Origin of the sequence: Caldinitratiruptor microaerophilus, from assembly GCF_025999835.1 — a bacterium.
GTDB classification, from domain to species: Bacteria; Bacillota; Sulfobacillia; order Symbiobacteriales; family ZC4RG38; genus Caldinitratiruptor; species Caldinitratiruptor microaerophilus.
Map to the genome: position 1 here is coordinate 1,714,861 of NZ_AP025628.1, position 115,343 is coordinate 1,830,203.

Genomic DNA, 115,343 nt, shown 5'->3' on the forward strand with positions numbered 1-115,343 from the left:
CCCCGCCGACCGACTCCCGCGCCAGCGCCGCCGACCCCAGCGTTCCGGACAGGTCGCTCGAGATGTGGATCGACACGACCTCCGCGCCCTCCGCCCGCAGCCGCCGGTACGTGGCCTCGAAGTCGCCAGGCGGGGGCTGGGAAGTGCGCGGGTGGGCGCCGCTTCCCCGGACTTCCCGCCAGAGCCCGTCGGGGTCGATCTCGACCCCGTCCTTGAACGCCCGGTCGCCGACGTGCACCGTGAGCGGCACCATCTCGATGCCGTGCTCGGCCCGGAGGGCGGCGTCGAGGTCGGCGGTGGAGTCGGTCACGATTCGCACGGTGGGCAGCTCAGGCCCCTCCTTTCCCTACCGGCCCCAGCGCAGCGCCGTCGCGCCCCAGACCAGGCCCGCCCCGAAGGAGACGAGCACCAGGAGGTCGCCGTCGCGGATGCGGCCGGCCTGGAGCGCCTCGTACAGTGCGACCGGGATGGTCGCCGTGGAGGTGTTGCCGTACCGGTCCAGGTTGACCACGACCTTCTCCCACGGGATGCCCAGCCGCTCCACGGCGGCCTCGATGATGCGGATGTTCGCCTGGTGGGGAACCAGGAGGTCGAGGTCCGCCACCGTGTGGCCCGCTTCCTCCAGCACCTGCACCGTGGACTCGTTCATCACCCGGACGGCGAACTTGAAGACCTCCTTGCCGTTCATCCGGATGTAGTGCATCCGCTTGTCCACGGTCTCGTGGCTGGCGGGGTGGCGTGACCCGCCGCCGGGCAGGTACAGGTGCTCGGCGCCGGAACCGTCGGAACCGAGGATGCTGGCCAGGAGCCCGTACCCCTCGCGCACGGGCTGCAGCACCGCCGCCCCGGCGGCATCCCCGAACAGGACGCAGGTGTTGCGGTCCTGGTAGTCGGTGATGCGGCTCAGGGTCTCGGCCCCCACCACGAGCACGGTGCGGTAGAGCCCGCTGGCGATGGTCTGCCCGGCCAGCGTGATGCCGTACACGAAGCCGGGGCAGGCCGCCGAGATGTCGACGGCCGCCGCCCGGCTCGCCCCCAGGGCCTCCTGCAGGAGCGCCGCGGTGGAGGGGAAGATCATGTCCGGCGTCACGGTGCCGACGACGATCAGGTCGATCTCCTCCGGGCGGACCCCGGCCATCTCCAGGGCCTGCCGGCTCGCTGCCAGCGCCATGGTGAACGTGGACTCCTCCGGTCCGGCGATCCGGCGCTCCCGGATGCCGGTCCGGGTGACGATCCACTCGTCCGAGGTGTCGACGATTCTCTCGAGGTCCTGGTTCGTGAGCACCCGCTCCGGTACGTACATGCCGATGCCGGTGATGCCCACGGGCCGTCCCTGCTGCCTCGCCATCTCGGAATCCTGTCCCCCTTCAGTTGCGGGGCGCCGCGGAGAGGCGCGCCCGCATCCGCTCGACGGCCCCGCGGGACACGAACTCGTGCACCACCCGGAGCCCGCTGGCCACGGCCCGTGCCCGGGACGCCCCGTGGCACTTGATGACCGGCGCCGCAACACCCAGGAGCGGTGCCCCGCCCACCTCTTCCCAGTCCAGCCGGCGCCTGAGGCTCACGAGCGCCGGCCGGGCGAGGAGCGCGCCGAGACGTGCCCGGAACGTCGAGGTGAGCGCGTCGCGCACCATGCCGAAGAGCGTGAGGCCCAGACCCTCGTACAGCTTCAGCACCACGTTGCCGACGAAGCCGTCGCACACGACGACGTCGACCTGCCCCTCCGGCAGGTCCCGGGCCTCGATGTACCCCCGGAAGTTGACCTCCGGGGCCTGGCTCAGGCCCTGGTAGGCCGCCCGGGTGACGGCGTTGCCCTTCTCCGCCTCCGTGCCGTTCGCCAGGAGGGCGACGGAGGGGCGGGGGCGGCCGAGGACCGCCTCCGCGTAGACGGAGCCCATGATGCCGAACTGCACGAGGTGCTCGGGCCGGTTGTCCACGTTGGCTCCCACGTCCAGGACGAGCACCGGCCGGCCACTTCGGGTCGGCAGCAGCGTGCCGTAGGCCGGCCTGTCGACACCCTCCAGGCGGCCCAGGACGAAGATCCCTGCCGCCAGCAGGGCTCCGGTCGGGCCGGCCGACAGGAAGGCGTCGGCACGCCCCTCCCGGACGAGCCGCATGCCGACGACCAGGGAACTGTCCCGCTTCTGCCGCACGGCCTGGACGGGCGGGTCGTGCGGCGAGATGACCTCGGCGGCCGGGGCGACCTCCACCCCCGGCGGTCGGGGACGGCGCCGGCGAAGCTCCGCCTCCACCACCTCCGGCGGGCCGACCAGGATCACCTCCACGCCGAGCTCCCGCGCGGCGTCCAGCGCCCCCTGGACCACCTCGCCCGGGGCGTGGTCCCCGCCCATGGCGTCAACGGCCACCTTCAAGCCGGTCGCCTCCTGCCACGCGCCCCGGATCGACGGCGAAGACCACGAACTTCCCGCGGAACACCTTCTCCGGTCCCACGAACGTCTCCACGAGGACCACCGAGTGGTCCCCCTTCCGGCGGATCACCTCGCCCTTGGCAACCAGCTTCTCGCCCAGGAACACCGGCCGCTTGAACTTCACGTTGGCGAGGCCGGTGAGCACCACCTCGGCGTCGATCAGGGCGATGGCGAGGGAGTCGGCCTGGGCGAAGATGTACTGGCCCCGGACCACGCGGGTGCGTTCGAACACCATGCTGCTCGTGGTCTCGAGGATGGAGATGCCCCGCTGCCCAAGCGTGATGTCGATGAGCTCGCCCACGATCTCCTTGGAGCCCAGCGACTTCACGATCCCGTACGTGCGCTCGGCCACGGACTTGGTCCGCTCCCGGAGCTCCGGGATGCCCAGGGCCAGCCGGTCCAGCCGGATCGTCTGGATGCTCACGCCGAAGATGCGGGCCAGCTCCTCGTCGCTCAGGAACGGGTTCTCGCGCAGCCGCTCCCGCAGCTGCGCCTGCCGGTCCTGCTTCCTCAGTCCGCTGGGCATCCGGGCCACCGGGATCCGCCGCCCCCTCCCGCGGCCTGCGGGGGCCGCCCTCTAGTACTAGCACTATCTAATAGCACCTAGTGTGAGGATTATACTCCCAGGGCCTGTGCGGTGGCAATAGGCGGCGCGGAAGGCAGCGCGCACCCCGGACGCGGCGGGGCGGGAAGGCAGGGCTGCTGCCTTCCCGCCCCGCCGCGCGGGCACGCCTACTCCGTCCCGGCCCCGGCGACCTTCAGGACCTGGCGCCCATCGTAGTGGCCGCAGGTGGGGCACACGTGATGGGGCCGCTTCATGCTCCGGCAACGGGGGCACTCCACCAGGGTGGGTGCCGTCAGCTTCCAGTGCGCCCGGCGCTGCGCCTGCTTGCGATGGGACTTCTTCTTCTTCGGTACCGCCATGACGTCCTATCTCCTTCCGCCTAGACCTGACCGTCCCCGGGTCCGCCGGGGCTCAGCTGCCGCAGCGGGGCCCAGCGCGGGTCCTCTTCCTCCGACCCGCAGGTGCACGGGCCCTCGTTGAGGTTCTTGCCGCAGCGGGGGCACAGCCCCAGGCAATCCGCCCGGCACAGGGGCTTCATGGGAAGCGCCAGCAGCACGTGCTGGCGGATCACCTCGTCCAGCTCGATGCTCTTGCCATCGTAGGTCACGTACGGGACCTCGTCTTCCCCGCCCTGCAGCGCCGCCGGCTCGACCCCCGGCGGTCCGGGCCGGAAGTGTTCGGCGAACGACAGGCGGAGCGGGTACCCAAAGGACTGCAGGCACCGCGCGCAGCGGAGAAGCGCCTCGCCGGTGAGGGTGACGTGCACGGTGACGCCGTCCTTCGTGGCGACGGCTTCCGCTTCCCCCCGGAGCGGCGAGGGGAACGCCACCACATCGCCGCCCGCCTCCGCCGCGTCCAGGCAGACGGTGAGCGGCACCCGGCGCAGGCCGCCCTCCCGCTCCAGCTCGGCCACATCGAGCCGCACCGGCCCCACCTCACTGGCGACACACGGGGACATTATAGGGTCCGGGCGCCGCGGCCGTCAACGCCGGTCCCGTGGCCGCGCCCCTCACTCCTTCTCCAGGGCCTCCCGCCCCTGACGCACCGCCTCGCACGCCTTCTCCAGGTTCTGCTCGACCCGCGCCAGCACGTCGCGGGCGTACTCCAGGGCCCCGGCGCGGATCTCGCGGGCGACCCGCTTCGCCTGCTCGATCGTCTCCTCCGCCCGCGCCCGCGCCTCCCGGGCCACGGCGGTCTCGTCCGTGAGCTGGGCGGCGAAGTTCTTCGCCTCCTGGACGAGGGACTCGGCCTCCGCCCGGGCGGCCTCGAGGATCCGCTCCCGCTCGCCGGCGAGCCGGCTGGCCGCCCGGATCTCCTCCGGCAGGGACGCCCGCAGTTCGTCGACGAGCGCGAGGATCTCCTCCGGGTCCACCATCACCTTGCCGGTGAGCGGCACCCGGGTCGCACTGTGTACGGTCTCCTCGAGGCGGTCCAGCAGCGCGAAGATGTCCAAGTCCGACCCCTCCGACCGGCAGCCGGCCTACCCGTCAGCGCACCGCGTACCGGTCCCGCAGGCGCTCCGCCACCACCGGCGGGACCAGGCCGTCCAGGTCGCCCCCGTGCCGGGCCACGTCCTTCACGAGCGTGGAACTGATGAACATGTACTTGAAGTCCGACATGAGGAACATAGTCTCGACGTCGGGGGCGAGCTTGCGGTTCATCATGCCCATCTGGAACTCGTAGTCGAAGTCCTGGACCGCGCGCATCCCGCGGACGATCACCCGGCACCCGTGTGCCCGGGCGGCCTCGATGGTGAGCCCGTGAATCGGGATCACCGACACGTTGTCCAGGTGCGCCGTGATGGTCCGGAGCATGTCCAGGCGTTCCTCGAGGGAAAACAGCGGCACCTTGGTCGAGTTCACGGGGACGCCCACCAGGACCTCCGAGAAGATCCTGGACGCCCGCTCGATGATGTCCAGGTGGCCGCAGGTGGGCGGATCGTAGCTCCCCGGGCAGATCGCCTTCACCGTCACTCTGCCAAGCCCTCCCCTGCGTTTCCGGCATGGGCTCCGTCCGGGCGCCCACCCTGCTCCTCTCTGCGGTAGAACGACAGGACGGTCTCTCCCACTGTGGTTTCTCGCACCCGCCGGAGGCTCCCTGCCGCCTCCGGGACCCGGTCGCGCCGGTGGTGCTCCGCCACCGCGAGCCCTCCGGGCTCGACCACGGGAACGAGGGCCGGCAGCGTGGCGGGAACCAGGTCCCGGCCGTACGGCGGGTCCAGGAAGGCGACGTCGAAGTGCCGCCCCTGCCGGGCCAGATCGGCCAGGGCGTCCGACACCTCACGCCGCCACACCTCGGCCCGCTCCCTGAGCCCGGTCGCCCCGAGGTTGGCCACGAGGACCCGGACCTGCCCCGGGTGGCGCTCGACGAACAGCGCCTGCCGGGCACCCCGGCTGAGCGCCTCGATCCCGACGGCCCCCGAGCCGGCGTAGAGGTCGAGGAACGTGGCGTCCGGCAACACCGGCTGGAGGATGGCGAAGAGCGTCTCGCGCACGCGGTCGGACGTGGGCCTGGCCCCCAGCCCCCGCACCGTCCGCAGCCGGATGCCCCGGGCCGTACCCGCGATCACCCGCACCGCCGGCTACTCGCGCTCCTCGGCCAGGGCGAGCAGGCCGGCGATTCCCTGGGCGAGGCTGGCCAGGGCCGCGTCGAAGTTCTCCCAGTCCTCGTCCGTGGCCTCTCCCTCGACCGGGACCTCCATCTCGAGCCAGTAGTCGATGATGAAGTGCGACTCCAGATGGATGTGGACCGTCTTCCCCGACTCGCCCCGGAAGTACCGCTGGATGCCGCTGATACCCACCTCGACCCCGGCGATCTCCTTCGCCCGGCTCCACAGCTGCGCGGGCTGCAGGTGGGCGACGGTGTGGGCGGGCAGCGTGACCTCGACCTCGATCTCGCAGACCTGGTCGCGCACGGGGTAAATATAAACATCGGCGACGGGCCCCGCCTCGTTCTGCTGGTCCCGGCCGATGCTCAGGATGACCTCGACGTGGGGAGTGACAGCCCCTTCCCAGTACTCCGTCACCGTGCGGATGGCAGCCGGGTAGCCCGTATCGTCCACGGCGTCCTTGAGCGTTTGCGCCAGGTTTTCCAGTGCCTGTAGCACGGGTGTGTCCCCTCCGGCCTGATCGGAACAGCAGACTTCATTATAACACTCGCGCGCAGGGCCGCTCTCAGCCGTCCAGGAGGTACACCCGCACCGGGCGCAGGCCGAACCGGTACCTCGCCTCGTGCACGTCGGACGTGTAGAGGTCGATCCGGTTCCCCCTGATCGCCCCGCCGGTGTCCGCCGCAACCCCGTACCCGTAGCCCTCGACGTAAAGGCGGCTCCCGAGCGGGATCACCCGGGGATCGACGGCGACGATCCCCTCCCGTACCCGGACGCCGGTGGCCGTCACCGTGCCGACACCCGGCTCGCCTGCGGAGTACTTGGAGGCGATCATGTCCATCGCCCGGCGGTAGCGGATCGGGAATCCGTCGACCTCCTCCACCCGGACGGGTCCGGCTCGGCTCGCCGCAAGGCGGTAGAAGAGGAGAGCAGCCTGCCCCCGGGTGAGGGGCTCGCCGGGATCCAGCCGTCCGTCCCGGCCGCCGACGATTCCCTGGCGGACCAACCAGGCCACCGCCCCCCGGAAGCTCGCACCCACCGCCTCCCCGTCTGCGAAGGCGGCGAGCGTCCGGCCCACGGCCTGCGGGTCGAGGGCCCGGGCCTCCCCCACCCGGCCGGCCAGCCGGACGGCGAGCGCCATCCCCTCTTCCCGGCTCAGCAGGGTGTGCGGGTCGAACCCTCCGGGGCCACCGTCGACCACGAGAAGCCGGTAGGCGGTCTCTGCGGCGGGCCGGTACCACGCCTCGCAAGGCGTGTCCGCGAAGACCCGCGCGCACAGCCCGCCCGGCACGATGCCCATGGCCCGGAGGCCCATCGCCACGGCCTCCGCGCGGGTGACGGGCTGTTCGGGGCGGAAGAGGCCGGTGCCGTCCCCGCGCACCGCCCCGAGGAGGTAGAGCCCGCCGACCGCCTCTGCCGCCCAGTGCCCCGGCGGGACGTCCTCGAAGACGGCCTCTGCCGTGGGTGGTGCCGCCGGCGCCGGATGCCCTGGCTCGCTGGCCGCCTCCGGCACCGGGGCGGGTGCCCCGGATGCCGGGGCGAGCGTCGGGCCCGGCGCCCCAGCCGTGCCCGCCAGCACGAGGGCGATCGCCGCCAACCCCTGCCGCCACGCGGTGCGCACGGATCACGCCCCTCCCGGAGATGCCTGCTGCCCGGCGTCCGCCTGGTTCTCCACGTCCCGGAGCGACCGCACGATGGCAAGGCCGGGGTACCGCTCCAGGTCCAGCTCCCGGGGCCGCTCCGGGCGCCGCCCCGAGGCGTCCTCGACGATGCGCACCCGGGGGCGTTCTGCGGCCCCCTTGCGCACCGACACCACGACCGCCACCTCCCCCGTGTTCAGCTCCACCAGGGAGCCCACCGGGTACACGGCGATGTTGTCCACCAGCGCCTGCAGCATGCGTGGCTCGAACCAGTCCGAGACGACCTCCCGGAGGTTACGAAGGGCGCGCTCCGGGCTGTAGCCCTTGCGGTAGACCCGGTCAGCCGTCATCGCGTCGTAGACGTCCGCCACCGCCACCACGCGGGCGAACTCCAGGATCTCCTCGCCCCGCAGCCCGCGCGGGTAGCCGCCGCCGGACCAGCGCTCGTGGTGCTGGTAGGCGACGTGGGCGGCGGGCAGGCTGATCCCCTCGCTCTGGCGCAGGATCTCGAACCCCCGCACCGTGTGCTGCCGCATCTCCGCGGTCTCTTCCTCCGTGAGGGGGCCGGGCTTCTTCAGGATGCTCTCCGGGATCGTGACCTTGCCGATGTCGTGCAGCACAGCGCCCATGGCCAGTTCCCGCAGGCGGGCCACGTCGTAGCCCAGGCTTGTCCCCATGAGGGTCGAGAGGATGCACACGTCGACCGAGTGTCCCCAGGTGTACTCGTCGTGCAGGCGGATCTCCTGCATGTGGAGAAGGGCCTGCGGGTTGCTGACGATCTCGTCCACCACGGCCGCCACCGCCGACCGGAGGGGCCCGAGAGACCGATCCGCCCAGCGCCGCAGGCTGCGGGCCCCGGTTCTGTTCAGCTCCTGCCGCAGGTCCTCCCCGAGGTTCCGGATCTCGGCGGTCAGCGCCATCCGCGTCTGCGGCGAGACCACGTCCGGCGGCACCACGTCCGGCGCCAGGTCGTCCAGGATGTCGACCGCCGCGATGCCTCGCTGCCGCAGGTACTGGATGTACCTCGGCTTGAGGACCGTTCCGGCCGTGAGGAGCACGCGCCCGGCCGCGTCGACGATGGACCTCCCCACCCGCATTCCGGGCCTCAGATCGTCCACGAACACCCGCCGCACCGCTCCGACCTCCCCCCGGGGCCGCCCGCTCTCGGCTCCGTCTCTTTACGGGCGCGTCACCCGGCAATAATAGAGACGCTCGAGCACGGGTCGCCGCCGCGACCGCCCCGCGCCGTTCCCGAACACCGTGTACTTTCGGGTGTACACGGCGACATCCCCGCGAGTTTCGAGGATCCGCACGAGCGTCTCGTGCGGGAGGATGCCCTCCGCGGAGTAACTGAGGAGGATGTGCCGGCAGCGGGCGTCCCGGACCAGTTCGGCCAGCGCCCGGGCTGCCTCCCCCCGGCGGGAGTACCGGCTCTTGTGTGCCTCCCGCCGGAACTTGCGGGTCTTGCCGTAGAGGGGGGGCCGCTCCCAGCGAGCGATGTTCTCCAGGACGTGGTAGTTGTCGATGTACTGGCGCGTGTTGTAGGGCGGATCGAGGTAAAGGAGGTCGACCTCAACCCGACGGACCAGCTCGTTGGCGTCGCCCAGGAGGACCCGGTGGCGGTGTCCGCCGGGTGCCGGTACCGGCATCCCCAGCGTCAGGGGGCGGTACACCGACGCGTCCACGAGGTGGGTGCCGTCGGGGGAGTAGGCCTCCCGCCCCAGGTGCTTCAGGTAGGCGTCGTATTGCCCGCAGGTGTTCGCCACCTTGTCGGCGGCGTACAGGAGGCTGGTGAGGAGCATGGCCTCCTCGGCGGCGTCCACCACTCCCCCGGCGGCCCAGGCGGCGATCTGCTCGCGGATGGCGTCGATGCGCGCGGCGTTTTCTTCCGTGAAGTATCGACCGCCGTAGTTCTCCCAGACATAGCCCCGCTTGCCGGGGAGGGCGGAGAGGGTCCGGAGCAGCTCGGCCACCCGGCCGGCCCGGGTCTCCGCTCCGCCGGTCAGGAAGGCGCGCAGCGGCACGTAGCAGCTGTAGAGGTTGTCCGCCGCCACGACCGCCAGGCCCCGGGCCGCCAGGGCGTACGCCACCACCCCGGTGCCGGCGAAGAGGTCGGCCGCCGTGCGGGCGTCCGGGCAGCAGCGGTCGACGACTTCCGTGATGAAGGGCAGCAGCGAGAACTTCGAACCGATGAACTTCCGGTTGTGGACGTGGACGGCCGGCAGCGCCGGCGCCTCGGCGACCGTCTCGATGGGGCTCACGCGCCCGACCGCCTCGCGGACCCGCCCGGCTCGTGCCGGAAGATCAGGATGTTCTGGTGGATCATGCTCGGGATGAACTCGTACCGGTAGCCGTAGATGTGCAGGCTCTTCGACACGTCGTACCAGATCAGATTCCCCTTCATCACGTACCCCAGCCGGTCGAGCACCGCCGCCACCTCGTGCGAGAGCGGGTGAAACCGTCCGCTGTGGTACATGTCGCCGATGAAGACCGCCAGGTACGCCCGGGGGCGCAGGAGCGGTCGGGCCGCAGCGAACACGTCCTCCAGGAGGCGCAGCCACTCCTCGCGGTTGCGCGGTCCGTCGCCGAACGCCTGGAGCTTCGAGGGCCGGCGCGGGCGGGCCGCCTCACCCGCACGCTTGAACTTGCCGGCCGAGCGCCGGCGGCGGTCCATGTCCCAGTATGGCACGTCCGTCAGCAGGAAGTCGAAGGGGCCCTCGAGCGTGGGAAGCACCTGCCGGCTGTCCCCGACGATGGCGGTCTGGGGGGCAAGCCCCTCCCGCCGGCACACCTCGTGGTAGATGTCGACCCAGCGCGGGCTGATCTCGATCCCCACGGCTTCCCGGCCGCTCAGGGACGCCCCGAGGAGCGTCCCGCCCACCCCCATGAACGGGTCCAGGACCCGCTGCCCCGACTTGGTGAAGATGCGGATCAGGTACGCGCACAGTTCCGGCGGCTTCTGGCCCCCGTGCTGGCTCCGCAGCTCGAACTGGCACGAGGGGGGAAACGGCATGCTGATCACCGAGCGGGTGCTGAACAGCCACTCCTTGCCGGTGAGGTCATTCAGGCGGTTGCCCCGGTGGTACACCCCCCGGGGCCCGAGGTCCACGTGCGGCCCGCCGCCGCCCGCCGGCTCGCCCGCCACGTCGCGTCTCACCCCCGCCTCCCGGACCACCTTCGTTAACAGTATATCAAACGGAACTCGCTGCCAAGCCGCGCCCCCACCTCCGGAGGGCCTACGTTCCCCGGGGGACGCCGGGGGCCCGTATGGCTCCGCGGATCCACGACCAACCTACCGACGGAGGGAAGGGCAGAGTGGCGATCTCGCAGGGGCAGTGGCATCCCTACACCGACCTGGCCTCCGAGGCCGCGGGCGCGGTCCAGGGCGCCGCCCGTCAGCAGCTTCCCGGCGTCACGGTCCAGGAGGAGCAGGGCGACGGGTTCACCGTCACCCGGGTCCACGTGCACGGTCCGGAGGGCGAGCAGGCCATCGGCAAGGCGCCCGGCCGTTACGTCACCATCGAGGCGCCGGGGCTGCGCGAGCGGAACCTCGACCTGCAGGAGCGGATCAGCCAGGCCCTCGCCCGGGAGATCGAGGCGCTCCTCGGACTGCCTGCGGACGCCCCGGTACTGGTCGTGGGGCTCGGCAACGCCCGGGCCACCCCGGACGCGCTGGGCCCCCGGGTGGTGGAGAAGATCCTGGTGAGCCGCCACCTGCGCGACGTGGTCCCGGCCGAGCTGCGGGGGGACCTCCGGCCCGTGGCCGCCCTCGCGCCCGGCGTGCTCGGCACCACCGGCGTCGAGACGGGGGAGGTAATCCAGGGCGTGGTCGAGCGCATCCGCCCCCGGGCGGTCATCGCGGTCGACGCCCTGGCTGCCCGGAGCGTGGAGCGCATCGGCACCGCCGTGCAGCTGGCCGACACCGGAATCCGGCCCGGCAGCGGCCTCCAGGGCCGGCGGGTGGCACTGGACGCCGAATCGCTCGGGGTGCCCGTGATCGCCATCGGCGTCCCCACGGTGGTCCACGCGGCCACCATCGCCTACGACACGTTCCAGCTGCTCGCCACCCGCCTCAAGGGGCGCAACGCCTTCTTCGACCTCTACGCGCAGTTCGGCCCGGAGGAGGTCCGCCGCCTGATCGACGAGGTGCTCACCCCTGCGGTGGGTAGCCTCGTGGTGACCCCGAAGGGCGTCGACGAGATGGTGGAGGACATGGCCCGGCTCATCGCCGGCGCCCTCAACGCCGCTCTCCACAAGGGCGTCACGGCGAAGGAACTCATGCGCTACGTCTGACCGCGGCCGTCAGCGCACCAGGCCGGCGAGGACGTCCCAGAACCCGGGGAAGCTCACGTCCACCGACTCGGCGCCCTCCACCTCCACCCCCTCCGGAGCGACGAGGCCCGCCACCCCGAGCGCCATCGCCAGGCGGTGGTCGCCGTGGGCCTGCGCCCGGCCGCCCCGGAGCCCGCCGCCGTGGATCACGAGCCCGTCAGGGCGCTCCTCCACCCGGGCCCCGAGGCGGCCGAGCTCGGTGGCCAGCGCCGCGAGCCGGTCGCTCTCCTTCACCCGCAGCTCCGCGGCGTCCCGGATCACGGTGGTGCCCTCCGCCGCGCAGGCGGCGACGGCCAGCACCGGGATCTCGTCGATCAGGCGGGGGATGAGCTCGCCGCCGATCTCGGCCCCGCGCAGGCCGGGCGCCGAGCGCACGTAAAGGTCGGCGACGGGCTCGCCGGCCGCCTCGCGCGGGTTCTGGAGCTCCACCGCCGCCCCCATGGCCGCGAGCACGTCCAGGATGCCGGTCCGGGTGGGGTTGACCCCCACCCCCTCGATCACGACCTCCGAGCCCGGCACCAGGGCCGCCGCCACGAGGAGGAAGGCCGCGGAGGAGATGTCCCCGGGCACGTCCACCCGCTGTCCCTCCAGGTCCGGCCGGCCCTCGACCGCCGCGGTGAGCCCCTGGCGGCGCACCCGGGCCCCGAAGCCGGCGAGCATCCGCTCGGTGTGGTCCCGGCTGGGCGCCGGCTCGGTCACGGCGGTCTCTCCCTCGCACGTGAGCCCGGCCAGGAGCACGGCCGACTTCACCTGGGCGCTGGCGACCGGGGAGCGGTAGTGCACCGGGCGGAGCGCCCGCCCCTGTACGGCCAGGGGCGCCCGCTCGCCCCCCTGCCGGCCCCGGATCTCCGCGCCCATCTCGGTGAGGGGACGCACCACCCGGCCCATCGGCCGCCGGCGAATGGAGGCGTCTCCGGTCAGCACGCTGAAGAACCGCTGCCCGGCCAGGAGACCGGTCAGCAGGCGGATGGTCGTACCGGAGTTGCCGACGTCCAGGACGTCCTCCGGCTCCCGGAGCCCGTCCAGGCCCCGGCCCCGGACCCGGAGGTGGGTCGGCGACCGCCGCTCGACCTCCGCCCCCAGCGCCTCCATGCAGGCCACCGTACGCAGGCAGTCCCCGCCGGGCAGGAAGTTCGTGATCTCGGTGGTCCCCCGGGCGATCGCCCCCAGGATGACGGCCCTGTGGGAGATGGACTTGTCCCCCGGCACGGTCAGGCGGCCGCGCAGGGGGCCGGACGGGGTCAAACGCATCGGCGTCGCCCTCCTCGCAGGCCGGCTCCCTACAGGGCGAGCCGGCTTCTCGCCTCGTGGGCCCGGGAGAACCAGCGGGCGATGCCCTCGGGGTCTCCCGCCCGCACCGCCGCCTCGAGCCCGTCGAGCGCCTCCCGGAAGTCGGCCAGGGCAGCCAGCACGGGGTCCCGGTTGGTGAGCAGGATGTCCTGCCACAGGTAGACGGGGCTGGCGGCGACCCGGGTGGTGTCACGGAACCCGCCCGCCGCCAGGCTCATCACCCAGCCCACGGCCTCGTCGCCCTTCTGCGCCGCGGCGGCGGTGGCGGTGGCGACGATCTGCGGCAGGTGGCTCACGTAGGCCACCCGGCGGTCGTGGAGGTCCGGCGGCATCCACAGCACCCGCGCCCCCACCGCCTCGGCGACCCGGGCCACCAGGGCCGCCGCCCAGGGCGGGGTCGCCGGGGTGGGGGTGATCACCCAGCGGGCGCCCCGGTAGAGGTCGGGCCGGGCAGCCCGGACCCCGGCCCGCTCCGACCCGGCCATCGGGTGGGAGCCGACGAAGGCCGCGCCGGGGGCGATGTGCGCCTCCCACGCGGCGACGACCTCGGCCTTCGTGCTGCCGAGGTCGGTCACCACGCAGCCCTCGGGCACCCTCGGTCCCCACTCCGCCGCCTGGTCCCGGATCACGCGCACGGGGGCGCCCAGCACCAGGAGTTGCGCCCCCGCCATGCCTGCCTCCGGATCGGTCTCCCAGCGGTCGACGGCACCGAGCTCCTGTGCCACCCGCAGGGTCCGGCGGTCGCGCCCGATCCCGACGACCTCCCGGGCCGCGCCCGCCCACCGGAGGGCCATCCCGAGGGAGCCTCCCATCAGGCCGACGCCCCAGATGGCCACCCGGTCCAGCGGCAGCTCCGGTGCGGGCACCTCAGTCACCCACCGGCGCCACCGGGGCTCCGGCCGCGGGCCGCGTGTGAGCGGTGGGCAGCGGGACCCGCCGCCCCAGGACCGCCGCGATGGCGGCGATCTCGTCCATCATCTGCCGGAACGCCTCGGGGCTCAGCGCCTGGGCGGCGTCGGAGACCGACTCGTCCGGACGGGGGTGCACCTCCACCTCCAGGCCGTCGGCGCCGGCCGCCACGGCCGCCCGGGCCAGGGCGGCCACCCACTGGCGCTTGCCGGCCGCGTGGCTGGGGTCGACCACCACGGGCAGGTGCGTCAGCTGGCGCACCACCGGGACCGCGGCCACGTCGAGGGTGAAGCGCGTGGCGGTCTCGAAGGTGCGGATCCCGCGCTCGCAGAGGATCACCTGGCTGTTGCCGCCCGCCAGGATGTACTCGGCGGCGCTCAGCCACTCCTCGATGGTCGTGCCGAACCCGCGCTTGAGGAGAACCGGGCGGTCGATCTGCCCCAGGGCACGCAAAAGCGGGTAGTTCTGGGCGTTGCGGGCGCCGACCTGGAGGATGTCCGCGTACCGGGCCACCAGCGGCACGGACTCCGGGTCCATGACCTCCGTGCAGACCGGCAGGCCGGTGCGCTCGCGAGCCTCAGCGAGGATCTCGAGCCCTTCCTCGCCGAGCCCCTGGAAGGTGTAGGGCGAGCTGCGCGGCTTGTAGGCCCCGCCCCGGAGGACCGTGGCGCCGGCCTCCCGGGCCGCGAACGCCGCCTCCAGGTACAGCTCCCGGCCCTCGACCGCGCAGGGCCCGGCAATCACGGGCACCTCGCCGCCGCCGAAGCGGACCCCGCCCACCTCGACCACCGTGTCCTCGGGGTGGAACTCCCGGCTCACAAGCTTGTAGGGCTTGGTCACCCGCATGGTGCGAGCCACCCCCGGGTGGCCTTCGAGGCTGGAACCCAGTGCCTCCAGCGAGGCCCGGTCGCCGCCGATGACGCCGACGATCGTGCTCTCCTCGCCGCGGGAGAGGTGCACCCCGAACCCGGCGCGCTCGACCCGCTCGACGACATCGGCGATCTCTTCCTCCGTGGCTCCCTTGCGCATGACGATGATCATCGGCATCTCGACCCCCGCTCGTTCGTTGCCTGCGCCACTCAGAAAAAGGCTTCCGTCCCCGCCAAGGGACGGAAGCCTGCCTTCCGCGGTACCACCCTCGTTGGCCCGGCTCGGATCCGGGCCCCCTCTGCCGGAGCACCACCATGCTCCCCTCCGGGTAACGGCGGAGGTGCCGTCAGCGGCTACTGGGCTGCTGGCCGTTCGCCCTGCGCTCCCGGGTGTATTCGGCGGGGTCCGTGCGCCGCTTCGCACCGACCAGCGGCTCTCTGGGGCTCCGGCGCACCCGCTTACTTCTCCCGGTCATCGCTTTCGCGTCGCGGTGTTGACAGGAGTATAGCACCCGGCTTCCGGGGGGTCAAGCCCCGGCCGGCCGCCTTCCGCTCTTCCCCTGGACGTCGGAATCTTTCACTCTTGCAGGTGGAGCACCTGCCCGGCCCCGGGACCCGGTCAGGCACCCAGCGCCTCCCGGAGCCCCCGCACGAACTCGCCCACCCGCCGGAGCCGAAGGGCCGGGTCTGCCGTCTCCCCGCACAGGCGGACCACCGCGCTGCCCACGATCACGGCGTCGGCCACCTCGGCGACCGCCCGGGCCTGCTCCGCGTCGCGGATGCCGAACCCGACCGCCACCGGCAGGTCCGTGTAGCGCCGGGTCCGCTCGACCAGCGGCGCGAAGCGGTCGGAGAGCGATTCCCGGGCCCCCGTGACCCCGAGGAGGGACACGCAGTAGACGAAGCCGCTCGCCTCCCGGACGATGGCTGCCACCCGCTCGGCGGGCGTGGTGGGGGCGACCAGCGGGATGAGGTCGACCCCGGCCTCGCGGAGGTGGCCGCGCAGGGGCCCGGCCTCCTCGTGGGGCAGGTCGGGAACGATCACCCCGTCGACCCCCGCCTCCGCGGCCGCCCGGGCGAACGCGGCGTAGCCCTGGCGCAGCACCGGGTTCGTGTAGGTCATGAGGGCGATCGGCACCTCCACCCCGCGGGCCCGCAGCCGGCGCACCAGGTCCAGCACCCCCGCGGGCGTCATCCCCGCCCGCAGGGCACGCTGCCCTGCCGCCTGGATCACCGGGCCGTCGGCGAGGGGGTCGGAGAAGGGGACGCCGAGCTCGATCACGTCGGCCCCCGCCCCAGCCACGGTCTCGACGAGGTCCAGCGAGGCCTCCGGGTCCGGGTCGCCCGCCATCAGGTACACGATCAGGGCCTTGCGGCCTTCCCGGCGCAGCTGGCCCAGCCGCCGCCCGATCCGGTTCTCGGGCGCCGCCGTCATCGCGCCGCCTCCCCCTCTCGGCCGGCCTGCCCGAGCAGGCGCATCACGTGGTAGATGTCCTTGTCCCCGCGGCCGGACAGGTTGACGACCACGATGGCATCCGGCGGCAGCTGCGGGGCGATCCTCGCCGCATACGCCACGGCGTGGCTCGACTCCAGCGCCGGGATGATCCCCTCCGTGCGGGCCAGCAGCTGGAAGGCCGCCAGCGCCTCGTCGTCCGTGACGGCCACGTACTCGGCCCGCCCCGTGTCCCGGAACCACGCGTGCTCCGGGCCGACCCCGGGGTAGTCGAGCCCCGCCGAGACGGAGTACGCCTCCCGGACCTGGCCGTGCTCGTCCTGAAGGAGGTACGAGAGCGCCCCGTGCAGCACGCCGGGCTCCCCCGCACCCAGGGAGGCGGCGTGGTGGCCCGTCCCGAGCCCCCGGCCGGCGGCCTCCACCCCGACCAGCCGCACCTCCGGGTAGGCGGAGAGCGGGTGGAACAGACCCATGGCGTTGGAGCCACCGCCCACGCAGGCGATGGCCACGTCGGGCAGGCGCCCCTCGGCGGCCCGGATCTGCTCGATCGTCTCCCTGCCGATCACGGCCTGGAAGTCCCGCACCATCGCCGGGTAGGGGTGGGGACCGACGACCGACCCTATGACATAATAGGTGTCCTCCACGTTCGTGACCCAGGCGCGCAGGGCCTCGCTGGTCGCATCCTTCAGCGTGGCGCTGCCGGTGGTCACGGGCACCACCTCCGCCCCCAGGAGGCGCATGCGGAAGACGTTGGGCTCCTGGCGGCGGACGTCCTCGGCCCCCATGTAGACCGTGCACTTCATCCCGAAGCGCGCGGCCACGGTGGCGGCCGCCACCCCGTGCTGGCCGGCTCCGGTCTCGGCGATGATGCGCCGCTTGCCCATCCGCCGCGCCAGCAGGGCCTGGCCGAGGCAGTTGTTGATCTTGTGGGCCCCGGTGTGGTTCAGGTCCTCGCGCTTGAGGTAGATGCGGGCCCCGCCCAGCTCCCGGGTGAGGCGCTCGGCGAAGTAGAGGGGCGTGGGCCGGCCCGCGTACTGGCGGTAGTAGTAATCCAGCTCCGACCAGAAGGCCGGGTCGCTGCGGGCTTCCCGGTACGCCGCCTCCAGCTCCAGGAGGGCCGGCATCACGGTCTCCGGCACGTAGCGCCCGCCGTAAGGGCCGAAGCGGCCCTGCGCGTCGGGCTCGGTGAGCTCTCTGAGCCCTGTCACGGTCGAGTTCCCTCCCGGGCGCTCCGGACGAACGCCCTGATCTTGTCCGGGTCCTTCTGCCCGCCGGTCTCGACGCCGCTGGAGACGTCGACCCCGTCCGGACCCACGGCCCGCACCGCCTCCGCCACCGTGTCCGGGTCGAGCCCCCCGGCCAGGATGAACTTCCCTGTGTACCCGTGCCGGCGGAGGAGGTCTCGGGCCTCCCGGCCGAGCACCCGGTCGAGCGCCACCCCCGTGCCGCCGGCCTGACCGCTGACCCGCGGCTCGACGAGGATTCCCCAGGCACGGGTGTACTCGAGCAGGCGGGACAGGTCGTCCCGACCGGCGAGCCGCACCCCCTTGATCACCGGCAGGGGCAGCGCCTCCAGGACCTCGGGCGGCTCGTCCCCGTGCAGCTGCACGTGGGTGAGCCCGGCGGCGCGGGCGACCGCCACGACTTGCGCCACCGGCAGGTCCACGAACACCCCGACCCGGGCGACGCCGGGCGGCAGATGCCCGCCCAGGCGCCGGGCCTCCTCCGGGGCGACCTGGCGGCGGCTCGGGGCGAACACGAAGCCGACGGCGTCCGCTCCCGCCTCAGCGGCCGCCCGCGCGGCTTCCGGCGTGCGGATCCCGCAGATCTTCACCCACACCGCCGGCCTCCCCCTCTCCCGCCAGCCAGCTCCGCAGCGCCGCGCCGGGGTCGGGCTCGCGCACGAGGTGCTCGCCCACCAGGACCGCGTGCACGCCGGCCTCCGCCAGCCGGCGGCAGTCCGCCGGACCCCGGATGCCGCTCTCGCTCACCAGGGTGACGTCCGGCGGCACGGCCGGCGCCAGGTTCAGGGTGACCTCCAGCCGGGTCTCGAAGGTCCGGAGGTCCCGGTTGTTGATCCCCACCACCCGGGCCCCCGCCGCCAGGGCCAGCTCCAGCTCGGCCGCCGTGTGCACCTCCACCAGGGCGGCCATGCCCAGCCCGGCGGCCACCGCCTGCATCTCCCGCAGCCAGCCGGCGTCCGGCCGGGCGGCCACGATGAGGAGCACCGCGTCGGCCCCGGCCGCCCGGGCCTCGTACACCTGGTAGGGCTCGAGGAGGAAGTCCTTGCGCAGGAGCGGCACCCCCACGGCCTGCCGCACGGCCCGCAGGTGGTCCAGGCTCCCCTGGAAGAAGGGTCCGTCCGTCAGGACGGAGACGGCGGCGGCGCCGCCGGCCTGGTACCCCCGGGCGATCGCCACGGGGTCGAAGTCCGCCCGCAGCACCCCCCGGGACGGGCTCGCCTTCTTCACCTCGGCGATGACGGCCACGGGGAGCGACGCACGGGGCCGGAGCGCACCGGCGAAGTCCCGCGGCGGCGGGGCGGCGCGGGCGGCCTCCTCCACCGCGGACAGCGGCCGGCGGGCCCGGGCGGCCGCCACCTCCTCGGCCTTGGCGGCCAGGATGCGGTCGAGGATCATCGCCCGCCCTCCTCAGGCCGGCTGCCGCTCGGCGGCGAGCGCGCAGGTCAGGCGCCGGAGCCCTTCCAGCACCGCCAGGGCCCGGCCGGAGTCGACGGCCTCCGCCGCCAGCCGCACGCCCTCGGCCGGCGTCGTGGCCCGGCCGGCGGCGACCAGCGCCATGCCGGCGTTCAGGAGCACCACGTCCCGCTGCGGGCCCGGCCGTCCCTGCAGGACGGCCTCGGCGATCCGTGCGTTCTCGGCAGGGGTGCCGCCCCGGATGGACTCGGGCGGGGCGCGCCGCAGCCCGGCGTCCTCCGGCACGATCTCGTAGGTGCGGACGGCGCCGTCCTGGTAGTCGCTCACCCGGGTCGGCCCGCTCACGGACACCTCGTCGATCCCCTCCAGACCGTGCACGACCAGCGCCCGGCGCACCCCGAGGTTCCCCAGCACCCTGGCGAGGGGCTCGGTGAGGTCGGGGCGGAACACCCCGACGAGCTGCGCCTGGGCGCCGGCAGGGTTGGTGAGGGGGCCGAGGAAGTTGAAGATGGTCCGCAGGCCGATCTCCCGCCGCACCGGGGCCACGTGCCGCATCGCCGTGTGCAGGGCCGGGGCGAAGAGGAACCCGATCCCCACCTCGTCGATGCAGCGGCCCACCTCCTCCGGCGACAGGTCGATCCGGACCCCCAGCGCCTCCAGGACGTCGGCGCTGCCGGCCTGGCTGGAGGCCGCCCGGTTGCCGTGCTTGGCGACCGGCACCCCCGCCCCGGCGACCACGAAGGCCGCCGTGGTGGAGATGTTGAACGTGCCGGCGCCGTCGCCGCCGGTGCCGCAGGTGTCGACCACGAAGGGCTGCCGGTGCGGGACCGGGATCGCCCGGGCCCGCATCACCCGGGCGCAGCCGGTGATCTCCTCGACGGTTTCCCCCTTCAGGCGCAGCGCCACCAGGAGCGCCGCCATCTGGGCCGGCGTGGCCTCGCCGGCCATCAGGGCCTCCATGGCCTGGCTCGCCTCTTCCTCCGTCAGGTTCTGCCCCTCCGCCACCCGGGCGATGAGGGTGCGCAGTTCCTGGGCCATCGGGATACCTCCTCTGTACGCGTTCGGTTCGCTCGCCGCCCTCGCCGTCAGGTGACCGGCGCCGCCGCCCGCCGGTGGCGGGCCGCCAGGTCGAGGAAGTTCCGGAGGAGCCGGTGACCGCCTTCGGTCAGGATCGACTCCGGATGGAACTGGACGCCCCACACCGGGTGCTCCCGGTGCCGGAGGCCCATGATCAGCCCGTCGGCGGTCTCGGCGGTGACCTCCAGGCTACCGGGCAGGGAGTCCCGATCGACGATGAGCGAGTGGTAGCGGGTCGCCGTGAACGGCGACGGCAGGCCGGCGAAGAGCGGATCGCCCCGGTGGTGGATCGGCGAGGTCTTGCCGTGCATCAGGTATGGCGCCCGCACCACCCGCCCGCCGTACGCCTGGCCGATCGCCTGGTGCCCGAGGCACACGCCCAGGATGGGCGTGGTGGCGCCCAGCTCCCGCACCACGTCCAGCGTCACCCCGGCCTCGTCGGGCGTGCAGGGGCCGGGCGAGAGCACGATGCCCTCCGGGGCCAGGGCCCGGATCTCCGGCACGGTGATGCGGTCGTTGCGGTAGACCTCCATCCGGGCGCCCAGCTCGCCCAGGTACTGGACGAGGTTGTACGTGAACGAGTCGTAGTTGTCGATCACCAGGATCACGGCCTTCCCCCCTCTGCCAGCTCGAGCGTGCGGATGAGGTGCCGGGCCTTGTGGAGCGTCTCCTCGTACTCCCGCTGCGGGTCCGAGTCGGCAACCACGCCGGCCCCGGCCTGGATGTGGGCGACCGCGTCCTGCAGGATCAGGGTGCGGATCGTGATGCAGGTGTCCAGGTTCCCGCGCAGGTCCACGTACCCCACCGCGCCGCCGTAAGGGCCCCGGCGGACGGGCTCGAGCTCGTCGATGATCTCCATGGCCCGCACCTTGGGGGCGCCGGTCAGGGTGCCCGCCGGGAAGCAGGCCGCCAGGGCGTCGAGCGCGTCGCGGCCGGGGGCGAGGCGGCCGGTCACGGAGGAGACCAGGTGCATGACGTGGGAGTACCGCTCCACCCGCATGAGCTCGGGCACCCGCACGGTGCCGAACTCGGCGACCCGCCCCACGTCGTTGCGGCCGAGGTCGACGAGCATGATGTGCTCGGCCCGCTCCTTCTCGCTGGCCAGCAGGCGCTCCTCGTTCGCCCGGTCCTCGGCCTCGTCCCGCCCCCGCGGCTCGGTCCCGGCGATGGGCCGGACCTCCACCACCCCGTCCTGGACCTTCACGAGGCGCTCGGGCGACGACCCCACCAGGTGCAGGTCCCCCGTGCGGAAGTAGAAGAGGTAGGGCGAGGGATTCACCGTCCTCAGCATCCGGTAGATGTCGAGGGGGTTGGCCCGGGTGGGGGCCGTGAGCCGCTGCGACAGGACGACCTGGAAGGCGTCTCCCGCCGCGATGTACTCCTGGATGCGCCTTACCGCCGCCAGGAATCGCTCCCGGGGGAAGTGGGCGTGGAGGCCGCCGGCCGCCGCGCCTGCCCGGGTCGCCGGGGCCACGGGGGGCGCCGGGGCCACCGGGGCCGCCAGCCGGGCCCGGGCCTCGCCCAGGACGTCGAGGGCCCGGGCGTACGCCCCCTCCGGGTCGCCGCCCGGGACGGCCAGCGCCACCAGGTACAGGCGGTGGGTCAGGTGGTCGAAGACCGCGACCAGCTCGGGCACGAGGAAGACGGCGTCCGGCGCGCCCAGGACGTCCGGGGGGGCGCCGGGAAGGCGCTCGAAGTGGCGAACCACGTCGTAACCCAGATACCCGACGGCGCCGCCGAGGAAGGGCGGCAGACCGGTGGCCGGGGGGCCGGCGAGAGGCACGGGTGGGGCGGCGTCCAGCCCGGCCAGCAGTTCCCGCAGGTGCCGGAGCGGATCGCCGGTCCGTACGGCCTCGCCCTCCGGCCCGCTCCGGACCGTCCGCCCCTCCCGGTGGACCAGCCGGGCCAGCGGGCGGCCGCCCAGCATGGAGTAACGGCCGACCCGGTCGCCGCCGTCGGCGCTCTCGAGCAGGAACGCGTCGCGGTCCTGCGCGAAGAGCTTGAGGAAGAGGGAAATCGGCGTCTCCAGGTCGGCGATCAGCTCCTGGTAGACCGGCACGGTGCGGAAGCGCGAGGCCGCTTCCAGGAACGGCGCCGGTACGGTGCGGGTCAGCATGGACGGGACCTCCTCGAGGGGGACGGTGTGGCGACGGGCGGGGGCAGGTGTACGCAAAAAGGCGCTCCGTCCCGATTCCGGGACGGAGCGCCTGTCGACGTCTCCGCGGTGCCACCCCGCTTGGGCTCCGGCAAGAGCCGGGCCCCACTCCTTCGCAGGTACGGCCGCATGGCGGCGTATACCCTCTACCCGGTAACGGCGGAAGTCCCCGGCTGAGCCTACTTGCACGCCCACCCTGACACGGGCGGCGTTCGGTCAGCGGCTCGTGGGCCCATTCGCCAGGCGGTTCCGCACCGGACCTCGCACCCCGGCACCGGCTTCCGCCGGTGCCCGCCGGCTCGCTGCAGCGGCCCCGCCTGGGTACTCTTCCCACTCATCGCCTCTGGCGGCGGTGTCGTTTGGCTATGACGGTACCACCTGGGGGCCGGGGTGTCAAGAGCCCAGCCGGCCTTCCGCTCAGAACCGGATGTGCAGCGGTTTCGCCTCCTCCGCCCGGGCGCGTTCGAACACCAGCTCCAGAACCCCGTTCTGGTATGTGCTGCCCACCCCCGTGTCCTTCACCGGCACGGGCAAGTCGATCACCCGGGAGAACCGGCCGGTCGCCCGCTCCTGCTGCACCACCGCTTCGGGCTGGCTGGCCAGCGGGTGCGGCGGGATGGTGCCCTCGACGCGCAGGCGGGAGTCGCCGACGAGGCTCGCCCGCAGGTCGCCCGGGTCCCGGAGCCCGGGCAGCGAGATGCAGACGATGACGTTCCGGGGGGTGAGGAAGAGGTCGACGGGCGGACCGGCGGCGACCGGGCGCTCCGCCTGCGCCTGCATCGGGGCGCCCCCTCCTCCGGCCGGCGGTGCTGGAAAAACGTTCTGGCCGGGGGGGAAGAGTCCGGCCAGCTGCTGCATCTGTTTCCAGAAACCCTCGTCCAGCGGTCCGGAGCCGTTCATCATGCTGCTCCAAAAGTCCGGCCCGAACAGTTCCTCGACCTTGCGCAATTTTTCGATGGCATCCCGCAGGGGGTTCACGGGGTCCACCTCCGGACCGGTCCGCGAGCCTACCCATGAGTATGCAGGTTCTGGAGGGATTCCGTCCCCGCCCGGCGCGGACGGGCTGCTGCATGGCGGCGACGCGCCGCTCATACGATGCGGCAGTCCGGATCCCGTGGCAGGCGCAAGTGGGCAGGCCGTGGGGGGTGGCGACCGCGGGCAGCCTCCGGAGCGTGATGGAAGCGATCGTCCGGTTCGTGCGGGGCGGACCCTGGGCCTGCGGACGGCGTCAGGAGCACCGCACCCTGGCCGAGCTGGCGGCGCTGCGGCGCCGGCTGGACGCCGCCTGCTCCGCCGTGACCGAGGCCGGGCACCTGCGGGCCGACCTGGGACACCTCATGGAAGAGGTGCACCGCCTGCGGGCGACGTGCGAGGGTCTGGAGCGGCTCATCATCGGGCTTGCGGGTGACCGCCCCGTCTACGTCGACAAGGTGGCCATCGGCCGGCTCGAGTACGTGGTGGGAGCGGTGTACGTCTCCGAGGTGAGCGGCTCCCTGAACCTCGGCTACAGCTACGCCGTCCGGGTGGGGGGTGACGCCGCCGCGGGCGCCGGCCGGCGGCCCCCGGGCCCCGCAGGGCGCTCACCCGCCGCCGGCAGCGCGGACCCCCGGCGTCCCCACCCCGCGCCTCCGCCGCGGACCCCTTCCGGCGGCAAGGGGGTGGGGCGATGACCCCGATCTTCGTCATCTTCGTGCTCAAGATCCAGTCGGTGGCGACGGGCGCGGCAGTGAACCTGGGGGAGATCGTCGTCTCGTCCCCGACGAACAACAACAAGCGCAACGCCGGGGCGGGCGACTCGTTCGGCGACAACCACACCCTCGGGTTCCGGAGCGTCACGCTCGACCCCGATCACAACGACACGCTGGCCTGGCAGCCGAGCAACATGCCAGTTCGCTGGCTGGGCTTCTGAAAGGGGGAACACGGCGTTGCCCGCCTTGTTCAACATCTGGTTCTTCAAGACCAACGGAACGCCGACGAGCGGCAGTGTAAACCTGGGCCAGTTCGTCACTCCGTCCCCCGTCAACAACCTGAAGCGCAACGAGGGTGCCGGCGATTCCTTCGGGGACTTCCAGTACATCTACGCGCCGCTCACCGCCAGCGCGGACCAGGACCTGGCCGACACCTCGGCCTGGCAGCCCACCTGGCGGCCCTACACCAACGTGGGGTTCTGAGGCGCCGCACGGTGCCCGCGGGCTCACCGCCCGGACAGGCCGTACACCTCCCGCAAGCGTTGGAACGTATCCGACGGCAGGTTGGGCGGGTCGCCGATCTGCAGGGCCAGCACGTAGACCATGGCCACCTCCTCCAGGTCGAGGGCCCGCAGGATGGCCTCCTCCGGATCGCGCCCGACGGCAAGAGCCCCGTGGGCCTGGAGGAGGGCGGCGCGGGCGCCGGTGCGCCGGAGCGTCTCGGCCACCCGCTCGCCCAGCTCCGGCGTGCCGGGAAGGGCGAAGGGCGCGACCGGCACCTCCTCGCCCAGCTTGATCATCTCCGGAAGGACGGGAGGGATGGGGCGCCCGAGCAGCGCCAGGGCGGTGGCGTAGGGGGAGTGGGTGTGCGCCACCGCGTGCACGTCCGGCAGGGTACGGTAGAGGTGGGTGTGCATCGGCGTCTCGCTCGACGGCCGGCGATCGCCCTCCGCCACCGTGCCGTCGGGACGGATCACCACGAGGTCCGCCTCGGTCATGACGTCGTACGGCATGCCCGAGGGCGTGATGACGATGAGGCCGCTTCCCGGGTCCCGGGCGCTGAAGTTCCCGTTGGCCCCTTTCATGAGCCCGGCGGCGTGGGCGCGGCGGGCCATGCGGAGCACCTCGGTGCGGAGGGAAGAGAGCTGCACAGGGCCTCACTCCCGATGGGCGTGGCGTGCGGTCCGTGCGGGCCACAGCCCGGTCCTCACGTGTCCGCCGGCCGCAGGCTGACCTCGCCGGCCAGGACCCGGTGGAGCCGGCCGTCCGGCAGGCGGAGGAGCAGGGCGCCGTCCCCGTCGACGTCCTCGGCCACCCCCGCGAGCGCCGGCTGGCCCTCGGCCACGGGAAGGATCCGCACCGGCCGGCCGAGGGTCACGGACAGGGCCCGCCAGCGCGCCAGCACCCCGTCGAACCGCCCGGCAAGGGTCTCCCGGTACGCGTGTTCGAGCCCGGCGAGGATCGCGCGGGCCAGGGCGGCGCGGGGGGCGGGCCGGCCCTGCTCGATCCGGATGGACGTGGCGCTCTCCCGGATCTCGGGCGGGAACGCCGCCGCCGGCGTGTTCACGTTCACCCCGATGCCCACGACGACGAAGTGCACCCGTTCCCAGTCTGCCTCGATCTCCGTGAGGATGCCGCAGAGCTTGCGGCCCCCGGCCACCACGTCGTTCGGCCACTTGATCCCGCACGGCACGTCCGAGACGGCCCGGACGGCCTCGGCCACGGCCACCGCGGCCGCCAGGGTGAGCCGCGCCACCTCGGGCGCCGGCAGGGGCGGGCGCAGGAGCACGGACATCCACAGGCCCACCCCGGGCGGGGAGGCCCAGGCGCGCCCGAGCCGGCCCCGCCCGGCCGTCTGCTCCTCGGCCACCACGACGAGCCCCTCGGGGGCGCCGCGGCGGGCCCGTTCCTTCGCCAGGTCGTTCGTGGAGGACACCGACTGCCGCACCTCGACCTGCCGGCCCAGCACCTCGGTCGCCAGACCGCTCCGGATCTCCTCCGCCGTCAGCAGGTCGGGCACCGACTCGAGGACGTACCCCCGCCGGGGGCTCCCTTCGATCGGATAGCCGGCCCGGCGCAACGCCGTCACGTGCTTCCACACCGAGGTGCGGCTGAGGCCGAGGGCCCTCGCCAGCTCCTCGCCGGAGACCGGCCGCCCCCGGTTCTCGCGCAGGATCTCCAGGATCCGGGCACGCACGCCCCCACCCCCTACCCGACCCGGGCGAGACCGAGGGTCTCGCCCCAGCGCTCCTCCACCGCCCGCAGGATCGGCCCGGCCAGGGCGGCGTCGGACCGGGCCAGGAGGCGCTCGGCCTCCGCCCGGGCGGCCTCGAGGAGCTCCCGGTCGGCCAGGAGGTCGGCGAACTGCAGGCCCCAGCCGCTCTGCTGCGTGCCGGTGAACTCGCCCGGTCCCCGGATGCGCAGGTCCTCCTCCGCCAGGACGAACCCGGAATGGGTGCGCTCGAGGATCCGCAGCCGCTCCTCCGCCTCCGGGGTGCGCGGGTCGGCCAGCAGGACGCAGTACGCCTTCTGGCCGGCGCGCCCCACCCGCCCCCGCAGCTGGTGGAGCTGCGCCAGCCCGAAGCGGTCCGCCTCCTCGATGACGATCACGGAGGCGTTCGGCACGTCGACCCCCACCTCGACGACGGTGGTCGCCACCAGCACCTGCACCGCCCCCGTGCGGAACGCCTCCATCGTGGCCTCCTTCTCCTCCGGCCGCATGCGGCCGTGCAGCAGGCCGAATCGCACGCCGGTCCCCCCGTACCGCTCCACCAGTTCGGCGTGGAGCGTGGTTGCGGCCTGCGCCTCGAGGCGGTCGGACTCCTCCACCAGCGGCGCAATCACGTACCCCTGCTGACCCCGCAGGGCGAACTTCTCCACCAGCGTGCGGTAGACGTGGTCCCGCTCCGAGCGGCGCCGCCACACCGTGACGACGTCCTGGCGGCCCGGCGGCTTCTCGTCGATGACCGAGACGTCCAGATCGCCGTACAGCGTCATGGCCAGCGTGCGGGGGATGGGGGTGGCGGTCATCACCAGCACGTCCGGATCGCGCCCGGCCTCCCGCCCCTTCTCGTGCAGGCGAGCCCGCTGGCGGACGCCGAACCGGTGCTGCTCGTCGATCACGACCAGCGACAGGTCGGCGAAGCGCACCCCCTCCTCCAGCAGGGCGTGCGTCCCCACCACGACCCGCGCGTAGCCCAGTCCGACCGCCCGCAGCGTGTCCGCCCGCTCCCGGCGGCCCTGCCTCCCGGAGACCAGGGCGACCTGGATGCCGAGGGGCGCCAGGAGGCGCCGCAGGGACAGGTAGTGCTGCTCGGCGAGGATCTCCGTCGGCGCCATGAGTGCCGCCTGGTGCCCGCTCTCCACCGCCTTGACCATGGCGAGGGCCGCCACGACCGTCTTGCCGGCGCCCACATCGCCCTGGAGGAGGCGGTTCATCGGGCGGTCGGACTCCATGTCGGCCGAGATCTCCCGGATCACCCGCTCCTGGGCCCGGGTGAGCGCGAAGGGGAGCCGCTCCCGCAGGGCCCGGGTCAGCTCGCCGTCGGGCTTGTGCCGCACCCCCTGGCGGGGGCTCCGGATCCGGGCTCGCACCAGGCCGAGGCCGACCTCCAGAAGGAAGAGCTCCTGGAACTTGACGGTGCGCCGGGCCTTGTCGAGCCGGTCCTGGGACGAGGGCCAGTGCACCTCCTGCCACGCCTCCGGGGCGGGCAGAAGGCCCTGGCGGGCCCGCACCTCCTCCGGCAGCACCTCGGGCATGTGCGGCGCCGCCAGGGACACGGCCTCCCGCATGAGCCGCCGCATCTCCCGCTGGTGCAGGCCCTCGGTCAGGCCGTAGACGGGGACGATCCGGCCGGCGTGGAGGAGGTCCGCCTCCTCGTCGAGGACGTCCCACTCCGGGTTCTTGAGGACGAGACCCCCCCGATCCCACTCCGGCCGGCCCGAGAGGGCCACCGTGGCCCCGGGGGTCAACGCGCGCACGAGCCAGCCCTGGCCGAACCACAGCGCCCGCAGGTGGCCGGTGCCGTCGCTCACGACGGCGGTCACCACGGCGAGCGACGGGCGCCGCGGGGGCCGGACGTCGGACACCGAGACCACCCGCCCGAGCACCGTGGCAGGCCGGCCGGGGAGCAGGCTGCCGATCTTCTGGAAGTTCGCGTAGTCCAGGTACCGGCGGGGAACGTGCTCGACCAGCCGGCGGAGGGTGGTGAGGCCGAGGCGCGCCAGGAGGCGGGCCCGCGCCGGGCCCACCCCCTTGACGTACTGCACGTCCCGGTCGAGTACCGACTCCACCCCGATCCCCCTCCGGTCACTCGAGGCCGAAGAGATACGGGTACAGCGGCTGCCCGCCGAAGTGGACCTCCACCTCGTGGTCCGGGTAGAGCGCCCGCAGGTCGGCGGCGAGCGCCTGCGCCCGGGTCCCGTCCGTCCCCTCGCCCCAGAAGAGGGTGATGACCTCCCCGCCCCGCTTCGCGACCATCCGGGCCACGACCGCCTTGACCGCCTCCTCCGGGTCCCGCCCGGTCACCACGATGTCGCCGCCGTGGAGCCCCAGCACGTCGCCGGCCCGGATCGTCAGGTCGCCCACCGCCGTGTCCCGGACGGCCCAGGTCACCTCCCCGGACTCCACCTCTTCGGCGGCGCGCTGCATCGCCGGCAGGAGCCGGTCGGCGCCGGCGTCCGGGTGCCACGCGACCATGGCCGCCAGCCCCTCCAGGACCGACCGGGTGGGGATGACGTGCACCTCCACCGGGGCGAGCTCCGCCGCCTGCCGGGCGGCGAGGATGACGTTCCGGTTGTTGGGGAGGACGAACACCACAGGAACACCCGTCTCCCGGATGGCCGCGAGGATGTCCTCCGTGCTGGGGTTCATGCTCTGCCCGCCGGCCACCACCCGGCTGGCACCCAGGCTGAGAAAGACGGACTCGATCCCCTCCCCGCTCGCCACCGCCACCACCGCCGTGGACGCGGCGACCTGCCCAGGGCTCGCGCCGGGCTCCTGCGGGTCCGCCCCGGACGGGTCGGGGGGGTCCGGCGGGCCACCGGCCTCCGCCGCCCGGGCCCGCAGGTCCTCGTGCTGCTCCCGCATGTTGTGGATCTCGATCCGGATCAGCTCGCCGTAACGGATGCAGAAGTCGAGCACCGGGCCCGGGTTGGCCGTGTGGATGTGGACCTTGGCGAGTTCGGGGGAACCCACCACGTACACGCTGTCCCCGAGGGGCTCGAGCCCGGCCCGGATCGCGTCGAGCGGGATCCCGTGCCCCCGGATGAAGAACTCGGTGTCGTAGGGGAACGGGATCCGGGCGATCTCCTCGTCGAGGCGGAAGGCGATCCGGGTGGCCGGCGACCGGTCCCGCGCCGCCCCGGCATCCTGCAGCGCGTCCGCGGCGGCGCCCGCGGGGGCACCGGTCGCGGCGGTGTCCACCGCCCGCACCGCCTCCAGCCAGCCGCGGAGGATGCACGTGTAGCCCTTTCCCCCGGAATCGACCACCCCGGCCTTCTTCAGGATGGGGAGCTGCTCCGGCGTCCGGGCGAGGGCGGCCTCGGCCTCGGCCAGAGCCGCCTCCAGGATGCCGCCGACGTCCCGCCCCTGCCGCGCGGCGGTGCCGGCTGCCCGGGCGGCCTGCCGGGCCACGGTGAGCATGGTGCCCTCGACCGGCTTCATCACCGCCCGGTAGGCGGTGTCCACGCCGTCCTGGAGCGCTCGCGCCAGGTCAGCGGGTCCGAGGGTGCGGAGCGACCCCGAACGCTGGGCGAACCCGCGGAACAGCTGCGAAAGGATCACCCCGGAATTCCCCCGGGCCCCCATGAGCGAGCCCTGGGCCAGTGCCCGGGCCACCGGGCCCACCTCGGTGCCCTGCACGCGCTCCACCTCGCGCAGCGCGGCCTCCAGGGTGAGGGCCATGTTCGAGCCGGTGTCACCGTCCGGTACCGGGAAGACGTTCAGCGCGTTGACCGCGTCCTTCTCCGCTTCGAGAACACGCGCGGCCGCCGCCACCATCTCGCGCAGGAGGCGGCCGTCAATCTCGGTGGCGGACAAACCAACCCGTCCCTTCGTTCATGCGTACCCGGGGAACTACGGGGGACCCTGAACCCGCACCCCCTGGACGTTGATCCGGACCGACCGCACCTTGAGTCCGGTCGCACCCTCCACCACGTAGCGCACCTTCTCCGTGATGTTCCGGGCGATCTCGGAGATGCGGGCGCCGTACCCCATGACAACGTACAGGTCGATGTCGACCTCGTCCCCGTCCCCGTGCACCCGGACGCCCCGGGCCAGGTTCTCCCGGCCGAGCATCTCCGCGATCCCGTCCTGCAACCGGGTGGAGGCCATGCCCACCACGCCGTAGCACTCCGTGGTGGCAACGCCGGCCAGGGTGGCGATGACCTCGTCGGAGAGCGTGATGCGTCCGAGTTCCGTCCGGACCTCCTTCGGCACCGGCCCCCCTCCCCGTGGTCCGACCTTACCTGTGGTTCGTGCCGCCTTTGGCAGACTCCTGCACGAACAGCAGCCCCGCGGCGGACCACGCACGGCCCCGCGGCCCCGGGGCGGGATTGCCCGCACCCTCCCCGCGTGATATGATGAGGCGTGTGCGCCCGGAACCTTCGCAGCGAGGGGGTGGACGGAAGTGGCTCGCCTTTGCGAGGTGTGCGGCAAGAAGTGGTGGCGGGGGAAGCAGATTTCCCACTCGCACATCCGCACGAACCGCACCTGGTCCCCGAACATCCAGCGCGTGCGCGCCGTGGTGGACGGGAAGAAGGTCCGGCTCTACGTCTGCACCTCCTGCCTGAAGGCCGGGAAGGTGCAGCGGGCCGTCTAGTCCGGGCCCGGATCGGTCGAACCTGCAGGTGGGCCGGAAGCCGCCCCTCGGGGGCGGCTTTCCGCGCGGGCGCCCCGGGTCTCCTCCAGTACCGCGGCCAGCTCGTCCCGGCCGAAGCGGTACACCGTCCCGCAGAACTCGCACCGGAGCTCGGCCTGCCCCTCCTCGCGGAGCATCGCCTCGAGCTCCGCACTGCCGAGGCTCGCCAGCACCCCCGCCGCGCGCTCCCGGCTGCACCGGCAGCGGAACTCCAGGGCCTGCTCGTCCAGCACATGATACGCAAAGCCCGCGAGGAGCCGTTCGAGCATCTGGTGGGGACCGAGCCCCGCGGCGATCGCCCGGCTCACCGCGCCCAGCTCCCGGAGGTTGGCCTCCAGGCGCTGCCGCTCCTCCTCCGCCGCGGTGGGCAGGAGCTGCATCAGGTAGCCGCCGGCGGCCGCGATGGCGCCGTCCGGGTGTACGAGCACGCCCAGGGCCACGGCGGCCGGCTGCTGCTCGGACGTCCACAGGTAGTGGGTGAGGTCCTCGGCGATCTCGCCGCTCACCAGGGGCGCGCTCCCCGTGTACATCTCCTTCAGGCCGAGGTCCCTCGTCACGTAGAGAAACCCGGTCCTGCCCACCGCCGCACCCACGTCGAGCTTGCCATCCTTCAGCGGTAGGTCCACGTGCGGGTGGGTCACGTAGCCCCGGACGTGGCCCTCTCCGTCGGCCTCGGCGAGGATGGCCCCCAGCGGGCCGTCCCCGTGGATGCGGAGGGTCACGGTCTCGCGCCCCTTCAGGCCCGCGCCCAGAAGCGCGGCCCCCACCAGGGCGCGCCCGAGTGCCGCGCTGGCGACGGGCCAGGTGTCGTGGCGCCGGCACGCCTCCGACACCAGGCCCGTGGCCTCGGCGGCAAGCACCCGGATGAGGCCGTCCCCCGCGATCGCGCGCACCAGCAGGTCGGACATGGCCTCATTGTAGCGAACCGCCGGCCGGAGACAAGGTCCGCACCGGCGGTCCGTCCGGCCGCGGCGGTGGCCCCCCTAGCCGCTCCGCCGGGAGAAGACCGACAGGATCGCGAGCAGGACCTTGCCGAGGGGCCTCGGCAGGCGGATGACCGTGATCCTCAACGCCGATCGCCCCCTTCCCCGCTACCGCCCGCGCTGCACCGTGTAGCCCAGGTACGCCAGGAAGGCGCCCAGGGCCGCCGCCCACAGGTAGGCGGGGACCGACAGCACCAGGACGAGTCCGCCCAGGACCATGAGCCCGTAGCCAAGGGCCGCGGCCGCCCGCTGCGGGCTGCGGCGTCCGATGCGCACGGCCCACCCCTCCCTGGCGCCAGCACGGCCCCCGGTTCAGTCACGTTCACAGTATGCCGGACCCGGGGGGTTTGTGCGGACGGTGCGACCGGCTACCCCGCCGAGGCCCTCCGCAGCGCAGCGATGGCCTCGCCGGCGTCCGGCTGTCCGAAGACGGCCGAGCCGGCCACCAGGACGGTGGCCCCTGCCGCCACGCAGGCCGGCGCGGTGTCGGGGGCCACCCCGCCGTCGACCTCCAGCTCGACCCGGCCGGCCAGGCCCCGGTCGGCCAACAGGCGCCGGGCGGCCGCGATCTTGGGCAGCACCTGCGGGATGAACCGCTGGCCCCCGAAGCCCGGGTTGACCGTCATGAGCAGCACCAGGTCGACCAGATCGATCACGTGCTCGATCAGGCTCAGGGGGGTGTGGGGGTTCAGGGCGACCCCGACCCGCACCCCCGCCTCCCGCACCTGGGTGAGCACCCGGTGCAGGTGCACGCACGCCTCCGCGTGCACGGTGATGAGGTCCGAGCCGGCCCGGACGAAGTCGCCGATGTACCGCTCCGGGTTCTCGATCATGAGGTGCGTGTCCAGGGGCAGCCGGGTGCGCTCCCGGATCCGCGCCACCACGGGCGGCCCGAAGGTCAGGTTCGGCACGAAGTGGCCGTCCATCACGTCCAGGTGGACCCAGTCGGCCCCTCCGGCCTCGATCCGCCGGAGCTCGCCGGCCAGGTCGGCAAAGTCGCTGCTCAGGAGCGAGGGCGCCACCTTGAGCCGCTGCGGCTCGATCGCCATCGGCGGCACCGCCCACCCCTCCTTTCCTGCCCTGCAGGCCGCCGCGTCCGGCGCTCACCAGGGCTTCTGGGCTTCGATCTCCGCGAGGAAGGCCAGGTAGTGTTCGTACCGGTGCCGGGCGATCCGCTCGCCGACCGCTGCCTTGACCGCGCAGCCGGGCTCGGCCCGGTGCAGGCAGTCGTCGAACCGGCAGGGACCCACGCGGTGGAAGTCGGGGAACAGGTGGCCCAGCGCCCGGGCCTCGACGCCCTCGAACTCCAGGTAGGTGAACCCGGGGGCGTCGGCGACGAGGCCCCCCGCCGGCAGGCGGATCAGTTCGACGTGGCGCGTCGTGTGGCGCCCGCGCCCCAGCTTGCGGGCCAGGGTCCCCACCCGGGCCTGGTACCCGGGGGCCAGCGCCCGCGTGAGCAGCGACTTTCCGGCCCCGCTCTGCCCGGCCAGGACCGAGGTACGCCCGGCGAGGCGGGCGGCCAGGTCGGGGATCCCCTCGCCGGTGAGCGCGCTCACCGGCACCACCGGATATCCCACCGTCTCCCCGTACAGCCGGCGGAAGCCCTCCACCTCCTGCGGCGTGCACAGGTCGGTCTTGTTCAGCACCAGGAGCGCCTCGATGCCGGCGTGCTCGACGTGGACCAGCACGCGGTCCAGGAAGCGGTAGTCCGCCTCCGGCTCGTGGAGGGTGAACACCACGGCGCACAGGTCGACGTTGGCCACGGGCGGCCGGCGCAGCTCGCTGGCGCGGGGCAGCACCCGGTCGATCCGCCCCTCGCCGTCCGGGGCCAGCGTGACCTCCACCCGGTCGCCGGCGAGGATGCGCCGCTCCTCCAGCCGCAGTTTCCCCCGCGGCCTGCACTCGACCTCCCGGCCATCAACCAGCACGTAGTGGATGTGGCTGTGGGATCGGATCACCTGCCCAACCGGCACGGACCGGCCTCACCCCCTTCAGGCTCGGCGTTCACGGCAGGGGGATCTCCCGGGCAGGCTTGCCGTCCGCGTAGACCAGGAGCCGGGCGCTCTCACCCGTCCACCGCACGGCGAGCTGGAAGATCTCCCCCGCCGGATGCCGGGCGTGGTGGACCGTCGTGACGCCGGCGGCGTCCACGAGGTCGACCCGGACGTCGACGGCCCCCTCCTTCCCGGGCACCTCGATGAGCTTGGTGGCCTCCCGGATCGCCGGCTGCGGCGGCCCGCTGCTCAGCGTCACGTTCACCGCCGACCCCGGGGCCACCTCGGCACCCGGCTGCGGATCCTGCGAGATGATCAGGTCCTCCGGCTGGTCCGAAGGCTGCCGCCCCACCTGGCCGAGGGCCAGCCCCTGGTCCTTGAGGAGCGCCTCCGCCTCGGCCAGCGTCTTGCCGGCCAGGTTCGGCACCTGCTGGCCGCCGCGGCTGACGACGATGTCCACCACCGTCTTCAGGCGCACCGGGACCCCCGGGCTCAGGCTCTGGGAGATTACGCGGCCCTCCGGAACCTTCGGGTCGAAGACCTCGGTGACGTTGCCGAGCTGCAGGCCCTTCTCGGCGAGGGCTGCCTCGGCCTCGGGCCGGGTCATGCGGGAGAGGTCGGGGACGGGAACCAGGCGGGGGCCCATGGACAGCCGCACCGCCACCACGCGCCCGGGCTTGACCTTCGAACCCGCCTCGTACTCCTGCCAGGTCACCCCATCCGGCGGGATCGAGTCCGAGTACTCCAGGGCGTCCACCTTGAGGACCAGGCCCGCGGCCGCCAGGCGCTCCTCCGCCTCCTGACGGCTCATGCCGACCACGTAAGGCACCTGGACGTCAGGGACGTCCAGGAGACGCATGACGTAGAAAGCCCCGGTGCCCAGGGCCGCGAGGAAGAGCGCGACGAGCCCGAGGGCAATCCACAGGCCGGCCGGGCTCCGCCTGCGCCCGGGTTCCTCCTCGTCGTCGGCGTCCACGTCCGGCGGCGGCAGGCGGCGCGCCGCCCGGGCCCGCACGGCCCGCAGGTCCTGGGTGGGGGCGTCGTCCGCGGAGAAGTGCACCCGGCCCTCCCGGTACGCGGCCAGGAACCGCTCGAGGTCGGCGCGCATGGCCTGGGCCGAGGCATAGCGGTCCTTCGGGTCCTTCTCCATCGCCCGGAGCACGATGGTCTCCAGCTCGGCCGGGATACCGGGCACGAGGGCCGAGGGCGGCCGCACCTCCTCCTGCACGTGCTTGAGCGCCACGGATACCGGCGACTCGCCGGTGAAGGGCACCCGCCCGGTGAGCATCTCGTAGAGGACCACGCCCAGGCTGTAGAGGTCGGACTTCTCGTCCGCCGGCCAGCCCCGGGCCATCTCCGGGGAGAAGTAATGGGCGGAGCCGAGCAGCGATCCGGTGTTGGTGACGGTGTCGTGGCTCACCGCGCGGGCAATGCCGAAGTCGGTCACCTTCACGCGCCCGTCCCGGGTGAGCAGGATGTTGTGCGGCTTGATGTCCCGGTGGACGATGCGGTGCCCGTGGGCGTGCGCCAAGGCGTCGAGGATGCCGACGGTGATGCGGGCGGCCTCGTCCGGCGGGAGAGGGCCGTGCGTCTGGATCCGGTGCTTGAGCGTCTCCCCCTCCACCAGTTCCATGACGATGTAGTGCAGATCGTCTTGGTGGCCGACGTCGTAAACCGACACCACGTTCGGGTGGGACAGGCTGGCAGCCGCCTGGGCCTCGCGCCGGAAGCGGCGCACGAACTCCTCGTCTGCCGCGTACTGGGGCTGCAGCACCTTGACGGCCACCGGGCGGTTCAGGAACAGGTCCTGGGCCCGGTAGACCACGGCCATGCCGCCCCCGCCCACCTTGTCGAGGACGCGGTAGCGGCCGCCGAGCACCGTACCCTGCTGCACCGCCGCGATCACCTCTCCCGCACCGTCGCGACCACGGTGACGTTGTCGTAGCCGCCGCGATCGTTGGCGAGTTCCACGAGGCGCGCCGGCAGCGTGTCCAGCCCGGCGGGGTCGCGGGCGGCCTCCGCCAGTTCGGCGGCCGTGACCAGGTTCGTGAGGCCGTCCGTGCACAGGATGAGGATGTCCCCGACCTCCCACGTGGCGACCCGCGTGTCGATGCGGACCTCGCCCGGCGCGCCGAGGGCGCTGGTCAGGAGGTTGCGCTGCGGGTGGTGCATCGCCTGCTCCTCCGTCAGCCGCCCGGCCCGGACAAGTTCGCCCACCACCGAGTGGTCCTCCGTCAGCACCTCGATCTCGCCGTCCTTGCCCACCCGGTACGCGCGGCTGTCGCCGACGTGCACGATGGCCACCTCCGGCCCGGCCACCACCGCAGCGGTGAGGGTCGTCCCCATGCCGGCGTACGCCGGATTGGCCTGCTGGGCCGCCACGATGCCGGCGTGCGCGGCCAGCGCCGCCTCCCGCAGGCCGGCCGCGGCGTCCGGGGCCCCCGCCCAGGCGGCCTGGGCGGCCGCGACGTGCTCGTGCAGGATCTGCACGGCCAGGCTGCTGGCCACCTCGCCGGCGGCGTGCCCGCCCATGCCGTCCGCGACGGCCAGGAGCGCCCACCCCTCTTGGGGGCGGAGCTCCTCCACCACGTACGCGTCCTGGTTGCCGGACCGCATCCGGCCCACGTCCGTCGCTGCCACCACCCGCACACACGGCCCTCCCTGGCGGCGGTCAGGCGGGCGCCGGAGCCCCCGGCCCGCCCGGCGTCTGCCCGAGCCGGGCAGCCGGCTGCCGGGCCCGGTTCCGGAGCTGACCGCACGCCGCATCGATCTCCCCGCCCATCTCCCGGCGCACCGTCGTCGCGATGCCGCGTGCCTCCAGCGCCCGGGCGAACCGGGCCACCCGGGCCCGACCGGGCCGGCGGTACTGCGGGCGCTCGGTCACGGGGTTGAACGGGATGAGGTTCACGTGTGCCAGGCTGCCCCGCAAGAGCCCCGCCAGGCGCCCGGCGTGCTCCTCCCCGTCGTTGACGCCCTCGATGAGCAGGTACTCGTAGGTCACCCGGCGCCCCGTCCCGGCGGCGTACTCCCGGGCAGCCGCCAGCACCTCGGCCAGCGGGTAGATCCGCGTGATCGGCATGAGCCGCGCCCGCAACTCGTCGTCGGGGGCGTGGAGAGACACCGCCAGGGTGACCGGCAGCCCCTCCCCGGCGAGCCGCCGCATCGCGGGGACCAGGCCGGCGGTCGAGATCGTGATGTGCCGGTAGCCGATGCCGGGGCCGTCCGGGTCGTGGAGCAACCGGATGGCCTTCAGCACGTTGTCGTAGTTCTCCAGGGGTTCGCCCGAGCCCATCAGGACCACGTGGCCGATCCGCTCGCCTGCCGGTACCTCCCGGCTCATGACCAGCAACTGATCGACGATCTCCCCGGCCGTGAGGTTCCGCACCAGGCCCCCCAGGGTGGAGGCGCAGAAGGTGCAGCCCATCCGGCAGCCGACCTGGGAGGAGAGGCACACGGACCAGCCGTAGTCGTGGCGCATCAGCACCGACTCGACCACGTTGCCGTCCGCCAGCAGGCGAAAGAGGAACTTCGTCGTGCGAGTGGCGGGGCTGTGCTGCCGCCGCTCCTCGACCAGGCAGCCGGGGTGCGCGACCGCTTCCAGCCGGGACCGGAGGTCCCGCGGCAGGTCCGTCATCTCGGCGAAGCTGCGGGCTGCCCGGCCGTACAGCCACCGGAAGAGCTGCCGCGCACGGTAGCGGGGCTCGCCCAGCGTTTCAACGAACGCCTCGAGCGCCTCGCGACTCAGTCCCACGAGGGCGCGCCGCCCGCCCACGGGGAGCTCGACGGGCGCCCTGTCCGGGGACAGCTCTCTGAGCTCGCGGACCACGGGATCCCCCCTTCCGCTGCCGGGAACCGACCTAGTTCCGTTCGCCCCGTCCCGCCTCATTCCCTCTCGCCAGCGTCATCCACTCCGCCGGCGCAGGCGGGCGATGAAGAACCCGTCCGTGCCGTGGCGGTGTGGAAGGAGCTGGATGCGGCCTTCCCGGACCCCCGGCTCGCCAGCCAGGCCGGCAGGCAGGTAGGGCGTCAGGTCCTCCGGGACCAGGTCCGGGTGGCGCCGGACCAGGGCCTCCACCCGCTCCTCGTTCTCCTCCGGGGTGATCGTGCAGGTGCTGTAGACCAGCACCCCGCCGGGACGCAGCGCGCCCCAGGCGGATTCGAGGATCTCGTCCTGGAGCGTGGCCAGCGCCGGGATGTCGGCCTCCTGCTTGCGCCAGCGGGCGTCCGGCCGGCGGTGGAGGGTGCCGAGGCCCGAGCACGGCAGGTCGCACAGCACGGCGTCGGCCCGCCCGGCGAAGAGCCGGCCGACCGAACGGGCGTCCGCGCACACGGTCTCGATCGACCGCAGCCCGAGCCGGCGGGCGTTCTCCTCGACGAGCTCCAGCCTTTGCGGGTGGAGGTCGATCGCAAGCACCCGCCCCCGGTCGCCCATCCGCTCGGCCAGGTGGGCGGCCTTGCCGCCCGGGGCCGCGGCCACGTCCAGCACCAGGTCGCCGGGGCGGGGGTCCACCACGGGCGCCACCAGCATGGAGGACTCGTCCTGGACGGAGAAGAGGCCCTCCCGGAAGGACGCCAGCTCCTTCAGGCTGCCCGTGCTCGCCACCCCCGACAGGACCAGGCCGTCCGGCGACCAGCGCGTCGGGTGGGCCTCCACCCCTTCCCGGGCGAGGCGCTGCCGCAGCGCGTCCCGGTCGGTACGGAGGCGGTTCACCCGCACCGTGAGCGGCGGGGTCTGGCCGAGCGCCTCCAGGAGGGCCTGAGCCTCATCGAACCCGTAGCGCGCCAGCCACCGCTCGACCAGCCAACGCGGCTGCGAGGTGAGGAGGGCGAGGTGCTGGACGGGGTCGGCGGCCGCATCGGGCAGCCGCAGCTCGGGCAGGCGCCGCAGGAGCCCGCGCAGGACGCCGCTCACGAAGCGCGCCACGCCCTCGTGGCCGTGCCGCCGCGCCAGCTCCACCGCCGCGTGGGTCGTCGCCCACTCGGGGATGCGGTCGAGGTACAGATACTCGTACACGGCCATCCGGAGGATGTTGCGGACCTGCGGGGTCATGTGCGCCAGCGGCCGGGTGGAGACCTGCTCGAGGTACCAGTCCAGGGTCTGCCGCCGCCGGATCACCCCGTAGGCGAGCTCCGTGGCCAGGGCGCGGTCCCGGGGGTCGAGGGCGCGGCGGCGGAGGACCTCGCCGAGCGCGAGGGAGGCGTAGGCCCCACCGGCGTCCACACGCCGGAGCACCTCCAGGGCCGCCTCCCGCGCCGCGCCGGCCGTACCCGCCAGCGCCCTCACCCCCCTGCCCCGCCCAAGGAAAAGGGTGTGGCCCCGCCACACCCGCCGATCGCCCTCGTACGCCGGGCACCCGCGGCGCCCCGGCCGTCAGTCGTCGTCGCGCATCATGCCGCGGATGAACAGGAGACGCAGCAGCTGGGAGACCGCCATGGCCGCCGACGCCACGTAGGTCATCGCCGCCGCCCACAGCACCGCCCGGGCGCCCCGCAGCTCCTCCCCCTGCAGGTAGCCGTGGCCCTCGAGGATGGCCAGGGCCCGCCCGGAGGCGTTGAACTCGACCGGCAGAGTGATGAGGTAGAACCCGACCGCCAGGCCGAACAGCAAGATGCCGAGGTCCATCAGCATGCCGCCGAGGGCGCTGCGCGGGAAGAACAGCCCGAGCATGAACAGCACCGGACCGCCCATGCTGCCGAGGTTCGCCAGCGGCACGAAGAAGTTCCGGGCCGTCAGCGGGATGTAGCCCATGTCGTGCTGGATGGCGTGCCCGGCCTCGTGCGCCGCGACCCCGATCGCGGACACCGAGTTGCTGTAGTAGACGCTCTCCGAAAGGCGAAGCGTGCGGGTGCGCGGGTCGTAGTGGTCCGTGAGGTGGCCCGGCGTCGGCTCCACCACCACATCGGTGAGGCCGGCGTCGGCCAGGATGGCCTCGGCGACCTGCGCGCCCGTCAGGCCCCGCAGGGTGCGCCGCCGCCCCCATTCGGCGAACGTCGACTGCACGCGGGCCTGCGCCCACAGGACGAGCGCCAGCGCGGGCAGCACCAAGATGTAGGTCCAGTCGAAGAAGAATCCCGGCATGAACATACGGCTTGCGTCCCTCCTCGTACGAGCCAGGGCCGCAGACGGGTTCAGCGTCCTTTCGTCGCGATCCTATTCTAACAACCCGGCCGGCCCGCAGCAATCGCGGCCACGCCCCGGGGCCCCTCACGGGACCGCATCGGAGCTTGCCCGACTTCAATGATCACCCGGGCCGGGCGCCGGGTTCGCGCCGCCCGGCGGGACGCCGAGGCGGTCCCCCACCCGCAGGCGGTGACCGGCGGCGTAAGATGCGCCGCTCATGCGCCGGCGGCCCTCCGGCTGCACCTCCACGAGCGCCACGGCGCCCTCCCCGCAGGCGACGACGGGCGCCCCGCCGCGGGGGACCGCCACCAAGGTGCCCGGCTCGGCCGCGGGCGCCCCGGGAACCACCTCGACAACCCACACCTTCAGGATCCCCGTCGGGGTCTCGGTGTACGCTCCGGGCCACGGGGAAAGCCCGCGCACGCGGTCGCGCACCCGTCCCGCCGGTTCACTCCAGTCGATCCGCTCGTCCTCCCGGGTGAGCCGGGGCGCGTACGTGGCGCGGGCGTGGTCCTGGGGAATGCGCGGCGCCCGGCCTTCCTCCACCAGCCGGAGTGCCTCCACGGCCAGCTCCGCCCCGAGCGCGGCGAGCCGGTCGTGAAGCGTGCCGGCCGTGTCCTGGGGCAGGATCGGGACGCTCCGCCAGATCAGCATGTCCCCGGTGTCCATGCCCTCGTCCATCCACATGATGGTGACCCCGGTCTCGGTCTCTCCGTTCATCACCGCGCGGTGGATCGGCGCCGCCCCGCGGTACCGGGGGAGCAGGGAGGCATGGACGTTGAGGCTGCCGAGGCGGGGGAGGGCGAGCACCTCGGCGGGCAGGATCTGGCCGAAGGCCGCGGTCAGGATCACGTCCGGCGCCAGTTCCCGGAGCCGGGCCACCACCTCCGGCCGGCGGACCCGGCGGGGCTGCAGGACCGGGATCCCCAGCCGCTCCGCCAGGACCTTGACGGGGGGCGGGGTGAGGCGCCCGCCGCGGCCGGCGGGGCGGTCCGGCTGGGTGACGGCCGCCACGACCGGGTGGCCGGCCCGGTGGACGGCCTCCAGGACCGGGCAGGCGAAGTCCGGGGTGCCCATGAAGAGGACGCGCAGCACTAGCCGTCCTCCCCGCTCCGGACGGCCGCCGGGTCCGACTCGGCGTCGCTCCCGCCCTCCGCCTTCTCCTGGGCTTCCGCCGGCGGGACCTCCCGCACGTTCGTCGCCTTGTCGATGTACAGGACGCCGTCGAGGTGGTCGATCTCGTGCTGGAGGCAGCGGGCCCAGAGCCCCTCGGCCTCGATCCACACCCGCCGGCCCTCGGGCGTGAGGGCGGTGACCTTCACCCGGGCCGCGCGCTCCACCTCGCCCACGTACCCGGGGATGGACAGGCACCCCTCGGTGCCGACCTCCGCCCCCTCGGCCTCGAGGATCTCGGGGTTGATGAGCTTGAGCAGGCCGTGCGGCTCCCCGCAGTCCGCCACGATGACCCGCTTGAGCACGCCGACCTGTGGGCCGGCCAGGCCCACGCCGGGCGCTGCGTACATGGTCTCCGCCATGTCGTCGAGGAGGCGCCGGAGGGCCGGGCCGATCTTCTGGACCGGCCGGGCCTTGCGCCGCAGGATGGGGTCCGGGTGCAGTACGATGGGCAGGACGGCCATGTACTCGCCTTCCTTTCTGCAGCTCCGAGCTCTCGGCCTCAGAGCATCGAGTAGGGCCCGACGTCGACGGTGAGCCGCACCTCCCGGCCGCGCCGCCAGCGCGAGGGCGGACCGCCCAGGGCGGCGCGCACGGCCCGCACCAGACCGTCCCGGTCGGGCCCCTTCAACACCACATGATAGCGGTAGAGTCCCCGCAAGAGCGCGAGGGGCGCCGGCACGGGGCCCAGAATCTCGGCCGGCGCGGCGGCGGCCTCCGCCTCGAGCAGCCGAGTCGCGGCATCGGCGCTCGCCGCCACTTCCGCCTCCGCGGGGCCGGCGAAGACCAGGCGGACGAACTCGGCGAACGGCGGGTATCCCATCAGCCGCCGCCAGGCCGCCTCCTGCTCGAAGAAGCTATCGTAGTCGTGGGCAGCGGCGGTGCGGACGGCGAAGTGGTCCGGCTGGTACGTCTGGACCACCACGCGCCCGGGGCGATCCCCCCGCCCGGCACGGCCCGCCACCTGGGCGATGAGCTGGAAGGTGCGCTCCGCCGCCCGGAAGTCGGGCAGGCGCAACGTGGTGTCGGCCAGCACCACGCCGACCAGGGTGACCCCCGGCAGGTCCAGCCCCTTGGTGACCATCTGGGTGCCCACCAGCACGTCGGCCCGGCCCTGCGCCAGCGCGCCGAGGATGCGGGCGTGGCTGCCCCTGCGGCGGGTGGTGTCCACGTCGAGCCGGACCACGCGCGCCCGGGGGAAGAGCCGGGCGAGTTCCGCCTCCACCCGCTCGGTCCCGCTGCCCAGGAGCCGGATCGAGGGGGACCCGCACCGGGGGCAGGCCGAGGGAGGAGGCTGGCGGTGGCCGCAGTAGTGGCACGCCATGTAGGCCCCGGTACGGGCCGGACGGTGCAGGGTGAGCGCCACGGAGCAGCGGGGGCACGTCACCGCCTCGCCGCAGGCCCGGCACAGGGCGAACGTGTGAAAGCCCCGGCGGTTCAGGAACAGGATGGCCTGTTCCCCCCGTGCCAGCGCATCGCCCAGCGCCTCCTCGAGCCGCCGGCTGAAGAGGCCCGCCCGTCCGGACCGCAGCTCGGCCCGCATGTCCACGATCTCCACGGGCGGCAGCGGGCGCCCGCGCACCCGCTCCGGCAGGCGGACCAGGGCCACCCGCCCCTCCCGGGCCCGCCAGAACGTCTCCAGGGCCGGGGTGGCACTTCCCAGGAGCACGAGCGCCCCCTCGCGCCGGGCCCGCTCCTCCGCCACCTCGCGGGCGTGGTAGCGGGGCACCTCGTCCTGCTTGTAGGTCGCCTCGTGCTCCTCGTCCACCACGATGAGCCCGAGGCGCTCGAACGGGGCGAACACCGCGGAGCGGGCGCCGACGGCGATGTCGACCTCGCCGCGCCGGATCCGCAGCCACTCGTCGAAGCGCTCGCCCGGGGACAGGGCCGAGTGCAGCACGGCCACGCGGCCGGTGAAGCGGGCCCGGAAGCGGGCCACCGTCTGCGGCGTCAGGGCGATCTCGGGTACCAGGACGATGGCCTGCCGCCCGGCCGCCACGACCCGGGCGATGGCCTCCAGGTAGACCTCCGTCTTCCCCGAGCCGGTCACCCCGTGAAGGAGCACCGGCTGGCGGGGCGGGGGAGCGGCCAGGGCCTCCTCCACCTTCGCCACCGCTGCCGCCTGCGCCGGGGTGAGGGCGGGCGGCGAGGCCGGCTCCGTCTCCACCGCGCCCTCCGGGCCCAGCGGGTCCCGCCGCACGGGGAGGTCCACCCGCCGGACGAGCCCGCCCCGCACGAGGGCCGCGGCAGCCCCCCGGGCGTCGCCCCCGACGGTGCGCTCGAGCGCCTCGAGCGGCACCGGCCCGCCGGCCCCGAGGAGCGTCCGCAGGACCGCCGCCTGGCGGGGAGCCCGGCTCCCGAGCCGCGCGGCCGCCTCTGCGGCTGCTTCCGCCCCGACGGCCAGCGCGAGCGCGGCGCGGCGGCGCGGCCGCACCTCCCCGCGGCGTGCGCCGGCGGGAATGAGGAGGCGCAGGGCCGCCGCCAGCGGGCACAGGTACCGGCCGGCCACCCAGCGGGCCAGGTCGAGCAGGGCGGGAGGCACCGGCGGGAGGCCGGTCACGATCTCCCCGAGGGGCCGAACCTCCACCCCGGGCGGAGCCGCCGGCGCCGGCTCCACGTAGCAGCCCAGGATCTGCCGGCGCCCGAAGGGTACGGAAACCCAGGCCCCCGGCGCCAGCCGGCCACGGAGCGGGTCGGGGACCGAATAGGTGAAGAGGCGGTCCGCCCCGGCCGCGGCCAGGTCGACGGCCACCCGGGCGTACCGGGGCGCGCCCTCCGGCCCGCCCCCCGCCGCGGTCGGCTCAGCCATGCTCCGGATCCCTCCGGCCGAGGAGCGCTGCCACGCGGTCCAGGATCGCCGCGGCCAGCGCGTCCTTCGACATGAGGGGGAGGTCCTCCTGGCGGCCGTCCCGGTGCACGAGCACGGCCCGGTTCGTGTCCACCGCGAACCCGGCGTCCGGCTGGGTCACGTCGTTGGCCACGATGAGGTCGAGGTTCTTCTCCTCCAGCTTGCGGCGGGCATACTCGGCCAGATCCGCGGTCTCCGCCGCGAAGCCCACCAGCACCTGACCCGGGCGCTTCTGCCGGCCCAGGTCGGCGAGGATGTCCGGGTTCCGGACGAGCTCCAGCACGAGGCGGTCCTCGCCCTTCTTGATCTTGTGCGGCTGGAACACCGCAGGCCGGTAGTCCGCCACCGCGGCGGCGCCGATCGCCACGTCGAGCCACCCGGCGCGGGCCAGCACCGCCGCGTGCATGTCCCGGGCGCTTTCCACGTGGACGACCTCGACCCCCTCCGGATCGGGAAGGTTCCCCGGACCCGCCACCAGGACCACCTGCGCCCCGCGGCGGGCCGCCTCCCGCGCCAGCGCGTAGCCCATCTTCCCGGTCGAACGGTTGGACAGGAACCGCACCGGATCGAGCGCTTCCCGGGTCGCCCCCGCCGTCACGAGGACGCGACGGCCCGCCAGGGTCGGGTCCACGGCTCCCCCGCCCGCCCCGGCGGCGCGGTGCGCGCACACCAGGCGGACGGCCTCGGCGAGGATCGCCTCCGGCTCGGGCAGCCGGCCCGTGCCCCGCAGCCCGGAGGCCAGGTACCCCGTCTCGGGCGCCATCACGTGGTAGCCGATCTCCTCGAGCCGCCGGAGGTTCGCCTGGGTGAGCGGGTGCCGGTACATGTGCTCTTCCATCGAGGGGCAGACGAGCACGGGGCACGCCACCCCGAGGGCGGCGGCGGTCACCGGATCGCCCGCCATCCCGGTCGCCAGCCGGGCCACCGTGTTCGCGGTCGCCGGCGCGACGATGAGGAGGTCGGCGCGGCGGGCCAGGATCACGTGATCGACGTGACCGTGGCGCTGCTCGGCCAGCAGGTCCGTCTGCACCGGGTTGCCCGACAGCGCCTGGAAGGTGAGCGGCGAGACCAGCCGGGTCGCCGCCGGGGTCATGAGCACGTGGACGGTCGCCCCCGCCTGCACGAGGCGGGAGCAGAGGGCTGCCGCCTTGTAGGCGGCGATGCCCCCGCTCACGCCCAGGAGCACGGTCTTCCCACGCAGCACGCCCCTCACCTCGATGGGCCCGAGGATGGTGGAAAGGGGGCGCCGGCGGCGCCCCCCGGTCACTTGATGCCTTCCTTCGTGCGCTCGTACAGGAGCCGGCCGGACGCCAGCTCCTCGAGGGCGATGCTGACCGGCTTGTTGGACCGGCTGTCCACCTGCGGCGGCTTGCCGTTCATGAGCTCGCGGGCCCGCTTGGCGGCGGCCACGACCAGGGTGTACTTGGAGTCGACCTTCTCGATGAGCGTGTCGATGGACGGCTTGATCACGGTTCGATGACCCCCTTCTCCAGCAGGGTGCGGATGAGCTCCCGCCCCCGGCGGCCGACGCGGCACTTCTCGGCCACGATGATCGCCCGGAGCTGGGAGACGGCATGCTCGAGGTCGTCGTTGACGAGGACGTAGTCGTACTCGAGCCCCTGGGCGATCCAGCGGGGTGCCTCCGCCAGGCGGCGCCGGATCGCCTCCTCGGTCTCGCTGGCCCGCCGGCGCATCCGGACCTCCAGCTCCGCCATGGACGGCGGGAGGACGAACACCGACAGCGCGTCCGGGTACTGGCGCCGCACGGCCGTCGCGCCGGCGATGTCGATGTCCAGGATGATGTCCTCCCCCCGGGCCAGCGCCTCCTCCACCGGTTTACGCGGGGTGCCGTAGTAGTTGCCGTAGACCTCGGCCCACTCGAGGAGGTCCCCCGCCTGGACCCGGCGCTCGAACTCCTCCCGGGTGACGAAAAAATACTCGACCCCGTCCCGCTCACCGGGACGAGGGGGACGGGTGGTCACGGAGACCGAGAACCGGACTCCGGAGCCCTGCCGGAGGAGCGCCCTGCAAATGGCGCCCTTCCCGACCGCCGAGGGTCCGGTCACGATGATGAGCAAACCCCGGCCAGCTCGCAAGTGCCTACGCTCCTCCGGATGCCCCGGCTATTCCTCACCGGCCTCCTCCGGCGGTGCCTCCCGGCTCGTCAGGCGGTGGGCGACCGTCTCCGGCTGTACCGCCGACAGGATCACGTGGTCCGAGTCGGTGATGACCACGGCACGGGTCCGCCGGCCGTAGGTGGCGTCGATGAGGACGCCCTTGTCCCGGGCCTCCGTGATGATGCGCTTGATCGGCGCCGACTCCGGGCTGACGATGGCCACGATCCGGTTGGCGGACACGATGTTGCCGAAGCCGATGTTCACCAGCTTGATCTCGGGCACCCCGAGGTCCTCCCTTGCTCGCCCACGGTCCCCTGCCCGTACCCAGGCGGGGGCGCTTCCGCTGCTCACTCGATGTTCTGCACCTGCTCGCGGATCTTCTCCAGTTCGGTGCGAACGGCCAGCACGCGGCCGGCGATGGCCAGATCCTGCGCCTTGGCGCCCAGTGTTCCGATCTCCCGGCCCATCTCCTGCACCAGGAAGTCCATCTGCCGCCCCACCGGCTCGGACCTCGGGCCCCCCACGCCCGCCAGCAGCCGGCGGAACTGGTCCAGGTGGCTCCGGAGCCGCACGATCTCCTCCGTGATGTCGGCACGCTCGGCGAAGAGGGCGACCTCCTGCGCCAGCCGGGCCGGGTCGACCAGACCCGGTGCCCCGAGTTGCCCGAGGCGCTGCTCGAGGCGCCTGCGGTACTCCTCCACCACGGCGGGCGCCCGACCGGCGATCTCGCCCACGGCCTCCTCGATGCGGCCCAGCCGCTCCCCGAGGTCAGCCGCCAGCGCCGCACCCTCCCGCTCCCGCATGGCGACCAGGGCGGAGACTGCGGCCCGCAGCGCCTCGCTCAGTGTGCCCCACACCAGATCCTTCGGAATGTCGGGCTGGTCAACGATCAGGACGTCCGGCAGTCTCAACAGAATGTCTGCGGTTAGCTCCAGTTTCCTTCCGATGACGTCCGATAGCTCTCTCAGCGCACTATCATACGCGAGCGCCAGTTCCCTGTCAACCAAGATCCGGGGGCGGGCCGCCCCAGCCGGGCGCCAGTCGACGGCCACCTCGACCCGGCCCCGGCGGACCTCCTCCTGGATCAGCCGGCGGGCGTCGTCCTCCAGGGCCACGAGGGGTCGCGGCAGCCGCAGCACGATCTCGGCGTAGCGGTGGTTCACCGCCCGCAGCTCGGCCGTGAAGCGCCCGGCCGGGCCCTCCGCCTCGCCGCGGCCGTACCCCGTCATGCTCCGCAACCGCCGCTCCCTCCTCAGCCGATGCGAACCTGGGCGGTCATACGGTCCAGCGCCTCCTGCAGGCGCTCGTCCGGGAGGCAGAGGGACAGCCGGACGTAGCCCTCGCCGCCGGGCCCGTATCCGATCCCCGGCGTTACCACCACCCCGGCCTTCTCCAGCAGAAGGGTGGCGAAGCTCGTCGACGTGTGCCCCGCCGGCACCGGCACCCAGAGGTAGAAGGTCCCCCTAGGCGCCTCCACGTCGAGCCCCATCCGGCGCAGGGCCTGCACCGCCATGTCGCGGCGGCGGGCGTAGACCGCGTTCATCCGGCGGATGAACGCCTCCGCCTCCGGTGACTCCAGCGCGGCGGCCGCGGCCATCTGGATGGCGGTGAACTGGCCGGAGTCCAGGTTCGTCTTCACGATCCCCAGCGCCCGGTACAGGGCATCCGCATTCCCGACCGCGGCCGCGATGCGCCACCCGGTCATGTTGAACGGCTTGGAAAGGGACCAGAACTCGACGGTCACGTCCCGGGCGCCGGGGACCTCGAGGGCGCTCGGGGCCACAAAGCCGTCGAAGGTCATCTCCGAGTAGGCGTTGTCGCTCACCAGGAGGATGTCGTGCTGCCGGCAGAAGGCCACGGCCTCTTCGTAGAAGGCGCGGTCGGCCACCGCGCCCGTCGGGTTGTTGGGATAGTTCACGAAGAGCAGCTTGGCCCGGCGGGCCACGTCCGTCGGGATGGCCCCCAGGTCCGGCAGGAAGCCGCGCTCCCGCCGGAGCGGCATCACGTACGGTTCACCGCCGGCCAGCCGGGTCTGCGTGAGGTACACGGGGTAGGCCGGGTCCGGCACCAGCACGACGTCGCCGGGGTCCACGTAGGCCCAGATGAGGTGCGCGAGGCCCTCCTTCGAGCCGATGAGGGCCAGGACCTCCCGGTCGGGGTCGATCTCGACCCCGAACCGGCGGCGGTAGAAAGACGCCACGGCGCGGCGGAAGGCCGGGTGCCCCTCGTAGTCGGGGTAGCGGTGCCAGCGGGGATCCCGGATCTCCTGCGCCATCCGCTCGACCACGAAGTCGGGGGTGGGCAGGTCCGGGTCGCCGATGCCGAGGGAGATCACGTCCACCCCTCGCGCCGCCACCTCACGGCGCTTGCGGTCGATCTCGGCGAACAGGTAGGGCGGGACGGACTCGATCCGTCGGGCAGGCCTGGGCACGTTCCCTCGCCTCCTCAGCTCCGGGCGGCGGCCTCTCGCCGCCAGTCCCGCGTGAACTCGCCGCGGCAGACCTCGTTGGCGGGGCCGGTCTGGTAGACGTGTCCGTCCTCCGCCCACTCCACGCGCAGGGTCCCGCCGGGAAGGTGCACGTCCGCGGTGCGCCCGGACCGCCCCGTCAGGCTGGCGGCGACGAGCGCGGCGCAGGCGCCGGTCCCGCAGGCCAGCGTGATCCCGCTTCCCCGCTCCCAGGTGCGCATCCGCAGCTCGCCCGGCCCCTCGGGGCGGACGAAGTGCACGTTCGTGCGCTGGGGAAACAGGGGATGGTGCTCCAGAGCGGGCCCCACGTGCGCCAGGTCGATCCGGTCCAGGTCCGCGTCGGTGAAGATCACGATGTGGGGGTTGCCCATGGAGACCGCCGCGAACGTGAACGACTCGCCGGCCGCTTCCACCGTCTCGGCGAGGACCGGCCCGCGCTCGGGTCCGGTCAGCGGGATCTCGGTGCTCCGCAGGCGGGGCGGGCCCATGTCCACCCGGACTCCCTGCACCCGGCCGGCCTCGTCCAGGACGATCTCGGGGACCACCGGGCCGGCCAGCGTCTGCACGCGGATCCGGGTCTTGCGCACGAGCCCGCGTTCGAAGGCCAGCCGGGCGAACGAGCGCATGCCGTTGCCGCACATCTCGCCCTCGCTCCCGTCGGCGTTGAACATGCGGAAGCGGAGGTCGAAGCCCGGCTCGGTGGGAGGGAGGATGACGATGAGGCCGTCGGCGCCGACACCGAAGTGCCGGTCGCTGACGGCCCGGGCGAGAACTGGGAACTCCTCCTCGGGAAGGCGCTCGGCGAAGTTGTCAATGAAGATGTAGTCGTTCCCGAGCCCTTCCATCTTGGTGAAGCGAACCAATCCCCCCGAACCCCCTCGGTCAAGCCTCCTGGAGCCCGTCGAACACGACCATTATAGAGCGGCGCCTCCCGCACCGTCAAAACCGGCCCCGCTCGGATCGCCTCGCGCATGGTTGCGGGAGGAGACCGGGCTAGCCGGCCTGACGGCGCAGGATGTCCAGGACCTGGGGGTCGATCCGCCCCATCGCCGTCAGATCCCGCTCCTCGAAGTTCTCGCGCCCGATCCAGCGCTCGAGCGCCTGCCGCACCTCTTCACGACCGGCGGCCGCCGTGTCGAGGAAGCCGAGCCTGGCCAGGTGGCCGGCGATCTCGTTCCACAGGGCGTCGTCGAGGACCACGGCGGTCTCCGGGTCGGCCTTCTCGAAGTAGAGCCGCCAGAGGCCCAGGAGGCGCTCGAGTTCGGCGAAGGGATCGGGGTGGTCGTCCACCCGCAGGTCGATCAGCCGGTCGTTGAACCCTCCGTACCCGCCCTTCTCCTTGACCACCAGCAGGGCGGCCGACTGCTTGCCCCGGGTGTCGCCGCCCTCCCGCTGGCCGGCCTTGAGCGCCTCCAGGAGTCGGACGGAGAGGGGGCCGGCCGTCGACAGGAAGGTCTCGGCCATGGCCTCCACCACGCGGGGTCCGGCCAGGATGTTGCCCTGGCAGGCGAAGCCGTCGCCGGTCACGCTGCCGGCCCACGGCATGCACTTCGCGCCGGTGAAGCTGGCGGCCCGGCCCTGCGCGTCGACGATGCCGACCTGGCGCAGGTCCCGGTCGGGGTCTTCGGCGACGAGCCGGTCCAGCACCTCCTGGGCCGACAGCCCGCCGGCCAGGAGCTCGAGGCCCTTCGGCCCGTAGGTGGTGTTGGCGAAGGACTGGGTCGCGATCGCGCCGACCCCGGCCCGGGCCCATGGCACCACCGCGCCCACCGCGAGGAACCGGGACTGCACCGCGACTCCCCACTCGCCCGCCACGGGGTCCCGGGCAACGATGGAGAACGTGGCAACCGGCGGATCGGCATGAGTGCTGCGCACGAGACATTCCTCCCTAGCGATCCTTCAGCCGGGGGTCCAGGGCGTCCCGGAGACCGTCACCTGCCAGGTTCAGCGCCAGCACCACGAGGAAGATGGCCATGCCGGGCAGGAGCGACAGATGCGGGGCCGTGCGGATGTACTTGCGGCCGTCGCTCAGCATGACCCCCCACTCGGCGGTGGGAGGCTGGGCACCCAGGCCCAGGAAACTCATCCCGGCCGCCGCCGTGATCATCCAGCCCACGTCGAGCGTGGCGGCCACGATGATCGGGGAGAGGACGTTTGGCAGGATGTGGCGGACCAGGATGCGCCAGTCGGGGGCCCCCAGGGCGTGCTGGGCCTCGATGAACTCCCGGTCCCTGAGCGCCAGCACCTGACCGCGCGCGATCCGGGCGTAGTACGGGATGCCCGTGATGGCGACGGCCAGCATGGCGTTCGTGAGGCCAGGCCCCAGGGCGGCGATGATGGCGATGGCGAGGAGCACGTACGGGAACGCCATCAGGATGTCGACACCCCGCATCGCCACGGCGTCGAACGGCCCGCGGTAGTAGCCGGCCAGGACCCCGATGATCACCCCGACCACCATCGCCTCCAGGGTGGCGAGGAAACCGACTCCGACGGAGAGGCGAGTCCCCCACAGAAGGCGACTCAGGACGTCGCGGCCGAGTTCGTCGGTGCCGAGGAGGTGCCCGGGCGTTCCGGGGGGCCGCAGGCGCAGGGTCAGGTCGACGTCCCGGGTCGGGTGGTACGGGGCGATCCAGGGAGCCAGGAGGCCGAGGAGCACCACGACCACGAGAAAGGCGAGTCCGGCCACGGCGAACCGGTCGCGCCTCAGCCGCCTCCAGACCGTCCTCCAGCCGCCTCCCCCCGGCATGGGCGCACGTCCGGGTTCCGGCGGCGACGGCGCGGAACCGGCCAAGTCAGCAAGATGGGGCTCTGCGCTCACTCCGGTTCCCCCTCTAGCCGTACCGGATACGCGGGTCCACGACCGCATAGAGCAGGTCGACTACGAGGTTGACGAGCACGTAGGAGGACGCCACCAGGAGGACGGCCCCCTGGACTAGCGGAAAGTCCCGCGCCTGGATGCCGTTGACCATGAGGAGGCCGATGCCCGGCCAGGAGAAGACCATCTCCACCATCACAGCGCCGCTCAGGAGGTATCCGACCTGCATCCCGACGACCGTGATGACCGGGATGAGCGCGTTGCGAAGGGCGTGCCGGTAGATGACGGCGCGCTCGGGCAGGCCCTTGGCCCGGGCGGTCGTGATGAACTCCTGGCGGATTACCTCCACGAGGCTGGAGCGGGTCATCCGGCCGATCACGGCCGCCGCGCCGGTCGCCAGGGTGAGAGAGGGAAGGACCATGTGGGCCAGAGTGTCCAGCACCCCGGTGGTGTTCGGGGAGTTCATCCCGGAGACGGGGAGGATGGGCCACCGCAATCCGAAAAGGATCTGGAGCACGATCCCGAGCCAGAACACGGGGAGGCAGAAGCCCACGAGGGCCAGCAGCATCCCGGCGCGATCGGCCAGGCTGTACTGGCGTGTGGCGGAGACGACCCCGGCGGCCAGTCCGAGAACCACCGCCAGGACCGTGCTGCCCACCGTGAGGAGCGCCGTGGCCCCGAAGCGCTGCAGGACCAGAGGCAGCACCTCACGCTTGAGCTGCAGGGAGCGCCCCCAGTTCCCGGCCAACACGTTCCCGAGCCACCGGAGGTACTGGACGACCAGCGGCTGGTCGAGGCCCAGCTCGTGGCGAAGCCGGGCGAGGGATTCTTCAGTGGCCTTTGGACCCAGGATGATCTGGGCCGGGTCGCCGGGGGCCAGGTGCATGATGAGGAACACCAGCACCGTGACCCCCAGCAGGACCGGGACGAGCGCGGCGAGACGCCTCAGGGCGTACCGGACGAGCGGGCTCAAGGCTGGATGTCCACCGTCTCGAACCGGAATACGCCGGTCGGATGCAGCTGGAAGCCCTTGATCGACTTCTTGTACGCTACGATCTGGGTCTCGTGGTCCACCCAGATCCAGGGGGCGTCCGCCACGAGAAGCTTCAGCGCCTCCTCGTACAGGGGCTGGCGCTCCGCCTGGGTGCGCAGCCGCTGGGCCTGCTTCAGGAGTTGGTCGGCCTTCGGGTTCGAGTAGTAACCCAGGTTGAAACCGTTCGGGGGGGCCTGGTCGCTTGCGAGGAGGTAGTGGAGGAAGTTGTCCGGGTCGCCGTTGTCACCGATCCACGACATCTCGAACATCTCGGGCAGCGAGGACTTGTCGCCCATCACCTTGTCGAGGTAAGTGCCCCACTCGAAGGTCTGGATCCGGGTCTGGATGCCCACAGCCTGGAGGTCCGCCTGGATGGCCGTCGCCATCTCCCTGGGCTGCTGCATACCGGAGCCCGACTCCGGTACCCAGAATTCGGCGGAGAAACCGTTCGGATAACCCGCTTCCGCCAGCAGCTGCTTTGCCTTCTCCGGGTCGTACGGGTATTGCGGCACGTCCTTCGTGTAACCCCACACCACCGGCGGCAGCGGACCTGTGGCAAGGACGCCGGTACTACGCAAGAGCTGCTCCACGATAGCCTTGCGGTTGACCGCGTAGTTCACGGCCTGCCGGACCTTCGGATTGTCGAAAGGAGGCTTGGTGGCGTTGAGCACCACGTACCAGACGTGCATCCCCGGCTGCTCCTGGACCTCGTACTGCGGGTTCTGCTTCAGCCGGGCGAGGTCCTCCGGCGGGATGCCCACGATGAAGTCGAGCTGGCCAGCTTCGAACTCGGTGAGCCGGGCCTGGTCCTCGATCACGGGCCGGTAGATGACCTGGTCGATCTTCGGAGCACCCTTCCAGTACTCCGGGTTCTTCTCCAGGACGACCTCGACGCCCGGCGTCCAGCGCACGAAGCGGAACGGGCCCGTCCCAACCGGGTGCTTGGTGAAGTCCTTGCCGTACTTCTTCACGGCCTCCGGACTCACGATGCTGGCCGCGTGGATCGCGAGGTTGGAAAGGAAGGGAGCATACGGTTCCTTGAGTTCAATCTCTACTGTATATGGATCCTTGATACGGACCTCTTTTACCTTTCCAAAAGTAAAATCAGCGTAGGCGAACTCACCCGTGTTGTGATAAGGATGATTCGGATCGATCTGCCGCTCGATCGAGAACTTCACGGCATCGGCGTTGAACTCCGTCCCGTCGTGGAACTTCACGCCCTTGCGCAGGTGGAAGGTGTACACCAGGCCGTCCTGGGAGATGTCCCACGACTCGGCGAGGCCGGGCTCCAGCTCCGTGCTGCCGTCCTTGAACCGGACGAGCCGGTCGAACATCCCGTCGGCGGCGCGGCTCGAGTTGTAGTCGGATATCTGGGCAGGGTCCAGGTTCGTCGGTTCCGCCTGCAGCCCCACGACGATGGTCTTGCCGGTCGCCTTCTGGCCCGCCTCGGTCGTCGACCCCGCCCCCTGTCCGGGCTTCGTCTCCGCGCCCTGGGAAGCCGGCCGCGTGCACCCGGCCAGGGATCCCAGCAGCAGGGCGGAGGCCAGGACGATGCCAATTGCTCTGCGCACTGCCATCCCCCTCGATCTTGTGCTTTATATTTACGAGTTTTGATAGCAGCCCCCGCCGCTTTTCATTCATTCTACCTGCGCGTCCGGAGCAAAGGCAACCGCCCCACTGATACACCGCCCCAATGATACAGCGCAGCAGAGGGACCCCCGTACCACAGGCCCGCTCCAGGGCGGCGGAGCAGGCGCCGGCAGCGGCATCGTACGAGATCCATCACCGCGTCGAAGACGTCGGCAGATACGGAATCCCCCGCACCGGCGCCAGCGCGCGCAGGACGAGCAGGGCCTGCGGAGCGCCGGCCACCGCTGCCACCACGGCCCAGTCCCGCAGGGCCAGCGGGGCGGTCTCCATGACCACCGCCAGGGGTGGCCAGTAGACGGAGGCCAGGAGGAGCAGGAGGGACGATGCCACCGCCGCGACCAGCCAGGGGTTGGAGTACCACCCCACCTCCCAGATGCTGCGGGTCTCCGACCGGCAGTCGAACACGTGCACGAGCTGGGCCAGCACCAGCCCGGTGAAGGCGAGCGTGCGGGCCCGGGTCACGTCCCCGGTCCGCAGGCCCCACACGAAGAGGCCGAGCGTGCTCAGACCGATCACGAGCCCCCGGGTGAGGATTCGCCGCCCCAGGCCGCGGGCGAAGACGCCCTCGTCGGGGGGCCGGGGCGGGCGCCGCATGACGTCCGGGTCGGGGGGATCGACCCCGAGGGCGAGGGCGGGGAGACCGTCCGTGACGAGGTTCACCCACAGGATCTGGATCGGCAGGAGCGGCAGCGGCAGGCGGCTCACGGCGGCGAGGAACATCGTCAGGACCTCGCCGGTGTTGCAGGACAGGAGGTAGCGGATGAACTTGCGGATGTTGTCGTAGATCCCGCGTCCCTCCTCCACCGCGGCCACGATGGTCGCGTAGTTGTCGTCCGCCAGCACCAGCTGGGACGCCTCCCGGGTGACGTCGGTCCCCGAGAGCCCCATGGCGATGCCGATGTCGGCCTCCTTGACCGCCGGCGCGTCGTTCACGCCGTCGCCGGTCATGGCAACGACCTCCCCGCGGGCGCGGAAGGCCCGGACGATCCGGAGCTTGTGGGCGGGGGACACCCGGGCGAAGACGCGCACACGGCCGGCCGCCTCCTCCAGCTCGCGGTCCGTCAGGCGATCCAGGTCGCTGCCGGTGAGGACCGGGTCGCCTGCCCGGGCGATGCCGAGCTCGCAGGCGACCGCCCGAGCGGTCGCCGGGTGGTCGCCGGTGATCATCACCGTCCGGATGCCCGCCCGGCTGGCCGCCGCCACGGCCCGCCGGACCTCGGGCCGCGGCGGGTCGATCATGCCCACCAGGCCGGCGAAGGTGAGATCCTCCTCGAGCGCGTCGGCCGCCTCCCCGAGCGCGTCGGGCTGGCGCGCGAGCTGCGGGGGCACCTGCCGCAGCGCCACCGCCAGGACGCGCAGCGCCTGCGCGGCGAGACGGTCGGCGGTGGCGGCCACCACCCGCCGGTCGGACTCCGCGAGCGGCCGCTCCCGCCCGTCGGCCCCCAGGATGCGGGTGCACCGGGCCAGCACCGTGTCCGGCGCCCCCTTGAGGTACAGGGAGAGGTCCCCGCCCGCCCGGTCCCGCACGACCACCGACATCCGCCGGCGCTCCGGGGTGAACGGCGCCTCGGCCAGGGTCTCCCACGCCGCCCGCAGCCGCGCCGGGTCCCGACCGGCCTTGGCGGCGGCCACGAGGAGCGCGCCCTCGGTCGGGTCACCCTGGATCGACCATCCCCGGCGCCCGTCCCGCCCGGGGCGGCCCCGGCCCCCGGCACGCGGCGGCAGGAGGACCGCGTTCGTGCACAGCGCCCCGCCGGCGAGCGTGCGCAGGAGGGCGGGGTGGCCCTCCGGGTCGGCCCGCCGGCCCTCCAGGAGGAACTCCCCCTCCGGGCGGTATCCGTCGCCGGTGACCTCGTACAGCCGCCCGCCCGCCCACACGGCCCGGACCATCATCTCGTTCCGGGTCAGCGTCCCGGTCTTGTCGGACAGGATGGCGGTGGCGCAGCCGAGCGTCTCGACGGCCTGGAGCCGCCGCACGATGGCGCGCCGCCGGATCATCCGCTGCACGCCCACCGCCAGGGCCACGGTGACGATGGCCGGCAGCCCCTCCGGGATCGCGGCCACGGCGAGGGAGACCCCGGTGAGGAACATCCGGGCGAAGGGCTCCCCGCGCAGGGCCCCCGCCAGGACCACGACCGAGCACAGCGCCACGCTCACGGCGACGAGCCACCGCCCGAGCTGGGCCAGGCGGCGCTGGAGCGGGGTCGGCCCCTCCTCCGCCTCCTGGATGAGTCCGGCGATGCGGCCCACCTCGGTCTCCATCCCGGTGGCGACCACGACGGCGTCCCCCCGCCCCCGGGTGACGACCGTCCCCATGTAGACCATGTTCCGGCGGTCCCCCAGCGGAGTCTCCGCCGGCCCCCGCCAGCGGGCGTCCTTGGCGACGGGGACGGACTCGCCGGTCAGGGCCGCCTCGGTCACGGCCAGCGCGTGCGCCCGCAGGAGGCGCGCGTCCGCCGGGACGCGGTCACCGGCCTCGAGCACCAGCACGTCGCCAGGCACCACCTCCGCCGCGGGCACCGGCTGCACGCGGCCGTCGCGCCGAACCCGGGCGACGGGGGCCGCCAGCTGCCGGAGCGCGGCCAGCGCCTCCTCGGCCCGGTACTCCTGGGCGAAGCCGAGGAGGGCGTTCAGGACCACGATGGCGATGATCGTGTACGCGTCCGCCCGCTCCCCCATGGCCCAGGAGACGCCCGCCGCCACCAGCAGCACGAGGACCATGAAGTCCTGGAACTGGGCGAGAAGCAGGTGCCACCACGGGTCCGGCGGTCTCTCCCGCAGGACGTTCGGGCCGGCGACCCCGAGCCGGCGCCGGGCCTCCCCGCTATCCAGGCCCTCGCCGTCACGGACCCCCAGGACCGCCAGGACCTCGGCGGTTTCCATCGCATGCCAGGCGCGCCCGGACAAAGACCTCCCTCCCCGGGGCCCGGAGCCCCCGGGAGAAGGTGTACGCGCCCGGCCAGGGAAAAAGACTGGCCCGCCCGCCGCTCAGCGGACGGGCGGGCGGCGACCGGACCACCCGGCTGCCGCCTCGTAGGCGGCGCCGATCCGGAGCACCGTGGGCTCGTCGAAGACCCGGCCGACGATCTGCAGGCCCACCGGCAAGCCGCCCTCCGTGAACCCGCACGGGACCGACAGCGCGGGCTGGCCGGTGACCGAGAAGGGCGCGGTGAAGCGGATGAGCGCCTCCGCCACGGGTTCCTGCTCTCCGCCGGCGTACGTCCAGATTCCCTGCCCGATGGGCGCGGCGGGGATCGGCAGGGTCGGCGTGAGGAGGGCGTCCACCCGGGCCATGACCTGCGCGACCTCGCGGGCCAGTTCGCCCCGGAGCCGCTGGGCGGTCAGGTAGTCCCGGGCGAGGAGGAACTGGCCCAGCTCGAGGCGCGCCCGGACGTCGGGGCCGTACGCCTCGCCCCGGGCGGCCAGGAGCGGCGCGTGGAAGGCACCCGCCTCGCCAAGGGTGATGATTCGGTTCACGAACATCATCACGTCCGCCGGGGGCAACTGCACCGGCACCACCACCGCGCCCAGGTCCGCCAGGACGGCCAGGGCGGCCTCGAAGGCCTTGCGCACCCCGCCGTCGACCCGGTCCTCCAGCCAGGCCTGCGGCACCCCCAGCGTGAGGCCCTTGAGGCGTGCCGACCCGCCCGCCTCGGCCGCGACCCGGTAGTCGGGGACCGGCGCGGGGGAGGCCTGCGGGTCCAGGGGGTCAGGCCCGGCGAGCACCTGCAGGGCCAGCGCGGCGTCGGCCACGCACCGGCAGAGCGGCCCGGCGTGGTCCAGGGACCAGCTGAGCGGCAGGATTCCCCTCGCCGGCACCCGGCCGTACGAGGGCTTGAGCCCCACCACCCCGCAGGCGGCCGCCGGGATGCGGATCGATCCGCCCGTGTCGGTGCCGAGCGCCAGGGGCACGAGGCCGGCGGCCACGGCCGACCCGGACCCGCCGCTGGAGCCGCCGGGGATCCGCGCGGGATCCCACGGATTGCGCGTCGGGCCGTGGTAGGGGGAATCCGTGGTCGGGCCGAAGGCGAACTCGTGGGTCGCCGTCTTCCCGACCAGCGCCCCGCCGGCCGCCTCCAGACGCCGGACGGCGACGGCGTCCGCGGCGGAGGTGTACCCCTCGAGGGCGGCGGACCCGGCCCGGGTCGGCAGCCCGGCCACCTCGTACACGTCCTTCACGGCGACGGGAACCCCCGCCAGAGGGCCGGGGTCCTCGCCCCGCAGGAGGGCCTCCTCGGCACGGCGGGCCGTGGCCAGCGCCCGCTCCCGGGTGACCAGCACGAAGGCGTTCAGGGTCGGGTCCAGGGCGTCGATCCGGTCGAGAGCGGCCTGCACCAGCTCGACCGGCGACACCTCCCGGCGCCTCACGGCGGCCGCCAGGCGACTGACCCCCTGTTCCAGAAGGTCCGCATGCGGCCCGGGTCCCGACGGGAGGCGCGGGGGCGACGCCGTCTCCACGCCTGTCCTCCCGCTGGTGCCCCCGTACCCGCTCCCGCCCCGCCCCGCGCGCGCCATGCCGGCCCACACGGGCTCGCCCGGCAGCGGCGGGCCATGGTAGGCCGGGTGGTCGGGCACGAAGGCGAAGGCCGGCGGCAGGGTCCACAGCCGCTCCTCGGCGACCGCCCGGATGCGGCGCAGCAGCGCCTCGAGCCGGGCGGCCGTCTCGCGGGCCAGTTCCCGGTCCAGGTCCTGGCGCCCGAGCACGTCCCGGGCCAGTTGCAGGATCAGGTCATCGGTCATCGTGCGGCACGCCCCCTCGATCACCGCAGGGAACGTTCCTTGCGGCGCACCCGCCCTCCTCCGGCAACAGTTCACAAATCGCCGGCCATGCCCCGTCAGGCCGGCTGGAGGCGGGGCAGGCGGGCGAGGGCGGACCGCATCCGCCGCAGGGCCTCCTCGATGTTCGCCATCGAGGTCGCGTAGGACAGGCGCAGGTACCCCTCGCCGGACGGGCCGAAGGCCGTCCCCGCGAGCACCGCGACCCCGGCCTCGTCCAGGAGATAGCGGGCGAGCTCCCGGGAGGGCATGCCGAAGGCCCGGACGTTCGGGAACACGTAGAACGCCCCGCCGGGCACGCGGCAGGTCACCCCGGGGATGTCGTTCAGCCCGGCCACGATGGCGTCGCGGCGCCGCCGGAACTCCTCGCGCATCCGCTCCACGCTGTCCTGAGGGCCGGTCAGGGCAGCGATTCCCGCCCACTGCACGAAGGCCGCGGTGCATGAGACCGAGTTGATCACGAGCCGCGTCACGGCCTCGGCAAGATGAACCGGCATGACCCCCCAGCCCAGGCGCCAGCCCGTCATGGCGTATGTCTTGGAGAAGCCGTCGAGGAGCACCGTCTGGTCCTTCATCCCCGGCTCCGACAGGATCGACGGGACCGGTCCGCCGTAAGACAGGCGGCTGTATATCTCGTCGGAGAGGACCCAGACGGGCCGGCCCCGAACCATGTCGGCAATGGCCCGGACGTCCTCCGCCGACAGGGCACCGCCGGTCGGGTTGCCGGGCGAGTTCAGGATCACCAGCCGGGTGCGGGGGCTCAGCCGTGCCCGCAGCTCCTCGACGTCGAAGCGGAAGTCCCGCTCCTCCCGGAGCGGAATCGGCACGGGCACCCCGCCCACGTAGCGGACACAGGACTCGTAGATGGGAAAGCCCGGGTCGGGGTAGATGACCTCGTCCCCCGGGTTGACGGTGGCCAGGATCGTGTAGAAGATGATGGGTTTCCCACCGGGGGTCACGACCACCTCCGCCGGGTCGACGGGAACGCCGCGCGTGTGGCGGACGTAGGCGGCGATGGCCTCTCGCAGCTCCCGGATCCCCGGCGAGGGGACGTAGTGGGTGTGCCCGGCCTCCAGGGCTTCCGCCGCGGCACGGCGCACGTGCGGCGGGGTGTCGAAGTCGGGCTCGCCGATCTCCATGTGGACGATCGACCGGCCCTGCGCCTCCAGCTCCCGGGCGCGGGCCAGTACCTCGAACGCGCTTTCGGTACCCAGACGTGTCAGGCTCTCCGCCAGCGGCAGCGCGGTCACGCCGTCCTCTCCTCCGCTTCGTCAGGCTGGGGAGCGGATTCGACGCCGGTACGGCCGGTCCTCCCGCAGGCGAACGCCACGCGCGGGCGCGGGCGTTCGGCGCGTTCTCCCTCTGGCGCCACGGGCCTCCGGTTGACGCGCGCGTCGATTCGGTGGTACCGTCGCGGTGAAATCTCCGACCGCAACGGAACATAAGCGACGTCCAGGTCTCCTTACCGGCTCCAGCCGTGACACCACACCCGTCAGGCCCTGTCCGCCAGAGGGAGGACGGCCGCTCCCCGCATGATTCGACTGAAAAGACTTGCCGACGAGCCGGTCCTGACGCCGGACCCGTCCCGCCCGTGGGAGCGGGCCGCGGTCTTCAACCCGGCGGTCGTTCACGAGAACGGGACCTTTCACCTCCTGTACCGGGCGTGCGACAGACCCTTCCACCTGGACACCCCGGTGCCGCAACACCGCTTCACGTCCGTGATCGGACACGCGACCAGCCGTGACGGGATCCACTTCGAGCGGGACCCGCTGCCGGTCTTCACGGGTCAGGGGCCCCAGGAGGCCTGGGGGGTGGAGGACCCCCGCATCACCCGGCTCGGTGCGGAGTACATCATGCTCTACACGGCGTTCGGCGGGCGGTCCTGGGACGACGTGCGGATCGCCATGGCCCGATCTCGGGACCTTGTCCACTGGGAGGACCGCCGGATCGTCCTGGACGAGCCCAACAAGAACGCCGCCCTGTTCCCGGAGCGCGTCGGCGGGCGTTACGCCCTCCTCCACCGGCGGCATCCGGACATCTGGATCGCCTGGTCGGAGGACCTCCGGACCTGGACCGACCACCAGGTGGTCATGCGCCCGAGGGAGGGCGCCTGGGACTGCCGGAAGATCGGCGCCGCCGGTCCGCCCATCCGCACCGCGGACGGCTGGCTCCTCTTCTACCACGGGGTGGACGAACGCCGCACGTACCGCCTCGGGGTGGCCCTGCTCGACCCCGACGATCCGTCCCGGGTGCTGGCCCGGCAGGCGGAGCCGGTCCTGGAGCCCGAGCGGGACTGGGAGCTGCAGGGCCTCGTGCCGGGAGTGGTGTTCAGCTGCGGGGCAGCCGACGTCGGCGACTCGTACTATGTGTACTACGGGGCCGCCGACACGGTGATCGGCGTGGCCGTGCTCCCCAAGGCTGACGTTCGGTTCTAGCCGACGAGAAAGGAGGATACGGCCGCGCCCGGGCCGCGGACCTGGTCCGGCGACGGCCTTCACCCGTGTTCAAGCTGGAGCGTCTTTCGAAGCAGCCGGTCCTGAAGCCGATCCCGGAACATCCTTGGGAGAGCGCCGCCGTCTTCAACTGCGCTGCCATTTACTGGGAAGGCCGTATCCACCTGATCTACCGGGCGACCGACATCGGCCCGCACGCTCGTTACGGCAGGTACGTCTCCTCGCTCGGGTACGCCGTCAGTGACGACGGGCTGCACTTCAAGCGCCTCGACCGCCCGATCCTGCCTCCCGGCGAGGTCCCCCAGGAGCAGCGGGGCGCCGAGGATCCCCGCCTGGTGCGCCTGAACGGCAGCTTCTTCCTGGTGTACACAGCCTACGGGGGCCGCTTCGAGGGCGACTGGCGCATCTCGCTCGCCAGCTCCCGCGAGCTCACCCGCTGGCAGCGCCACGGGGTGGTGCTGGACGAGCCCAACAAGGACGCCTCGCTCTTCCCGGAGAAGGTGGGGGGCCGGTACGTGATGCTGCACCGCCGCTACCCGGACATCTGGGTGGGGTTCTCCGAGGATCTACGCCACTGGACGGACCACCAGTCGATCATGAGCCCGCGGCCGGGCATGTGGGACTCGGCCCGGATCGGCATCGCCGGTCCGCCCATCCGGGTGCGGCAGGGCTGGCTCCTCCTCTACCACGGCGCCGACCACGAGAACGTGTACCGCCTGGGCGCCGCCCTTCTGGACCCCCGGGACCCGACGCGGGTGCTCGCCCGCCAGGACGAGCCGATCCTCGAGCCCGAGCTCGAGTGGGAGCGCGAGGGCTGGGTGCCCAACGTGGTGTTCAGCGCCGGGCAGGCCGAGGTCGGTGACTCGATCTACGTCTACTACGGCGGCGCGGACACGGTGATCGGCGTGGCCAAGGTCGACCGCGACGCGATCCGCTTCTAGGCCGAGGGGGTGTCCCACCACCGCCGGGTGAGCCGCACCACGAGCGTCCCGCCGACGATCAGCACCACCGCCGCACCGGCGATCGCCGCCGGGAGCGCGCGCAGGGAGCGGGCCTCGACCACCAGGGCCTCCGGCCCGGACCCGAGCTCCGCCGCCGCTGCGGCCCAGCGCACGGTGGTCCCGCTGACCTCCCCCAGCGTGCTGCGGATCACCCGGCCGGGCACGGTGATCTCCCGCTCCAGCCGGACGGACCCGGCGACCCGCATGACCCACGGGCGGGCTTCCGACTCCAGAGGGCGCGGCAGCCGCTCCATCAGGTCGTCCAGGTCGAGCCCCCCGATCTCCTCCCGGTACTCCACCAGATCGTACAGCGGGTGACGGGTCACCCGGATCGTCCCGTCGCTGCCGCGGTTGAACTCGGCAACGCTGCGGTACCGGCGCCGGAGGATCAGGGCGACGGTGTCGCCCTCCTCCCGCCGGTCCAGCTTCCAGCCGAACCGCTCCACGGCGGACACGGCGTCGGCCCCGTCCCGCCAGAGCCGGGCCAGGGTCCCGGAGGCCACGAGCTCCCGCGTCTCCTCGACCTCGCCGCGGCCGGTGATGACGACCCGCCGGACCACCCGCAGCGATGGAGCCCCCTCCGGCGCGGCGAGCGAGGGCGCCGCCGCGCCGAGAGCCGTGAGCGCCAGCGCCAAGAGGGCCAGGAGCCGTCTCCCGGACGGCACCGCACGTCCCTCCTCCACCCGGTCTCCCCGCCTAGAGGCCGGCCAGATCGGCCACCCAGCCCAGGTCGAGCTCCTCCAGCCTGGCGCGGGTGGGCAGCCCCGTCGACGGGTCCCAGCCCGCCATGCCGTAGTAGAGGTCCAGCGCGCGCTCGATCTCGGCGCGGTCGAGCGCCACACCGTCGGAGGGCCCGCCCTTGAGCGGCTCGAACAGGCGATCCGGAAGCCGGTCGGCCTCCCGGCCGATCCCCTCCCGGGCGTTGAAGGCCCGCAGGAGGTTCAGCCTCCGCTCGCCGACCTTCATGATCTCCCACAGGCTGGTGTCCCAGCCCGTGGCGTAGCGCACCAGCTCCACCAGCTCGTTCGGGCCGTAAAGCTGCCAGGAGCTCCCCCAGACGAACTGGCAGACGCCGAAGGTGTCCAGCGCCGAGTAGTACACCTGGGTCCAGTAGCCGGCCCGCACCTTGGCCGGAGACAGGTCCTTGCCGTCCATCCGCTCCGTGATGCCCAGCGCCTCGAGACGCTGGCGGAAGATGGTGCCCGGCTTCGAGCGGTAGGCCGTGTCGTGCTCGGAGGACTGGTGGTCGGCGCCGAAGGGGTTGACGGCGTAGATGAGGCCCAGGGAGCGCTTGACCTGCGGCATGTGGGCGGGCAGTTCCTGGCCCTTCACCGTGACGGTCAGCTTCTCGGCCTCCGGGCCGAGGCTGCGGGCGGCGCGCAGGCTCCCCTCCGCCAGGAGGTTGCCCAACCGCCCCTCCCGGTGCGCCAGCATCTCGATGGCCTTGAGCATCGCCTGCGCGTTCCCGAAGCGCAGGCCGATCCCCTCGTCGTCGAGGAGCCCCTTCTCCGCCGCCTCCATCGCCCAGGCGATGGTGGCCCCGCAGGAGATGGAGTCGAGCCCGTACTTGTTGACGAGCTCGTTCGCCTTGCAGAGCGCCGCCAGGTCGGAGACCCCGCAGTACGAGCCGAAGGTGGCCAGGGTCTCGTACTCCGGGCCGCCGTACGTCTCGTCCACCTCGATCTCCGGGCTGTGGATCTCCACCACGCGCTTGCACTTCACCGTACAGGCGTAGCAGGTGTCGCGTTCCTTGAGGTACGTGGTGTAGAGGGTCTCGCCCGAGATCGCTTCGGCGCCCTCGAACACGCCCGAGGTGTAGTTGCGGGTGGGGAGGCCACCCTGGTAGTTCTGGGAGGTGACCACGCCCGCGGTGCCCAGGCGGCCGAACTCGACGATGCCGGGGTTCCGCTCCTGGAGCTCCTTGAAGCGGCGGGCCAGGGCCGCGAACTCCCTGGGCATGGCGGGCCTGGGCGGGTTCGTCCCCCGGACCGCGACGGCCTTCAGGTTCTTCGAGCCCATCACCGCCCCCATGCCGGTGCGGCCGTTCGCCCGGTTCGCCATGTTGATGATCGCGGCGTAGCGCACCAGGTTCTCGCCCGCCGGCCCGATCTGCGCGATCTGGACCTTCGGGTCACCCAGCTCCTTCTTGAGGATCGCCTCCACCTCGCCCGTGACCTTGCCCCAGAGGTGGCCGGCCGGCCGCAGCTCGGCCTCGCCGTCGTGCAGCCACAGGTAGACGGGCTCGGGCGCCCGCCCCAGGAACACGATCGCCTCCACGCCGGCGGCGCGCATCTCGGCCGGGAAGAAGCCTCCGGACTGGCTGTCGCCGATGGCGCCCGTGAGGGGCGACCGGGCCGAGACGCTGAGCCGGCTCTGACCGGAGATGGGCAGGCCGGTCAGCGGGCCGACCGCCCACACCAGCACGTTCTCAGGCCCCAGGGGGTCGGCGCCCCGGGGGATGTGCTTGAGCAACAGGTACGCCGCCAGGGCGCTGCCGCCGGGGTATTTGCGGAAGGTCGCCTCGTCGAGGGTTTCCTTCCACACCCGGGCGTGGGTGAGGTCCACGTACAGGATCGTCGCCTCGAGGCCCATGCCTTCGCCTCGCACCTCCTCGGGTCGTGCTCGGGAACTCCCGCGGTCCCTCTATTCGATTCCCTGTCAGCCCCGGGACCTCCTGTCGCCGGCGTACCGGCCGGCGCGACGACGTCCCGGGGGAGCCATGCGAGCCCGGAAACCGGTACCGGCCCCGGCGCCGCCATGGTACACTGCTGTGGGAGTGCGCCGGTCGGACAGGAGGTGTGGGAGGATGGGGTTCGACGGTCTCACCACGGCCGCCGTGGTCCGGGAGCTGCAGGCCGCCGTGGGCGCCCGCCTGACGCGGATCCACCAGCCCCGGCCCTTCGAGCTCACGCTGGGCCTGCACCTCCCACCCGGGACCGAGGCCCCGCCCGATCTCCTGCTCTCCTGTCATCCCCGCCACGCCCGGGCCCATCTGAGCCAGGCGGTCCGGCGCAATCCCCCCCGGCCTCCCGCCTTCGCCGCCCTCCTCCGCAGCCGGATCGGGGGCGGCCGCATCGAGCGCGTGCGGCAGCCGGGGCGGGAGCGGGTGATCTCGATCGACGTGAGCGCGCGGGACGACCTTGGCAACCCGGTCACCTACACGCTGGTGGCCGAACTCATGGGCCGAAATTCGAACGTCGTGCTGCTGGCGCCGGCGAGCGGGCCCGACGAGGACCCGCACGGGGCCGGCCGGCGGATCGTCGACGCGATCCGGCGCGCGGGCGCCGAGCAGAACGCCTACCGCACCGTGCTGCCCGGGCAGCCCTACGTGCCGCCCCCGCCGCCGGGCAAGCTCGACCCCCTGGCCCTCGACCCGGCGGCGCTCTCGGACCGCCTCCGCGCCGCGGACGCCGCCACGCCCGCCTGGCAGGCGGTGCTTGCCTGCGTCGACGGCATCGGCCCGCTCGCGGCGCGGGAGGTCGCCGCGCGCGCCGGGCTGGAGGGTGCCCCGGCCGGGGACCTCGACAAGGAGGGTGCCCGCCGCCTCGCGGCGGCGGCGGCCGCGCTCTGGCAGGAGGTGCTTGCCGGTGAGCCGCGCGGCTTTCTCCTCTACGACCCGGAAGGGCGCCTGGCCGACTTCGCCCCCTTCCGCCCGGTGACCTGGACGGGGCAGGTCCGGGCGATGCGGTCTCTCTCGGCGGCCCTGGACACGTTCTTCGCGCTCCGCGAGGAGGAGGAGCAGGTCCGGACGCTGGCTGCCGACCTGCGCCGCGCCCTCCTCGCGGCCCGGCAGCGCACCGCCCGCAAGGCCCAGGCGCAGGAGGCCGAGCTGGCCGAGGTGGGTGACCCGGAGCAGCTGCGCCGCTTTGGCGAGACGCTGCTCGCCCACCTGTGGCAGGTCCCCCGCGGCGCCGCCGAGGTGACGCTGCCCGACCTCTACGACCCGGCGGCGCCCCCCGTCCGGATCGCCCTCGACCCCGACAGGACGCCGGCGGAGAACGCGCAGGCGTACTTCCGCCGGTACCAGAAGGCCCGCAGCGCCCGGGACGCCATCGCCGCGCAGCTCGAGCGCAGCCGGGCCGCGCTGGCCCACCTCGAGGAGCTGGCGGCGCGCCTCGAGCAGGCGTCCTCCCTCCCCGATCTGGAGGCGATCCACCGGGAGCTCACGGCTGCCGGCCACCAGGCGACCGGCCGCGGCGCCGCGGGCGGGCCGGCCAAGGCCGCCCCGCCCCGCCCCAACGGGGCGAGCGGACCGCTCGTACTTCGGTCGCGGGACGGGCTGGAGATCTGGGTGGGCCGCAGCGGCCGCCAGAACGACGAGCTGACCCTGCGGCTCGCCGCCCCGACCGACGTGTGGTTGCACGCACAGAAGATCCCGGGGGCACACGTCATCCTGCGTGTGCCCCCGGGCACGGAGCCGACCGAACGGAGCCTCGAGGACGCCGCTGTGCTCGCGGCCTTCTTCTCCCGGGCCCGCCACTCGGCGAACGTCCCCGTCGACTACACCCTGTGCCGCCACGTGCGGAAGCCGCCGGGGGCCCGGCCGGGCATGGTGATCTATGAGCGGCAGCGCACCGTCCACGTGACCCCGGACCCCGAGCGCCACCCGATCCTCCGGCAGTTGCCGGAGGAAGCGCCTCAGTCGCCGGAACGCCCGGACACGGCCTCCGGGTAGCGCCCGTCCCGGACCACGTCCCGCCGCTCGCGCCGCGCCACGCCCGTGGCGTAGGCCGCCTCGATCACGGCCTGGCTCACGGCGTCCACCACCCGGCGGTTGAAGACGCTGGGGATGATGTATTCCTCGGACAGCTCGGCGTCGCTCACGACCCCGGCGATGGCGCGGGCGGCCGCCAGCTTCATCTCCTCGTTGATGGTGCGGGCCCGGCAGTCGAGCGCCCCCCGGAAGATGCCGGGGAAGCAGAGCAGGTTGTTCACCTGGTTCGGGTAGTCGCTGCGCCCCGTCGCCAGCACCCGCACGTGCGGGGCGGCCACCTCGGGCTCGATCTCCGGTTCGGGGTTGGCCATCGCGAAGACGATGGGGTCCTTGGCCATGCGCCGGAGGTGCCCCACGTTGAGCACCCCGGGGCCCGACACCCCGACGAACACGTCGGCCCCGTCGATCGCGTCCGCCAGGTTGCCCGTGATCCCCTCCGGATTCGTGTGCTGGGCGATCCACGTCCACATCGGGTTCTGCGGGTACTCCTTGCCCCGCTCGATGATCCCCATGCGGTCAACGCCGATCACGTTCTGCACGCCGGCCTCGAGCAGGAGCCGGATGACCGCCGACCCGGCGGCGCCGATCCCCACCACTACCACCTTCAGGTCCTCCAGGCGCTTGCCCACCAGCTTCACGGCGTTCAGGAGCCCCGCCAGGACGACCACGGCCGTGCCGTGCTGGTCGTCGTGGAAGACCGGGATGTCCAGTTCCTCTTTCAGCCGCTCCTCGATGTAGAAGCAGCGCGGCGAGGAGATGTCCTCGAGGTTAATGCCGCCGAAGCCGGGGGCCAGGCGCTTCACGATCTGGACGATCTCGTCGGGGTCCTTCGTGTCCAGGCAGATGGGCACGGCGTCCACGTTGGCGAACTGCTTGAACAGCATCGCCTTGCCCTCCATCACCGGGAGGGCGGCCGCCGGGCCGATGTCCCCGAGCCCCAGCACCGCGGTGCCGTCGGTGACGACGGCGACCGTGTTGCGCTTCATCGTGAGGGAGAACACCTTGGCAGGGTCCTGGTGGATGGCCTGGCACACCCGCGCCACGCCGGGCGTGTACACCATGGACAGGTCGTCCCGGTTCTTCACCGGGATCTTGGGCGTGACCTCGATCTTGCCGCCGAGATGGGCAAGGAAGACGCGGTCGGAGACGTTGATGACCCGGACGCCGGGCAGCGCCGAGACCGCAGCCACCACGCGCTCGCCCTGGTCGGGGCTGTCCACCCCGACGGTCACGTCGCGGACAACCGACTCCTTGCCGGCCTGGATGAGGTCGACGGCCATGATGTCCCCGCCGGCGGCACCGATGGCCGTGGCCACATAGCCGAAAATGCTGTGCGTGTTCTTGATCTCGAGTCGCAGGATGAGCCGAATCCCGCCTGCTCGCTCGAAGGCCAAGGCATGAGCCCCCTCGGTGGGAACCGAATCCGTGGACTGGCCGGACGATCGTTCACGGACCGATTCTACCTCAGGCAAAACCTGTTTGTCATCGGGGAGGGTCACGGTTGGCCGGCCCTCCCGAACTCGCGCTTATCCCGGCCGGCGACCCGCCCGGGAGGCCCGAGCCGGCTCACCGGCCCTGCCTGTTCGGGCAGTCCGCACGTTTTGACGGTAGCGACATAACATGGTGACCGACAACACACGGGACCCCTGCAGCTCTCCTGCGAACACCGAAAGGCGGGGTCATGCGTGACGGTCACCGCTCCAGTGCTCTTCCTGCTCCTCCTGGGCGCCCTCGGGCTCGCGCTGGCGGCCGGGGCGGCCCCGGGTCACCTCTGGCTCCCCGTCCTCCAGGCGGTCTACGCGCGGTACCGGAGGCGCCTCTCGGGGAACAACCGCCTCTCCGTGCTCCTGCGGGGCCGGCGCGTGATTCTCCTGTTCTCCCCCGGCTGCCCGCCAGGGCGCTGCCTCGAACTGGCCCGGGCGATGGGCGCCCGGGACTCTCGCTTCCTGCCCCTGGTTCACGGCGTGGCCTGCCGCCTCCCCTCCCGGGCTTTGCGCCGCGTCCCCGGTGGCCTGGCGATCTCGGAGGCCCGGGCGCGGGCCGATACCCGGGCGATGCTCGTCCACGTGGAGGACGACGTCCCGATCTTCGCCTCGGACCTTCCGTTCCTGGACTGGCTGTGCCGCCGCCGCACCCTGTCCGGGCAGCAGGTACCGTGGGGCGTGGAGCGCATCGAGGCCCCCGCCGCCTGGCCCCAATCCCGGGGTGAGGGCGTGCGGGTGGCCGTGATGGACACGGGGATCGACCTGCGCCATCCGGACCTCCAGGACCGCCTGCGGCCGGGCTACAACGCGCTGCGGCCGGGCAGCCGTCCTCAGGACGACAACGGCCACGGGACCCACGTCGCCGGGACCGTGGCCGCCACCGACAACGGGATCGGGGTGGTGGGCGTTGCCCCCCGCGCCCTCCTGCACCCCGTCAAGGTGCTCGACCGGTGGGGCAGCGGTCTCCTGTCGGACCTGGTCGAGGGCATGCGCTGGTGCGCGGAGAACGGCATGCAGGTCGTGAACATGAGCTTCGGCACGACCCAGGACAGCCGTACCCTGCGCGAGGCGGTCCGCCGCCTCCGCGACGCCGGCGCCGTGATCGTCGCGGCGGCCGGCAACGAGGGCCCGCCCGGCGAGGGTCAGCGCTCGAGCGTCACCTATCCCGCCCGCTACCCGGAGGTCATCGCGGTGAGCGCGGTGGATGTGGAGGACCACACCGCCCGCTTCAGCAGCCGCGGGCCCGAGGTGGACGTGGCGGCGCCGGGCGTCGGCATTCCCTCCACCTGGCCCGGGGGACGGTACCGCTCGCTGAGCGGCACCTCGATGGCCGCCCCGCATGTGTCGGGGGTGGCCGCCCTCGTGCTGGCGGCCGGGGGCGACCTGTCTCCGGACGAGGTGCGGGCCCGAATCACCGGCACGGCAGAGGATCTCGGCCTGCCCCCGGCCGAACAGGGTGCCGGGCTCGTGAACGCCCGCCGGGCGGTGGCCGGGTAACGATCCCCCCGGAGGACGCGCAGAGGCGAGACCCGCTGCCGCAGGGGCGCGGGTCTCGCCTTTCCGTCACCTCAGTGCTGATGGTGCTGGACGGCCTGGCGCAGGGCGGAGATGAACATCGACTCGGGTACCCGGCCTTCGAACGAATGCACGTGATCGCCGACCTTGATGATCGTCTTGGGGACGGCGTACACGCTGTGTTCCCGCGAGTAGTCGGGGAACTCGGCGGCGTCGATCATCGCCCCGCGGATGCGAGGGTTCACCATGGCCGCCATGTGAGCCATGCGCACGGCATGGGGGCAGTGCGGTCAGGTGGGGGTCGTGAACACCTCCAGGACCACGTCCTGCTGGATCGCCTGGATCGCCGCCCGGCCCTGCTGGCTCAGGTCGTCCTTGCCGGTCGACAGGTCGACGATGTCCTCCAGGAGCGGCATGAACTCCCGGCCCAGCGGGGCCCCGTAGAAGCGGATCCCGCGGTCGCGCCCCTCGGGGTCCAGCAGCAGGAGCGCCGGAAGGCGGTCGATCACGTACTGCGCTGCCTCCGGGCTGCCCGCCGCGTACTCCTCGAAGGAAAGCTTGTCGGTCAGCTCGGCCAGCTCGCCCATGAGCTCCCGGGTGGCATCCACGTACGGGTTCCCGCCGCCGGGCTCGGCGACCAGGATGGCCTTCACCGGCCGCTGGAGCTGCCCGAAGTAGGCCCGGACCTGGTTCTTGTTCGCCTCGGTCATGATCGGCACCGGCAACACCTCCTCTGCCTCGTGATCACCGGTGCCCACGGAGGATGGCCCACGCCCTCCCCCGGCCGCGACCGAGCCCCGGCTTGCCCTTCACCCTATCACCGGGGCGCGGGGCTGTCAAGGCGCGCCACCACCGCGTCGCCCATCTCCGCGGTGGACACCAGCCGCGTGCCCTCCTCGCGGATGTCGGGGGTCCGGTAGCCGTCCCTCAACGCCGCCGCCACGGCGGCCTGCACGGCGTCCGCCGCCCCGGGTTGGTCCAGCGAGTACCGCAGGAGCATCTCGACGCAGAGGATCGCCGCCAGCGGGTTGGCCACGCCCTTGCCCGCGATGTCCGGGGCGGTACCGTGGATGGGCTCGTAGAGCCCCGCGCGGCCGCTGCCCAGGCTGGCGGACGGCAACAGGCCGATGGACCCCGCCAGGGTCGAGGCTTCGTCCGTCAGTATGTCCCCGAACGTGTTCTCCGTCACGATGACGTCGAACTGGCGCGGGTTCCGGATGAGCTGCATGGCACAGTTGTCCACGTACATGTGGCTCAGCTGCACATCGGGGTACTCCCGGGCCACCTCTTCCGCCAGCTCGCGCCAGCGGCGGGAGGTCGCCATCACGTTCGCCTTGTCGACCGAGACCACCCGTCCCCGGCGCCGGCGGGCCGCCTGCAGCGCCACGTGGAGGACACGGCGGATCTCCGCGTCCGTGTAGACGCAGGTGTCGATCGTCCGGTCCCCGTCCCGGCCCTTGGGCTGGCCGAAGTACAGGCCGCCCGTCAGCTCGCGGACGATCAGGATGTCGACGCCACCCTCCAAGATCTCCGGCCGGAGAGGCGAGGTGTGCAGGAGCGGCTCCCACGTGACCACGGGCCGCAGGTTGGCGAAGAGGTCGAGTTCCTTGCGCAGACCGAGGATCCCGCGCTCGGGGCGCTTCTCGAGCGGGAGGTGGTCCCACTTGTCCCCCCCCACCGCGCCGAAGAGGATGGCGTCCGCCCAGCGGGCGAGTTCGAGGGTTTCCGGGGGCAGCGGGTCGCCGGTCGCATCGTACGCCGCCCCGCCGACCAGGCCCTCGCGGACCTCGAACGAGAGCCCGTGGCGCTCGCCGACGGCGCGGAGGACCTTGAGCGCCTCCGCCGTGACCTCGGGGCCGATGCCGTCGCCGGGCAGGACCGCAATCCGGTACGTCTGAGTCATGTGCGAAGCCTCCTGCAAGATGGCGGCTGATAGGATGGATACCAGTCTCTTGCCCATTCGGCAGCGCGGGCGCGGTTCCTCCCGCGGACGAACCCCGCCGGGGCCCAGATGGACGGTCCCGCGTTCCCCCCAGTGAACCTCCAGTGGACGACCGGTTCGGACTGACCCCGGCCCGCCAGAATGAGCAGAAGCCTCATGCCGCACGAAGAACCGATCGGCCGGTCCCTCCGGGGACCGGCCTGGTGGATCGCGTTCCTCCGGCCTTCGGCGGGCCGTCTTCAGTCCGCTGCGGCGCTGCTCGAGGAGCTCGACGAGCTGGAATCCGACTTGGACCCGGAGCTCGTGTTCCCCCACTTCTTGCCCACGCCGTGGTGGCCGTTCTCCAGGCCGTGGGCCGCGAACACGGAGATCAGCTTCCGCGCCCCGACGTGCCCGCACTGGGGGCACTTCCGGCCGGCGCCGTCCTCATCGAAGCGGCACAGCTCCTCGAATACGTGGCCGCAGTTCTCACACCGGAACTCGTAGATCGGCACCCTCGTCCCCCCTCCTGCATCGGGCCTTGCCGGCCGCGGCATGTACCTGGAATGGAATGATAGGCAGCTAGCACTCGCTCGTCAAGAGTGCTAACGGGAGCAGGCTTCGGGATGGCCCGACCCGGGCAGATACCCAGGTGCTGGGTCTATTGGCTTGATATCCCTCAAAGAGGCAAGAAGTGCGACTCGGGAAAAACCGCTGTGTTGCACCGATTGCCCCTTAGGGGCCCGCGCGCAGGCGGGAGGGAGACATAACATTGGATTTAGGTCGACCTGCAGCCCCCACCAGGTCGGTTTCGACCGCGCGGCCGGGCTCGTGAGCCGGCGGTGGGGCAAGAAATGCTCCATGAAGCCGCGGGCTTCATGGCACGGAATGCCTCTCGGCCCGACAAGCGAAACGCTGTACCGCCACGGGGAACACGACGGCGGCGGCGGGGAAGCGCGGGGTCACGCCCCCTCCCCGGCTCCGCGCGCGCTTGCCAGGAGTTCGAGGCCCTGCGGACCGTACCCGGATCGGCGAAGGACCGGGTGGCGATCGCCCTGACCCCGGCCCGCGCCCGGGGGACACCACCCCGGCCGCGAGGGGGCGAGAGTCGGCGACCATCCCCGCCCGCCCTCGCCGGGGTCCCGGGCGGCGACCGAGAACGTGGCGACCGGAGCGGCCGGAGGGGCAATCCGCGAAGGGAATCCCGCCTTCCGGGCACTCACCCAAGCGGAACCGACGGGACCAGCACCTTCTCCTCCATGACGTCCAGGAGCCCGGCAGGCGTGAGCCGCACACGCGGGAGGAAGTCGCCGGTGAGGAAGCTCAGGGAGTACAACACGTCGTTGTGGGGGTAGCCGCGGCGCACCAGCCGCTCCCGGAGGGCGCGCTCGGCCTCGACCAGCACCGCGAACGGCTGCGGGCTCATGTACGCCGAGACGGTGAGGGGGAACTCCCAGGCCACCTCGCCCGCCTCGACCACCACGAAGCCGCCCCCGAGTTCCACCACCCGCCGCGCGGCGAGCGCCATGGCCCTCGGGTCCCGTCCCAGCGACAGCACCCCCCGGGCCACGGTGTAGGTCGTGGCGAAACCCTCGACCTCGCCCAGCCCCGCGACCAGCGCCCGGGCGAGGCGGCCGCCCCGCTGGTCGAACAGCGCCGCGTGCAGGAGGCCGGGCCTGCCGGACAGGTCCACACGGCCGTCCTGCCGGGGCACGTCCACGTCGATCCGCCGCGTGATCACCGCGTTCGTGTGGTCGATCACCGGCACCGGCCCGGCGTCCGGGGCGGGGACGGCGTGCAGGTCGGGGCGGGCCACGCGCTCCGCCGGGGGCAGCGGGTTCACGGCGCAGCAGCGCGCCCACGCTTCCCCGGGCGGCAGGGCGGCGGTGAGCCGGCCCTCCTCCGCCACCACCTGCCCGGCCGCCAGCACCCGGACGGGTCGGAAGGTCTCGAGGTCGGGCAGGAGCAACAGGTCGGCCCGGCGGCCCGGAGCCACGCCGCCGATGTCCCCTTCCGCCCCGTAGTACGTCGCCGGGTTGCGGGTCGCCATCTGGAGCGCCCGCACCGGGGGGACGCCGGCCTTGACCGCGATCCGCAGCATCTCGTCCAGGTGGCCGTGTTCGGCGATGAAGGCCGGCGTGGAGCCGTCGGTGGTGAACATGAGGCGGGCGGTGTCCACGCCTGCTTCGGTGACTGCCCGGATCACCTCGGGGAGGTCGGGGCGCAGGGAGGAGTGGCGCAGCATGACCCACAGGCCCACCCGGAGGCGGTCGACCACTTCCTGGGCCCGGATGGGCTCGTGGTCCGAGGTGATGCCGGAGGCCACCAGGGCGGAGAGCCGCTCGGCGGAGGCGCCGGACAGGTGCCCCTCCACCCGCTTGCCCAGCCGCAGCGCCGCCTGGGCCGCGCCCAGGAGGGGCGGGTCGCCCCGGTACTGCAGGGGCCAGCGCCCGTACTCCATCATCCCGGCGGTCTGCGCGTGCCCGAGGCGGCCCCGGACTTCGTCCGGCGGGAACAGCGGCCGGCCGGCCGTCGCCGGGGCAGCCCGGGCGAGCCAGCGCAGGTACACGGGAAGCTCCTTCGCCACGTCCGCCGCGGCCCCGATCCCGGGCGCGCCGTGGTAGACCAGGATCATGTCGTCCGCGAAGTGCGCCGTGGTGCCCCGCGGGAGCGTGCCCTCCACGAGGCCGGTGGGCGTGTACAGGACAAAGGGGTGTGCGTGAGGCTCCACGAGGCCCGGCGCCAGGATGAGCCCCTCGGCGTCCAGCACCTGCGTGTGGGGACCCACGCCGGTCAGGCGGGAGCCCACGTACGCGATGCGCCCACGGTAGATGGCCACGTGGGCGGGATGCAGTTCGCCCGAGTAGACGTTCGCCAGGGTGGCGCCGCGGATCACGAGATCCGCCGGCCGCTCTCCCCTGGCGACCTGCATCAGGGCGCGCCGCTCGTCGAGGGTGAGCATCTCCTCCCTCCTCGCGAACAGGTTGTGGGGCTATTGTACCATAGTCGAAAGAATGGCCAATCCCCGAGAGCGCGACGGACGCCCTACCCCTTGGGCCTCACGAGCGGCAGGCCCTGCCGGCAGAGCGGACAGTCCGCCGGCAGCCAGGACGGGATGTCGAGGGTGATCAGGGCGTGCATGGGCACGCCGAAGTCGACCGCCCCGGAGGAGCGGTCGGCGATGACGCTCACCCCGACTGGCACGCCGCCGGCCTCCCGGACGACCGCCAGCACCTTCTCCACGCTGCCGCCGGTCGTGACCGCGTCCTCCACCACGAGCACCCGTTCCCCGGGCCGGAGGCGGAAGCCGCGGCGCAGCGCCATCGAGCCGTCCCCGGCCTTCTCGGCGAACATCGCCCGGGCGCCCAGGTGCCGGGCGACCTCGTAGGCGAGGATGACGCCCCCCATGGCCGGCCCGATCACGGTCTCGACCGCCGCCTCCCGGAAGGGCTCGGCCATCGCCCGGCAGAGCCGCTCGGCGACAGGCGGGAACTGCAGGGCCTGGGAGAAGAGGAGGAACTGGCCGGAATGGCGCCCGGAGGTCAGGAGGAAGTGTCCCTCCATCAGCGTGCCGGTCTCCCGGAGGATCTGGAGCACCTCGTCGCGCTCCAGCGGCATGGCCATCACCCCTCCACGATGCGCGGCAGGTTCTCCGCCGCGGTCTCCGCCGTGCGGGCCGCCCCGACGAGGTCGGTCACCCGGGCGAAGCCGTTCTGCCGCATGTAGGCCCGGATGCCGTCCAGGATCTCCAGCGGGGCGAGCGGGTTCCTGAACAGCGCCGTGCCCACCTGCACGGCGGTGGCGCCGGCCAGGAGGAACTCCAGGGCGTCCGTGGCGGTCGCGATGCCGCCGATGCCCACCACGGGAATCTTCACCGCCCCCGCCACCTGCCAGACCATCCGCAGGGCGACGGGCTTCACCGCCGGCCCGGACAGCCCGCCGAAGACGTTGGTGAGAACGGGCCGCCGCCGCCGGACGTCGATGGCCATCCCCAGGAGCGTGTTGATCAGGCTCACGCCGTCGGCCCCGGCGTCCTCGGCCGCCTTCGCGAAGTCGACCACGGAGGTGACGTTGGGCGAGAGCTTCACGAAGAGCGGCAGCTTCGTGGCCTGGCGCACCGCCGCCGTCACCCTGTGGGTCTCCCGCAGGCTCGTGCCGAAGGCGAGGCCGCCCTCCTTCACGTTGGGGCACGAGATGTTGAGCTCGACGGCGTCGGCCACCTCGGGGGTCAGCCGCTCGGCGACCCGGACGTACTCCTCCACCGTCCGGCCCACGATGTTCACGACCACGGTGGCACCCTGCCGGCGCAGCCAGGGGGCGTCGGCGGCCAGGTAGTGCTCCACCCCGGGGTTCTCCAGGCCGATGGCGTTCAGCATCCCGGCCGGAGTCTCGGCCATCCGCACGCCGGGGTTCCCCGGCCACGGCTCGGGGGCGGTGCCCTTCGTGACCACGGCGCCCAGCTCGGACAGCGGAAAGAGGTGCGCGAACTCCCGGCCGTAGTGGAAGCAGCCCGACGCCACCCACACGGGATTCCTGCACCGGAGCCCGCCCACGTCGACGCTCAGATCAGGCTCCGTCACCCAGCCGCACCTCCTCCGCCCGGAACACGGGGCCGTCGACGCAGACGTGCAGGTACCCGGGGCCGGCGGCCCGGGGGATCGCGCAGGCCATGCAGACGCCGAAGCCGCAGGCCATGGGCCGCTCCACGCTCAGGTAGGCCGGAGCGCCTGCCTCCCGGGCGATCCGCTGCACGGCGATCAGCATGGGCTCGGGTCCGCACGCCCAGATCTCGGCCGGGGGTGCCGCCTCGCCCCCGCCGGCGGCCGGCCCGCCGCCGGAGGCCGCGCCGGCCAGCGCCCCGGCCAGGAGCTCGGTCACCAGCGCTCGCCGCCCCGCCGACCCGTCGTCGGTGCAGACCTCCACGGGCACCCCGGTCGCCCGGAGCTCGTCCAGGGCGGCCAGCTCCCCCGCCGACCGGGCGCCGACCAGGGCGAGCACGTCCCGGCCCGCCTCCCGGGCCCAGGCGGCTGCCGCCACCATCGGCGGGATGCCGATGCCGCCCCCCACCAGGAGCAGCCGGGGCGCCGCCCCCGGGACGAAGCGGCCCGGGTCCGGGAACGACCGGCCGAGGGGTCCCAGGAGGTCGAGCTCGGCCCCGGCCGGCACCGCGCTGAGCGCCCGGGTCCCGCGGCCTGCGGCCCGGTAGACCACCGTGACCTCGCCCGTGCTCGGCCGGATCTCGCAGAGGCTGAACGGCCGCTTCAGGAGCGGATCGTGGCCGGCGTGGCCCGCCGGCAGCACGGCGAGCTCGACGAACTGACCCGGCCGTGCGGCCCCCGCGGTGTGCGGGGCGTGGAGCGTGAGCTTGAACCAGCCGGCCCCGCGCCGGGCGTGCGCCACCACCCGGGCGCGCTCGGGGCGCCAGGGCGATCGCACCCGACCTTCCCGCTCCGCCGCGGCGACTTCAGGGTCACCAGCCAACCAGCCGCCCTCCCTCCATGACGAGGCGGCCGGAGACGACCGTGGCCGCCGGCGCGCCCACCAGTTCGCGGCCGAGGAACGGCGAGTTGCGGCTTCGGGACACCATGTCCTCGGCCCGGACGATCCACCGCTTCTCCAGGTCCAGTACCGTGACGTCCGCCTCGGCCCCGACCCGCAGCGACGGCGGGCGGAGGCCGAGGACCTCGGCCGGCCGGGTCGACATGGCGAGGATCATCCGCTCCAGGCTCAGCCGCCCGGTGCGGACGAGGGCGTCCAGCACCACCCCCACCGCCGTCTCGAGCCCGACGACCCCGTTCTTCGCCAGGCCGAACTCGACCTCCTTGTCGTCCCGGTGGTGCGGGGCGTGGTCGGTGGCGACGCAGTCGATCGTGCCGTCCGCCAGCCCCGCGATGAGCGCCTCCCGGTCCTCCGCCGACCGCAGCGGCGGGTTCATCTTGAAGTTCGTGTCGTAGCCGGAGCCGGCCACGTCCTCGTCGGTGAGGGCGAGGTGGTGCGGGGTCACCTCGGCGGTCACGCGCACGCCCCGGGCCTTCGCCTGCCGGATGATCTCCACCGACCGGGCCGTGGACACGTGCATGATGTGCACGTGCCCGCCCGTCGCCTCGGCCAGGAGCACGTCCCGGGCCACGTGCACCTCCTCGGCGAGGGGATCGTACCCGCGCAGGCCGGCCAGGGTGGAGAAGCGCCCGTAGTGCATCGCCCCGTCCTGGCTGAGGCTGCGGTCCTCCGCGTGGTCGAGGACCGGCCGGCCGAACTGCCTGGCGTAGAGCAGGGCCAGGCGCATGACCTCCGCCCGCTCGATCGGGTGCCCGTCGTCGGTGAAGCCCACGGCACCGGCGGCGGCCATCTCGCCCAGCTCGGCGAGTTCCTCGCCCTTCTGCCCCTTGGTGACGGCCCCGTAGGGCCACACCTTCACGGCCGCCTCCCGGGCCGCCTTCTCGACCACGAACCGCACCAGTGCGGCGTTGTCGATGACCGGGCGGGTGTTGGGCACGGCGCAGACGGCCACGAACCCGCCCCGGGCCGCCGCCCGGGTGCCGGAGGCGATGTCCTCCTTCCACTCCTCGCCCGGCTCGCGCAGGTGCACGTGCAGGTCGATGAAGCCGGGGGTGACCACGAGGCCCCGGCAGTCGACCACCCGGGCCGCGGGGTCCGTCAGGTCCTCGCCGATCGCCGCGATCACCGTGTCCGTGATCAGGACGTCCGCCACCCGGTCGACGCCCGCCCGGGGGTCCAGGAGTCGCCCGCCCTTGAGGAGCAGCTTACTCACCCGTGCCACCTCCGCCGAGGAGAAGGTACAGGACCGCCATCCGCACCGCCACCCCGCCCGTGACCTGCTCGAGGATGGCCGCCCGGTGCGAGTCGGCGACCTCGCTGGTGATCTCGACGCCCCGGTTCATGGGCCCGGGGTGCAGGACCAGCACGTCCTCCTTGCAGGCGGCAAGGCGCTGGGGGGTGATACCCCAGAAGCGGGCGTACTCGTGCACGCTCGGAAAGAGGCCCTTTTGCTGACGCTCCAGCTGGATGCGCAGCACGTTCACCACGTCGGCTCCGTCCAGGGCCTCGTCCAGGTCGTGCGTGACGTGCACGCCCAGGGCCTCGAGCCCCGGCGGCAGGAGCGTGGCCGGGCCGGCGACCCAGACCTCGCTCCCGTACTTGAGAAGGCCCCAGATGTTCGACCGCGCCACCCGGCTGTGGAGGATGTCCCCGACGATGGCGACCTTCAGCCCGCTCAGGCGGCCCTTGCGCCGCCGGATGGTGAAGAGGTCGAGGAGGCCCTGGGTGGGGTGCTCGTGGATGCCGTCGCCGGCGTTGACCACCCCGGCGCGCAGGCGGCGCGCCAGGAAGTGCGGCGCGCCGCCCTCGCTGTGGCGCATGATGACCAGGTCGGCCCCCATGACCTCGAGGTTGCGAGCCGTGTCGAGGAGCGTCTCGCCCTTCTGGACGCTCGACTGGGCGACGGCCACGCTCTGCACGTCGGCGCTCAGGTACTTGGCGGCCAGCTCGAAGGAGTTGCGGGTGCGGGTCGACGGCTCGTAGAAGAGGTTGACGATCACCTTGCCGCGCAGCGTCGGAACCTTCTTCACCGGCCGGTCGATGATCTCGCGCATGGACTCGGCCGTGTCCAGGATGAGGTCGATCTCCTCGCGCGTGAGGTCCTGCAGGCCGAGGAGGTCCTTGCGCCTGAGGCCCATGTCCCGTGCCCCCTCACAGCTCGAACAGGTAGACGCCGTCTTCGCCGTCGACCTCCGTCAGCCGCACCTCCACGAGCTCCCGGCGGGACGTGGGCACGTTCTTGCCCACGTAGTCCGCCCGGATCGGCAGCTCGCGGTGGCCGCGGTCGACCAGCACGGCCAGCTGCACGCTCTCGGGCCGCCCCAGGTCGAGCAGGGCGTCGAGGGCGGCCCGGGCGGTGCGGCCGGTGTAGAGCACGTCGTCGACCAGGACGATGCGCCGGCCCCGCACCGGGAACGGCACCTCGGTGCGCTCCACCTGCGGCCACTCGCTGCGCTCGGTGAGGTCGTCCCGGTACAGGGTGATGTCCAGGACCCCCACGGGCACGTCCTGGCCCTCGATCTCCCGGATTCGGGCGACCAGCCGCCGGGCCAGCGGCACCCCCCGCCGCCGGATGCCGACCAGCGCCAGGCGCTCGGTGCCCTTGTTGCGCTCCAGGATCTCGTGGGCGATCCGGTACAGGGCCCGGGCGATGGCGTCCGCGTCCATCAGGTGAGCCTTGGGTTTCCGGGTCGGGGACTCCACTGGGCCTCCTCCTTTCCCTGGCGAAGGGCCCGGGGAACCCACGACGAAGGGCTCCCCGCCGGCAAGGCGGGGAGCCCTGGCATGCGCTCCCGCTCCGGAGGCAGCCCGCGCGGCTGCCTGTCAGGCGCCTTACCGGCCTCACGGGACCGGTTTCAAGGTGCTTCCTGACAGACGGTAGCATTCTGCCACGGCCGCGTCAAGGCGGCCGCGCCTGGCGCGCCTGGCCGGTACGCCGCGCTTCGCCGGCCGCACGCCCGGTGGCCGGGAGGGGGCGGCCCACCCCGCGCCCCGCAGTTACGAGGGCGCCCCAGGGGAGAAGACGCCCGCCACCGCCATCCGCGGCGGCCCTGCAGGTCTCCGGCACAGACGTTGTCCGGTACGCTCCGAGCAGGGTCTTGTGAGGAAGGTCATGCCTATCCGGTGAACACCAACGGGTTGCGACTATCGATTATCGATAGTCGCAAAACCGGATGTCGGATCGTGAACACAATCACTTTTTTCCCTTCGTCTGTTTCTCTCTTGCCGGCCACCTACCCACCGTGGTATCTTGGCGTTAAGAAGTGGTTAACCACTCACTTTGACCCCACCCTCTGCCGGCGGGGCTGACGAGTCTACCCCGGGCTCGAATGACCAACGTGGCCGAGCGTCGCATGGGTACCGACCGTTTGGTAGGCAAAGGCCCCGGAAGAGGGCGGTCGCCAGGGAGGCAGGAAGGCCGGTGTTCGAGGAACGGATCCGACACAGCGGCCTCCGGCAGCGCGTCTGCCGGCCCGAAGAGGCCGCACAGCTCATCCGCGACGGTGACGTCGTAGCGATCAGCGGCTTCACCCGAGCAGGGGATGCCAAGGTCGTGCTTCTCGAACTGGCCCGACAAGCGCGCGAAGGACGGCGCGTCCGCATCGACCTCTGGACCGGCGCCTCCGTCGGCGACCAAGTCGACGGCTTCCTGGCCGAGGCCGGCGTCCTGCGGCGGCGCCTCCCCTTCCAGGCCGAAGCCCGGCTGCGCGGCGCCATCAACCGCGGCGAGGTGCTGTTCATCGACCAGCACCTGGGCCACACGGCCGAATTCGTCCGCTCCGGCAGCATGGGCCGCCCGGACGTGGCGATCATCGAGGCGACGGCCATCACCGCCGACGGGGGCATCGTCCCCACCACCTCGGTCGGCAACTCGGCGATCTACGCCCGGACTGCCAGACGGGTGATCGTGGAGGTCAACGTTGCCCAGCCGCTGGCCCTCGAGGGCATGCACGACATCTACGACCCCGGCCCCCGGCCGGGCCGCCGGCCGATCCCGATCATGCGGGCGGGCGACCGGGTCGGCGACACCGTCATCCGCATCCCGCCTGAACAGATCCAGGCCGTCGTCGTGACCGAGAAGCTCGACGACTCCCGGCCGCTCGCCCCGCCGGACGAGGAAACCCGGGCCATCTCCGGCCACTTGATCGAGTTCCTGTTCCACGAGGTGCGGGTGGGCCGGCTCCCCCGCAACCTGGCTCCGCTGCAGAGCGGTATCGGGGTGCTGGCGAACGCCGTTTTCGCCGGGCTCGCGGACTCGCCCTTCCACAACCTCGAGGTCTACTCCGAGGTCCTGCAAGACGCCATGTTCGACCTGATGGACCTGGGAAAGCTCACCGTGGCGTCCGCCACCTCCATCACGTGCTCGCCCGACAGGTTGCGGGACGTGCTGGCCAACCTGCACCGGTACCGGGACAAGGTGATCCTGCGGCCGCAGGACATCTCGAACCACCCGGAGGTCATCCGCCGCCTGGGGATCGTGGCCATCAACGCCGCCCTGGAGGCCGACATCTACGGCAACGTCAACTCCACCCACGTCCTGGGCACCCGCATGATGAACGGGATCGGCGGCTCCGGCGACTTCGCCCGCAACAGTTACCTCTCCATCTTCGTCACCCGCTCCACCGCCAAGGACGGCGCCATCTCCACCATCGTGCCGATGGTCGCCCACGTGGACCACACCGAACACGACGTGCAGGTCCTCGTGACCGAACAGGGGCTGGCCGACCTCCGCAACCTGGCGCCGCGCGAGCGGGCCCGCGTCATCATCGAGAAGTGCGCCCATCCCCGCTACCGTGACCTCCTGCGCGACTACCTCCGGGACGCCGAACGGCTGGGCGGGCAGACCCCCCACGACCTGCGCCGGGCCCTGTCCTGGCACCTGCGGTACCAGCAGACGGGGACGATGCTCCCCACGGCCGCCGAGGCGAGTCTGGTTCCGACCGGCGACTGAGAGCGGTGCCGCCGGGGCTCCCCGGCGGCACCCGCGTGGCAGGACGCATCCGGCCGGTGTCGAAGGCTGTGAGGCGGACATCCATCCGGATCGGGAAGGGAAGGCGCTCGATGTCGTCACGCGCACCGTGGACGGAAGCCGCCGAGCGCCGCCGGCTGATCGTGGAGGCCGCCCTGCCGGTGTTCGCCAGCCACAGTTACTCCGGCGCCACGACCACCGACGTGGCCCGGGCGGCCCGGGTCGCGCAGGCCACCATCTACAAGCACTTTCCCACCAAGCGGGACCTGTTCCTCGCCGTGCTCGACCGTACCACCGACCTGGTTCTCGAGCGGTGGCAGCAGGCCATGGAGGGGGCGCCCACGCCCTTGGACCGCCTCGTTGCGCTCGTCCGCACGTACGCCATGATGGCCGCCACCGACCACCTGGCGTTCCGTGTCCGGGTGCGGGCGGTGGCCGAGTCGGGCGACCCCGTGATCGCGACCCACGCCCGGGCATCGTACCTGCGGATCGTCGAGTTTCTCCGGGACGTCATCGAGGAGGCCCGGGCCGCCGGCCAGACGCCCCCTGACCTGGATCCGGCGCGCGCGGCGTGGTACCTCCTCTCGGTCGGGCAGGGATTCAACCTAAACCACTACGTGGGCCTGTCCTGGGACCCGGCCACCATCGACGGGCTCATCGCCTACGTCTTCCGGGGCCTGGGGGTGGAACTCGCCCCGGACCGGCCCCCCGCACCTTAGCGAGGCCGCCGGTCACCGCAGAGCGCCGCGGGCGCGGGCATAGCGGCGGGCGGCGATGCTGGTCGCCAGCACGAGCAGGATAAGGACGGTGGCGCCGGTCCACGCCTGCCGGTGCCAGTCCTCGTACGGTGAGATGGCGTACGTGTAGATCTGCACCGGCAGGGAGGCCATCGGCTGGGTCAGGTCCAGCGACCAGAACCGGTTCCCGAGCGCCGTGAAGAGGAGCGGCGCCGTCTCCCCGGCGGCGCGGGCGATCGCCAGCATCGAACCGGTGACGATGCCGGGCAGGGCGGAAGGGATCACCACGGTGAGGATGGCCCGCCACCGCGTGGCGCCGAGGGCCAGCGCCCCTTCCCGCAGGGAGGTGGGCACGAGGCGGAGCACCGCCTCGGTGGTCCGCGTCACGGTGGGCAGCATGATGACCGCCAGCGCCAGGCTACCGGCGAAGCCGTTGAAGTGGCGGACAGGGACCACGGCCAGGGCGTAGACGAAGACCCCCACGACGATGGAGGGCACGCCGGCCAGCACGTCCGACCCGAACCGGATGGCGGACGCGACCCGGGTTTCACCGTACTCGCTGAGATAGACGGCGGCGAGGACCCCGAGCGGGATCGCCATCAGGGCGGCCAGGGAGACCATCACGATCGACCCGGCGATGGCGTTGGCCATCCCGCCGCCCGGCTCCCCCACCGGTCGGGGCATCGAGGTCAGGAACTCGAGCGTGAGGCCCGGCAGCCCCTGGCGGGCCGCGTAGAAAAGAATGCTCACAAGCGGTACCAGAACCACGATCGCCGCGGCGAACATGAGCGCTTCCATCAAGAGTCCCCGCAGGCGCCGCCCGCGGTGCCGGCTCCGCCTCACAGTACCCCACCCCCCAGGCTCCGGCCCCGCGTCACCGACCAGATCAGCACCCGCGCGCCGATCCCCACGAGCAGGGTGACCCCGAATAGCACCAGCCCCACCTCCACGAGCGCCGCGAGGTGCACGTCACCGACCGCCTCCGCGAACTCGTTGGCGATCACGCTCGCCATGGTCTGCGCCGGTGACAGAAGGGACCTCGGGATCTCTGCCCGGTTCCCGATGACCATCGTGACAGCCATGGTCTCCCCCAGCGCCCGCCCGAGACCGAGGATGATCGCTCCCATGATGCCCGGCCGCGCCGCGGGTAGCAGAACCAGCCGGATCATCTCCCACCGGGTCGAGCCCATCGCCAGCGCTCCCTCCCGGAGGCTGTCCGGAACCGCCCGCAGCACCTCGCGGCTTACCGCCGTGATCGTGGGAACGATCATGATCGCCAGCACCACGCCCCCGGCCATCAGCCCCACGCCGAGGGGCGGGCCGCTGAACAGCGGAACAAAACCCAGGTGTTCCGAGAGGGGCACCTGTACGTGGTCCCGAAGCCACGGTGCCAGAACGAAAATGCCCCAGAGGCCGTACACCACGCTCGGAGCTGCCGCCAGGAGCTCCACCAGAAACGAGACCGGCTCCCGCAGCCGCGCGGGCGCCACCTCGGCCAGCCAGATGGCCACCCCGAGACCGGGCGGCCCGGCCAGGACCAGGGCCAGTGCGGAGGAGGCCAGGGTTCCGACCACGAACGCCGCCGCACCGAACTCCTCCGCCACCGGGTCCCATTCCGCCCGCACGAGGAAGCGCCAACCGGTGCGGTCGATCGACGGGCCGGCCGCACGAACCATGCCAAGGGCCATCGCCAAGAGGATGAGCAGAATCAGCACGCCCGCCGCCAGGGTCAGCCACCGGAAGACCCCGTCGGCGCGCTGGCTGCGCAAGAACGCCTGCACCCGGCCCGCGCCAGTGCGCCGGGCCAGGGCTGCGGGTGGCACCTGCACGTACCTCTCACCTCGCAAGCTGGACGCTGGTGCGGGCCCTACGGATGTCCGGCAAGTGGAGGGACCGGACCGCCCCCCGTCGACCGGCGGCCCGGCCCCTGTTGTTGTGGATCGGAGGCTACTGGAGGAGCGGCTGCCCCTGGTAGGTGATGGACTTGAGCTTGCCCTCGACGAGCTTGACGACCTCCGGGGGCAGAGGGGCGTAGAGGAGCTCGGGAGCCATCTTCTGGGCGTCGTGGGTCATCCACCACAGGAGCTTCACGAGCGCCTCGCCCTTCGCCTTGTCCGCCTGCTCCTTGTAGACCAGGATGTAGGTGAAGGAGGCGATGGGGTAGCTCTTCTCGCCGTCCGGGTTCGTGATGCTCACCCGCAGGTCGGCCGGCATGTCCGCCGCGGCGCCGGCCGCAGCGGCCGAGGTGGTCTCGAGCGAGGGCTCGACGAACCTGCCGGCCTTGTTCTTCAGGTGGGCGTAGGGCATCTTGTTCTGGATGGCGTAGGCCAGTTCGACGTAGCCCACCGCGCCCCTGGTCTGGGCGACCTGGCCGGACACACCCTCGTTGCCCTTCGCACCGATGCCGGTCGGCCACTTGACGGAGGTGCCTGTGCCGACCTTCTCCTTCCACTCCGGGCTGACCTTGCTCAGGTAGTCGGTGAAGACGGCGGTGGTGCCGCTACCGTCCGACCGGTGCACGACTGCGACGGGGAGGTCGGGCAGCTTGACGTCGGGATTCAGCTCGGTCAGGCGCTTGTCGTTCCACTTCGTGATCTTGCCGAGGAAGAGCTCCGCCACCACGTCCGGGGTCATCTTGAGGGGCACGTTCACGCCGGGGATGTTGTAGGTCACGACCACGGCGCCCAGGACGGTCGGGATGTGCACGAGCTCGCCCGGCGCCTTCGCCAGGGCCTCGTCGGTCATGGGGGCGTCGCTGGCCCCGAAGTCGACGGTCCGCTCGGTGATCTGCCGCTGGCCGCCGCCACTGCCGATCGACTGGTAGTTCACCCTGACCGGGTTGGACTTGGAGTACTCATCGAACCACTTGCTGTAAATCGGATAGGGGAACGTGGCGCCGGCGCCGTTCAGGTTGATGACCTTCCCGCCCGACGCTGCGGGCTGAGAAGACGTGTTCTGCCCGCTCGTGCTCTGGCCCGCCCCCTGGGCACCGCTCTGGTTCCCCTGCGCCGCCTGGGGCTTGCTCCCGCACCCGGCCAGGAGCGCCACGAGGGACAGGAGAGCGGCTGCGACCACGAGGGGCCGGCGCCGCCGGACCGTCTGGACCACCATCGCTCCGGGACCCTCCCTTTCGGTCTGGCTCGTGCTGCTGCCAGGGGACAGGCTAGCACGTGCGCTTTAAGGAAAGCGGGGGCGGATCGTTAAGCCCGGATGAATCGTCGTCCTACCCGAAGCGGCCGGTGACGTAGTCCTCGGTCCGCTGGTCGCGCGGGTTCGTGAACAGGGAACCCGTGGGCCCGTACTCCACCAGCTCCCCCATCAGCAGGAAGGCCGTGTAGTCCGAGACCCGGGCGGCCTGCTGCATGTTGTGGGTCACGATCACGATGGTGTACCGCTCCCGCAGGCTCCACACCAGGTCCTCGATCCGGGCCGCCGAGGCCGGGTCGAGGGCGGCGGTGGGCTCGTCCAGGAGGAGCACCTCGGGGCCCGTCGCCAGCGACCGGGCGATGCAGAGACGCTGCTGCTGGCCCCCGGAGAGGCGCAGGGCGGACTCGTGCAGGCGGCTCTTGACCTCCTCCCACAGCCCGGCGGCGCGCAGGCTCGCCTCGACGCGACCGTCCAGCTCCGAGCGCGCCCGGACCCCCTGCACCCGCAGGCCATACGCCACGTTCTCGTAGATCGACGTGGGGAACGGGTTCGGCTGCTGGAACACCATGCCGATCCGGCGTCGCACGGCGATCGGGTCGGCACCGCACGCGTAGACGTCCTCCCCGTCCAGGAGCACCCGCCCCCGCACTTCTGCATCCGGCACCAGCTCGACCAGGCGATTCAGGCAGCGGAGCAGGGTCGACTTGCCGCAGCCGGAGGGGCCGATCACCGCCAGGACCTGCCGTGCCGGCACCGGCAGGGTCACGTGGCGCAGCGCAGGACGGCCGCCGAACCGCACGCTCAGGTCTTCGACCCGGATCTTCTCGTGCACGTCCATCACCCCTGGCTCGCAGCTGTCCGGGGGCCGGCGACCGGCACGGAGAACCGGAACGTCGACCCCCGGCCCGGCTCGCTCTCCACTGACACGGCGCCGCCGTGCAGCTCCACGATGTGCTTGACGATGCTCAGCCCGAGTCCGGTGCCGCCCGAACTGCGGCTGCGGGCGCGATCGACGCGGTAGAAGCGCTCGAAGAGGCGCGGCAGGTGTTCCCGGGCGATGCCGATCCCGGTGTCGGCCACGGACACGGTCACGAACCCCTCCGGGTTCGCCTCCGCCGCCACGGTGACCCGGCCGCCCGGCGGCGTGTAGCGGATCGCGTTGTCGACGAGGTTGTGCAGGACCTGCGCGAGGCGGGCCCGGTCGCCCCACACCGGGGGGAGGCCGGGCGGCACGCGGCTCTCCAGCGTGAGCTCAGCGGCCCGGGCCCGCCGCTGGTGGCGGTCCAGGACGTCGGCGACGAGGACGTCCACGGCGACGGGGCCAGGCCGCATCGCCATCCGGCCGGACTCGATGCGCGACAGGTCCAGCAGGTCCTCGATGAGGTCCGAGAGCCGGCTGGCCTCCCGGTGGACGATCTCGAGGAAGCGGCGCCGGGTTTCCGGGTCCGGGTCTGCCTCCAGGAGCGTCTCGGCGAACCCGCGGATCGACGTGAGCGGGGTGCGGAGTTCGTGGGACACGTTGGCCACGAACTCGGTGCGCATCCGTTCCAGACGGCGGAAGCGCGTGATGTCGTGCAGCACCAGGAGCGCCCCGGCGGGACCCTCGCCGGCACGCGCCAGGCCGACGAGCCGTCCCTCCAGGACCCGCTCCTCCGGGTGCGCCCGCCGCAGTTCGAAGACTTCCGGCGGGCCGCCGGCAAGCAGCCGCTCGAGGCGCGCCTCGAGGTCGAAGTTGTGCGTGACCTCCAGGTGGTCGCGCCCCCGGGCCTCGGCGAGCGTGATCCCGAAGAGCGCCTCCGCGGCGGGGTTCAGGAGCACGATCCGCCGCCGGGCGTCGAGGATCACCACGCCCTCCGCCATCGTCGCCAGGACGGCCTCGAGCCGCAGGCTCTCGCGCCCCAGGGCCTCCAGGTAGGCCTGGAGCCGGTGGCTCATGCGGTTCACCTGCTCGGCCAGGTCCCGGACGTCGGCGGGGTCGCCGGGGGCGGGAAGGACGCTGCGCGAGAAGTCACCCTGCGCCAGCCGCCGCAGCACCGCGGCGGCCTCGGCCAGGGCGGTGGCCACCTGGCCGCTCATCCGCAGGCCCCACAGGGCCGGCACCGCGCCGATCGCCAGGACAAGGAAGAGGACGGCCATGCCGCCGGGGCCGGCGGCCCGCCACCGGGCGAGCTGCCACGCGGCCAGGGCCAGCATGGCCAGGAGGGGCACCACGGCGTACAGGACCGCCTGGCGCCGGATGCCGTTCATCACGTGGAGGACCCGCGGAAGCGGTAGCCCACCCCGCGGACCGTCTCGATGTAGGTCGGGCGGGAAGGATCCGGCTCGATCTTCGCACGCAGGTGCCGGATGTGCACGTCGATCGTGCGGGGGTCGGCGGCGAACTCCTGCCCGCGCACGCGGTCCAGGAGTTCGTCGCGGGTGAAGACCCGCCCGGGCTGCTGGCTCATGACGCGCAGGATCTGGAACTCGGTCAGCGTCAGGTCGACCCGCTCGCCGTCCCGCGTCACCTCGAAACGCTCGTAGTCGATGTGCAGGGAGCCAAAAGTCCCGGACGGCCGCTCAACGGGCCGCGGCGCTGTCCGCCGGAGGATCGCCCGGACCCGGGATACCAGCTCGCGCGGGCTGAAGGGCTTGGTGACGTAGTCGTCGGCGCCCACCTCGAAGCCCACCACGCGGTCGATCTCGTCCCGCCGGGCCGTGAGCATGAGGATGGGCACGTCACTGGAGCGGCGGACCTCCCGGCAGACGTCGATCCCGTCCATCCCCGGCAGCATGAGGTCGAGGATGATGAGGGCGGGACGGCGCTCGCGTGCGAGACTGAGCGCCTCGACGCCGTCGGCGGTGGTCACCACGCGGTAGCCGGCCCGCTCGAGATTGAAGGCGATCAGGTCGCGGATCGGCTGCTCGTCCTCGACGACCAGGATCTCGTCCGGCAAGGCCACCGCCTCCCGGCACCGATCCTAGCAACCCTGCTTTAAGACAAAATGAAATGCACGTTAAGGCAGGATTGAGGTTCAGGCCACCTCGCCCAGCACGTAGCGCTCCAGGACGGCCGCCACCCCGTCCTCGTCGTTGGAGGCGGTGACGAGGTCCGCGCGCTGCCGGAGCTCCGGAACGGCGTTCGCCATGGCGACCCCGAGCCCGGCGAAGTCGATCATCTCCATGTCGTTCCAGTTGTCTCCCACCGCCACGATCTCGCTGCGGCGGACGCCGAGTCGGTGCGCGAGGAACTCGAGCGCCGACCCCTTGTCGGTCCCCCACCGCCAGTACTCGAGCAGGCTGTGGCCGGGGATGTCCGGGCACAGCAGCGACCGGAGCGGCACGCCCAGCCATCTGGGGGTCTCGGTGGCAGCGGGGCGCACCCGCGCCTCCAGGTCCAGTGTGAAGACCTTGAGGACCTCGAACCCGGCTGCGCTGGCCACGTCCTCCAGGGGGCGGGCGTGGCCCCGGGGCCCCTCCCGGAAGTACGTGGCCTCCGGGCAGGCCGGCTCGCCGAGCCAGAAGAGGTCGGGGCCGGAGGGCGCGTGCCGGCAGACGTAGACGGGTAGCCCGTGGCGCTCCAGGTGGCGCATCGCGTCGAGTGCGGCATCCGGGGGAAGGGGCCGCTCCAAGAGGACGCTCTCCCGGGCCGGGTCCAGCACCAGCGCGCCGTTGTAAAGGATGACGGGCACACGGATGCCCAGCCGGCGGGCGATGTCCCGGGCGGCGCGCCAGCGGCGTCCCGTCGCCAGGGTCACCGCCACGCCTGCCTGGATGGCGCGGCCGACCGCCGCGAGCACACGGGGCCGGATCTCGCCCCGGCTGTCCAGAACCGTGCCGTCGATGTCCAGTGCGACCAGCCGGTACATCGGCCTCGCCTCCGGTGTGGCTGTCTCGCCCTTTAGGATGCCATACGAACTTGAAACTGACGTGTCGGGGGCGTTGAGCGGGCATGAAATCCGGGCCCCGGCGCTTCCTCGAAACTTCTCTTGATCTCAATCCCCCGTTCACGCGCGCCCCGGGCACTTCTGCCAAGGTAAGAATGACTCCCAGCGCAAATCAAGGCAACGGCCCCGGGGGGTTCGACGATGACACCTGCTGCGCGTCTGCTGGAGGCAGGGCTCTCCCGACTACGGGCGGCCTCCGGCAGCCTGCGGTTCCGCATCGGGGCGGGCGCGCTCGCGCTCGCCCTCCTCACCACGGGGGTCGCCTGGGTGGCACACGCGTCCCTGGTCCGGCAGGCGGCCACGGAAGCGCGCCTGGCCCAGGCGGCGGACGACATCGGCCGGCTGCTCGACGTCATCCAGGACACCCGCCAGATCGGAGAACTCGTGGACAAGACCCTGATCACCCGGTTCCCACCGGACCCGGCGCACGTGCAGACCCTCACCGCCCGCCTCGAGAGCGACGCCCGGATGCTCGCCGTGCCGGTGAGCGAGGGCGAGGCGGAATACCTCCGCCGGGCCCAGGTGTCCCTGCGGGAAATCGTGGACCTTTCCCGCCGCCTCCTCGAGGTGGACCTCCTGTCCCCTGAGGCGGTGCTGATCGGCAGCCAGGTGCGTGAGGCCGAACAGCGGCTGCAGCTCGCCCTCCTGGACGCCAAGCAGAAGCGGGTGGCGAACCTGCAGCAGGCCCGGTCGGACGCGCTCTTGGAGGCCCGCCGGGGGCGGCGGGTCCTCGGCGCCGCCGTGGGGGTCAACCTGGCCCTGGGGGCCGCGGTGATCGCCCTGGTCCTCGCTCGCGTCGGCCGGCCGCTCCGGGACATCACGGAAACCACCCGGCTCGCGGCGGCCGGGAACCTCACGCGGCGCGCGCCCGTGACCGGCAGGGACGAGATCGCGCACCTCGCACGAAACTTTAACCGGATGCTGGACGAGTGGTCCGCCGTGATCGGCGTCGTGTCCGCCTCCGCCCTGGAGGTGACCGGCACCGCCGGCCGGATGCACTGCGCGGCCGCCGCCGCTCGGGAGGCGGCCGGCGCTGCCGCCGGCGAGGTCGGGGCCGTCCGGGAGGCCGTCCGCCGACAGGGGCAGAGCCTGGAGGCCGCGCTGCACCGGGTCCGGGAGCTCCACGACGAAGCCCGGCACATGGGGACGGTCTCCGGCGAGCAGGCCGAACGGGCGGAGGCCGCCTCGGCGATGGCCCGCGAAGCGGCCGGCGTGGCAGATGCGGCCCTGTCCGACCTCAGCGTCATGACCCAGCAGGCGGAGGCGGCATCCGGCTTCGCCGCGGAAGCCGGGGCGGTCATCGCCCGGTCGCTCGAGGCCACACGCCAGGTCGTCCGGGTGGTCGGGGCGATCGGCGAACAGGTGCGCCAGACCGCCGCCCACACGCGGGAAGCCGAGCGGATCCTCGCGGTGGTCACCTCTCTCGCCGAGCAGACGAACCTCCTGGCCCTGAACGCGGCGATCGAGGCGGCACGGGCCGGAGCCAGCGGGCGAGGCTTCGCCGTGGTGGCTGCCGAGATCCGCCGGCTCTCGGAACGTTCCCGCGCCTTCGCGAGGGAGATCGAAGACACCATGCGGCGCATCGGGGTCTCGGGCGGGGCAGCGCTCGAGGCCGTGGCGGAGAGCCAGGGTCTCCTGCAGGAGGCGGAGCGGCTGTCCGGCGAAGCCCGTTCCGCCCTCGACCGGATACTTGAGGCGGTGCACCACATGAGCGCCGCCGCCGGCGCGGTGCGGGAGAGGGCCCGGGCAGCATCCGAGGGCGCCGGCCGGTCCGCGGCCGAGGTGCAGGAACTCGCCCGCTCGGCCCGAGACGTGGAGGCCGGCGCCCGGAGAATCGTGGAGCGGGAAGAAGAGATCGTCCGTGCCCTCGAAGAGGTTGCGGCCTCCCTCGCCCAGAGCGCGCAGCTGGTCGACGTGGTCGTCCGCACCACGGCGTCGGTGCTCGAGTCGGCGGGGGAGACCCAGGTCGCGGCCGCCCGGCTGGAAGACCTGTCCTCGACCCTGGAGGCCGCGGTCCGCCGTTTCGCCGTGCCGGACGGTGCGATCGCCGCATCCCAGGTGCCGCAACGGCAGCCGGCCGGCGAGCTGGGCGGTCACGAGGCGCCCGCGGCTCCCGGGGCCGCGGCGTGACCCCACCCCGGTGCGGCGACCGGGCCGGGGGGCGTCAGTCGCTGGTGGAGACGTGCACCGTGCGGGTCGCCTCGTCCCAGCGCACGCCGGCGCCCAGCGCTTCGGCGAGCGCCCGAACGGGCGCCAGGACACGGCCCTGGCGGTTGCGAGGCGAAACGTCGAGGCGCACGCGCCGGCCGTCGACCTCCGCGTGCGGGTCGCCGACCCGGAGCCGCACCACGTGCCCCCGCCCGCGTACGGTCACGACCCCCGACTCGGCGTCCCAGCTGACCGTCGCACCCAGGGCCTCGGCGAGGGGGCGGGCCGGCACGAGGAGCCGCCCGCCCTCGTTGGCGGGGGGCACGTCGAACGTCACCGGTATCCCGTCGACCGCCACCCGGAATTCCGTCTCACCGGCCCCGTCAAGGCGGAAGAGGTACTCGGCGGCGGCGCGCCGCTCCTCCTCCCCCAGGGCGCCGGGGTTGCCGAGCGGCATCTGGCGGCGGATGTACGAGGTGAGCGCCTCGACGGTGGGGTAGGCGCTGCGGACGTCGGTGAGGTCAGGTCCGGTCCCACCCTCCCGCTCCGCCCCGTGACAGGCGGCACAGTGCGCCCCGTAGACCGCCTCGCCGGCGGGCGCGGCCCGGACGACCGGGGACGCGGCGCCGGTGATCGCTGCGACGGCGGCGAGCGCGGCAGGCACGAGCGCCGCCGGGACCGCCCGGCACACGGAGCGGCGGAACCCGCGGGACGGCATGGCTCTCGACCTCCGAATGCGGTGCGGGGAGGATCGCCCTCCCCGCACGCGTGTGGCCCTGTCCGAAGCCCCGGCTGCTCAGAACCCCGTCACGGCCACCACGGAGGAGCGCCAGGGGGCGTCCGGGTGCTGGATCGAGAAGAAGAGAGTCTTGTAGTCGGGGGTGAAGAACGGCCCCGTGCCCTCGGCGCCCAGAGGGATGGTGGCGAACCGCTTGAGCTTCCGGGTCCGGTCGGCGACCCAGACGTGGTTGTTCCCGTACTGCGCGCCGGCGGGCGGCATGAACTCCTCGTATTTGTCCTCGAAGATCCAGAGGTTGCCCTCGCCGTCGACCGCCAGGTTGTCCGGGTTGAACAGGCCGGTGCCGGGGCCGCCGTCGACGAAGGGGGTCAACTCGAGGGTCTGGGGATTCAGCTTCCAGATCCGGCCGTACTTCTCCACACCCTGCTTCTTGTTGTCGCCCGTCTCGGCGAAGTACAGCATGCCGTCCTTCGGGTTGTACTCGATCTCCTCCGGCCGGTTGAACGGCGTGGCCCCGTGCTCCAGGCCATACCTGCGGGCGTCCCCCAGGGCGGCGGGGTCACGCGGGATCTCGATCCACCGCCGGTTCCTGGCGTCGAGCGCGTACAGCTGGCCGCTGGACAGGTCTCCCTCCCGGTCCGCCACGAACTTGAAGATGAGGCCGCCGCGGAAGTCGTCCCCCATGTACACGGTCCGCCTGTCGGGCATCACGACGGCGCCCTCGTGGGAGAAGCGGCCCATACTGAAGTGCTTGCGAACCTGCCGGGTCACCGGGTCGAACTCAACCATCCAGCCGTAGAGCTTGGGGTTGGCGGCCAGCCCCGCCGGGATCTCCTTCACGTCCTGGGGCGGGTACTCCTCGGCGATCAGGACAGTGCCCCAGGGCGTGACGTTGCCCGCGCAGTTGTTCCAGGTGCCGCCCGCAGCGCTGAAGTCGACGCGCTCGGAGTGCAGGACGGTCCAGGTGCCGTCGGCGTTCCGGGCCACCGTGAGGAGGCTGCCGCCCCCCGGCGTGGTCTCGTGGTTGACCCACAGCCGCCCCAGCTCCGAACCGTAGATCGGCAGGTACACGGTCAGATCGGCCATCCCGCCGAACCTCTGACCGTCGGAGGTGGGGTCGTCTTCCTCCATCAGGATCTGGTAGCGGTAGCCGGCGGGCAGATGCAACTCCTTGTCGGTGGCGACGGGTACCGGGTTGAAGGAGACGGCCTGGGCCGGCGTCGCCAGCGTGGCGGCCGCCGCGGCCGCCGTGACGGCCGCGGCGACGATGCGCCTGGCTTTCATCGAATCCCCTCCTGGCAGATGGCTCGTACCGCCTGCCATCATACAGGCAGATCGTTAAGATCTTCGCGTTCTGTCGATGAAGTTCTCACCCGGCGCTCCTTCGCCCGACGCTTCGCCACCGCAGCGATACGGGCCAGCTCCAGCACGCTGCCGAACGGATGGTCCAGGTTCGAGACGACCGCCAGGGACACCGTGGGAACCGGCGCGTCCGAACCGGGCGCTCCCCGGTTCGAACCGACGGCGGCGTCGAACCGGCCGGCGATCCACCGGCACAGCCGCTCTGCGTCCGCCGACCGGGTGATGACGATGAAGTCGTCGCCCCCGATGTGACCGACGAAGTCGTCGGGCGTGCCCACCGCGGCGACGGCGTCCTGGAGGATCTGCCCGAGAATCCGGATCACCTGGTCGCCATAGGCGAAGCCGAGGCAGTCGTTGATGAGCTTGAACCGGTCGATGTCCGCGTAGATCACCGTCATGGGTTCCCCGGCCTGGATGCGCCGGCCGAGCTCGGCCTCGATGCGCAGGTTCCCGGGCAGGCCCGTGAGGGGGTTGGCGTGCTTGGCGATGTCGATGTGGATCTGGGCGATGCGGTCCAGGAGCCGCCGGCTCGACAGCACCCCCTGGAAGCGGCCGGCGGCGTCCACCACCAGCACGTAGTCGTCGAGCTGCTCGCGCCGAGCCGCCACCGACTGCGCCACGGCCACGAGGGGCGTCCCCGCCTGCATGACGGGGGCCTCCTCCACGACGAGGTCGACGGGACGGTGCATGAACACGGCATACCCGTACTGGGACCCGAGCCGCTGGAAGACCTGGTGCCGCACCAGGATGCCCTCCGGGCGGCCGTCCGGGTCTGTCACGACCAGCACTCCGTCGGAGTCCGGCCGCTCGAGGAGCGGCAGCACGTCGGCGAGCCGGGCGACTCGGGACACGGTGGGCACCTGGACGGCCACCTCGCCCAGGGTGATGTCCTGCCCCGCCTTGTTCCCCGTCACGGCCCTGCGCCGGACGGCGTCGACCACCCGCGCCTCCGGTTCACCCGGTTCGAGTGCAGGGCGGCCGACGAGGAACCCCTGGCCGAGGTCCACCCCGAGGTCCACCAGGTGCTCCAGCTCGGGAAGGGCCTCGATGCCCTCCGCGACGACCTGCGCGCTCATCCGGTGGGCGAGTTCCACCAGGGCCTGCACGACCTTGCGGCGCGTGTCGTCGCGGTGAACGTCCCGGATCAGGGAGCGATCGAGCTTGATGAGGTCCGGGTGAAGCGAGGCGACCGTGGCCAGGTTGGAGTAACCGGCTCCCAGGTCGTCCACCGCGATCTTGAAGCCCCTCTGCCGGAGGCGGCCGACGACGGAGCGGAACGACTCGCCGGTGGCCCCCGCCGCCCGCTCGGTGATCTCCAGCACCACGTGCCGCGGCTTCACACCGGCTCCTCGCACCGCTGAGAGAAGGGTTTCCAGGAGGCGCTCCGGATCCCGCACCGTGAGCGGGTGCACGTTGAGCAGGAGACGGCCGGTCCCTCCGCCCAAAGCTCCCCGGACGGCAAGGGCGGTGCGGATGCACAGAAGATCCAGGTCCACGGTCCGGCCGGACGCCTCCGCCGCCTGGAAGAGCGCCCCGGGGGACTCCAGCGGACCGCGAGGGCCGCGGGCGAGGGCCTCGTGGCCGGCCACGTGCCCGGACCGGAGGTCGAGGATGGGCTGAAAGACGGTATGGATCTCCTGGCGGTCCAGGATCGCCTGCAAGGGGTCTTCCGGGGGTCGATCGCAGCCGGTGCCGGCCTGGGCGCCGTCCGAGCCCGGCGTGAGGGTGCCGTTGGCGTGGGGCGTGCCGGTCGCCGCGCTCCAGCGTAGCGGAAAGAGGTCACGCAGCATCATGTTCGGCGCTCCCGGGCGGTGAGGGTGGTCGAAGAGCCCGAATGCGTGACGTGAATGATACACCGGCGATCTTAAGCGTTGCAGGGAGAAAACGTTAAGGGAAATCCCATTCGATCTTAAACCTCATGCGGTACGCTCCTTGCGGGTACCCACAGCCAGCGGACCGCGTTCCCGCCCATCCGGGCGGCACAGGGGGAGGCAGACTCATGCGGCGGACGTTCCTCCCGGGGAACTGGCAGGCGGCCGGGCTCTCGCTTCTGGTCCTGGCGGTGGTGGCAGGCTGCACGCGCGCGGGCGCCGGCCGGCAGACCATCACGATCAAGGGTTCGGACACCATGGTGATCCTCGGCCAGCGGTGGGCAGAGGAATACATGCGGCGGCATCCGGAAGTGCACATCCAGGTGACGGGCGGGGGCTCCGGCACCGGGATCGCCGCGCTCATCAACGGTACCACCCGGGTCGCCCAGGCATCCCGGAAGATGACCCCGGCAGAACGGGGACAGGCAGAACGCCGCCACGGAAAGCCCGTGCGTGAGATCGTGACGGCCATGGACGGGGTAGCCGTGTACGTGAACGAGGGGAACCCCGTGGAAAGCCTCACACTGGCCCAGGTGCGTGCACTCTACACCGGACAGATCACGAACTGGAAAGACGTCGGCGGTCCCGATCTCCCCGTCGTGCTCTACGGCCGGGAGAACAACTCCGGGACCTACGTCTTCGTCAAGGAACACGTACTGGAAGGGGCGGATTACTCCCCTTCCACCCGCACACTGTCCGGCACCGCGGCGGTGGTGAGCGCGGTCGCCTCCGACCCCGGCGGCGTGGGCTACGGCGGCATCGCCTATGGCCGAGGCGTCCGCCACCTCAAGATCCGCCTCAACCCCTCGTCTCCCGCGGTCGGGCCTTCCCTGGAGACGGTCCGGTCCGGAGCCTACCCGCTGGCTCGGCCGCTCCACTGGTACCTGGTCGACGACGGCGATCCGGCCGTCCAGGCCCTGGTCGACTGGGTGCTGAGCCCCGAGGGCCAGCGGATCGTGGATGAGGTGGGCTACTTTCCGATCCGCTGACGGACCGGTCTGGCGGGGTGATCGGAGATGACGGATCGCTGGGACCGGTGGGTACGGCGGATCACCTTCGCGAACGCCCTGACCGTGGCCGTCGTCCTCTTGCTGCTTTACGGCTGGCTGGTCCGGGAGGCGGCTCCGGTTGTGGCCGCGCCACCGTCGGAAGCGCAGGTGCGCCGCCTTCTGGGGCCCGTGAGCACGCCGGAGGGCTCCGCATACGTCTGGCAGCCCATCTCGGCGGTGCCGAAGTACTCGGTGGTGCCACTCCTCATGGGAACCGCCAAGGTGTCGGCCCTGGCGACCGCCGTCGCCGCCGGACTCGGGCTTCCCGCCGCACTCTTCACGGCATCCTTCGCCCGGGGGCGGCTGGCCGAGGGCCTGCGGACCTGGATCAGCCTGGCCGGCGGCGTTCCGGCCGTCGTGGTGGGCGCCGTCGTCCTGCTCGACGTGGCGCCGCCGGCGGCACGGCTGCTGAAGCTGGGGTCGCCGCTGAGCGCCCTCACGGCCGGGATCGCCCTGGGTTTCTGGGCGGCGCCGACCGTGTACGGGGCAGGCGAGGAGGCGCTCCGCCGGGCCACCCGTGCCCAGCTCGAGGCGGGGCTGGCCCTCGGGGCGACGCGGTGGCAGGTCCTGCGCGACATGGTGATCCCCGCCGCGCGACCGGGGCTCGTGGCCGCTGTGCTGCTCGGGGCGGCGCAGATCCTGGGGGAGACGATGATCGTCCTCATGGTCTCCGGGAACGCCGCCGTGGCGACGTGGGATATGCGGGCTTCCACCCGGACCATTTCCGCCACGCTGGCGGCCGAGATGGGTGAGGTGGTGGCGGGCAGCGTCCACTACCGCATCCTGTTCCTGCTGGGGACCCTCCTGCTGCTGGCGACCTCCATCCTGAACGCTGCCGCCCGACTTCTCCAGGCCCGGGCGGGCCGTACCCTGGAGCAGGCGGCCGGCGGTCCGGAGGGGCGGCCGTCATGAGGCCCGGCCGCGCCGCCGAGCGGGGAGCGCTGCTCCTGGGAGGGCTTGCGAGCCTGACGCTCGCCGGGGGACTCCTCGGGATCCTGGTCGCCGCCGTTTGGTGGGGATGGCCCAGGCTCAGCCTGGGCCTGCTCACCCGGGCGCCGGAACACGGCATGACCGCGGGCGGGATCCTTCCGGCGGTGGCCGGCACGCTGATCCTCATCGGCCTCATGCTGGTCGTGGTCGTGCCCGTGGGCACGCTGGCAGGCATCTACCTGCACGAGTACGCCCCGGCGCGGTCCCGGGTCACCCGGGCCGTGCTCCTCGCCCTGGAGGGCCTGGCCGGGGTTCCGCCCGTCATTGTCGGGCTGTTCGGGTTCGGATTCTTCGTCCAGTACGTGGGGGGCCGGATCGACCGGTGGCTGTTCGGCGGCGAGGTGACGTACCGCACCCCGTCACTCCTCTGGGCGGCGCTCACGCTGGCCGTGCTCACCCTGCCACCATGGTGCTGACGGCGCTCCAGGCTCTCGGCGCCGTGCCGCGGGGTCTCCGGGACGCGGGGCTGGCAGCGGGTGCGAGCCGCTGGCAGACCATCCGCGACCTCGTGCTCCCGCGCGCATGGGCCGGCATCCTGAGCGGCGCCATCCTGGCCATCAGCCGCGGGGCCAGCGAGGTCGCCCCCGTGATGTTCACGGGGGTCGCCTACTTCCTGCCGTACCTCCCGTCCCGGCTGAACGACCAGTTCATGGAACTGGGCTACCATGTCTTCGTCCTGGCAACGCAGTCACCGGACGTGCGGCAGACCCGCCCTCTCCTGTACGCGTCCGTCGTGGTCCTCCTGAGCATGACGTTCCTGCTTCATGCCCTGGCCATGACTCTGCGGCGCCGGGCCCGCACGGGCGCCGGCCGGGACCTCGCCGACCCCCTGGCGGCCGCGGCCGGTCCACCGCCGGCGGGCGGAGCCACCGCGCTGCAGGAGGCCGGGCCCGTCCGCCGCGGTCCTCGCACGGTGGTCGGGGGCCAGCCACCCCGGGTGAAGATGGACGTTACGGGCGTCCACCTGCAGGTGCGCGAAAGGGTCCTGCTCCGGGGCGTCACCCTGCCCATCCACGAACACCGGATCACGGCGGTCATCGGCCCGGCCGGCTCCGGCAAGGCGGCGCTCCTCCGGGTCATGAGCCGCATGGCCGAGGAGTGGGAAGGCGCCCGCCTCGAGGGACGGGTGCTGCTCGACGGCACCGACATCCGCACGCTACCCGCCGAGGTGGTGCGCCGGCGGGTCGCCCTCATCGAGCGTCCCGTGGTCTTCCCCCGCTCGATCTACGACAACGTGGCCTATGCGCCCCGCCTGCAGGGAGTCCGGCGAAAGACGGACCTCGATGCCCGCGTCGAAGCGAGCCTGCGGGCGGCCGGGCTCTGGCGGGAGGTGCGGGACCAGCTCAACCGGCCCGCCATGGATCTCGACCCGTGGCAGCGCGTCCGCCTCGTGCTCGCTCGCGCCCTGGCGGCGGGGCCGGAAGTGCTCCTGGTGGACGCCTCGGTGATCGTCATGGACCGGCTGGCCCTGAGCACCCTGGAGGAGCTCCTCGACGCGCTCAAGGCGAGCCATACCCTGGTGATCGTGACCCACGACCTGGGCCAGGCGGCGCGCCTTTCCGAGTACACGGCCTTCCTGGAGAAAGGGGAACTGGTGGAGTTCGGTCCCACAGAGGACGTGTTCGTCCACCCCCAGAAGGAGCGGACACGCGCATACCTCATGCGCCCGTACCATTACGGGACCGCTCCGTAAGGCCACATCCGGCTCTCGGCCCGACTGCCCGGCTACGCCCTGACCGTATCCGGCAGTACGACGTGTCCCGCCAGCGCCAGAACCCTTCCCGCGACAGCCAGCGCGGCGCGCGGCCGGCCCGCGGCGCGCGCCGCCTCGCCCATGCGCTCGCGGCGCCCGGGGGCGTCGACCAGGAGGTAGCGGGCCAGGGCCGCGGCCTGCCCGGGGGTGCGTGCCTGGATGGCGGCGCCGAGGCGCGTGAGGTGCGCCGCGTTGTCTTCCTCGTGCCCCGGCAGCGGCCTCAGGAGCACCATCGGAAGCCCGACCGCCAGCGCCTCGCTGCAGGTGAGGCCCCCCGCCTTCGTCACGAGAAGGTCTGCCCAGGCCATGAGGGAGGCGACGTCGGGAGTGTACCCGTGGACCTCGAGGCGGGGATGGTCCGCCGCCAGCCCTCTCAGGCGGGCCGCGGCGCGCCGGTCCTGCCCGGCCACGACCGTCACCGCCGGCGGCGGGTCGAGCCGGAGGAGGAACCGGGAGACGGCCTCCAGCGGCCCGATGCCAAGGGAGCCGCCCATGACCAGCACCCGGCCGGGTGCATCCGCCGCGCACCCACGCCGGAGTCCGCCCGGAGAACCCGCCCAGAAGGCTTCGCCGATCGGGATCCCGGTCACGGCCACGCGCCCGGGGGGCACGCCCCGCCCGAACAGCGCGCGGGCCGTGCTGGCGGAAGCGACGAAGAAACGGTCGTAGCCGGGGTGAATCCACGCCGGGTGCGGCCAGAAGTCGGTCAGGACCACGGCCGCGGGCACCCCGAGTTCCCCCCGCCACCGGAGATGGGCCACCGCCAGGCCGGGGAACGGGTGGGTGGCCAGAACCACGTCCGGGCGGACCGAGCGGACGGCCTCCCGGATGGCAGGACCGAGGAGCCAGCTGGCCACGTCTCCGGCCCCGCGGGCGTCCGACGCCGTGGCCGTCTGCCGGTAGAGCCAGCCGTACGACCCGGGGGTCCACCGCAGGAGCCGGAGATACACGTCCGCCACGGCGGGGAGAAGGCGTTCCCCGCGCGTCGCCGGACGCGTGCCCAGTTCCCGTACCACGACAAGCGCGCCCGGGCGAAGCCGCCCGACGGCCGCCGCGACCGCCCGCGCGGCCTGCGTGTGGCCTGAGCCGAACCGGGCCGAGAGGACCAGCACCCGCGGCACCGGCCCCCGGGTCACCGGCACCCCACCGCTTCGAGGAAGAAGGCGAGGAAGCCGGCCGTGGTCCGCTGCGCGCGCGGCAGCAGCACGGACAGGGCGATCTCCTTCATCGTCTCCGTGGCCTCCGCGCCGGCCAGCGGCAGATACATCCGGGCGATCCGAGCGTTGGCAACGACCCAGCCGGCGGGGTCTCCGGCCACGTCGTAGAGACCGTCACGGACCACGGCGAACTCCCGGCGCCGGCGGCGAGCGAAGTGCTCGAACTCCCGGTGTCCGTCCAGGAGCCGGCAGGCGGCGTGGTGGGGCACGCAGAGGTCCTGCACCAGGTGACAGGCCGCTCCGAGGTAGAAGAGCGCCGTCTCCCGGCTGCCATGGTGCCAGGCGGAGACGGCGCTCTCGAAGTACGCCCCGCAGACGGATGCCGCATGGGGCCAGCCCCGGATGCCCCGCCCCGTGGTCGGGTCGTACATGTGGGTCACGTTGCGGGAGCCGCCATCGGCCCACGCGCTCCCCAGCTGGATCTGTTCCAGATAGGGCCACAGTGCCTTCACGGCCGTCCAGTGCCCATCCGCTTCGAGGATCCGCAGCGCCTGGAGGTTGATGAAGTCGTGGGTGGGCGACGGTCTCGACCACACCCCTGCAACGGGGGCGACAGCTGCCAGCGCAAGCCGGCTCACGACGCCAAAGTGCTGCCCGGCTTCCGCCGCCGGTACCGCCATGGCCCATCACCCTCTGCGATGAAGGCTCTCAGGGCCATCTTCGCGCGGTACCTTGAAATCCGCGTTACCGGCGGATTGTCGCTCAGGGAAATCCGTACGAAGGTTCGCCTCCGTGAGGCTGGCGGCCAACGCCCTCTGCCTTCCGACTGGAGGTCACCGGCCGGCGTAAGCCCGCCGGGCGGCCGCCACCTCCTCGAGGGCCGCCTGGCGGCCGCGCCAGCCCCGGATCTCGGCCGTCTTTCCCTCGAGGTCCTTGTAGACGCGGAAGAAGTGCTCGATCTCCCGCTTCACGTGCGGCGGGACGTCGTCGATCTCCCTCACGTGGGCGAACCGGGGGTCGACGTCGACGACGGCGAGGATCTTCGTGTCCTCCCCCTTGTCGTCGGCCATGTCCAGCACCCCCACGATGCGGGCAGGCACCCGGCAGCCCGGGAACGTCGGGGCGGTGGAGAGCACCAGGATGTCCAGGGGATCGCCATCCGCCGCGAGCGTCTCGGGAATGAAGCCGTACTCACCCGGATAGTGCATCGGCGAGTAGAGGACCCGGTCGAGGCGCAACCCGCCGAGCTCCGGGTCATACTCGTACTTGTTCTGGCAACCGCTCGGAACCTCGACGAAGGCGAGGACCGTCGACTCGCCGGTCAACGCCGCATCCCCCTCCTCCTCCGCCGCCGGGCGCCCTGGCGCGCCCGCGCGGTCGCAGACGCCCCCGTCCCGGCGGCCTCACCCGCGGGTGCGGCCGGCGTGGCCGCCTCCGCGCCGGCCGCGGCCACCGGCTCTTCGGCCGGCGCCCGCCTGCCGGGATTCTCCGCCGCCGGTTCCGGCTCGTACGCCGGCGCCGCGGCGCCGCCACGGAGAGCCATGTACGTGTAGACGGCCAGCGGGACGAAGATCATCGAGGCGAACACCGCCAGCCCGAGCCACTGGTACAGGCTCAGCCCCCGGAAGAGGCTCAGAGCCCCCGAGTCCATGTCTCACTCCCGTTCTCCTTTCCATGGACAAATGTCGCGTACCTTTGTCCCGAAAGGTTCCTGCTTCATCCACCGGCACCGCCCAAAGGCTGCAACCTCCGATGTCCACAGGCGTCACTTCCCGCCGAACTGGCGGTAGTTGGCCGGTGCCTAACCGGCCAAGGCCAGCAGGTTCCGGGCCGCGTTCACATCCCGGTCATGGTGCGTACCGCAAGCGGGGCAGTCCCACGCCCGGACATCCAGGGGCAGTCCCTCCAGCACATGCCCGCAGCACGAACACGTCTTGCTGCTCGGGTAGTACCGGTTCGCCACGACCAGCTGGCTCCCGTACCACCCACACTTGTACACCAGCATCCGCCGGAACTCGCCCCAGCCCACGTCCGCGATGTGCCGCGCCAGTTTCGGGTTCTGCAGCAGCCCGCTCACAGCCAGGTCTTCCACCACGATCACCCGCTTGGTTTTCGCCAGGCGCATGGTGAGCTGGTGTAAAAAGTCCCGCCGGATGTTTCGGACGCGCCGGTGCATCCGTGCCAGCCGCAGCGCCGACTTCCGTCGGTTCTTCGACCCCTTCTTCTTCCGGCTATGCTGCCGCTGACGGCGGCGCAGAAGGCGCAGGGTCCGCTGCAGGGGCCTGGGCGCCTCGACCTTCGCCACCGTGCCATCGTCCCCGGCCACCGTGGCGAAGTGATGCAGTCCCACGTCGATTCCCACCGCCGGCCCTTCTACGGGTACGGGATCGGACTGTTCGACCTCCACTGTCAGGCTCACGTACCAGCGGTCGGCCTCCCGGCTCACCGTGGCCGACAGGATGCGGCCTTGGACCCCGGGCTCCTCCTTCAGCCGGATGACCCCCAGCCGGGGGAGCTGCACCGCCCGGGCCAAAACCCGGATGGAACCCGTCAGCCGGAACCGGTCGTCCCGCCCCTTCTTCCGAAACCGGGGGAAGCCCACCTTCCGGCCTTCCTTCAGGCTCCGGAAGAAGTTCTGGAAGGCCCGGTCCAGGTCCCGCAGCGCCTCCTGCGGGGCACACTTGGACACCTCGTACAGCCACAGGTACTCCGTCTTCTTCAGGCGGTTCAGTTCCCGGTGTTGCTCGATGGCGTTAGTGGTCTTGCCGGCCTGCTGGTAGAGTTCGACGCGTTGGGCCAGCCCCCAGTTGTAGGCGAACCGGGCGGCACCCGCGTGCTTGGCCAGCAGGATGCGCTGCTCCCGGTTCGGGTCCAGCTCGTACCGGTAGGCACGCGTAACTTTCACGTTCGATGGCCTCCAGGGCTTTCTTCGCCTTGTTCCGGGCCGAGCGACGGCCGTAGAGGCGGGTACAGAAGCATGTGAGAACCTCGATCATGCCCTGGACCAGGTCATCCTTGACCTCACCAGGCTCGACGACCACGATCCGCCGCCCCTGGGCCGCCAGGGCCGCTTCCACGTACTCGAAGCCGAAACGCATGAGCCGGTCCCGGTGCTCTACGACGATGGTGTTCACCTTGGGATCGGACAGCAGGCGCATGAGCTTGGGCCTGTGGCCATTCAGCCCGGAGCCGATTTCGGAGATGGCTTTCGTGACTGCCCAATCCTGATGGCTCGCGTACTCCACGAGTCGGGCAATCTGTCGGTCCAGGTCCGTCTTCTGGTCGGCGCTGGACACGTGCGCATACAGGGCCGCGGTGCGGGAGGAGACCTCCGGCTCCTTGACCAGGATCGTCCCGGTGGGCGTCTGTTCGAAGGGAACGGGCATCTTCCCTTGCCGCACCCAACGCCAGGCCGTCTTGTAGGAGATGCCTTGCTTTCTTGCCCATTCGCTCAGCTTCATGTGGATAGAATAACCGATTTATCCACTTTTGTCCATAGTTCGGCGAGCAGTTCTTGACCCCCCGGCGCTCACGTCCCACCCGAAGCCGCCGCCCGCACGGCCGCCACCAGTTCCCGCGCCCGGGCGGCGATCCCCGCGGGGTCGCCCCGGGTGAGCGCGCCCCCGACCCCCAGTGCCGCCGCGCCGGCCCGGAGCCACTCGGCGGCATTGTCCGCACCCACCCCGCCGGTCGGCACCAGCGGCGCCTGGGGCAGCGCCTCCCGGACTGCCCGGACGAAGCCGGGTCCGAGGGCCGAGGCAGGGAAGACCTTCACCAGGTCCGCCCCGGCCTCGAGGGCCGCCGCGATCTCGGTCGGCGTGGCCGCACCCGGCAGCACCGGCACGCCGTGGCGGTGGCCGGCGCGGACGACCTCGGGAAAGAGACCGGGCGAGACCAGAAATCGGGCTCCCGCCCGGACGGCGGCGACGGCGGTCTCGGCGTCGAGCACCGTCCCGGCGCCGACGAGGGCTCCGTCCGTCTCCCCGGCCAGCGCCCGGATGGCCTCCAGCCCGCCCGGGGTGGTGAGCGCCACCTCGAGCACGCGGATGCCTCCCTCCAGGATGGCCCGGGCAGCCCGCAGGGCCGCCTCCGCCGACCCGGCGCGGACGATGGCCACGACCCGTTCCTCGTGAATCCGCCGCGCGATCTCCCATCGGTACACAGCCATCACCCGATCCGACGGTACACCAATTCGCGGCCGGACGCCAGCGCGTCGGACATGCCGGTCAGCGCGTGGGAACATCCCCCTCGCCGAGGAAGGCCGCCAGCTCCTCCCGGTACGGCAGCCCCTCGGTGTCGCCGACCACCTGGACGACCAGCGCCCCGGCGGCGTTGCCGTACCGCAGGCACGTCTCGACGTCCCGGCCGGCGAGCCACGCCGCGTAGAAGCCGGCGGCGAACGCGTCGCCTGCACCGACGGTGTCGACCACCTGCGCCGGGAACCCGGGCGAGCGCCAGGTGCGCGTGCCGTCGGTGGCCATCGCGCCGCGGGCGCCGAGCTTGAGCACCACGAGGCCCGCGCCGGCCTCGAGGAACCACCCGGCCACCTCCTCCTCCCCCCGCCGGCCGCTGAGGAGCTCCCCCTCCTCCAGACCGGCCAGGACGAGGCCGGCCCGCCCGATGAGGGGGCGCAGGGCGGCGGCCGCTTCCCCCGCCCCCCAGAGCTTGAGCCGCAGGTTCGGGTCCAGGGCCACGGTCACACCCCGCTGCCGCGCGGCCTCCACGGCCGCCTCCACGGCTTCCCGGCAGGACGGGCTCAGGGCCGGCGTGATGCCGGTGACGTGGAGCAGCCGGGCGGAGCCCACGTACTCCGGGTCGACGTCTTCCGGCCCGAGGCGGCTTCCGGCCGACCCCCGCCGGTAGTAGTACACCCTCGGGTCCCGGCCGAGCACCGACTCCCGGAACATCACGCCCGTGGGCGCGGCGGCGTCCAGGCGCACCCGGGACACGTCGACCCCCTCCCCCCGGATCGTCCGGAGGACGAAGCGGCCGAACGCGTCGTCGCCGAGCCGGCCGATCCACCCGCTCCGGTAGCCGAGCCGGGCCAGGCCGATGGCCACGTTCGACTCGGCCCCCGCCACCGACCGGACAAACGTGCGGGCGGCCCCCAGCGGCCCCTCTTCGGGCCAGAACACGACCATCGACTCGCCCAGCGTCACCACGTCGAGCACCGTCTCGCCTCCTGCCGGCTCTCCCGCCCTGCGCCTCAGACCCGCGCGGGCGCCGGTTCGAGCCGGCCCCGGGACATGACCAGGTGCCGGGTGGCGTGCGCGGCCAGGGCGGTGTTGTGCGTCACCATGATCACCGTGGTGCCGGCGGCGTTCCGCTCCCGGAAGAGGTCCATGATCTCCGTCTCGGTCTCCTCGTCCAGGTCGCCCGTCGGCTCGTCCGCCAGCACGAGCGGGGGGTCGAGGAGCAGGGCGCGGGCCACGGCCACCCGCTTCTGCTGGCCGCCGGAGAGCTGCCACGGGTAGCTGGCTGCGCGGTCCCCCAGCCCCACGCGCTCGAGGAGCTGCCGGGCCCGGGCGCCCAGGCCGCTCCCGCCGGGGCAGAACGCCGTCGGCAGGAGCACGTTCTCCACCACCGACAGGGTGGGGATGAGGCTGGCGAACTGGAAGACGAACCCCATCGTGCGGCAGCGAAACCGGGACCGCTCCCGATCGCCCATCGCCCAGATGTCCCGGCCGGCCACCCGGACGAGGCCGCGGTCCGGACGGGTGAGGCCCCCCACCACCGACAGGAGAGTCGTCTTGCCGCTGCCGGACCGGCCGGTGACGACGACGAACTCGCCCGCGGCCACGGTCAGGTCGACGCCGTCGAGAGCCCGGACCTCCCCCTCGCCCTGCGGGTACATCTTGAAGACGTCCTGAAGTTCGACCACCGACGAGCCTCCTACTCCCCGGACCGGATGGCCTCGTACGGCTCCATGAGCGCCGCCCGCACGGCCGGGTAGGCGGCGGACACGACCCCCATCAGGGCGGCCACCGCAGCGGTCCCCGCGGCGATGCCCGCGGTCAGGGCCGGCGGGGGCCACAGGTACGGCACCCGCAGCCCTGCGGCGATCCACCGTCCTCCCGCCAGGACCATCCCGGCTCCCAGCACGACCCCGACCAGGCCGCTCAGGGTGGTCAGGAGCACCGCCTCGGTGAGGATGAGGCCGAGGAGCTGCCCGGCGCCGGCCCCCATGGCCCGCACGAGGCCGAGCTCGCGCTGGCGCTCGGACACGGTGGCGGAGAAGAGTACCCCCACCATCACGAGGGCGATGCCCAGCAGGACCGCCACCACAAGGAGCAACCCGCGTACGGCGCGCACCTGACCTTGCGCCACCTCCCGGGCGACTTCGCCGCGGCGGACCACCTCCGCCTCCGGCACCTTGCTCCGGATCTGCGTGACCACGATCTCCGGCGGTACCCACTCCTCCACCCGCAGGAGGATGGCCGACACCGCCCCGGGGCTGAGGCGTGCCGCGGGCCCCGCGGCCCCGGACTCCTGCGCCCGCCGGGCGAGCCGGTAGACGGCGTCCCGGCGGACGAACAGCATGCGGTCCGCGCCCCCGCCGGTGCGCAGGAGCCGCCCGGCCACCCGGAACGTCTCCCCGTAGAGCTGCACCGTCCCGCCGGGCCGGTGCCCGGTGTTCGCCCCGGCGATCGCCTCGTCCGCGGCCAGGGGACCCGGCAGCCGCGCCTCGAGCCACGGCAGCACGGTGAAGTCCGCCTCCGGATCGAAGCCGGCCACGACCGGGTCGCCCGGCCGCTGGCCGGGCAGGAACACCTGGGGCGCGGCGGCGGTGACGCCGCCGATCTTCTTCACCGCGTCGAGGGCCGATCCGTCCATGAAAAAGCCGGCAGGCCGGCCGGCGACGAGGGCCTCCTGCACGTCGGCCGCATGCCCTGCGGGGACGACGAGCATGTCCGCTCCCAGCCGGTCCAGCCCGATCCGGACGCTGCGCTCGGTGCCGAGAAGAGTCACCAGGCCGGCGAAGAACGAGGCCGTCGCCAGGACCACCCCTGCCGCGCTGAGCAGGCTGCGCCCGGGGCGGCGGCGAAGGTTCTGCGCGGCCAGGTAGAGGAACCCGATCCGCTCACGCACGGGAGCCGATGTCGTTCATCCTTCCCTGAGTGGTGCTGGGTCGCAACGTTGGAGGGTTCGCCGCGCGGGGAACGCACACCTCCCGCCTAGGTCGCCTGGGCGCCGGCCTCGCGCCGGGACGTGAAGTAGGTGAAGGCCCCGGCGAGGAGGAGCACCACCCCGACGCCGATCAGCGTCGGCTTGGTTTCCAGGTTGCACGGCATGTCGGGGTTCGGACACGTCGGAACCACGTACAGCGGCAGGAGAACGATCAGGAGGCCGAGCAGCGCTACCAGGGGGCTGTAGAGGCGGATCAGGTTGTGCACCTTGCTCAGTACCAGGATGAGGCCCAGCACCGCCAGGAACACGCCGAGCGCCTGCGCCGTGTTCGCCGTCCAGCTGCAGCGCATCGGCACCTGGTTGCCGTTCTGGAGCATCATGAAGTGCCCGTGGTCCGCGCAGACCGTGAAGAGGTTGTGGGGGCCGAACGTGAGCAGCAGCCCTGCCGCCAGGGTGAGCCATCCCAGCCACTTGCCACGCATGGTGTTGACCTCCCGGATGAGAAGTAGCCGAGTGGGGTCCTGCGTGTTCCGATACGAATACGAGATGAATACTACGTACTTCAAGTGTACGAATGCCATGGCACGTCCGGTATGATCCGATCGGATCATTTCGCAAGGGCCGGCGCGAATCCACGGTTTCTCCACACGGCCTCCAAGGCGCGTCCAACGGGCCGGGGTAGTCTGGTCGCAGGAACAGGGAGACGGAAACCGGCTCCCGCACACAGGAGGTGTTCTCCGGATGACGAGGTGGTACAAGACCCTGGCCGTGGCCACCGGGGCGGCGCTCGCCCTCGGACTCCTGGCTCTGGCCCTTCCGGCGACGCCGGCTGCCGCGGCCACGGCCCCGGCGGCCCCGTCCACCCCGGCGCCCGCATGGGGGCCCGGGTACGGACCCGGCCTCGGACCGGGCACCGGCCGCGCCTGGGGCGGTCCCGGGTACGGCGGCCGGCTCGGCGGCTGGGGCCACGGGTTCGGCATGGGCCCCGGCTGGGTGTGCGGCGGCGCGGCAGGCGGCTGGGCGCTCGACGCCGACGCCCTCGAGAGCTACGTGAAGGCGAACCCGGCCCTGGTGGCCGAGCGCGCGCAGCGGGCGCTCGAGAACCTCGACGCCCGGGAGCAGGCGCTGCGTGACGCCGTCGCCGACCTGCAGGGCGAGATCGAGGGCGTGACCGACGCCCGCCTCAAGGCCGTCCTCAGCGCCCGGCTCGAGCTCCTGAAGAACCGGCTCGACGCCATGGACGAGCAGCGGGCGTACCTGAAGGCCCTCGCGGACTACGCCCGCTCGCTGGCCGCCACGCCGCAGTAAGCGCTCCCATCGCGGCGGTCGCTCGCAGCGGGACGCAGCCAGGCACCCCCGGCGCGGGAGACGATCTCCGGCGGGGGTGCCCGGCCGCGCCGTGGCGCCGGTTGGCCGGTCCCGGCCCCCGTGCTACCATGGGGACGGGAGGCGAGGTTCAAGGTGCGGCGCATTACGTACAAGGATAAGGAATACCTCATCCACACCCGCTCGGGCATGCGGCTGATCGACTCCATGCGCGAGCAGGGGATTCCCGTCGAGTGCAACTGCAAGAAGGACCCGTCCAGCCGGCTCTGCCTGACCCGCTACCCCAGGAGCGAGGCGTTCCTCCTCACCGAGCCGACGGAACTGGAGCGCAGCGTGCTCACTCCGCAGGAACTCGACCAGGGGTACCGCCTGGCCTGCCAGGCCCTCTTCAAGTAGCGCGCCGGGCCGCCGCCCGGAGGTCGAGGGCCGCCGAGCGGGCGGCTGCCGCCACCGAGGCCCGGAACTCCTCCGGGCCGGCGTGCTCGCTGGAGAACGCGTAGATGATGCTGCGCGCTGCCACCACGAGGGCACCGCGCCCCCCCGGCAGGAACGCCCCGGCGACTTCTGCCGCGCCCGCACCCTGGGCGCCGTACCCGGGCACCAGGAAGAAGGTGTGGGGCAGCCAGGCCCGGAGCCGGGCGAGGTCCTCCGGGTACGTCGCGCCCACGACGGCCCCCACCGCCGAGAACCCGCTGCGGCCCACGTGCTTCGCCCCCAGGGCGTCGACGAGCTTCGCCGCCTGCAGGGCCAGGGTCTCCCCCGACAGGAGCACCTGGTCCTGCAGCTCCGCCGCGCCGGGGTTGGAGGTCTTCACGAGCACGAAGAGCCCGCGGCCCAGGGCCGCCGCCCGCTTCACGAAGGGCTCCAGCGCGTCGCTCCCCAGGTACGGGTTCACCGTGAGGGCGTCCGCGTAGCGGTCCGGGTCGGCCCAGGCGGACACCGGCGCCTCGTGGCCGAGGAAGGCGTCGGCGTACGCGGCGGCGGTCGAGCCGATGTCGCCGCGCTTGGCGTCCGCGATCACGAGGAGGCCCTTCTGGCGGGCGTACAGGACGAGCTGCCAGAAGGCCTCCACGCCCGCCCCGCCGTAAGCCTCGAAGAAGGCGCTCTGGAGCTTGACCGCCGGGACCAGGGGGGCCACGGCGTCCACCACCGCCGCCCCGAACAGGTACAGGGCCGCTGCCGCCCCGCGCTCGTTCTGGCCGTGGCGGCGGGCGGCCTCCTCGCGGATGTGGGCCGGGATCCGCCCCAGCACGGGGTCGATGCCGACGCAGAGGGGATTTTCCAGCTCTTCGATGCGGCGGACCAGCCGGTCCACGAACGGCTCTCCTGCCAACGCTACGCCTCCCCGGCCTCGCCCCGCCGGAGGGCCTCGATCGCCCGGGCCATGTCCTCCGGCGGGGGGACCTCGAACTGGAGCCATTCCCCGGTGCGGGGGTGGACGAAGCCGAGCCGGAACGCGTGCAGGGCCTGCGCCGTCAGCCCCAGGGCCTGCCGGCGCGGCCCGTAGACCGGGTCCCCCGCCACCGGGTGCCCGATGTAGGCCAGGTGCACCCGGATCTGGTGGGTCCGGCCGGTCTCCAGCCGGCACTGCACCAGGCTGAAGCCCCGGTACCGTTCCAGCACCCGGAAGTGGGTGATCGCCTCCCGGCCCCGGCCCGGCGTGACCGCCATCCGCTTGCGGTCGGTCGGGTGCCGGCCCACGGGCGCCTCGATCCGGCCGGACTCCACGGGCGGGCTCCCGTGGACGATCGCCAGGTACTCCCGGCGCAGGGCGCGGCGCTGGACCTGCTCGGCCAGGCGCTGGTGCGCCTGCGGGTTCAAGGCGACCACGAGGAGGCCCGTGGTGTCCTTGTCGAGCCGGTGGACGATGCCCGGTCGGGCGGGGTCGCCGGGGACGTCCTCGCCGTCCTCCCACGCCGCCATCCCGGCCACGGTGTTGGCCAGTGTGCCCCGCGCGTGCCCCGCCGCCGGGTGCACCACGAGCCCCCGGGGCTTGTTGACCACCAGCACGTCCTCATCCCGGTACACCACGTCCAGCGGGATGTCCTCCGGCACCAGGCCGGCCGCCTCCGGCGGGGGCACCTCCAGGACGACCTCGTCCCCGGGGGACAGGCGCTGCCCCGCCCGGGCGGGCCGGCCGCCCACCCGGCAGCGGCCGGACCGGATCAGCGCCTGGATCCGCGCCCGGGACAGGCCCGGCTCGGGCTGCGCGGCGAGGAACACGTCGAGCCGCTGCCCGGCGTCCGCCTCCCCCGCACGGAACCGGAACACCTGCGTCACCCGCGGCGCCCCTCCCGCCAGTGGTGCAGCAGGAAGAGGCCCACCCCGAGCACGATGGACACGTCGGCCAGGTTGAAGACGGGGTAGTGCCAGTCCCGCCAGTAGAAGTCCAGGAAGTCGACCACCCGGCCCAGCCGCACCCGGTCGGCGAGGTTGCCGGCCGCCCCACCGAGCATGAGTCCCATCGCGTAGGGCAGGACTCCCACCTGCCCTTCCGGCCGGCGCGCGTGGTACAGGATCAGGAGCACCGCCCCGACGGAGACCGCGATGAAGAGCTCGCGCTGGTGGGGAAGGAGGCCGAAGGCCGCGCCGGGGTTGAGCACGTACGTGATCTGGAAGAAGCCCGGAATCACGGGGATGGTCTCGCCGAGCGCGAGCCGGGCGGCGACGAGCGACTTGGACGCCATGTCCACGACCAGCGCCAGGAGCCCGACCAGGATCGTGCGCACGCCCTTCCCTCCCGTGCCCGCACCAGTCTAGCACAGGAAGGAACGGGAAAACAATCACGGCCCCCGCACCCGGCCGCCGCCCTCCAGGGGATTGTCCACGTCGCCCATGTAGCGCTCCCCCTCGGGCCCCCAGCCGCCCACCTCCTGGCCGATGTCCCGCCCCGCCGGATCGCCGTGCACGGGCTCCCAGTCCTCGTCGACCATCCGCTCGACGGGCGCCACCGTGCCCGGGTGCTCCTGGCTCCGGTACAGGTCGTCGTAATCGGTGGCCCCGGGCACGTCCTGGGGCGTCTCGGACGTGCCGTAGGCGGCCACATCCTGCCAGGCGTCCTCGCCGTCGTAGGCCGCGTATTCCTTGTCGTTGCGCCACGACCGGCCGAACGGCGGGGAGAGCACCTCCTCCTCGATCGGCCTGCGCAGCGGGTCGGGGCGGGCTTCCCGTGCCGACTTGCAGTCCGCACAGAGGGTCGTCATGGGGAAGGCTTCGAGGCGCTCCTCCGGGATCGGCCGCCCGCAGAACTCGCAGATGCCGTACCGGCCCCGGCCCATGCGGGCGAGGGCGTGGTCGATCGCCATGAGCATCCGCTGGGCGTTCTGCCGCAGGCCCAGGTCCTTCTCCCGCTCGAACATCTCGGTCCCGGCGTCCGCCGGATGGTTGTCGTAGAGGGACATCTCCTCGTAGGCCTCGACCATGGACTGCCCGAGGCCGGCGTCGTTCAGCCGTTCGACCTGCTCCGCGTACCGCTTCTTCTCCTCCAGGAGTCGCCGCCGGAAGTGCTCCAGGCGCGCCGTGTCCACGGTCGCCTTCCCTCCTCGCCGCGGCGGGGGACGGGCGGTCATGGCCCGAGGTTCAGGCGGACCATCCGCACGATGTCGGCGATCAGCCCGCCGATGTGCGGCACCCGGGCTTGCAAGGCCAGCGCCGCCAGGCGCAGCACCGCCGCCGCCACCACCGTGAACCCGAACGCCATCCCGAGCCCCCGGGCGGTCCCGGCGGCGAAGTTCACCCAGAAAAGCCGCCAGGGCCGCCGGGTCAGGTCGGCGTAGTCGGCCAGGTTCATGCGTTCCAGGGCCACGGCCAGCCGCTCCACGCGCTCCTCCAGGCCGGGGCCCGTGCGGCCGCCCGCACCCCGGCACCCAGCGGTCACCGCGCTACCCCCTCGCCTGACCGTAGCGTGCGCGCCGGACGCGCGCGCTAACCGGGCACCGTGGACGCCGGTGCCCGGACGGCCGCGCCTTCATGCGGTCGGCGTCGCCTGCTGCCGGAGCGCCTCCTCCCGGAGCACCCGCCGCAGGACCTTGCCGGCCGCCGACTTCGGGAGGGAGTCCCGGAACTCGACGGACGTCGGGACCTTGTACCGGGCGAGGCGCTCACGGCAGAACTCGATCACCTCCTCCTCGGTGAGGGTCGTGCCGGGACGGGGCACCACGTACGCCTTCACGGTCTCGCCCCGGTACTCGTGCGGCACCCCGATCACCGCGGCTTCCATGATCCCCGGATGCTGGTAGAGGACTTCCTCGACCTCCCGTGGGTAGATGTTGTACCCGCTGGCGATGATGACCTCCTTGAGCCGGTCCACGATGTAGCAGTACCCATCCTCATCGATCCGGGCCACGTCGCCCGTGTGCAGCCATCCGTCCCGGAGCACCCGGGCCGTCTCGTCGGGCCGGTTCCAGTACCCCTGCATCACCTGCGGGCCCCGGACGCACAGCTCGCCCGGCTGGCCCACGGGCACCTCCTCGCCGGTCTCGGGGCTTACGATGCGGACGTCCGTGTCGGGGAACGGCACGCCGATGCTGCCGACCACCCGCCGCCCCTGGAGCGGGTTGGCGTGGGTGACGGGCGACGCCTCGGTTAGCCCGTACCCCTCGACCAGCTTCGCTCCCGTGAGCGCCTCGAACCGCGTCTGCACCTCCACCGGCAGGGGGGCGGCGCCGCTGATGCAGGCCTGGATGGAGCTCAGGTCGTACCGCCCGACCTCCGGGTGGTTGTTGATCGCCACGTACATCGGGGGTGCCCCCGGGAACAGGGTGGGGCGGTAACGCTGGATGAGCTTGAGGACCTCTCCGACCTGAAACCGCGCGACCAGGATCAGGGTGGCCCCCGTGGCGACCCCGAGGTTCAGGGCGGTGGTCAGCCCGTACACGTGGAAGAACGGCAGGACGGCCAGCACACGCTGCTCCCCGCGCTCGAGCCCCCGCACCCACTCCCACGTCTGCAGCGTGTTGGCGACCAGGTTGCGGTGGGTGAGCATGGCGCCCTTGGCGATCCCGGTGGTTCCGCCGGTGTACTGCAGGAGGGCCAGGTCCTCGCCGCGCACGGTCACAGCCGGTGGGGGAGCGCCACGGTGGCGCGCCAGGAGCTCGGGCAGGCGGTGAAGGTTCGGCTGGTCGGGCAGGGCGAGGGAGTGCCCTTCGCGCCGGGCCTTGAGCGGGTACAAGAGACGGAGCGGCAGCGGCAGCGCGTCCCGGATCGACGCCGCGATGAGCCGCCGGACCGGGGTCCTGGGCACCGCCCTCGAGACGCGCGGGTACAGGATGTCCAGGAACACCAGCGTCTCCGCCCCGCTGTCGCTGAGCTGGTGCTCCAGCTCCCGTTCCGTGTAGAGCGGGTTCGTCATGACCACCACGGCGCCCGCCTTCAGCGCACCGTAGAAGGTGATCACGGTCTGGGGCAGGTTGGGCAGCATGATCGCCACGCGGTCGCCGGGCCGGACGCCCAGGGCGGCCAGGGCGGCGGCGAACGCGTCCGCCGCCTCGCGCACCCCGGCCCAGGTCAGCCGTGCTCCCTGGAAGATGGTGGCCGTGCCGTGGGGCTTGCGGGCGGCGGTGTCGTCGAGGAATGCGTACAGGGGCACGTCGGGGTAATCCAGGTGGGGACGCACCCAGGGGTCGTAAAACTTGACCCACGGGCGATCCGCGGCGGTACCGGTCATGGCGTGTGTCCCTCCGGCCGGGGTCCGGGTCGGTCCGGGCGCGTGCACGGTCGCGCAGGAGGCCCCGAAGGATACTGTTTGATCAGTTCGGGGCAGAGGCCCGTCGCTCCTTCCCAACCGTCCGGTCGGCAGAAAAACAGTTCACCCGGTTACCGCTTCAACTTCGGATCCAGGGCATCGCGCAGGCCGTCCCCCACCAGGTTGATGCTGAGGACGGCGA

General features: G+C 72.7%; 114 protein-coding genes and 2 pseudogenes (2 of these 116 only partly in view). 18 read left to right on the forward strand and 98 right to left on the reverse strand.

Going from position 1 to position 115,343, the window contains the following annotated elements; all coding sequences use genetic code 11:
• The 14 genes from caldi_RS08340 to caldi_RS08405 form a co-directional block, all read right to left on the reverse strand.
• A protein-coding gene (locus tag caldi_RS08340) for a DegV family protein (RefSeq protein WP_264844625.1) crosses the window boundary here: on the reverse strand, positions 1-319 show its 5' portion. The gene continues 524 nt to the left of window position 1, outside the view; the window shows 319 of its 843 coding nt (coding positions 1-319); it begins with the start codon at positions 317-319; the stop codon falls past the left edge of the window.
• 27 nt (positions 320-346) lie between these two features.
• Positions 347-1,348: a beta-ketoacyl-ACP synthase III gene (locus caldi_RS08345; RefSeq protein ID WP_264844626.1), complete on the reverse strand. Its 1,002-nt coding sequence runs from the start codon at positions 1,346-1,348 to the stop codon at positions 347-349.
• Positions 1,349-1,367: 19 nt separating this feature from the next.
• Complete coding sequence (plsX, locus tag caldi_RS08350; protein WP_406568111.1) at positions 1,368-2,372, reverse strand: phosphate acyltransferase PlsX; 1,005 nt, start codon at positions 2,370-2,372, stop codon at positions 1,368-1,370.
• Positions 2,356-2,955: a transcription factor FapR gene (fapR, locus tag caldi_RS08355; protein ID WP_264844759.1), complete on the reverse strand. Its 600-nt coding sequence runs from the start codon at positions 2,953-2,955 to the stop codon at positions 2,356-2,358. Before fapR ends, plsX begins: the two co-directional genes overlap by 17 nt.
• Positions 2,956-3,161: 206 nt before the next feature.
• Positions 3,162-3,353: a 50S ribosomal protein L32 gene (rpmF, locus tag caldi_RS08360; protein ID WP_264844627.1), complete on the reverse strand. Its 192-nt coding sequence runs from the start codon at positions 3,351-3,353 to the stop codon at positions 3,162-3,164.
• Between the two features lie 20 nt (positions 3,354-3,373).
• Positions 3,374-3,919: a YceD family protein gene (locus tag caldi_RS08365; protein WP_264844628.1), complete on the reverse strand. Its 546-nt coding sequence runs from the start codon at positions 3,917-3,919 to the stop codon at positions 3,374-3,376.
• Between the two features lie 84 nt (positions 3,920-4,003).
• On the reverse strand, positions 4,004-4,447 hold the full coding sequence (locus caldi_RS08370; RefSeq protein WP_264844629.1) for an ATPase: 444 nt from the start codon (positions 4,445-4,447) through the stop codon (positions 4,004-4,006).
• 34 nt (positions 4,448-4,481) lie between these two features.
• The gene (gene coaD / locus caldi_RS08375; protein WP_264844630.1) at positions 4,482-4,967 is read right to left on the reverse strand and encodes a pantetheine-phosphate adenylyltransferase; all 486 of its coding nucleotides are present in this window, start codon (positions 4,965-4,967) and stop codon (positions 4,482-4,484) included.
• Complete coding sequence (gene rsmD / locus caldi_RS08380) at positions 4,964-5,569, reverse strand: 16S rRNA (guanine(966)-N(2))-methyltransferase RsmD (RefSeq protein WP_264844631.1); 606 nt, start codon at positions 5,567-5,569, stop codon at positions 4,964-4,966. Before rsmD ends, coaD begins: the two co-directional genes overlap by 4 nt.
• Before the next feature lie 6 nt (positions 5,570-5,575).
• Positions 5,576-6,100, reverse strand: a complete 525-nt coding sequence (locus caldi_RS08385; RefSeq protein WP_264844632.1) for a hypothetical protein — start codon at positions 6,098-6,100, stop codon at positions 5,576-5,578.
• 67 nt (positions 6,101-6,167) lie between these two features.
• Positions 6,168-7,223 (reverse strand): S-layer homology domain-containing protein, encoded by a 1,056-nt coding sequence (locus tag caldi_RS08390; RefSeq protein ID WP_264844633.1) that lies wholly within the window; start codon positions 7,221-7,223, stop codon positions 6,168-6,170.
• A 3-nt stretch (positions 7,224-7,226) separates the two neighbouring features.
• On the reverse strand, positions 7,227-8,375 hold the full coding sequence (locus caldi_RS08395) for an HD-GYP domain-containing protein (RefSeq protein WP_264844634.1): 1,149 nt from the start codon (positions 8,373-8,375) through the stop codon (positions 7,227-7,229).
• 45 nt (positions 8,376-8,420) lie between these two features.
• Complete coding sequence (locus tag caldi_RS08400; protein ID WP_264844635.1) at positions 8,421-9,503, reverse strand: DNA adenine methylase; 1,083 nt, start codon at positions 9,501-9,503, stop codon at positions 8,421-8,423.
• Positions 9,500-10,399 carry a TRM11 family SAM-dependent methyltransferase gene (locus tag caldi_RS08405; protein WP_264844636.1) on the reverse strand — a complete coding sequence of 300 codons (900 nt, stop codon included), beginning with the start codon at positions 10,397-10,399 and terminating at the stop codon, positions 9,500-9,502. Before caldi_RS08405 ends, caldi_RS08400 begins: the two co-directional genes overlap by 4 nt.
• A gap of 158 nt (positions 10,400-10,557) precedes the next feature.
• Here caldi_RS08405 and gpr point away from each other — a divergent pair, with 158 nt between their 5' ends.
• Positions 10,558-11,535 carry a GPR endopeptidase gene (gpr, locus tag caldi_RS08410; protein WP_264844637.1) on the forward strand — a complete coding sequence of 326 codons (978 nt, stop codon included), beginning with the start codon at positions 10,558-10,560 and terminating at the stop codon, positions 11,533-11,535.
• A gap of 9 nt (positions 11,536-11,544) precedes the next feature.
• On the opposite strand, the gene aroA is transcribed toward gpr, so the two are convergent.
• The 11 genes from aroA to caldi_RS08465 all read right to left on the reverse strand — a co-directional run bounded on the left by aroA (position 11,545) and on the right by caldi_RS08465 (position 22,962).
• Positions 11,545-12,825: a 3-phosphoshikimate 1-carboxyvinyltransferase gene (aroA, locus tag caldi_RS08415; protein WP_264844638.1), complete on the reverse strand. Its 1,281-nt coding sequence runs from the start codon at positions 12,823-12,825 to the stop codon at positions 11,545-11,547.
• A 29-nt stretch (positions 12,826-12,854) separates the two neighbouring features.
• Positions 12,855-13,739 (reverse strand): prephenate dehydrogenase, encoded by an 885-nt coding sequence (locus caldi_RS08420; protein ID WP_264844639.1) that lies wholly within the window; start codon positions 13,737-13,739, stop codon positions 12,855-12,857.
• On the reverse strand, positions 13,732-14,820 hold the full coding sequence (gene aroF, locus caldi_RS08425; RefSeq protein ID WP_319951810.1) for a 3-deoxy-7-phosphoheptulonate synthase: 1,089 nt from the start codon (positions 14,818-14,820) through the stop codon (positions 13,732-13,734). The genes caldi_RS08420 and aroF overlap by 8 nt, the downstream gene beginning before the upstream one ends.
• A 441-nt stretch (positions 14,821-15,261) precedes the next feature.
• Positions 15,262-16,077 (reverse strand): tryptophan synthase subunit alpha, encoded by an 816-nt coding sequence (gene trpA, locus caldi_RS08430; protein WP_264844640.1) that lies wholly within the window; start codon positions 16,075-16,077, stop codon positions 15,262-15,264.
• Complete coding sequence (trpB, locus tag caldi_RS08435; RefSeq protein WP_264844641.1) at positions 16,074-17,303, reverse strand: tryptophan synthase subunit beta; 1,230 nt, start codon at positions 17,301-17,303, stop codon at positions 16,074-16,076. The genes trpA and trpB overlap by 4 nt, the downstream gene beginning before the upstream one ends.
• A complete protein-coding gene (locus caldi_RS08440; protein WP_264844642.1) occupies positions 17,300-17,935 on the reverse strand; it encodes a phosphoribosylanthranilate isomerase in 636 nt (211 codons plus the stop codon). Before caldi_RS08440 ends, trpB begins: the two co-directional genes overlap by 4 nt.
• Positions 17,880-18,734 (reverse strand): indole-3-glycerol phosphate synthase TrpC, encoded by an 855-nt coding sequence (gene trpC, locus caldi_RS08445; RefSeq protein WP_264844643.1) that lies wholly within the window; start codon positions 18,732-18,734, stop codon positions 17,880-17,882. Before trpC ends, caldi_RS08440 begins: the two co-directional genes overlap by 56 nt.
• 12 nt (positions 18,735-18,746) lie before the next feature.
• Positions 18,747-19,790, reverse strand: coding sequence for an anthranilate phosphoribosyltransferase (gene trpD, locus caldi_RS08450; protein WP_264844644.1), 1,044 nt, complete (start codon positions 19,788-19,790; stop codon positions 18,747-18,749).
• Between the two features lie 47 nt (positions 19,791-19,837).
• Entirely contained in the window at positions 19,838-20,437 is a 600-nt protein-coding gene (locus caldi_RS08455) for an anthranilate synthase component II (RefSeq protein WP_264844645.1), read from the reverse strand.
• Positions 20,434-21,945, reverse strand: coding sequence for an anthranilate synthase component I (gene trpE, locus caldi_RS08460; RefSeq protein ID WP_264844646.1), 1,512 nt, complete (start codon positions 21,943-21,945; stop codon positions 20,434-20,436). Before trpE ends, caldi_RS08455 begins: the two co-directional genes overlap by 4 nt.
• 456 nt (positions 21,946-22,401) lie before the next feature.
• The gene (locus caldi_RS08465; RefSeq protein WP_264844647.1) at positions 22,402-22,962 is read right to left on the reverse strand and encodes an Hsp20/alpha crystallin family protein; all 561 of its coding nucleotides are present in this window, start codon (positions 22,960-22,962) and stop codon (positions 22,402-22,404) included.
• Between the two features lie 167 nt (positions 22,963-23,129).
• Between caldi_RS08465 and caldi_RS08470 the strand changes: the two genes are divergently transcribed.
• Genes caldi_RS08470 through caldi_RS08480 form a run of 3 tightly spaced genes read left to right on the forward strand, consistent with a single transcriptional unit; the run spans position 23,130 to position 24,155 of the window.
• Positions 23,130-23,654 (forward strand): hypothetical protein, encoded by a 525-nt coding sequence (locus tag caldi_RS08470; RefSeq protein WP_264844648.1) that lies wholly within the window; start codon positions 23,130-23,132, stop codon positions 23,652-23,654.
• A complete protein-coding gene (locus tag caldi_RS08475) occupies positions 23,651-23,893 on the forward strand; it encodes a spore germination protein (RefSeq protein WP_264844649.1) in 243 nt (80 codons plus the stop codon). The genes caldi_RS08470 and caldi_RS08475 overlap by 4 nt, the downstream gene beginning before the upstream one ends.
• Positions 23,894-23,909: 16 nt before the next feature.
• Entirely contained in the window at positions 23,910-24,155 is a 246-nt protein-coding gene (locus caldi_RS08480) for a hypothetical protein (RefSeq protein WP_264844650.1), read from the forward strand.
• A gap of 23 nt (positions 24,156-24,178) precedes the next feature.
• Here the strand turns inward: caldi_RS08480 and caldi_RS08485 are convergent, their stop codons facing one another.
• Genes caldi_RS08485 through caldi_RS08505 form a run of 5 tightly spaced genes read right to left on the reverse strand, consistent with a single transcriptional unit; the run spans position 24,179 to position 30,111 of the window.
• Positions 24,179-24,823, reverse strand: a complete 645-nt coding sequence (locus tag caldi_RS08485; protein WP_264844651.1) for a class II aldolase/adducin family protein — start codon at positions 24,821-24,823, stop codon at positions 24,179-24,181.
• Between the two features lie 56 nt (positions 24,824-24,879).
• Positions 24,880-25,869: a biotin--[acetyl-CoA-carboxylase] ligase gene (locus caldi_RS08490; RefSeq protein WP_264844652.1), complete on the reverse strand. Its 990-nt coding sequence runs from the start codon at positions 25,867-25,869 to the stop codon at positions 24,880-24,882.
• 11 nt (positions 25,870-25,880) lie between these two features.
• The gene (recG, locus tag caldi_RS08495; RefSeq protein WP_264844653.1) at positions 25,881-27,965 is read right to left on the reverse strand and encodes an ATP-dependent DNA helicase RecG; all 2,085 of its coding nucleotides are present in this window, start codon (positions 27,963-27,965) and stop codon (positions 25,881-25,883) included.
• Between the two features lie 16 nt (positions 27,966-27,981).
• Complete coding sequence (locus tag caldi_RS08500) at positions 27,982-29,712, reverse strand: DAK2 domain-containing protein (protein WP_264844654.1); 1,731 nt, start codon at positions 29,710-29,712, stop codon at positions 27,982-27,984.
• Between the two features lie 36 nt (positions 29,713-29,748).
• On the reverse strand, positions 29,749-30,111 hold the full coding sequence (locus caldi_RS08505) for an Asp23/Gls24 family envelope stress response protein (protein WP_264844655.1): 363 nt from the start codon (positions 30,109-30,111) through the stop codon (positions 29,749-29,751).
• A 190-nt stretch (positions 30,112-30,301) separates the two neighbouring features.
• On the opposite strand from caldi_RS08505, the gene rpmB reads away from it, so the two are divergent.
• A complete protein-coding gene (gene rpmB, locus caldi_RS08510; RefSeq protein ID WP_264844656.1) occupies positions 30,302-30,493 on the forward strand; it encodes a 50S ribosomal protein L28 in 192 nt (63 codons plus the stop codon).
• Here rpmB and hslO read toward each other — a convergent pair.
• The 26 genes from hslO to caldi_RS08640 all read right to left on the reverse strand — a co-directional run bounded on the left by hslO (position 30,490) and on the right by caldi_RS08640 (position 59,759).
• Entirely contained in the window at positions 30,490-31,440 is a 951-nt protein-coding gene (gene hslO / locus caldi_RS08515) for an Hsp33 family molecular chaperone HslO (RefSeq protein WP_264844657.1), read from the reverse strand. The two genes, rpmB and hslO, sit on opposite strands and share 4 nt — an antisense overlap.
• Positions 31,441-31,623: 183 nt before the next feature.
• Positions 31,624-31,791 (reverse strand): hypothetical protein, encoded by a 168-nt coding sequence (locus caldi_RS08520; RefSeq protein WP_264844658.1) that lies wholly within the window; start codon positions 31,789-31,791, stop codon positions 31,624-31,626.
• Positions 31,792-31,883: 92 nt separating this feature from the next.
• Entirely contained in the window at positions 31,884-32,564 is a 681-nt protein-coding gene (gene rpe / locus caldi_RS08525) for a ribulose-phosphate 3-epimerase (protein ID WP_264844761.1), read from the reverse strand.
• A 54-nt stretch (positions 32,565-32,618) separates the two neighbouring features.
• Complete coding sequence (gene rsgA, locus caldi_RS08530; protein WP_264844659.1) at positions 32,619-33,488, reverse strand: ribosome small subunit-dependent GTPase A; 870 nt, start codon at positions 33,486-33,488, stop codon at positions 32,619-32,621.
• 31 nt (positions 33,489-33,519) lie between these two features.
• Complete coding sequence (gene pknB, locus caldi_RS08535; RefSeq protein WP_264844660.1) at positions 33,520-35,403, reverse strand: Stk1 family PASTA domain-containing Ser/Thr kinase; 1,884 nt, start codon at positions 35,401-35,403, stop codon at positions 33,520-33,522.
• Positions 35,404-35,411: 8 nt separating this feature from the next.
• Complete coding sequence (locus caldi_RS08540) at positions 35,412-36,158, reverse strand: Stp1/IreP family PP2C-type Ser/Thr phosphatase (protein ID WP_264844661.1); 747 nt, start codon at positions 36,156-36,158, stop codon at positions 35,412-35,414.
• Positions 36,159-36,180: 22 nt separating this feature from the next.
• Positions 36,181-37,335 (reverse strand): 23S rRNA (adenine(2503)-C(2))-methyltransferase RlmN, encoded by a 1,155-nt coding sequence (gene rlmN, locus caldi_RS08545; protein WP_264844662.1) that lies wholly within the window; start codon positions 37,333-37,335, stop codon positions 36,181-36,183.
• A gap of 75 nt (positions 37,336-37,410) precedes the next feature.
• On the reverse strand, positions 37,411-38,793 hold the full coding sequence (gene rsmB, locus caldi_RS08550; RefSeq protein WP_264844663.1) for a 16S rRNA (cytosine(967)-C(5))-methyltransferase RsmB: 1,383 nt from the start codon (positions 38,791-38,793) through the stop codon (positions 37,411-37,413).
• A gap of 87 nt (positions 38,794-38,880) precedes the next feature.
• Complete coding sequence (locus tag caldi_RS08555) at positions 38,881-39,594, reverse strand: zinc metallopeptidase (RefSeq protein ID WP_319951811.1); 714 nt, start codon at positions 39,592-39,594, stop codon at positions 38,881-38,883.
• A gap of 150 nt (positions 39,595-39,744) precedes the next feature.
• Complete coding sequence (gene fmt / locus caldi_RS08560; protein ID WP_264844664.1) at positions 39,745-40,725, reverse strand: methionyl-tRNA formyltransferase; 981 nt, start codon at positions 40,723-40,725, stop codon at positions 39,745-39,747.
• Positions 40,725-41,267, reverse strand: coding sequence for a peptide deformylase (gene def / locus caldi_RS08565; RefSeq protein ID WP_264844665.1), 543 nt, complete (start codon positions 41,265-41,267; stop codon positions 40,725-40,727). Before def ends, fmt begins: the two co-directional genes overlap by 1 nt.
• A 38-nt stretch (positions 41,268-41,305) precedes the next feature.
• Positions 41,306-43,612, reverse strand: coding sequence for a replication restart helicase PriA (gene priA, locus caldi_RS08570; RefSeq protein ID WP_264844666.1), 2,307 nt, complete (start codon positions 43,610-43,612; stop codon positions 41,306-41,308).
• Positions 43,605-44,918, reverse strand: coding sequence for a bifunctional phosphopantothenoylcysteine decarboxylase/phosphopantothenate--cysteine ligase CoaBC (gene coaBC, locus caldi_RS08575; RefSeq protein WP_319951812.1), 1,314 nt, complete (start codon positions 44,916-44,918; stop codon positions 43,605-43,607). Before coaBC ends, priA begins: the two co-directional genes overlap by 8 nt.
• The gene (rpoZ, locus tag caldi_RS08580; RefSeq protein ID WP_264844667.1) at positions 44,915-45,121 is read right to left on the reverse strand and encodes a DNA-directed RNA polymerase subunit omega; all 207 of its coding nucleotides are present in this window, start codon (positions 45,119-45,121) and stop codon (positions 44,915-44,917) included. Before rpoZ ends, coaBC begins: the two co-directional genes overlap by 4 nt.
• On the reverse strand, positions 45,118-45,747 hold the full coding sequence (gene gmk / locus caldi_RS08585; RefSeq protein ID WP_264844668.1) for a guanylate kinase: 630 nt from the start codon (positions 45,745-45,747) through the stop codon (positions 45,118-45,120). Before gmk ends, rpoZ begins: the two co-directional genes overlap by 4 nt.
• Before the next feature lie 27 nt (positions 45,748-45,774).
• Positions 45,775-46,050 carry an extracellular matrix/biofilm regulator RemA gene (remA, locus tag caldi_RS08590; RefSeq protein ID WP_264844669.1) on the reverse strand — a complete coding sequence of 92 codons (276 nt, stop codon included), beginning with the start codon at positions 46,048-46,050 and terminating at the stop codon, positions 45,775-45,777.
• Positions 46,051-46,115: 65 nt separating this feature from the next.
• The gene (locus caldi_RS08595; protein ID WP_264844764.1) at positions 46,116-46,997 is read right to left on the reverse strand and encodes a YicC/YloC family endoribonuclease; all 882 of its coding nucleotides are present in this window, start codon (positions 46,995-46,997) and stop codon (positions 46,116-46,118) included.
• Positions 46,998-47,020: 23 nt separating this feature from the next.
• Complete coding sequence (locus caldi_RS08600) at positions 47,021-48,199, reverse strand: LL-diaminopimelate aminotransferase (protein ID WP_264844670.1); 1,179 nt, start codon at positions 48,197-48,199, stop codon at positions 47,021-47,023.
• 14 nt (positions 48,200-48,213) lie between these two features.
• Complete coding sequence (gene dapF / locus caldi_RS08605) at positions 48,214-49,098, reverse strand: diaminopimelate epimerase (protein WP_264844671.1); 885 nt, start codon at positions 49,096-49,098, stop codon at positions 48,214-48,216.
• Positions 49,099-49,228: 130 nt separating this feature from the next.
• Positions 49,229-50,110 carry a DUF1028 domain-containing protein gene (locus tag caldi_RS08610; protein WP_264844672.1) on the reverse strand — a complete coding sequence of 294 codons (882 nt, stop codon included), beginning with the start codon at positions 50,108-50,110 and terminating at the stop codon, positions 49,229-49,231.
• A 13-nt stretch (positions 50,111-50,123) separates the two neighbouring features.
• Positions 50,124-50,981 (reverse strand): ABC transporter permease, encoded by an 858-nt coding sequence (locus caldi_RS08615; RefSeq protein ID WP_264844673.1) that lies wholly within the window; start codon positions 50,979-50,981, stop codon positions 50,124-50,126.
• An 85-nt stretch (positions 50,982-51,066) separates the two neighbouring features.
• Positions 51,067-52,023 carry an ABC transporter permease gene (locus caldi_RS08620; protein WP_264844674.1) on the reverse strand — a complete coding sequence of 319 codons (957 nt, stop codon included), beginning with the start codon at positions 52,021-52,023 and terminating at the stop codon, positions 51,067-51,069.
• Positions 52,020-53,660, reverse strand: coding sequence for an ABC transporter substrate-binding protein (locus caldi_RS08625; protein ID WP_264844675.1), 1,641 nt, complete (start codon positions 53,658-53,660; stop codon positions 52,020-52,022). The genes caldi_RS08620 and caldi_RS08625 overlap by 4 nt, the downstream gene beginning before the upstream one ends.
• A gap of 205 nt (positions 53,661-53,865) precedes the next feature.
• Positions 53,866-56,640 (reverse strand): cation-translocating P-type ATPase, encoded by a 2,775-nt coding sequence (locus caldi_RS08630; protein WP_319951813.1) that lies wholly within the window; start codon positions 56,638-56,640, stop codon positions 53,866-53,868.
• Positions 56,641-56,721: 81 nt separating this feature from the next.
• The gene (locus caldi_RS08635) at positions 56,722-58,473 is read right to left on the reverse strand and encodes an amidase (RefSeq protein ID WP_264844676.1); all 1,752 of its coding nucleotides are present in this window, start codon (positions 58,471-58,473) and stop codon (positions 56,722-56,724) included.
• 95 nt (positions 58,474-58,568) lie between these two features.
• Entirely contained in the window at positions 58,569-59,759 is a 1,191-nt protein-coding gene (locus caldi_RS08640) for a pyridoxal phosphate-dependent aminotransferase (protein ID WP_319951814.1), read from the reverse strand.
• Positions 59,760-60,041: 282 nt separating this feature from the next.
• Here caldi_RS08640 and caldi_RS08645 point away from each other — a divergent pair, with 282 nt between their 5' ends.
• A complete protein-coding gene (locus caldi_RS08645; RefSeq protein ID WP_264844677.1) occupies positions 60,042-60,944 on the forward strand; it encodes a glycoside hydrolase family 130 protein in 903 nt (300 codons plus the stop codon).
• Between the two features lie 65 nt (positions 60,945-61,009).
• The gene (locus caldi_RS08650) at positions 61,010-61,903 is read left to right on the forward strand and encodes a glycoside hydrolase family 130 protein (RefSeq protein ID WP_264844678.1); all 894 of its coding nucleotides are present in this window, start codon (positions 61,010-61,012) and stop codon (positions 61,901-61,903) included.
• Here the strand turns inward: caldi_RS08650 and caldi_RS08655 are convergent.
• A complete protein-coding gene (locus caldi_RS08655; protein ID WP_264844679.1) occupies positions 61,900-62,628 on the reverse strand; it encodes a hypothetical protein in 729 nt (242 codons plus the stop codon). The two genes, caldi_RS08650 and caldi_RS08655, sit on opposite strands and share 4 nt — an antisense overlap.
• A gap of 31 nt (positions 62,629-62,659) precedes the next feature.
• Complete coding sequence (locus tag caldi_RS08660) at positions 62,660-64,555, reverse strand: aldehyde ferredoxin oxidoreductase family protein (RefSeq protein WP_264844680.1); 1,896 nt, start codon at positions 64,553-64,555, stop codon at positions 62,660-62,662.
• A gap of 214 nt (positions 64,556-64,769) precedes the next feature.
• Between caldi_RS08660 and caldi_RS08665 the strand changes: the two genes are divergently transcribed.
• The gene (locus caldi_RS08665) at positions 64,770-66,638 is read left to right on the forward strand and encodes an Rqc2 family fibronectin-binding protein (protein WP_264844681.1); all 1,869 of its coding nucleotides are present in this window, start codon (positions 64,770-64,772) and stop codon (positions 66,636-66,638) included.
• On the opposite strand, the gene caldi_RS08670 is transcribed toward caldi_RS08665, so the two are convergent.
• Complete coding sequence (locus tag caldi_RS08670; protein WP_264844682.1) at positions 66,602-68,071, reverse strand: NAD-dependent malic enzyme; 1,470 nt, start codon at positions 68,069-68,071, stop codon at positions 66,602-66,604. The genes caldi_RS08665 and caldi_RS08670 overlap by 37 nt on opposite strands.
• A gap of 291 nt (positions 68,072-68,362) precedes the next feature.
• Here caldi_RS08670 and caldi_RS08675 point away from each other — a divergent pair, with 291 nt between their 5' ends.
• Entirely contained in the window at positions 68,363-69,658 is a 1,296-nt protein-coding gene (locus tag caldi_RS08675; protein ID WP_264844683.1) for a S8 family peptidase, read from the forward strand.
• A gap of 71 nt (positions 69,659-69,729) precedes the next feature.
• Here caldi_RS08675 and caldi_RS08680 read toward each other — a convergent pair.
• The 11 genes and pseudogenes from caldi_RS08680 to pyrR all read right to left on the reverse strand — a co-directional run.
• A pseudogene (locus caldi_RS08680) lies at positions 69,730-69,954 on the reverse strand (thioredoxin family protein); the annotation flags it as partial.
• A 12-nt stretch (positions 69,955-69,966) separates the two neighbouring features.
• Positions 69,967-70,395 (reverse strand): hypothetical protein, encoded by a 429-nt coding sequence (locus tag caldi_RS08685; protein ID WP_264844684.1) that lies wholly within the window; start codon positions 70,393-70,395, stop codon positions 69,967-69,969.
• 98 nt (positions 70,396-70,493) lie between these two features.
• A complete protein-coding gene (leuB, locus tag caldi_RS08690; protein WP_264844685.1) occupies positions 70,494-71,579 on the reverse strand; it encodes a 3-isopropylmalate dehydrogenase in 1,086 nt (361 codons plus the stop codon).
• Positions 71,580-71,857: 278 nt separating this feature from the next.
• The gene (locus caldi_RS08695) at positions 71,858-72,112 is read right to left on the reverse strand and encodes an FmdB family zinc ribbon protein (RefSeq protein WP_264844686.1); all 255 of its coding nucleotides are present in this window, start codon (positions 72,110-72,112) and stop codon (positions 71,858-71,860) included.
• A 704-nt stretch (positions 72,113-72,816) separates the two neighbouring features.
• Complete coding sequence (locus caldi_RS08700; protein WP_264844687.1) at positions 72,817-74,559, reverse strand: adenine deaminase C-terminal domain-containing protein; 1,743 nt, start codon at positions 74,557-74,559, stop codon at positions 72,817-72,819.
• Between the two features lie 83 nt (positions 74,560-74,642).
• On the reverse strand, positions 74,643-75,215 hold the full coding sequence (gene pyrE, locus caldi_RS08705; RefSeq protein WP_264844688.1) for an orotate phosphoribosyltransferase: 573 nt from the start codon (positions 75,213-75,215) through the stop codon (positions 74,643-74,645).
• 5 nt (positions 75,216-75,220) lie between these two features.
• A complete protein-coding gene (locus caldi_RS08710) occupies positions 75,221-76,177 on the reverse strand; it encodes a dihydroorotate dehydrogenase (RefSeq protein ID WP_264844689.1) in 957 nt (318 codons plus the stop codon).
• Positions 76,164-77,078 (reverse strand): dihydroorotate dehydrogenase electron transfer subunit, encoded by a 915-nt coding sequence (locus caldi_RS08715; protein WP_264844690.1) that lies wholly within the window; start codon positions 77,076-77,078, stop codon positions 76,164-76,166. The genes caldi_RS08710 and caldi_RS08715 overlap by 14 nt, the downstream gene beginning before the upstream one ends.
• On the reverse strand, positions 77,068-78,369 hold the full coding sequence (locus tag caldi_RS08720; RefSeq protein ID WP_264844691.1) for a dihydroorotase: 1,302 nt from the start codon (positions 78,367-78,369) through the stop codon (positions 77,068-77,070). The genes caldi_RS08715 and caldi_RS08720 overlap by 11 nt, the downstream gene beginning before the upstream one ends.
• Entirely contained in the window at positions 78,362-79,294 is a 933-nt protein-coding gene (locus caldi_RS08725; protein ID WP_264844692.1) for an aspartate carbamoyltransferase catalytic subunit, read from the reverse strand. Before caldi_RS08725 ends, caldi_RS08720 begins: the two co-directional genes overlap by 8 nt.
• A gap of 13 nt (positions 79,295-79,307) precedes the next feature.
• Positions 79,308-79,859 (reverse strand): bifunctional pyr operon transcriptional regulator/uracil phosphoribosyltransferase PyrR, encoded by a 552-nt coding sequence (gene pyrR / locus caldi_RS08730; protein WP_264844693.1) that lies wholly within the window; start codon positions 79,857-79,859, stop codon positions 79,308-79,310.
• 718 nt (positions 79,860-80,577) lie between these two features.
• Between pyrR and caldi_RS08735 the strand changes: the two genes are divergently transcribed.
• Positions 80,578-82,107 (forward strand): acetyl-CoA hydrolase/transferase family protein, encoded by a 1,530-nt coding sequence (locus tag caldi_RS08735; RefSeq protein ID WP_264844694.1) that lies wholly within the window; start codon positions 80,578-80,580, stop codon positions 82,105-82,107.
• A 110-nt stretch (positions 82,108-82,217) separates the two neighbouring features.
• Positions 82,218-82,844, forward strand: coding sequence for a TetR/AcrR family transcriptional regulator (locus caldi_RS08740; RefSeq protein WP_264844695.1), 627 nt, complete (start codon positions 82,218-82,220; stop codon positions 82,842-82,844).
• 12 nt (positions 82,845-82,856) lie between these two features.
• On the opposite strand, the gene pstA is transcribed toward caldi_RS08740, so the two are convergent.
• The 7 genes from pstA to caldi_RS08775 form a co-directional block, all read right to left on the reverse strand.
• Positions 82,857-83,705 carry a phosphate ABC transporter permease PstA gene (gene pstA / locus caldi_RS08745; RefSeq protein WP_264844696.1) on the reverse strand — a complete coding sequence of 283 codons (849 nt, stop codon included), beginning with the start codon at positions 83,703-83,705 and terminating at the stop codon, positions 82,857-82,859.
• Positions 83,702-84,691, reverse strand: a complete 990-nt coding sequence (pstC, locus tag caldi_RS08750; RefSeq protein ID WP_264844697.1) for a phosphate ABC transporter permease subunit PstC — start codon at positions 84,689-84,691, stop codon at positions 83,702-83,704. Before pstC ends, pstA begins: the two co-directional genes overlap by 4 nt.
• A 118-nt stretch (positions 84,692-84,809) precedes the next feature.
• On the reverse strand, positions 84,810-85,973 hold the full coding sequence (gene pstS / locus caldi_RS08755) for a phosphate ABC transporter substrate-binding protein PstS (RefSeq protein ID WP_264844698.1): 1,164 nt from the start codon (positions 85,971-85,973) through the stop codon (positions 84,810-84,812).
• A gap of 112 nt (positions 85,974-86,085) precedes the next feature.
• Complete coding sequence (gene pstB / locus caldi_RS08760) at positions 86,086-86,847, reverse strand: phosphate ABC transporter ATP-binding protein PstB (RefSeq protein ID WP_264841400.1); 762 nt, start codon at positions 86,845-86,847, stop codon at positions 86,086-86,088.
• Positions 86,847-88,256 (reverse strand): two-component system histidine kinase PnpS, encoded by a 1,410-nt coding sequence (pnpS, locus tag caldi_RS08765; protein WP_264844767.1) that lies wholly within the window; start codon positions 88,254-88,256, stop codon positions 86,847-86,849. The genes pstB and pnpS overlap by 1 nt, the downstream gene beginning before the upstream one ends.
• Entirely contained in the window at positions 88,256-88,945 is a 690-nt protein-coding gene (locus caldi_RS08770) for a response regulator transcription factor (protein ID WP_264841401.1), read from the reverse strand. Before caldi_RS08770 ends, pnpS begins: the two co-directional genes overlap by 1 nt.
• Before the next feature lie 78 nt (positions 88,946-89,023).
• Positions 89,024-89,857 (reverse strand): HAD family hydrolase, encoded by an 834-nt coding sequence (locus caldi_RS08775; RefSeq protein ID WP_264841402.1) that lies wholly within the window; start codon positions 89,855-89,857, stop codon positions 89,024-89,026.
• 219 nt (positions 89,858-90,076) lie between these two features.
• Between caldi_RS08775 and caldi_RS08780 the strand changes: the two genes are divergently transcribed.
• Complete coding sequence (locus caldi_RS08780; RefSeq protein ID WP_264841403.1) at positions 90,077-92,065, forward strand: methyl-accepting chemotaxis protein; 1,989 nt, start codon at positions 90,077-90,079, stop codon at positions 92,063-92,065.
• A gap of 34 nt (positions 92,066-92,099) precedes the next feature.
• Here caldi_RS08780 and caldi_RS08785 read toward each other — a convergent pair whose 3' ends face one another.
• The 3 genes from caldi_RS08785 to caldi_RS08795 form a co-directional block, all read right to left on the reverse strand.
• A complete protein-coding gene (locus caldi_RS08785; RefSeq protein WP_264841404.1) occupies positions 92,100-92,801 on the reverse strand; it encodes a stalk domain-containing protein in 702 nt (233 codons plus the stop codon).
• 78 nt (positions 92,802-92,879) lie between these two features.
• Positions 92,880-94,106 (reverse strand): PhoX family protein, encoded by a 1,227-nt coding sequence (locus tag caldi_RS08790; protein ID WP_264841405.1) that lies wholly within the window; start codon positions 94,104-94,106, stop codon positions 92,880-92,882.
• A gap of 38 nt (positions 94,107-94,144) precedes the next feature.
• On the reverse strand, positions 94,145-95,977 hold the full coding sequence (locus caldi_RS08795; protein ID WP_264841406.1) for a bifunctional diguanylate cyclase/phosphodiesterase: 1,833 nt from the start codon (positions 95,975-95,977) through the stop codon (positions 94,145-94,147).
• A gap of 206 nt (positions 95,978-96,183) precedes the next feature.
• On the opposite strand from caldi_RS08795, the gene caldi_RS08800 reads away from it, so the two are divergent.
• From caldi_RS08800 to caldi_RS08815, 4 genes are read left to right on the forward strand one after another with little or no spacing between them, the layout of a single operon-like run.
• Complete coding sequence (locus caldi_RS08800) at positions 96,184-97,044, forward strand: phosphate ABC transporter substrate-binding protein (RefSeq protein WP_264841407.1); 861 nt, start codon at positions 96,184-96,186, stop codon at positions 97,042-97,044.
• Positions 97,045-97,071: 27 nt separating this feature from the next.
• Positions 97,072-98,016: a PstC family ABC transporter permease gene (locus caldi_RS08805; RefSeq protein WP_264841408.1), complete on the forward strand. Its 945-nt coding sequence runs from the start codon at positions 97,072-97,074 to the stop codon at positions 98,014-98,016.
• Positions 98,013-98,510: an ABC transporter permease family protein gene (locus tag caldi_RS08810; protein ID WP_264841409.1), complete on the forward strand. Its 498-nt coding sequence runs from the start codon at positions 98,013-98,015 to the stop codon at positions 98,508-98,510. The genes caldi_RS08805 and caldi_RS08810 overlap by 4 nt, the downstream gene beginning before the upstream one ends.
• A gap of 23 nt (positions 98,511-98,533) precedes the next feature.
• The gene (locus caldi_RS08815) at positions 98,534-99,787 is read left to right on the forward strand and encodes an ATP-binding cassette domain-containing protein (protein ID WP_264841410.1); all 1,254 of its coding nucleotides are present in this window, start codon (positions 98,534-98,536) and stop codon (positions 99,785-99,787) included.
• Between the two features lie 32 nt (positions 99,788-99,819).
• Here the strand turns inward: caldi_RS08815 and caldi_RS08820 are convergent, their stop codons facing one another.
• From caldi_RS08820 to caldi_RS08870, 11 genes and pseudogenes are all read right to left on the reverse strand, one after another.
• Positions 99,820-100,983 carry an MGDG synthase family glycosyltransferase gene (locus tag caldi_RS08820; RefSeq protein ID WP_264841411.1) on the reverse strand — a complete coding sequence of 388 codons (1,164 nt, stop codon included), beginning with the start codon at positions 100,981-100,983 and terminating at the stop codon, positions 99,820-99,822.
• A complete protein-coding gene (locus caldi_RS08825; protein ID WP_264841412.1) occupies positions 100,980-101,684 on the reverse strand; it encodes a zinc dependent phospholipase C family protein in 705 nt (234 codons plus the stop codon). Before caldi_RS08825 ends, caldi_RS08820 begins: the two co-directional genes overlap by 4 nt.
• Positions 101,685-101,837: 153 nt before the next feature.
• Positions 101,838-102,329, reverse strand: a complete 492-nt coding sequence (locus tag caldi_RS08830) for an inorganic diphosphatase (RefSeq protein ID WP_264841413.1) — start codon at positions 102,327-102,329, stop codon at positions 101,838-101,840.
• Positions 102,326-102,655: a hypothetical protein gene (locus caldi_RS08835; protein WP_264841414.1), complete on the reverse strand. Its 330-nt coding sequence runs from the start codon at positions 102,653-102,655 to the stop codon at positions 102,326-102,328. Before caldi_RS08835 ends, caldi_RS08830 begins: the two co-directional genes overlap by 4 nt.
• 150 nt (positions 102,656-102,805) lie before the next feature.
• Positions 102,806-103,909, reverse strand: coding sequence for an RNA-guided endonuclease InsQ/TnpB family protein (locus tag caldi_RS08840; RefSeq protein WP_264841415.1), 1,104 nt, complete (start codon positions 103,907-103,909; stop codon positions 102,806-102,808).
• Positions 103,905-104,465 (reverse strand): annotated as a pseudogene (locus caldi_RS08845) (IS607 family transposase); the annotation flags it as partial. The gene caldi_RS08840 and the pseudogene caldi_RS08845, both read right to left, overlap by 5 nt.
• Before the next feature lie 68 nt (positions 104,466-104,533).
• The gene (locus caldi_RS08850; RefSeq protein WP_319951740.1) at positions 104,534-105,247 is read right to left on the reverse strand and encodes a bifunctional 4-hydroxy-2-oxoglutarate aldolase/2-dehydro-3-deoxy-phosphogluconate aldolase; all 714 of its coding nucleotides are present in this window, start codon (positions 105,245-105,247) and stop codon (positions 104,534-104,536) included.
• On the reverse strand, positions 105,231-106,175 hold the full coding sequence (locus tag caldi_RS08855) for a sugar kinase (protein WP_264841417.1): 945 nt from the start codon (positions 106,173-106,175) through the stop codon (positions 105,231-105,233). The genes caldi_RS08850 and caldi_RS08855 overlap by 17 nt, the downstream gene beginning before the upstream one ends.
• Positions 106,176-106,210: 35 nt before the next feature.
• Positions 106,211-106,885 carry an ABC transporter ATP-binding protein gene (locus caldi_RS08860; RefSeq protein WP_264841418.1) on the reverse strand — a complete coding sequence of 225 codons (675 nt, stop codon included), beginning with the start codon at positions 106,883-106,885 and terminating at the stop codon, positions 106,211-106,213.
• 11 nt (positions 106,886-106,896) lie between these two features.
• Positions 106,897-108,093, reverse strand: a complete 1,197-nt coding sequence (locus tag caldi_RS08865; RefSeq protein ID WP_264841419.1) for an ABC transporter permease — start codon at positions 108,091-108,093, stop codon at positions 106,897-106,899.
• A gap of 86 nt (positions 108,094-108,179) precedes the next feature.
• A complete protein-coding gene (locus caldi_RS08870; RefSeq protein ID WP_264841420.1) occupies positions 108,180-108,614 on the reverse strand; it encodes a DUF4418 family protein in 435 nt (144 codons plus the stop codon).
• A 259-nt stretch (positions 108,615-108,873) separates the two neighbouring features.
• On the opposite strand from caldi_RS08870, the gene caldi_RS08875 reads away from it, so the two are divergent.
• A complete protein-coding gene (locus tag caldi_RS08875; RefSeq protein WP_264841421.1) occupies positions 108,874-109,440 on the forward strand; it encodes a hypothetical protein in 567 nt (188 codons plus the stop codon).
• A 153-nt stretch (positions 109,441-109,593) separates the two neighbouring features.
• Positions 109,594-109,854 (forward strand): hypothetical protein, encoded by a 261-nt coding sequence (locus caldi_RS08880; protein WP_264841422.1) that lies wholly within the window; start codon positions 109,594-109,596, stop codon positions 109,852-109,854.
• Here caldi_RS08880 and pyrF read toward each other — a convergent pair.
• The 7 genes from pyrF to opp4C all read right to left on the reverse strand — a co-directional run.
• A complete protein-coding gene (pyrF, locus tag caldi_RS08885; protein WP_264841423.1) occupies positions 109,847-110,791 on the reverse strand; it encodes an orotidine-5'-phosphate decarboxylase in 945 nt (314 codons plus the stop codon). The genes caldi_RS08880 and pyrF overlap by 8 nt on opposite strands.
• A gap of 2 nt (positions 110,792-110,793) precedes the next feature.
• A complete protein-coding gene (locus tag caldi_RS08890; protein ID WP_264841424.1) occupies positions 110,794-111,738 on the reverse strand; it encodes an RluA family pseudouridine synthase in 945 nt (314 codons plus the stop codon).
• Entirely contained in the window at positions 111,735-112,187 is a 453-nt protein-coding gene (lspA, locus tag caldi_RS08895; protein WP_264841425.1) for a signal peptidase II, read from the reverse strand. The genes caldi_RS08890 and lspA overlap by 4 nt, the downstream gene beginning before the upstream one ends.
• Positions 112,188-112,241: 54 nt before the next feature.
• Positions 112,242-112,985, reverse strand: coding sequence for a TraR/DksA C4-type zinc finger protein (locus caldi_RS08900; RefSeq protein ID WP_264841426.1), 744 nt, complete (start codon positions 112,983-112,985; stop codon positions 112,242-112,244).
• A gap of 38 nt (positions 112,986-113,023) precedes the next feature.
• A complete protein-coding gene (locus caldi_RS08905; protein WP_264841427.1) occupies positions 113,024-113,335 on the reverse strand; it encodes a DUF5665 domain-containing protein in 312 nt (103 codons plus the stop codon).
• A 90-nt stretch (positions 113,336-113,425) separates the two neighbouring features.
• On the reverse strand, positions 113,426-115,123 hold the full coding sequence (locus caldi_RS08910) for a long-chain-fatty-acid--CoA ligase (protein ID WP_264841428.1): 1,698 nt from the start codon (positions 115,121-115,123) through the stop codon (positions 113,426-113,428).
• Between the two features lie 149 nt (positions 115,124-115,272).
• Positions 115,273-115,343, reverse strand: partial view of an oligopeptide ABC transporter permease gene (gene opp4C, locus caldi_RS08915; protein ID WP_406568075.1) — the final stretch only. It continues 835 nt past the right edge of the window; the window shows 71 of its 906 coding nt (coding positions 836-906); its start codon lies off the right edge, out of view — the gene reads right to left on this strand; it ends in the stop codon at positions 115,273-115,275.

Excerpts from the sequence above, each read along its gene's own strand:
- caldi_RS08775 (WP_264841402.1), bottom strand. The coding sequence starts at position 89,857 with ATGTACCGGCTGGTCGCACTGGACATCGACGGCACGGTTCTGGACAGC.
- caldi_RS08345 (WP_264844626.1), bottom strand. The coding sequence starts at position 1,348 with ATGGCGAGGCAGCAGGGACGGCCCGTGGGCATCACCGGCATCGGCATG.
- pnpS (WP_264844767.1), bottom strand. The coding sequence starts at position 88,256 with ATGAACGGCATCCGGCGCCAGGCGGTCCTGTACGCCGTGGTGCCCCTC.
- caldi_RS08785 (WP_264841404.1), bottom strand. The coding sequence starts at position 92,801 with ATGCCGTCCCGCGGGTTCCGCCGCTCCGTGTGCCGGGCGGTCCCGGCG.
- caldi_RS08800 (WP_264841407.1), top strand. The coding sequence starts at position 96,184 with ATGCGGCGGACGTTCCTCCCGGGGAACTGGCAGGCGGCCGGGCTCTCG.
- caldi_RS08850 (WP_319951740.1), bottom strand. The coding sequence starts at position 105,247 with ATGTTCCCACGCGCTGACCGGCATGTCCGACGCGCTGGCGTCCGGCCG.
- aroA (WP_264844638.1), bottom strand. The coding sequence starts at position 12,825 with ATGCGTTTGACCCCGTCCGGCCCCCTGCGCGGCCGCCTGACCGTGCCG.
- trpE (WP_264844646.1), bottom strand. The coding sequence starts at position 21,945 with ATGCTGACCCGCACCGTACCGGCGCCGTTCCTGGAAGCGGCCTCGCGC.
- rpe (WP_264844761.1), bottom strand. The coding sequence starts at position 32,564 with ATGGCGATCGAGCCGCAGCGGCTCAAGGTGGCGCCCTCGCTCCTGAGC.
- caldi_RS08740 (WP_264844695.1), top strand. The coding sequence starts at position 82,218 with ATGTCGTCACGCGCACCGTGGACGGAAGCCGCCGAGCGCCGCCGGCTG.
- pstS (WP_264844698.1), bottom strand. The coding sequence starts at position 85,973 with ATGGTGGTCCAGACGGTCCGGCGGCGCCGGCCCCTCGTGGTCGCAGCC.
- caldi_RS08635 (WP_264844676.1), bottom strand. The coding sequence starts at position 58,473 with ATGACCGATGACCTGATCCTGCAACTGGCCCGGGACGTGCTCGGGCGC.
- priA (WP_264844666.1), bottom strand. The coding sequence starts at position 43,612 with ATGGCTGAGCCGACCGCGGCGGGGGGCGGGCCGGAGGGCGCGCCCCGG.
- caldi_RS08805 (WP_264841408.1), top strand. The coding sequence starts at position 97,072 with ATGACGGATCGCTGGGACCGGTGGGTACGGCGGATCACCTTCGCGAAC.
- caldi_RS08660 (WP_264844680.1), bottom strand. The coding sequence starts at position 64,555 with ATGGGCCTCGAGGCGACGATCCTGTACGTGGACCTCACCCACGCCCGG.
- caldi_RS08780 (WP_264841403.1), top strand. The coding sequence starts at position 90,077 with ATGACACCTGCTGCGCGTCTGCTGGAGGCAGGGCTCTCCCGACTACGG.
- caldi_RS08910 (WP_264841428.1), bottom strand. The coding sequence starts at position 115,123 with ATGACCGGTACCGCCGCGGATCGCCCGTGGGTCAAGTTTTACGACCCC.
- aroF (WP_319951810.1), bottom strand. The coding sequence starts at position 14,820 with ATGCCGATGATCATCGTCATGCGCAAGGGAGCCACGGAGGAAGAGATC.
- hslO (WP_264844657.1), bottom strand. The coding sequence starts at position 31,440 with ATGTCCGACCTGCTGGTGCGCGCGATCGCGGGGGACGGCCTCATCCGG.
- fapR (WP_264844759.1), bottom strand. The coding sequence starts at position 2,955 with ATGCCCAGCGGACTGAGGAAGCAGGACCGGCAGGCGCAGCTGCGGGAG.
- pyrE (WP_264844688.1), bottom strand. The coding sequence starts at position 75,215 with ATGCCGCTGGAGCGCGACGAGGTGCTCCAGATCCTCCGGGAGACCGGC.
- caldi_RS08700 (WP_264844687.1), bottom strand. The coding sequence starts at position 74,559 with ATGCTCACCCTCGACGAGCGGCGCGCCCTGATGCAGGTCGCCAGGGGA.
- caldi_RS08725 (WP_264844692.1), bottom strand. The coding sequence starts at position 79,294 with ATGGGCCTCAGGCGCAAGGACCTCCTCGGCCTGCAGGACCTCACGCGC.
- pstB (WP_264841400.1), bottom strand. The coding sequence starts at position 86,847 with ATGGACGTGCACGAGAAGATCCGGGTCGAAGACCTGAGCGTGCGGTTC.
- caldi_RS08795 (WP_264841406.1), bottom strand. The coding sequence starts at position 95,977 with ATGATGCTGCGTGACCTCTTTCCGCTACGCTGGAGCGCGGCGACCGGC.
- caldi_RS08645 (WP_264844677.1), top strand. The coding sequence starts at position 60,042 with ATGATTCGACTGAAAAGACTTGCCGACGAGCCGGTCCTGACGCCGGAC.
- caldi_RS08595 (WP_264844764.1), bottom strand. The coding sequence starts at position 46,997 with ATGACGGGGTACGGCCGCGGCGAGGCGGAGGGCCCGGCCGGGCGCTTC.
- trpA (WP_264844640.1), bottom strand. The coding sequence starts at position 16,077 with ATGACGGCGGCGCCCGAGAACCGGATCGGGCGGCGGCTGGGCCAGCTG.
- caldi_RS08665 (WP_264844681.1), top strand. The coding sequence starts at position 64,770 with ATGGGGTTCGACGGTCTCACCACGGCCGCCGTGGTCCGGGAGCTGCAG.
- caldi_RS08810 (WP_264841409.1), top strand. The coding sequence starts at position 98,013 with ATGAGGCCCGGCCGCGCCGCCGAGCGGGGAGCGCTGCTCCTGGGAGGG.
- caldi_RS08875 (WP_264841421.1), top strand. The coding sequence starts at position 108,874 with ATGACGAGGTGGTACAAGACCCTGGCCGTGGCCACCGGGGCGGCGCTC.
- caldi_RS08615 (WP_264844673.1), bottom strand. The coding sequence starts at position 50,981 with ATGCCGGGGGGAGGCGGCTGGAGGACGGTCTGGAGGCGGCTGAGGCGC.
- caldi_RS08870 (WP_264841420.1), bottom strand. The coding sequence starts at position 108,614 with ATGCGTGGCAAGTGGCTGGGATGGCTCACCCTGGCGGCAGGGCTGCTG.
- caldi_RS08475 (WP_264844649.1), top strand. The coding sequence starts at position 23,651 with ATGACCCCGATCTTCGTCATCTTCGTGCTCAAGATCCAGTCGGTGGCG.
- trpD (WP_264844644.1), bottom strand. The coding sequence starts at position 19,790 with ATGGCCCAGGAACTGCGCACCCTCATCGCCCGGGTGGCGGAGGGGCAG.
- trpC (WP_264844643.1), bottom strand. The coding sequence starts at position 18,734 with ATGATCCTCGACCGCATCCTGGCCGCCAAGGCCGAGGAGGTGGCGGCC.
- leuB (WP_264844685.1), bottom strand. The coding sequence starts at position 71,579 with ATGACTCAGACGTACCGGATTGCGGTCCTGCCCGGCGACGGCATCGGC.
- def (WP_264844665.1), bottom strand. The coding sequence starts at position 41,267 with ATGGCCGTCCTGCCCATCGTACTGCACCCGGACCCCATCCTGCGGCGC.
- rpmF (WP_264844627.1), bottom strand. The coding sequence starts at position 3,353 with ATGGCGGTACCGAAGAAGAAGAAGTCCCATCGCAAGCAGGCGCAGCGC.
- caldi_RS08790 (WP_264841405.1), bottom strand. The coding sequence starts at position 94,106 with ATGAAAGCCAGGCGCATCGTCGCCGCGGCCGTCACGGCGGCCGCGGCG.
- caldi_RS08835 (WP_264841414.1), bottom strand. The coding sequence starts at position 102,655 with ATGGACTCGGGGGCTCTGAGCCTCTTCCGGGGGCTGAGCCTGTACCAG.
- caldi_RS08555 (WP_319951811.1), bottom strand. The coding sequence starts at position 39,594 with ATGTTCATGCCGGGATTCTTCTTCGACTGGACCTACATCTTGGTGCTG.
- caldi_RS08825 (WP_264841412.1), bottom strand. The coding sequence starts at position 101,684 with ATGGCGGTACCGGCGGCGGAAGCCGGGCAGCACTTTGGCGTCGTGAGC.
- caldi_RS08625 (WP_264844675.1), bottom strand. The coding sequence starts at position 53,660 with ATGGCAGTGCGCAGAGCAATTGGCATCGTCCTGGCCTCCGCCCTGCTG.